The following is a 115,343-nucleotide window of genomic DNA, read 5'->3' as shown; positions in this document are numbered from 1 at the left end:
TCGCCTACGCGCCCAAAGTGGCGCTGAAAGAAGCCTGATGCCTGTTCTGATTGTCATTCCCGCACGCTACGCCTCTTCGCGTTACCCCGGCAAACCTCTGGCAGAGCTGAAAGGCGCCACCGGGGTGAGCAAGAGCCTCATCCAGCGCAGCTGGGAAGCGGCCTGTGAGGTCAACGGTGTCGACCGCGTGGTTGTGGCAACGGATGACGATCGGATCAAAGAGGCGAGCGAAGCCTTTGGCGCAGACGTGGTGATGACCTCTGAAACCTGCGCCAATGGCACAGAGCGCTGTGCGGAAGCCTTTGATGCGCTGGGCGGTGGCTATGAGATCGTGGTGAACCTGCAGGGGGATGCGCCGCTGACACCTGCCTGGTTCATCGAAGATCTGGTGGCAGGTCTGCGCAATGACCCTATGGCTGAAGTGGCGACACCTGTGCTGCGCTGCGACGGCCGCGCGCTCAACGGCTTTCTGGAAGACCGCAAGGCGGGACGCGTTGGCGGCACTACGGCTGTCTTCACCACAGACCGCCATGCGCTCTATTTCTCCAAGGAAGTTGTGCCCTTCACCAGCGAAACTTACGCTGATGAGGATGAGACACCCGTGTTTCACCATGTGGGCGTTTACGCCTATCGCCCCTCGGCGCTGGGTGCCTATCCGCGCTGGTCTTCCGGGCCTTTGGAGCAACTGGAAGGGCTAGAGCAGCTGCGCTTTATGGAGCACGGGCGGCAGGTGCTTTGCGTAGAAGTTGAGGCACGTGGACGCCAGTTCTGGGAGCTGAACAACCCTGAGGATGTGCCGCGGATCGAGGCCATGATGGCCGAGATGGGGACTGCCTAAGCCCATATTTTATTTTGGTATTTGAGTAATTTGCGGCGGTAGAAATTCGCCGATTTAAAGGGGAGAAGACCGGAACTATGACGCAAACGCAGCGCACGGCCCTGGTGACGGGCTCCGCCGGATTTATCGGATTTCACACCGCTCAAAGGTTGTTGCAGGAAGGCTGGGCCGTCGTCGGTCTGGATGCGATGACGGATTACTATGATGTGACGCTGAAAGAGCGCCGCCATCAAATCTTAAAGCAGCACCAAGGATTTCAGGCGGTGGAAGATCGCCTGGAAGCTTCCGGCACCCTGATGCGCCTGTTTGAAGAGCACAAGCCGGATGCGGTGATCCATCTCGCCGCGCAGGCAGGGGTGCGCTACTCCATTGATGCACCGCGCTCTTATGTGGAGGCCAATCTGGTTGGCACGTTTGAGCTGCTGGAGGCCGCACGGGCCTTTCCGCCAGCGCATATACTTCTGGCGTCGACCAGTTCGGCTTATGGGGCCAATACGGAAATGCCCTATGCCGAGACGCATAGAGCCGACCACCAGATGTCTTTTTACGCGGCGACCAAAAAGGCCAATGAGGCGATGGCGCATTCTTATGCCCATCTATACCATCTGCCGACCACCATGTTCCGTTTCTTCACGGTCTATGGCCCATGGGGCCGTCCGGATATGGCGCTCTTCAAATTCACCAAGGCGATTTTGGAAGGCGCTCCGATCGACATTTACAATCACGGCGATATGCGCCGCGATTTCACCTATATCGACGATCTGGTGACCGGCATTGTGCAGTTGATTGAGGCGGCTCCCTTGCAGGTGGATCAGCGCGAAGCGGCGCTGACCGGCGACAGCCTGAGCCCGGTGGCCCCCTGGCGTGTGGTTAACATCGGCAACGGTCAGCCGGTGCAGCTGATGAAGTTTGTTGAGGCCATCGAGGCGGCGCTTGGCAAAGTGGCCAAGAAAAACTTCATGGATATGCAGCCCGGCGACGTCCCCGCAACTTGGGCGGAGGCCCAGCTTCTGGAGCAGTTGACCGGGACAATTCCGGCGACACCTGTTGAGGAGGGTGTGGCCAAATTCGTCGCCTGGTACCGCGAGTTTTACGGCGCCTGATGGGGTGGTGGCGCCTTTATCGCGAATAAGCAGCCGCGGTCCGTTTGAGGGGCTCGATATCTTGGAGTGTCAGCTGATTTTTAAACCGGCTGAGTAGTTTCACTCACCGACGAGCGTGAGTGTCGGGGCGTTTGTTTCGTGGCTGGCTGTCGCCACTTCTGTCTGGGTCTGATCTGCTGCGATGCAGCGTGTCGATCGGATTGTTGACGTGCCTTCAAAGGTGATGTCCTGCACGAGGCCCGCGGTCCGAAGGCGCCGGGCAAAAGAATACGTCAGTGTTAAGGGCGCAACAGCTCTGCAAGCAGTTCGGCACGTCCGATTGATCCATGAATGGCAGTGAACTTGGTGTTTGGCAGGTTTGCGGCGCTGTGGTGTTGGGCACACGGTTCGCGACCAATTAGAACAAGCAGTTGTGACCTAATGACGATCTCTCCTAAAAAGAACTTAGTGGTTTGGAGGTTGAGTGATAGGTATGCGGATCAAAGGTACTAAGCTTACCTTGTTGGAGACTCTCTTTTTTGTGTCAGCCTACTCCCCGCCGCGTGGCGGGCCTATCGCCTCAGAAGTCGTGGGGGAGAACCGCACACCGGATGACATTCAAGTCACTGCTGTGGACCGCATAACCGCCAAGAACATCGCAGAATGGCCGAAGTCGGGATGGCTGGCCACTATCATTGGTTTGCGCGCTCGCCGGGTCCCAAAAGCCGCATTATCCAAGCGGGCGATCTTGTGACGCTCACGGTGTGGGACAACCAAGACAATTCATTGCTTTTGGGGTCTGCAGAACGCTCCACGCCGCTGCGACCTGTCGAAGTGACTGACGCAGGTACCATTTTGTCCCTTATGTGGATGACATTGTGGTCGCTGGGCTAACGCCCTTTCAGGCTCGCGAAAAAACCCAGGTGCAGCTCTCCCCTATCGCGCCGTCGGCACAGTTTCAGATCGGGGTGACGCCTGGGCCGTAGAACTCGGTCGACTTGGTCACCGGGGCGGTTGCTCCTCAGAGGCTGCCTTTGTCTGATCGAAACGTGTTGATCTTGTCTGTTTTGGCTCAGTCCGCCGGGGTGAGTGACCAGGTCGAAAATCCATTGGTGCGACTGCAGCGTCAGGGAAAACTCTTATGAGATTCGATTGGATAGCTTGCTAAAAGACCCGGCAAAAAATGTGATTGTGCGCGGCGGTTATCAGATCATCTTCGAAGAAGATGAACGTTATTTCATCGCGGTCGGAGCAACCCAATCTGAGCGTCAGGTGTTTTTTAATCAAAAAAACATCACGCCGATGGAAGCGGTCACAATGCTCGGTGGGCTCAATGATGATCGGAAAACCCGCAAGGGTTGTTTGTTTTGCGGCAGTATGATTTAGACGGCGTGAGGTCCGATGAGGGCGGTCCCAATCATCAGCAAGTTGTTTTTTCTTTTGACCTTACAAGAGCGGACAGTCTGTTTGGCGCAAGTACTTTCCAAATTCAGCCGGGCGATATCGTGGTCGCCAGAGAATCTGCAATCAGGCCAGCGCAGGCGGTTGTCGCGTTGGTCGGATCTATCTTTGCGATTGCTAATGTATGTTGATAGATGACACATAATGCAACGATGAATGCTAACGCTTTGAAAGCGGCATTCTTTCAACGTTTGGGAAAACTTCGAGCTGGGTATGTGGAAATCAGAGACAATTTGTGCTATCGCAAAATCATATTTTATTGATTTGGATTGCCTTTGATCGCCTGAGATTGAAGGTAGGTAACAACTTTAACCGAAAGTGAGCTCTATATGCAGCGCAAGGTAACGAAAGCGATTTTTCCGGTGGCTGGAATGGGGACCAGATTTCTGCCGGCAACAAAATCCGTGCCTAAAGAAATCATGACATTGGTGGACCGTCCGCTCATTCAATATGCAATTGATGAAGCGCGTGAAGCAGGGATTACCGAGTTTATCTTTGTCACCTCGCGCGGAAAAAGCGCGCTGGAAGACTATTTTGACCACGCCCCCCAGCTGGAGCAGACTCTGCGTGAAAAGGGCAAAACCGATCTGCTGAAACAGCTTGAGTCTTCCAATATGGAAAGCGGTCAGATCGCCTATATTCGCCAGCACAGCGCCCTTGGTCTTGGTCACGCGGTGGCTTGTGCCAGCCGTCTGGTGGCCGATGAGCCTTTTGCAGTGATTCTGCCGGATGACGTGATTGCCGGTCAGGTCGGCTGTCTCAAGCAGATGGTTGACGCTTATGAAGAGACTGGCGGCTGCATGGTGGCGGCGATGGAAGTGCCACACGACAAAGCATCCGCTTATGGTGTGCTGGACGTGCAGGAAGACATGGGCTCGCTGGTGTCTGTGAAAGGCATGGTGGAAAAACCCCCTGCCGGCACCGCGCCTTCCAATCTGGCGGTCATTGGTCGCTATATTCTGACCCCTGAGATTTTCACCAATCTCGCCAATCAAGGTGAAGGCGCTGGCGGTGAAATTCAGCTGACCGACGCGATTGCGACTGAGATCGGCAAAGGCGCTGGTGTTTATGGCTATCGCTTCCAGGGGCAGCGGTTTGATTGCGGCTCCAAAGCGGGCTTCCTGCAGGCCACTGTGGCCTTTGGTCTTGCGCGCGAAGAGCTGTGTGATGAGCTGTCGGTCTATCTCGAAGAGCTGGTCGCATCGCGCCGAGCCGCTGAGTAATCCCTGGGAGACTATTTTTGGAACATGTGATCGTCACAGGCGGGGCGGGCTATATCGGCTCGCACGCCTGCAAGGCTTTGGCGGTGGCTGGCTTTGTGCCGGTGACCTTTGACAACCTGTGTACCGGCTGGGAAGACGCCGTCAAATTCGGGCCTCTGGAGCAGGGCGATCTGTTGGATCGTGCGCGGCTGGATGAGGTGTTTGCCAAGTACAAGCCTGTGGCGGTGATGCACTTTGCGGCGCTGTCTCAGGTTGGCGAAAGCATGTCAGAGCCCGGGAAGTACTGGCGCAACAATGTGAATGGCTCTCTCAATCTGATCGAGGCCTGTGTTGCGGCAGATGTGAAGCAGTTTGTCTTCTCATCAACCTGTGCGACCTATGGCGATCATGACAATGTCACTCTGGACGAAGAGGTTCAGCAGGCACCGATCAACGCCTATGGGGCCTCCAAGCGCGCGATCGAAGACATGCTCAGCGATTTTGGCGCGGCGCATGGTTTGGAAAGTGTGATTTTCCGCTACTTCAACGTGGCAGGTGCCGATCCTGAGGCAGAAGTGGGGGAGTTCCACCGCCCGGAAACCCATCTCATCCCCCTGATGCTGGATGCGATTGACGGCAAGCGGGACGCGCTCACCATCTTTGGCACCGATTATGACACGCCTGATGGCACCTGCATTCGCGACTATGTGCATGTCTGCGATCTGGTGGATGCCCATGTGCTGGGGCTGAAATGGCTGCAGGACGGCAAGGGCAGCCGGATCTTCAATCTCGGCACCGGCAGCGGGTTTTCGGTGCGCGAGGTGATTGACCAATCCCGCATCGTGACCAACCGGGAAGTGCCTTACAACGAAGGTCCGCGGCGGCCGGGGGATTGCACCAAGCTGGTTTCAGGCTCGACACGTGCGGAGAAAGAGCTAGGGTGGGCGCCAAAGCGTTCCAAAATGGACCAAATGATCGCCGATGCATGGAGATGGCATCAGAACGGGCACTACGACAAGTAACCTGAGCGCGCAGCCCACAGCCAAGCCGGATTTGTGGGCGGCTTACCGTATGCGATGGCGACGGCGCGGATTGCTGTGGCGCAGTTTCCGCAGCCGCCATCAGCTGACACCTGTCACAGATCGCACCGACCTCATCAAGCGCGGAGACGTGCTTGTGGTCATGACCCTGCGCAATGAGATCACCCGGCTCCCCTATACATTGGCGCATTACCGACGGTTGGGCGTCGGCCAGTTTCTGATCGTCGACAATGGCAGCACAGATGGCAGCGAAGCTTATCTGGCTGAGCAACCCGATGTCTCGCTGTGGAAAACTGACCGCAGTTACCGTGCGGCACGATTTGGTCTGGATTGGATGACCTGGCTGCAGATGAAATACGCCCATGATCATTGGTGTCTGATGGTCGATGCGGATGAACTGCTGATCTATGCCCATCATGACACACGCGACCTAAAAGCGCTTACCAGTTGGCTCGATGGGCAGGGGCAGCGCGTGTTTGGCGCGCATATGCTTGATGTCTATCCCAAGGGGCCGCTCTCAGAGGCGCGCTATGAGGCCGGTCAGGACCCGATTGAGGTGCTGCAGTGGTTTGATCCGGGGCCTTACCGCGCGCGGCGACAGGCACCGCTGGGCAATCTCTGGGTGCAGGGCGGAATGCGGGAGCGTGTCTTCTTTGCGGAAAAGCCCAAACGCTCCCCGACGCTCAATAAAATCCCGCTGGTGCGGTGGTCGCGCCGCTATGCCTATGTGAATTCATGCCATTCCGCGCTGCCTGCACGGTTGAACCACGGCTATGACGGACCGGGCGGGGATGCCCCTTCCGGGGTGCTGTTGCACACCAAGTTTCTGCCTGAGATTGTTGCCAAATCGGAAATAGAAAAACAGCGCAAACAGCACTTCCATGCGCCTGCCAAATTTGATCGCTACTATGATGAAATCGCGGCGTCCCCTGATCTGTGGTCAGAGGAGTCCCGCAAGTTTGAAAACTGGCAACAGCTCGAGGCGCTAGGTCTGATGAATGCGGGCGGCTGGTAAAAGTCGAAACGTTTTCCCACGGGAACCCTAGACAGATTTACCGCTATGTAACCGTTTTTAAAGGCGTTGCCTCCATTAAGGGTAACGTGGCATAAGCTTACATACATGGGAATAACCCACATGCGCACAGAGATGCGTCTGTTGGGAGAGGTTAGGCTGACTTGGGCGTTTGGGACTCTTATAAGATGAGGTTGCGGCGGCGCCACCGGCTGTTGCGATCAATCCGAAAATCCCGCGAACTGAGCCCTGTTCAGAACAACACGCATGCCATTCGCCCCAATGACATCCTGCTGGTCAGCACCTTTCGAAACGAGCTGATCCGGCTGCCGTATTTCCTGGAATACTATCGCAAGATGGGGGTCGACCATTTCCTGTTTGTGGACAATGACAGCACCGATGGCACGCTTGAGTATCTGAGCGGGCAGGATGATATTTCTGTCTGGTACACCCAGCACAGCTATCGCCGCTCCAAATTTGGCATCGACTGGATGAATGGGCTGCAGCGCACCTATGCCCATGGGCACTGGTGTCTGGTGGTCGATCCGGATGAGTTCTTTATCTATCCCTTCTGTGACACCCGCCCGATCAGAGCACTGACGGATTGGCTTGATAACTCCTCAATCCGAAGCTTTGGCGCGATGCTGGTGGATGTGTATCCCCGCGGGCGGCTTGACCGGACAACCTATCGGGCTGGGCAAGATCCGCTGGAGATCGCAAACTGGTTTGATGCGGGCAACTACACGCTTGAGAAGAACCCGCAGTATGGAAATCTGTGGATCCAAGGTGGTCCGCGCGCACGGATGTTTTTTGCCGACAATCCACACGCGGCGCCAGCTCTCAACAAGATACCGCTGGTGAAATGGAACCGGCGCTATGCCTATGTCAGCTCGACCCACAGCCTGCTGCCGCGCGGCCTGAACCAAGTCTATGATGAATGGGGCGGCGAGAAGGCCAGCGGCGCATTGCTGCACACCAAGTTTTTGAACACCTTCTCCGAAAAAGCTGCAGAAGAGATGGAGCGCAGCCAGCACTATGCCAGTTCGCGCGAATACAAAGCCTATGCGGATCAGCTTGGTGAACAGCCTGAGTTTTGGTGCAAGTGGAGCGAGAAATACATCAACTGGCGCCAGCTTGAGATTTTGGGCCTGATGTCAAAAGGCAACTGGGCGTGAGCGTCGGCATCCTCATGTTGGTGCACACCGCGCTAGACCGTGCCGAGCAGGTGGCGCGGCACTGGGCCAACGCCGGTTGCCCGGTGGTGATCCATGTGGACAAGAAGGTGCCGCGCAAAACCTACGACCGCTTTGTGGCCTCCTGCTCGGACCATTCGATGATCGTGTTCTGCAAGCGCCACAGCTGTGAGTGGGGCATGTGGGGCATCGTGGCCGCCTCCCAATCTGCGGCCGAGATGATGCTGGAGCAGTTTGCCGATGTGCATCATATCTACCTCTCCTCAGGATCCTGCCTGCCGCTGCGGCCAGTGCAGGAGCTGAAGGATTATCTGGCGGCGCGCCCGCGCACGGATTTCATTGAAAGCGCCACAACGGCGGATGTGCCCTGGACCGTTGGCGGGCTGGATCATGAGCGCTTCACGCTGCGCTTTCCCTTTTCATGGAAAAAGCGCCGCTACCTCTTTGACAAATGGGTCGATATTCAGCGGTTCGTGCGCTTCAAACGGACCATTCCCAAAGGCATCGTGCCGCATATGGGCAGCCAGTGGTGGTGCCTGACCCGCCAGACCCTCTCCGCGATTTTGCAAGATCCCGACCGCGAGGTCTTTGACAAGTTCTTCAAGAGGGTGTGGATCCCGGATGAGAGCTATTTCCAGACTCTTGCGCGGGTGTATTCGAGCAATATCGAAAGCCGCTCGCTCACGCTGTCGAAATTCGATTTTCAGGGCAAGCCGCATATCTTCTATGACGATCACCTGCAGCTTCTGCGGCGGTCTGACTGTTTTGTGGCGCGCAAGATCTGGCCCCATGCGGAGAAGATCTACGGGGGCTTTCTGCGGAGCCCTGAGGGCGCGATCAAGATGAGCGAACCCAATCCAGCAAAGATCGACCGGATTTTTGCCAAAGCGGTGGAGCGGCGCACCAAGGGGCGCTCAGGTCTTTACATGCAGAGCCGGTTTCCCAACGAAGGTTGGGAAAATGGCATGACCTTTGGGCGCTATTCGGTGTTTCACGGCTTTACCGAGCTGTTTGAGGATTTTGAGCCGTGGTTGGCGCGCGCCACCGGTACCCGCGTGCATGGGCATCTCTATGCGCCGGAGCGTGCGGAATTTGAAGGTGGGCAGCGGGTGCTCAACGGTGCGCTCAGCGACTCGCCCAAGCTCAGGGATTACAACCCGATTGCCTTTCTGACCAACCTGGTCTGGAATACCCGTGGCGAACGGCAGTGTTTTCAGGTGGGGCCGCGCGATGAGGGCGCACCTGTCTGGTTCATCTGCAAAGACCCCAATGCGCAGATTTCAGTGATCAGCGGCGCCTGGGCGATTCCCTTGTTCAAGTCGAACATGAATTTCGCCGACATCCGCAAAGAAGCGGCACGGCTGCAGAAACTGGAAAGCGACCAGCTTCATGCGCTGCGCAGTCCCTACGCCAAAGCACGGGTGCGCATCTGGTCGCTGGCGGAGTTCATCGAAGCGCCGATGGAGCCCTTGCAGACCATCATTGATGAGATCGGCACCGATCCCACCCGCCGTCTGGCCGAAGCGCCGAAAATGACCGATCTGGCGGGCTTTGGTCAGTTCCTGCAAAACCTGAAGAACCAGGGTATGCACCCTTACCTGATGGGTGATTTCCCGGTCACACAGGCGGAAAACGAACAGAAAAAACCCCCACGCAAACCCTATTTGGTGCAATAAGGCCTTATGGACCAACGCTTTGACTATTTTGTGGTTTTTGCCGAAATGCGCACGGGCTCCAATTTTTTGGAAGCCAATATCAATGAGTTTGATGGGCTGACGTGCCACGGCGAGGCTTTTAACCCGCATTTCATCGGATATCCGAACAAGGATGCCATCCTTGGCGTCTCGCTTGAGGCGCGCACCGCCGATCCGATGCAGTTGATCGAGGCGGTCAAGGCGGATCAGGGGCTGTCCGGGTTTCGCTATTTCCACAATCACGAACCGCGGGTGCTCGACGCCATTTTGAATGACCCGCGCTGCGCCAAAATCGTGCTGACCCGCAACCCGCTGGACAGCTACGTCAGCTGGAAGATCGCCAAGGCCACCGGCCAGTGGAAGCTGACAGATGTGCGTCGCCGCAAAGACAGCACCGTGCAGTTTGACGGCCCGGAGTTCAAACGCCATGTGGAAGAGCTGCAGGCGTTTCAGGTGCAGATCATGCGCGGCCTGCAGGTGAGCGGACAGACGGCCTTCTATGTGGCCTATGAAGACCTGCAGGATGTTGAAGTGATGAACGGGCTGGCGCGCTTCCTCGGCCATGACGGCGCGATTGAGGCAGTCAACAAGAAGCTCAAGCCGCAGAACCCTGCCGCGCTGTCGGAGAAGGTCGAGAACTTTGACGATATCCCCCGCGCGCTGTCAGAGCTGGACCGCTTCAATCTCAACCGCACCCCCAATTTTGAGCCGCGGCGCGGGGCGGCTGTGCCAAGCTATGTGGCCTGTGCCGTGGCCCCCTTGCTCTACCTGCCGATCAATTCCGGCCCGCAGGCGGCGGTGACGCGCTGGATGGCTTCGCTGGATCATGTGGCGCCCGACGGGCTTATCGAAAACTTCAGCCAGAAGACCCTCCGGCAGTGGAAAAAGGCCCACCGGCATCACCGCAGCTTCACGGTGGTGCGCCACCCGGTCGAGCGGGTGCATGCGGCTTTCTGTGAGCGTATTCTCGCAGCGGAGGATGGGGTCTACAAACAGATCCGCAACACGCTGCGCCGCGTCTACAAGATGCCAATCCCGAAGGATCCGCCCAAAGCGGATTATGGCCCTGAGGCGCACCGCGAGGCGTTTTTGGCGTTTTTGGGGTTTGTGAAGGCGAATCTGTTGGGTCAGACCAGTTTGCGCCAGGACGGCCATTGGGTCAGTCAGGCGGTGGCGATGAAGGGATTCGCCAATCTGGCGCTACCCGATATGATTGTGCGCGAGACCGAGATGGAGAGCTATCTCCCCGCGCTGGCGATGCAGGTCGGGCGGATGGATGCCCCTGACCCAGAGCCGGTGGATCCGGGCCATCCGGTGGCGCTGAGCGCGATCTATGACGATGAAATCGAGACGCTGGTGCGGGATATCTACAAGCGCGATTACATCACCTTTGGCTTTGACAGCTGGCAATGAAAAACGCGCCTGCAGCGAAAGCTGAGGCGCGTGATCTTTGTTTGAAGGCGGCCTGAAAATCAGGCGGCTTGCACCGTGTCACCTTCGGTCAGGATCGTGAACAGCGTGGTCGGATCCGGGTTCGCCCGAAGCTTGGCGCAAATCGCACTTTCCCGCAGTTTACGGGACACTTTGGCAAGCGCCTTGAGGTGCTCCACGCCGGCTTCTTCCGGCGCAAACAACGCAAATGCGATGTCGATTGGCTGACGATCTACCGCGTTGAAATCAACAGGCTTTTCCAAAAGGATGAAGGCGCCAGCGACGCTTTCAAGCCCGTCAAAACGCGCATGCGGCAACGCCACCCCATGGCCCACACCTGTGGGGCCGAGGTTTTCACGTTCCTGCAACGCTTCAACAACGGTTTGTGCGTCCAACTGGTAGGCAGATTCAGCGAGATCGCCAAATTCCTGCAGCAAACGCTTCTTGCTTGAGGCGGCCGTCACAACACGTACCGCCTCTGGCTTGAGGATCGTAGAAAGGTCCATCTTGCCTGTATCTCCGGATCGGGCGCGAAACGCCCTCTCGCTTTATGTCTGCGGGTCGATCCAGCCTATGTTGCCGTCATCCCGGCGATAGACCACATTCAACCCAGCTTTACCTTCGTTCTTGAAGATCAGTACAGGCGAGCCCGCAAGTTCCATCTGCATAACAGCCTCACCGACGCTCAAAGATGGGATCTTTGTTTCCATCTCGGCAACGATCACAGGTTGTAGCGTATCCGGCTCTGCCTCATGTTCTTCAGCTTCAGGCGCGAGGATATACGAGGAAGCCCCCAAAAGTTCAACCGGTTCGACTCTTTCCTTGTGGTGATCTTTCAGACGGCGCTTGTAGCGGCGCAGCTGTTTGTCCATTTTTTCGGCACAACCATCGAAGGCTGCATAGATTTCTGTCGCATGTGCCTTGGCCTGAGCGGTCAGCCCGGTGGACAGGTGTACGGTGGTTTCACACATGTATTCATGTGCGTGTTTTGAAAAAGTGATTGTCGCGTCAGTCGGTCGGCCGGCGTATTTTTCTAAGACATCGCCAAGTTCGTTTTGGACATGAGTTTGCAAAGCATTGCCAACGTCGATGTGTTTTCCGGTGATCTGATAGCGCATCCTGTCTCCTTTTCGATGACATGTCGGACCACGAGCTTTATCCGCCCGTTATCAGTTAGGTCCGAATGCTGGTAATCGACATATGCGAACCTTGCTTAAGACCTGGCCTTGGTAAAAAGGCCGCTTTGGTATCAGCGGGGGTTTTAGCAAATGTCATACTCAGCATTTGAGTATTCCAACCGCTGAGAGTCAATGATCCAAGTCAAAATCGCGGTATTTTCAACGTGCGCGATCCCGTTTCGGCGGGCGGTATCTCGCCCTGCCCGTGTTGCGGTGCGCTAGAAATCTTCAGGAAATAAAGGGGTATCGTCGCGTATTGAGCGCCATAGGATCAGCGCTGGCTGACCCTAGGAAATTCGGAAGTTTTCTCCGAGATAGACGCGGCGCACGTTTTCGTTTTCCACCACTTCTTCCGGTGTGCCGGACATCAGCACCTTGCCGTCATGCAGAATGTAGGCGCGGTCCACGATTTCCAGCGTTTCGCGCACATTGTGGTCGGTGATCAACACGCCAATGCCGCGCTTTTTGAGGTCGGCCACCAGATGGCGGATGTCCCCGACAGAGATCGGGTCAACACCGGCGAAGGGCTCATCAAGCAGCAGGTACTTGGGGTCCGCCGCAAGACAGCGGGCAATCTCCACACGGCGACGCTCGCCGCCTGAGAGCGCCAAAGCAGGCGCGCGGCGCAAATGCTCGATGGAGAACTCAGAGAGCAGCTCTTCAAGCCGCTCACGACGCTTGAGCCGGTCTTTGTGGGTGATGTCGAGAATGGCGGTGATGTTGTCTTCCACCGACAGGCCACGGAAGATCGACATTTCCTGTGGCAGGTAGCCGATGCCCAGCTTGGCGCGGCGGTACATCGGCAGGGTGGTCACGTCGCGCCCGTCGATGGTCACACGTCCCCCTTCAGGCACCAGCAGGCCTGCAACCGCGTAGAACGTGGTGGTTTTGCCCGAACCGTTGGGGCCAAGCAGGGCAACAACCTCACCGCGCTGCAGCTCCATGGAGAAATCGCGGATCACCACGCGCTTGCGATAGGCTTTGCGCAGGCTCTCGACGCGCAGACCGGAATCGCCGTCGGTAACGGAAAGGGTGGGTTTGGCCATGTCTTATTCCGTCTTCAGCACAGTTTTCACCCGCCCGGTCATGCGCGCGGTGTTGTTCTGAAGGTTTAGGACCATACGGTCGGCAGAAATGGTTGTGGCGGCCTGATTGACGGTCACGTTTCCGGTCATCACCACGTCGCCGCTGTCGATGGAATAGACCGCCTCATCCGCTTCGGCGGCGTCCGGCCCCTGCACCAGCAGTACGTTGCCCTGCGCCACCAGTTTGTCGATGCCGCTGTTGTCGGGCAGGTAATGCACGTTCACCTTATCGGCGGTCATGCGCATGTCGCCTTGGGAGATGTCCACATCGCCCTCAAACACGGCGCTGCCATCAGATTGGTTCACAGACAGGCTCTCGGCGGTGACCTCAACCGGCAGGCCGGTGTCCTGCTGGCTCTGGCCGAAGCCAAGCTGCAGCCCCTGAGCTGTACCGATTGCCGGCATAAGCGCCAGCACACCAATCAAAAGCGCGCGGTAAAGAAGCACAGGTCACCTCGTTGTCTTCTGCGGTGTGTATACCAGTCGCACACCTTTTGTGAAAAACAAATATATTTCATTGTTTTCGCCCGATGGGCGCAGGGCCATCCGGCCCGCTTGAAGCTCGCCCAGCGCACTTTCCGCTGTCACCTCACTGGTGGTGTCGGCGCGGGCTTCTTCCAGACCAAATGTCATGGCCTCTGTCTGGATGGTGTAGCCGGTGGAGGTCAATATCTCCACGTCGCCATCCAATAACAGCTCCTGAAAACGGCCATCCATTTCGCCTTCTTTGGCGGTCACGGTGATCTCCGTGCCGCCGCCGATCGACAGCAACGCCCCGACATTCTGCGCAATGATGCGCGAGGGGTCTTCCGCGTCCGGATGGGCGGTTTCGGAGGTCACGGTGATGTCGTGACCATGATCGGTTTTGCCTGAGAAATAAGGCGCGGTGATCTGGCGATCCCGCAGCCTTTGTTCCAGATCGACATCGGCAAAGGGAATGGCGCCTTCCAGATCAACCTGTTTTGACACCAGAAACAGCGTTGACAACAGGCCAAGTGCCGCCAGCGGCAGCAGAACTTTGAGCCATGCCACAAGGGTGGAATATGTCAGGCGCCGTCGCAAATTGGATCAGCCCAGACCGGCACGTAGGCAGTCGTGGATGTGCAGCAGCCCCGCAGGGGAGCCTTCGCCCTCAGGATCTACCACAAACAGACAGGTGATCTTGCGCTGGTTCATGATGCCAACGGCCTCTTCAGCCAGCGCACCGGGGGCAATGGTCTGCGGCGCGGCGGTCATGACTTCGGTTGCAGTGCGCTCCAGCAAGCCGTCCATATGGCGGCGCAGGTCCCCATCGGTGATGATGCCGAGCAGTTTGCCCGCGTCATTGGTGACCCCAACCACGCCAAAGCCTTTCTGGCTGATCTCCAGAAGCGCGTCGCTCATGGCGGTGTTCTCGCCGATCACCGGCAGGGCGTCACCGGAATGCATCAGATCGCGCACGCGCGACAGCTGCGCCCCCAGCTTGCCGCCGGGGTGGAACTCTCGGAAGTTTTCCGGCGTGAAGCGGCGATGCTCCATCAGCGCCACAGCCAGCGCATCGCCCAGCGCCAGCGTCATGGTGGTGGAGGTGGTGGGCACAACGCCGGTGCCGCAGGCTTCCTGCGCCTTTGGCAGAATGAGGCCGATGTCACTTTGCTTGATCAACGTGGAATCCGCACGGCTGGCAACGCCGATGAGCGGAATGTTGAAGCGGCGGGTGTAGGCCACAAGGTCGGCCAGCTCCGGAGTTTCGCCAGAGTTGGACAGCACCAGCGCCACATCGCCCTGCGCCATCATGCCCAGATCACCATGGCTCGCCTCTGCCGGATGCACAAAATGCGCCGGTGTGCCGGTGGAGGCAAAGGTCGCGGCAATCTTGCGCGCGATGTGGCCGGATTTGCCCATGCCGGAGATGATCACGCGGCCTTTCGCAGACAGCAGCAGTTCGACCGCATCGCCGATCTCCGCCCCGAAGCTCTCAGCGAGCAGGCGCAATGCCTCGGTTTCAATGGAGACCACACGGCGGGCGGTTTCCAAAAAAGTGTGCTTGTCGGCATCCGTCATGGGGCAGATCCTTTAGTGCGCAAAAATATCTTGTTCCGGCCAACCGGCCAGATCAAGGCGCGCGCGCATGGGCAGGAAGTCAAAGCAGGCCTGCGCCATCTCTGTGCGCCCTTCCCGCGCCAGGCGCTCGTTCAGCTTGTCGCGCAGGGCATGCAGGTAGAGTACGTCAGAGGCGGCATACTCGAGCTGTGCCTCGGTCAGGGTCTCCGCCCCCCAGTCGCTCATCTGCTGCTGTTTGGAGATATCCACACCCAGCAGCTCCTGCAGAAGGTTTTTCAGACCATGGCGGTCGGTGTAGGTGCGCACCAGCTTGGAGGCGATCTTGGTGCAATAGACCGGCGCCGTCAGCGCGCCAAAGGCGTGGTACATCGCGGCGATGTCAAAACGTCCGAAGTGAAACAGCTTCAGGACATTTGGATCTTCGAGCATCCTTTGCAGGTTTGGCGCGCTGGTCTGGCCTTTGGCCACCTGCACCAGATGGGCGTTGCCATCCCCGCCTGACATCTGAATCACGCACAGCCGGTCGCGATGCGGGTTCAACCCCATGGTTTCACAGTCGATGGCCACAACAGGGCCAAGATCAAGCCCGTCGGGCAGGTCGTTTTGATAGAGGAAATTTGCCATAGGTGCCTCGAGTAATCGGATGCCAAGCACTTACGGCTTTCGCGCCTGTGTTTCAATGTTTTGCGGGGGGTACGTTTACAGAGTCTAAACTGCGGCTAAATGCGTTGATGACAGTGGCGCGACGCTTGGATCACGTCTTTACGAAGGTTTTTTGACGCCCTACATAGCGGATCATGGATTTTCGCACCCCGCTTTCTGTTGATGAAGAGCTTAAAATGCTTGTTGAATCCCGCGCCCGCGAGGCCGGGCCAAGGATTGAACGTGTCGAACAGGGCGGACAGGTGTTCTGGATCAAGCGCCCTGAAAAACTGGATTTTCGGTTTCGTCTGCAAAAAGGAAATCCGGAAAAAGCCTTCATGCGGGAACGCCAAGCCTATCATGAGATGAATGCGGTGCAGGCCCCTGTGCCACAGGTGGTGGCGGATGGGCCCGATTTTCTTGTGCTGCCAGATTGCGGCAAAGATCTGCGACAACGGCTCGGAGACGTGGGCAGCGGAGGTGAGGGGCGGGATCTTCTGCTCAACGCCAGCCAGTCGCTCGGCGCATTTCACACCTTGGGCTTTGCCCATGGCCGCCCCAGCCCGAAAGACATGTGTCTTGTGGAAGGCAAGGTGCTGCTTCTGGACTTTGAGCGCTATCAGGTCAAAAACAACACCCCCAAAGGGCAGGCACGTGATCTGGTGATCTTTGCTTTCAATGTGGCGGCGAATTCGGCGCAGATGCGCCCGGCGCTTAGGGAAGCAATGGCGGCCTACCGCAGCACAGCCCCCAACGGCATTTGGGGCATGTCCCAACAGTTGTGTCGGCGTCTGAAATGGGTCGACTGGCTGACAAAGCCGATCCAGATGCGTCCCGGGAACAGGTCGCGGGAGATCAAGGCGATCCCCTTTGTGATGGATTTGTTTCTCGCCGACGCCTGAGCGTTTTGGCTGAAAATGTCCTATGTTCACAAATGCATGAAGTGGACGATACCGCTGTGCGCGAGGCTTGACTGGCGCAAGTCTGACCACTTATGCGGAATGATATATTAAAGCCGGTCAATCCCAGACCGAAAGTATCAAGCTAATGTCCGCGTCTGTCATGCCGCCGTCACTGCCCTAAGGTTAACTTGTTGCACAATTATGCAGCGCTCTGTGTGTGCTCTTTGGGGGCATGGCGCAGCGCATTGCTGTTCTTTCCGAATTTGACCCATATGGAGGTTCGCGTTCCATGAATGTATTGAAGCTTTCCACTGCATTGCTGTGTGGCACCGCATTGGTTTTCCTGTCCGCCTGCAAGGAAGAAGAGACCGCCGCCGCAGAGCCGGTTGTGCGTCCTGTCCTGTCCATGGTTGTGGCCGATGTTGAGTCGGTGCTGAAATCGACCTATCCGGGCCGCGCCATTGCGTTTCAGGAACTGAACATCGGCTTTGAAGTGCCGGGCAAACTGTTTGCGCGCCCTGTCGATGTGGGGTCTGAGGTCGCCGCAAATGATGTGCTCGCCATTCTGGACGCCAAACCCTACGCCGCGCAGGTGCGCGCGCTGGAGGGGCAGCGTGCCGCTCTGATCGCCAATCTGGAGAACGCCAAGGTTGAGCTGACCCGCCGTGAGGCTCTGCTGGAAAACAACTTCGTGTCTCAGGCCAATGTGGATGATCAGATCGCTGTGGTGCGCTCCACCGAAGCCAGTATCGAAGCGGTTGAAGGCTCTCTGGATGGGGCGCGGCTGAACCTTGAGTACACCACGCTTCATGCGCCGTTCAGCGGACAGGTCTCTGTGACCTATGTCGACAACTTCCAGAACGTGAACGCCCGCCAGCCGGTGGTGCGCCTGCTGGACACCTCCCGCATCAAGATGGAAGTGGCGGTGCCGGAGAACCTCATCAACCTTGAACCCTTTGTGGACAGCATTGAGGTGGAATTTGCCAGCCTGCCCGGCATAAAAATTCCGGCACAGATCGCCCATGTGGGGCATGAGGCCTCCACCACCACACGCACCTATCCTGTGACCATCATCATGGACCAGCCTGAGGGCGCGCACATCCAGCCTGGCATGGCAGGCTATGCGACCGCAAAAGTGCAGCTGCCTGACAACTGGGCTGAGACCGGCATTCAGGTGCCCGCAGGCGCGGTGTTCTCCCCCAATAAATCCGCACCGGACGACACTTTTGTCTGGGTGATTGATCCGGACACGTTGACCGTGTCCAGCAAACCGGTTGACGTACGCGCGTTTAATGACCGCGGCCTGTTGGTGGATGGTCTGGTACAGGGCGACCGCGTGGTCACCGCCGGGGCCAACACCCTGACCGCAGGTCAGCAGGTGCGCCTGACCGAGGTTGAGGGGTAAGACCAATGTCGCTTGCTGCAACAGCGGTCAAGAACCGCACAGTCACATATTTTGCGCTGGCCCTGATCCTTGTGATCGGCGCGCTGTCCTACTTCCGGCTGGGCCAGCTGGAAGATCCTGAATTTACGGTGAAAACCGCGCTTGTGGTCACCCAGTACCCCGGCGCCAGCCCCACAGAGGTGGAGCTGGAAGTCACCGATCCCGTTGAGGGCGCCATCCAGGAACTGCCTGAGCTGAAGTTTCTGACCTCCTATTCCCATGCCGGTCTTTCCATTGTGAAGGTGGAGATCAAACAGGAATACTGGGCGGATCGTCTGCCACAGGTCTGGGACAAGCTGCGCAGTAAAATCGGCGATCTGAACGGCCTGCCTCCGGGGGCCGGAACCCCCAATGTCATTGATGACTTCAGCTTTGTGTATGGCTTTGTGCTTGCCATCACGGGCGATGGCTTCACCTATGCGGAGCTGGAAGAATACGTCAAAGACATTCGCAAAGAGCTGAACCTTGTTGAAGGTGTTTCCCGGGTCGAGACCTGGGGTCTGCAGCCCAAAGTGGTCTATCTGGAAGCCTCCGAGCAGCGTCTGCTGGATCTGGGCCTGTCCACACAGGATTTCATCGCCACGCTTAACCTGCAGAACCAGGTGGTGAACGCAGGCGCGCTGGAAATCAGCAACCGCCGCATGCGGGTGTCCCCGACCGGCGAATTTGAGACCGTGGAAGACATCGGAAGCCTGCAGCTGCGCAGTGGTCTGCAAGACCGTATCTTTGATGCGCTGGATGAGCTGGACACCGGCATTCCTCTACCCATAGAGCGCACCTCCGAGGTGCTGCGCCTGCGCGACATCGCCGAGATTTCCCAAGGCTATCTGGAACCCGCGCTGACCGAGATGCGTTATGACGGCCAGCCCGCCATTGCGCTTTCCATCGCCAACGTCTCCGGCGGCAATATCGTCGACACCGGCCGCAACCTTGATGAGAAACTGGCGGAGATCAACGCGACCCTGCCTGTGGGTGTAGAGATTCATCGTGTGGCCTGGCAGAGCGATCTGGTCACCACGGCGATCGACTCCTTTATCATCAACCTTGGTGAGGCCGTTCTGATCGTTCTGATCGTTGTGGCTGTGTTCATGGGCTGGCGCATGGGTCTGATCATCGGCGGCGCGCTGCTGCTGACCATTCTGGCGACCTTCATTGTGATGGTGGTGCTGAAAATCGACCTTCAGCGCGTGTCTCTGGGTGCGCTGGTGATTGCGCTCGGTATGATGGTGGACAACGCTATTGTGGTAGCCGACGGCATGGCCGCACGTCTGAAGGCGGGGATGGGCCGTGTGGAAGCGGCGGTCAAAGCGGCTTCAGAGCCGGGGATTGCGCTTTTGGGCGCGACCTTTGTGGCGGTGATGGCCTTCTACCCAATCTATGCCTCCACCACCAGCGCCGGTGAATATGCCGGATCGCTCTTTGTGGTGGTCGGTGTGTCGCTCCTGCTGAGCTGGGTCATTGCCATGACCATCACGCCTTTGATGTGCATCGATATGGTGAAAGCCCCCAACACCGATGGGGAGCAGAGAGAGGCTGTGATCCTGCGCGTCTTCCGCGCTGCGCTGACCGCCTGTCTGCGGGCCCGTGCGCTCACCGCGCTGGTGTCTGTCGCGCTTCTGGCGACCTCGATCTATGGCTTCTCCTTCGTGGACCGCCTGTTCTTCACAGACGCGACACGCCAGCAGTTCATGGTGGACATCTGGGCCGAAGAAGGCACCACCATCGCCCATACCTCAGAACTGGCCAAGCGCGTTGAACAGCGCCTTGACGGGGATGAGCGCGTGGCCGGTGTGGCAACCTTTGTTGGCTCCGGTGGTCCGCGCTTCTACCTGCCGGTGGATCCGGAGTTCCCCTATGCGAGCTACGCGCAGCTGGTGGTGAACACCACGAGCCTCGATGTGGTGGATGATCTGATTGCGGATCTCGACCCATGGGTGGGTGAGGCCATCCCTGAGGCCATGGTGCGGGTGCGCAAGTATACCGCCGGTCCGGGCAACACCTGGCCGTTTGAGGTGCGCTTCAGCGGGCCTGCCAATGCCGATCCGGAAATCCTGCGGGATCTGGCAGAACAGGGCATGGCGATCCTGCGGGGCAACCCGCACGCCAAGGACATCCGCAGCGATATGCGCAACCGCGTGTCCAAACTGGTGCCGGAATACAATCAGGTGACCGGCATCTGGACAGGCACCTCGCGCAGCGACATCGCCAATGCCTCGCTTCTGGCCTACGACGGGGTGCCTGTGGGCCTCTATCGTGACAAGGAAGACATGCTGCCCATCATCCTGCGTCGCACCGAAGAAGAGCGTCAGACCGTGGCGCGCGACTTTGGCAACATTCAGGTGACCCCGGCGTTCTCCACCAAGAACCTGCCCATGTCGGTTGTGACCGATGGTGTCTCGGTCGAGCTCGAAGACCCCACCATTGTGCGCTGGAACCGCCGCCGTGCGGTGGCCGTTCAGGCGAGCGCGCATGAGGTGACCCTGCCCAGCCTCGTGGAAGAGGTGCGGGCCGAGTTTGAGGCCATCGAGCTGCCGGCGGGCTATAAGATGGAATGGCGTGGGGAAACCTACAGCACGGCGGATTCTCAGGACTCCCTGAAGCCCGGCTCTGCCCCTGCCTTGGTGATCATGGTCTTTATCGTGGTGGCGCTGTTTAACGCCTTCCGCCCGGCCTTGGTTATCTTCACGGTGGTGCCCTTCGCTTTGATCGGGATCACCGGAGGCTTGCTGCTCTTTGGCCAGCCGTTCTCCTTCATGGCGCTGTTGGGGGCGATGAGCCTCGTGGGCCTGATGATCAAGAACTCCATCGTGCTCTTGGATGAGGTGAACGCCAATCTTGAGAAAGGCATGGATTCGCTCAACGCGCTGATTGAGGCCGCTGTGTCGCGTCTCAACCCGGTGCTGCTGGGGGCGGCGACAACGATCCTTGGGGTGCTGCCGCTGTTGCAGGACATCTTCTGGATCGCCATGGCCACCACAATCGCAGCGGGCCTGACCATCGGCACATTGATCACCATGTTCATGGTGCCGGTGTTCTACGCGCTGATGCACGGCATCAAAGCGGGCCGCAAATAGATCGCGCAATTTGCATGCTTTAGCCTCTAAAAAATGTCCCCTTCAGTCACTGGAGGGGATTTTGCCTGCATGACTATGAGAGCGAACACCAGCACAAACCCAAACATACGCCACGTTCCAATTCAGAGGCAGCAGTTCTTGGAAACCCAAATCGGCGTCGTCGGTTTGGGTGCCTCAAGAGGCAGCTCAAGGGATTGATTAAATCAATAAACCGTATGTAGGCGGAAGGGATTTTGATCGCTAGAGCTATTCCTAGACGGGGAGTATGCTCCCTAGGATCGCGTACCGCATAGATCAATTCGAGCGTACTAATTGATAAAATGGCTTAAACTAAGCTGCTCAAAGCGCACAAACTAAAGGGCGTTGGAAAACATATTTTAGTAAAAAGTGGCGATTTTATTTGATCGCGAATTGAATCAATTTCTATATATGCGATCATTGGTGTGTGTTGTCGATAAATTTGTATCGGCATTGACGTTGAGGGGGAATTAATTATCCTCGTCTCCTTAGAGGGGTGCTTATTTATCTATTTTTATATGAAGCTTTTAAGGCGTTTTGACGATTTCATTGAGCTGGCGTACTATTGAGAATTTTTTAAGCTTACATTACTTCTGGAGGTTTATATGGACATTGATGGTGTGGTAAAGTTGCTTGCAGCGCTGACTGCTTTAATGGCTGCAATGTCTCCAATAATTATTGCGCTGATAAATAGGAGGGAAAGAAGGCGGGAAACTGAAGGTCATTCGCAGTCCAGTGAAGTGAGTGGCTATACTATTTCTAATCGAGGCCTATTTATAAGGATTTTTGCGTGTCTCGTCATTAGCTTTTTCTCAGTGATTGCTTATGGGGAAGTCCCACTTGGTCATTGGAGTGAAGCGCCTTATGTAGGTTTTGCATTAATAACATTGCTCTTTGCGCTTTATTGTTTTCTTAGGCTTCTGGGTCGGTTGTTAAGGTTCATTGCTTAACTTCTTTCTGTCGAGTTGACTAGTTGATGTGGTAACTATTCATCTGAATAGCTATCAGGTCGAACCTGAATACTTTTTTGAAAAGGAGGACGTCGCATCTTCTGAGGGTCTTCGCTTTGGGGTAGTCAAGGGTAATGGCAAAGAAATGACTAAACGGAAGAAAGATTTGTTATATAAATCCTGATATTTGCCAGCAGACCAAAGTGCTTTTCTTACAATGCGGCAAATTAGTTTCATTCGGTATTGGTGATTGCTACCAAATCCTTATGCGCGACCACAAGCCACCCTTCCTCGCCCCCATAATTTCCTTCACATTGGGCATTGAATGGCCCAAGCGACGCGTTGAGATAGCTTGTCTAAACCAGCTTTGCGCATTTGATCTTGCAGTCTATGCGCGGCGAATGGACCCGTTGCAGCTTGTCGGTTGTAAGCGCTCGCAGCGGTTCATCAACGCGGCTGAGCAAGCTTCTGTGCCTCTTGTGCGGGCGTAGTTGCTAACCACGATCTGGAGGGCTGCGTATTCAGCTAAAACTAGAGGCACAGTGTAACTATAACCTCAGGAGTAGCGCATACAGCTCTAACACGTTGATATTAAGTGGACTTTTGTAGAACCATTGGTGCCCAGAAGAGGACTCGAACCTCCACGTCCATACGGACACTAGCACCTGAAGCTAGCGCGTCTACCAATTCCGCCATCTGGGCACGGGTTGGTGAGGCAGGCATTTAGACCTGTGCGGGGGGGGTGTCAACGCGATTCTGGAAGTTTTTTAAAAAATCTCACCGGCGCGTTTGCGGAATGCGGATCGGGTCGCGCAGCGATCTGTTGCAAAGGCTCTAATTGACTGGGTTTTCTTGTCGCGGAGCCCGCCTTGAAGCTTGTTCGGAATCAGCCTGAACGATATTTCTTTCGGGAAGGCTCGGTTAGCGGAGGTCCCACCATGTCCAAACTTGTCACCATTTTCGGCGGTTCTGGTTTTGTGGGGCGTCATATTGCGCGGCGGATGGCTAAAGAAGGCTGGCTGGTGCGTGTGGCGGTGCGTCGCCCCAATGAGGCGATGTTTGTGAAACCCTATGGCTCTGTGGGCCAGGTCGAGCCGGTGTTCTGCAATGTGCGCGATGATGCCTCTGTGAAAGCGGCGCTGCTGGGCTCTGATGCGGTGGTAAACTGTGTGGGCATACTGGCGGATCGCGGCAAGAATACCTTTGATGCGGTTCAGCATGAGGGGGCTGAGCGCATTGCCCGCATCGCGGCGGCGGAAGGCGTGGCACGTATGGTGCAGCTCTCTGCCCTTGGCGCTGACAGCGACAGCGCCAGCCAATACGCCCGGACCAAAGCCGCAGGCGAAAACAGCGTGTTGCAGCATATGCCCAACGCGATGATCCTGCGCCCTTCGGTGATCTTTGGGCAGGACGATGAATTCTTCAACCGCTTTGCCTCCATGTCGCGCATGGGGCCGGTGCTGCCGATCATGGGCGGCGACACCAAGTTCCAGCCGGTCTATGTGGATGATGTGGCCCAAGCGGCTGTGATGGGCATCACAGGCGACCTCAGCGGCATCTACGAGCTGGGCGGGCCGGAAGTGAAAAGCCTGCGCGGCTGGATTGATGAGATGCTCACGGTGATCCACCGCCGCAAACTGGTGCTCAACTTGCCTTTCGGTGTGGGCCGCCTGATGGCCTTTGGGTTTGGCCTTCTGCAAAAGCTGACGCTGGGGCTGTGGCACAACTCGGTGATCACCGCAGATCAGCTGATCCTGCTGCGCAGCGACAATGTGGTTTCTGACGGGGCGCAAAACTTTGAGACTCTGGGCATCACCCCCTTGGCGCCCGAAGCGGTGATGGCTGACTACCTCTGGCGGTTCCGCCCCTCCGGGCAATATGACGCCATCAAAGATTCTGCGCGCAATCTGAAGGTCTGAGGCCACCTGTACCGCGGGCATATGTCGGCACAGCAAAAAGGCGCCCTTGGGCGCCTTTGTTGATTGCAGATGATGTGTGAGACAGGCGGCGGTTTAGGCGACCTCCACCCAGTCTTCATCCTGCGCGCGCTCGGCCTCCTCGCTGGCCGCTGACTGCAAGATAAACCCGTTCACCAGCTGCGACATGGCCTCTGTGTCGCGCTGCATGGAGCCCATCGCTGCGGCGGTCTGCTCCACCATGGCGGCGTTTTCCTGTGTTACGCTGTCAAGCTGGGACAGCCCCTTGGCGATCTCGGTCAGGCCGCTGGACTGTTCGCGCGCAGAAGTGGCGATTTCCGAGCTCAGGCTGGCGGCCTGTTCCACGTCGGAGACAATGGTGCCAAGGGCTGAGCCTGCGCGATCCACCAGCTCCACACCGCGCTCTACAAGGTCGTTGGTGTCTTTGATCAGGTCACTGATCTGCTGCGCGGAATCGGCCGCACGCTGGGCCAGACTGCGCACCTCGGAGGCCACCACGGCAAAGCCGCGACCGGCATCCCCTGCGCGCGCCGCTTCGACGCCTGCGTTGAGCGCCAGCAGGTTGGTCTGAAAGGCAATCTCGTCGATCAGGCCCGAGATGTCGGAGATCTTGGCAGAGGCTTCGGCAATCTCGCGCATGCAATGCACGCTTTCCAGCACCACACTGTGGCCGCTTGCGGCGTTGGAGCGGGTGGCGGAGACCACGCGGTCCGTGTCTGAGGTGGCGGAGGTGGAGGCCTGCACGCTGGCCGTGATTTCATCCACCGAATGCGCGGTTTGCTCCAGCGTGGCGGCCTGCGCCTCGGTGCGCCGCGCAAGGCTGTCTGCAGAGTCGTTGACCTCGGTTGCGGTCAGGTCGAGGTCCACCGTTGCATCCTTGATGGTTCTGATGATGTCGCCCATCGTCAGCATGAGATCGTTGAAATCGATACGCAGCTCGTTGAAGCGCGCGGGGTAGTCGCTTTCTTCCGGGCTTGGAATGGGCTGGGACAGGTCTTTGCTGGCCATACGCGACATGGCGGCATTCAAATGGCTCATGGCCTGTTCCCGCTCCGCCCGCTGCGCGGTGAAGTAGGACTCAATCACCAGATTGGTGTCGAGTGCAAAGGCGCGGGCCAGCGCGCCAAGGGCGCGGCTCGGATCTTCGCTGCGGCGGCGCAACCAGGAGCCGCTGAGCCGCTTCAGCAGCAGGCTCTGAATATGGGTTGAGGCGCGCGCATAGCCTGACAGGTAGAAGTCAAACGGCAGCTGGATGCGGTAATGCACCTGGCCGATGGTTTCTGCGGATTGCAGGTAGGCCGGTTCAAATTCGCCGCTCAGCAGCATTTCCCAATGCTCTTTCTGGCGGGTGCGCGCGTGGTTGAGGATGTCCTCTGTGGGGAAGAACCGGGCCACTTCCGCTTGGTTTATGGCGAAGGTGTAGAAGTCCTCCAGAACGTCATCAAGCAGTGGCGTGACAATCCGTCCGGCGTGTTTGAGGGCTTCTAGATCTGCGCCAGTGAGTGAAAAATGTTCGAGCTGTGCTGAGATATTTGTAGTCATGTCATCTATTCATCGTGCTGTGCGAGGATGACATAAGCGGCCCAAATCCTAAGGAGCTGTATAGGATTTCCAAACTGGACGGTTCAGTCTCTGTGGTTTTCTTGCTTTGTGAAATATGTATGGAAAATGCATATATTTCAGTATGATGTCGTTTATGGACAATAAAAGGTGCAGGTCGAACCCGATTTATGGCGCCGTTCTGACGCAGCGCCATAGGAAACAAGTGTTTCAGGGCGCGCGCGTGGTTGGGGTTTTCGCGCGGCCATCTGTCAAAAGATGGATATTTGTGTCAGACGCGATTCTGGCCTCAGGTCCAAACCTATCCAAACGGATTGCGGGGTCAGAAAGTGCATAAAACTTTATGCACCTCCCGCCCGACGCAAAAGGTATTGATTAATCAGCGGATTTTTCTTTCAGCGCTTTTTCGATTTCGGCCAAACGACTCAAGACCTCATCGCGATAAGTGCCGGTTTCGGCCTCTGCTTCTACGTGATGGGCGTCCTGCATGGAATTTACCACCAAACCTACCACAAGGTTGAGCACCACAAAGGTGGTCAGCAGGATAAACGGCACAAAGAACATCCACGCATAGGGGTAGATCTCCATCACCGGACGCACGATGCCCATGGACCAGCTTTCCAGCGTCATGATCTGGAACAGCGAGTAGCCGGATTTGCCCAGTGTGCCGAACCAGTCAGGGAAGGCTGTGCCAAAGAGTTTGGTGGCCATGACCGCACCGATGTAGAAGATCAGCGCCATCAGCAGAAACACCGAGCCCATGCCGGGCAGGGCATTGATCAGCCCCTCAATCACCCGCCGCAGCGACGGCGCCACCGAAACCACGCGCAGCAGGCGCAAAATCCGCAGCGCCCGCAAGACCGCCAGCCCCTGCGCCGCCGGGACCAGCGCAATCGCAACAATGACGAAGTCAAAGACATTCCAGCCGTCGGTGAAAAACCGGCCGCGCTGCACATAGAGTTTGGCCGCGATCTCTCCGACAAAAATCGCCAGACAGAGCCCATCCAGGGTGATCAGCAGCGGACCCATGGCCTCCATCAGCGGTTTGGAGGTCTCCAGACCCAGAATGACGGCATTGAAAAGGATCACGCCGAGGATGGCGTTCCGAAAGGTCGGGCGCTCGATGATGGCGCCGATTTTGTCACGAAGGCTCATGAAGTTGGTCTCAAGGTTGCGCGTGAAAGACTGTCACGCGCTTTCATATGGGAGGGGCGTGGGGTTTCGCAACCCGCACGCCCCTGAGGAGATTGGTAAAGTTGGGCGCAGGGCCCATTGGTCCTAAGCCGCGCGTTACGGTTTCCAGCCCGGAGGGCCAAACAGGCGGCCAAACAGCTCCCGTCCCGATTTGGCGCGGGTGATGTCACGCCACAGGGCGGGCAGCTCGGAGAACCAGACTTTCACCGGGTTCTGGCTGTCAAAGTCGGTGGTCAGCCCATAGCGCGGGCGCTCCTCTTCCACCTGAAAGCTGCCAAAGATACGGTCCCAGATGATCAGGATACCAGCATAGTTCTTGTCGATGTATTTGTCGTCACAGCCATGGTGCACGCGGTGATGGGACGGCGTGTTCAGCACCCACTCCAGCGGGCCCAACTTGCCGATTAGCTCCGTGTGCAGCCATGTCTGATAGGCCAGCACAAGGATCACGGACCCCAGCACCAAATCCGGGCTGAATCCTACCAGTACCATCGGGACATGGGCGATGAAGGACCACAGGCTTTCCAGCGGGCCAAAGCGCACCGCCGTGACGATATTATAGTCGCGGCTGGAGTGGTGCACGGCGTGCTGGGTCCACAACAGGCGCACGCGATGGGCGATGCGGTGCTCCCAATAATAGGTGAGGTCCGCAAGCAGAACGGCGGCCACTATCCAGGGCCAGGTTGTGGGCAAATGCCAGCTCACCACCGTGTCGCTGAACACATAAAGCCCCACATAAAGCGCCGTCATCATGCTGGCTTCCACCAGAATGTAAGGCACCTGTGTGGAGGCGCTGGCGAGCATCTCAAGCCAGGTTTTGCCTTTCAGCGACCCTTTGAACCAGGCTTCTGCGATCTCGATCACCAGAATGGCGATGCCGATGATGAAAAATACCTCATCGACCTGTTGGGCGAGCTCCATAAAGCGTTCAGGTAGCATCACTTGTCTCCTTTTGTGTCGGCGGTCAGGCCGGATGTGAGGGTGCGCCATGTGAGCGCGGCGGCCTCCTCTGCGGTGGCGTCGCCATCGCGCACAACCGCCCAGGCGGCATAGGTGAGGGTCTCAAAAGCCTGCACAATCCAGGCTGTCGGCACAGCAGCGTCAAAGCCGCCCTCCGCCTTGGCGGCCTCAACCGCCTCTGCCAGCTCCTCAAGCTGCCGGGTGTAGGCGGCGAGTACCTCCGGCACATGGTCCAGCGGCTCATTGGCGAGAAACATCTGCCGGTCTGCCAGCGGGATCATTGCCTCAAGGCTCAATCGCAGCGCTTCCGTGTGGCTTTCGGCATCCTGCGTTTTGGCCTCAATCGCGGCGTCGAGCTCTTTCATGGCGGCCATGGCCAGCGCGGCCATCAGCTCCTCGCGCCCTTTGTAGTGGCGATGCAGCGTGGCCCGGCCGATCCCGGCCTCATCCGCCACATCCTGCAATGTGGCCGTGGGGTTTGCGGAAAAGACGGTAAAGCCCGCCTCGATGATTTTGGTGTCTGTGCCATAAGTCATGAGACATAGATGTCTCATTTTTGGCGGATGTCAAGGGAGGCCCAAAAATGCGCAATTTTCGGGTCGCTCTATGGCAGAGCTCGGCCTAGGGTGAGCGCAAGATGAGGAGATGCGCTATGAACGACATGACCGAAGGCTATCACTACAATGTCATGCGCCGCGCGATCGAGCTGATTGATCAGGGCGGCGAAACCATGTCTCTTGAACAGCTTGCCCAGGCCATGGGCATGAGCCCCGCGCATTTCCAGCGGCTGTTCACACGCTGGGCCGGGGTCTCTCCCAAACGCTTCCAGCAATATCTCACCCTCGGCCATGCCAAAGTGCTGCTGCACGAGCATTTCACCACGCTGGACACGGCCAATGCCGTGGGCCTGTCCGGCTCAGGTCGCCTGCATGACCTCTTTCTGCGCTGGGAGGCGATGAGCCCCGGCGATTACGCCAAGCGCGGAGAGGGGCTGACGATTTACTGGGGCTGGTTTGACAGCCCCTTTGGCCTCTCGCTGGTGACCGGCACCGAAAAAGGCATCTGCGGCATCGGCTTTGCGGCGGAGACAGGCGAGGCGGAAACCATCGAAGATCTCTTCTCCCGCTGGCCCAAGGCCAATTTTGTCGAAGACCCGATGTTTTTGCGCCCCTGGGTGCTCGCCGCCTATCAGGCAGAGCGGGCCGAGCTCGATAAAGTGCCGGTCTATATGATCGGCTCGGCGCTGCAGATCAAAGTCTGGGAGGCGCTGATGCGCATTCCGTCGGGCGAGGTCACGACCTATTCCGAAATTGCGCGGGTGATTGGCAAGCCCAATGCGGTGCGCGCCGTGGGCACCGCGGTGGGGCGCAACCCGGTGAGCTGGCTCATCCCCTGCCACCGCGCCATGCGCAAATCCGGCGGTTTGGGCGGCTATCACTGGGGCCTGCCGGTGAAACGGGCGTTGCTGGCCTATGAAAGCGCGCGCGCCGAGGCCTGAGCGGCGCGTTCAAGACCCATCACAAAGCGGGGATTTCGGCGTCTATTCGCCGACTTCGGGCGGCAAAGCGCTTGGGCGCGCCGCGTCGATCGCATATATTGAGCCTCAACAGCCGGCAGAACCGGCGATCAAGTAAGTTATTGAGGCTTTGACATGAAAAAATTCACCCTGTCCTGCTGCGCGCTGTCTTTGGTGGCTTTGGCCGCCTGTACCGATCCGAACTACGTGACCGGCGGCGGCACCGATCCCCACCGTCAAACCAAGAGCGGTGCGATCATTGGCGGCGTTCTGGGCGCAGGCCTTGCAGCGGCAACCGACAGCAACATCGCAATCGGCGCAGCTCTTGGCGCAGGTGTCGGCGCCGTGGTTGGCAGCGAGTTGGACAAACAGGAAGCCGAGCTGCGCGCGCAGCTGGATGACGATGTGCGCATCGAAAACACCGGCGACCGCCTGATTCTGACCATGCCGCAGGACATCCTCTTTGCGGTGGACAGCTTTGAGGTCAGCAGCTTCCTGAAAGACGATCTGGCCAAAGTGGCCAGCAGCCTTGAGGCCTACCCGAATTCCACCGTTCAGATCCTGGGCCACACCGACAACACCGGCAGCGCAAGCCACAACCAGACCCTGTCGGAGCGCCGCGCCAATGCGGTTGCCGATGTGCTTCTGGAAAACGGCGTGTCGGTCTCCCGCATCCAGACCATCGGTCGCGGCGAGGACCAGCCGATTGCCTCCAACCTGGACGAAGCGGGCCGCCGCCAGAACCGCCGCGTGGAGATCGTGATCCTGCCATCCAGCGTGTGATCTGACCCTTTCCAGCGCGGATCTCTGCATTTGCGCACATAGTTTGTTGAAAGGCGTCGCTTGTGTGCGGCGCCTTTTGGCTTACCTTATCCTTGTGTGAACAAGGAGATCTCAGATGCCTCATAAATTGCTTGGTCTGTCCGGCGCGTTGCGCAGCGGCTCCACCAATCGACTGTTGCTGCGTGAAGCGGCGCGTCTTTACGGTGCGGCTGATTATGTCGAAGCGGATCTCAATCTGCCGCTTTATGACGGGGATCTGGAAAGCGAGAGCGGCCTGCCCGAAGGGGTGAACACCCTTGTGGCACAGATTGCAGAGGCCGATGCGCTGCTGATCTCCACACCGGAGTATAACGCGGGTGTCACCGGCGTTCTGAAAAACGCCTTGGATTGGATCAGCCGCCATTCTGAGAAACCAATGGTGGGCAAACCCACAGCCCTGATGAGCGCAGCCGCTGGCCGTGCAGGTGGCGTGCGCGCCCAGACCATGCTGCGCAGCTGTCTGGTGGCTTTCCGCCCCCGCATTGCGCTTGGCTCTGAATTTGGTCTGGCCAACAGCAGCAACGAGTTTGATGCGGATGGTCGGTTGACCAGCGAGCATTACACCGCGTCCCTGACCGCCTTGATGGAGGCGCTCAAAGACGACGTCGGGCGTGGTCAGTAAGGCGAGGCAGCATCGTGCCACAACCGTGCAACGCGTGAAAACGGTCTCATAGGCCAGCTCCCGGCCCTGGGTGGGGGTGAAGCCCCCTCCCGTGGGGAGGGTCGGGGGCTGGTCGGCTTCGCCGCCCATGTGATCGGATTGCAAGGACGCGAGGCTAGAGCGAAGCTTCAGGGCGGAAGGCGTCGGGGACGGCGTCTTTGCCCTCAAGCACCAGATCCGCCATCACTTCTCCGGCTTTTGGTCCCATGCCAAAGCCGATTTTAAAGCCCCCATTGGCGATAAATTCTCCAGTGCGGGTGGGGTGTTCCCCCAGCATCGGCGCGCGGCTTTTGGCGCGCGGGCGCACACCGGCCCAGCGTTCGATCACCTCTGCCTCTTTGAGCGCAGGCACCGCCGCATAGGCGCGCGCCAACACGTCATCAAGCTGCGCATCGGTGCTGGTTGCATCCTCAAAGTCACGTTCGCTGGTGGAGCCAATTGCCACGGTGCCATCCGCATGGGGCACGATATGCACCGCATCCGCAAAGAGCTGCGGCGCTTGTGATTGGTTCAGCCGCAACAGCGCCGCCTGACCTTTGACACCATTGCCGACCGCTTTGCCCATCTCGTCTGACAGCGCCAGCAAGCCTTCATAACCCGTGGCCCAGACCACTTTGCCCTCAGGCGTGCCCTCTTTGGTGATCTCCGCGCCTTTCGCAGTCAGCGCGGCAGCCAGCGCAGCACAGGCGCGGCGCGGGAACATGCGGCCTGTCAGCGTGTCGTGGATCAGCCAGCCGGTGGGGCTGACAGGGGCCCAATCGCCAAGGCTGTCCTGCGGCACAATCTCCCAGATGGCTTTGCCCTGCCAAAGCTCCTTGGCGCTTTCTGCGCGGGCCTTGGCGAGTGTCAGCACGTGCGCGTCGCGGATTGGCTGTATGCGCCCGGTGCGGCCATAGCCTGCACTCACGCCACCTGCGGCCTCCACCTCGGCCCACCAGCTCTCTGCCATGATCAGGCTCTCAAATTGAAAGGCCTTTTTGACGTTCCAGTTCTCCGGCGTGTGCGGCGCCAATGCGCCCACCAGACCGCCGCTTGCACCTGCACCCACGCCATTGGGGTCAATCACCCGCACCTTGGCACCGCGTTTCGCGCAGGCCCAAGCCACCGACAGCCCAAAGGCCCCCGCGCCCATCACCGTTACATCCACCATGGTCCCATCCTTGTCTGCGTTGATGCCCATTGCCAAAGCGCGCGTTTGTGGTCAAATGCCGCGCACACCTCCATAAGGCAAAGCATGATGAGCGACCAGCAGGCGGATCTTGAATGGCGGCAGGATGCCATTCCTGTGTCCACACGTTTTGATGACCCTTACTTCAGCCTCGACAACGGGCTGGCCGAGACGCGTCATGTGTTTCTGGCAGGCAATGATCTGCCCGCGCGCTTTGCCCCGGGGTTTCACATTGCGGAGCTGGGCTTTGGCACTGGGCTGAACCTTTTGACCACATGGATGGCCTGGGATCAGGCGGGGGCGCAAGGCCCGCTGCGTTTCACCTCTTTTGAGGCTTTCCCGATGAGTGCCGATGAAATGGCGCGCGCGCTGGCGGCTTTCCCGGAGCTTGGCGACTATGCCGACCGTTTGGTTGCGGCCTATCGCGAAGACACAACGCTGGCCACGCTTGAAGGCATTGAGGCGCAGGTGGTGGTTGGCGATGCACGCGAAACCCTCGCTGCCATGGATTTTGAAGCGGATGCCTGGTTTCTGGATGGATTTTCCCCGGCCAAAAACCCCGAGCTCTGGGATGAGGCTTTGCTGGCGCAGGTGGGCACACACACCAAAGCGGGCGGCACGGCGGCAACCTACACAGCCGCAGGTTTTGTGCGCCGCAATCTTGCGGCGGCAGGTTTTGAGGTCACGCGCATTCCAGGCTTTGGCCGCAAGCGTCACATGACCCAATGTGTGAAACCCGCCGCATGAGCGCCGCCAACAACCGTCTTGGCATCCTGTTGATGTCGCTCACCACGCTGGTTTTTGCGCTGCAAGATGGCATCTCAAGGCATCTGGCAGGCGAGTATAACACCTACCTCGTGGTGATGATCCGCTACTGGTTCTTTGCGCTGTTTGTGATTGCCCTGTCGGCCCGCCAAAGCGGCGGTCTGCGCAAGGTGGCGCAAACGGCGTTTCCATGGTTGCAGATCGGCCGCGGCGCGCTGCTGGCGCTAGAAATCTGCGTCACCGTGCTGGCCTTCACGCTTTTGGGGCTGACAGAAACCCATGCGATTTTCATCTGCTACCCGCTGATGATTGCGGCGCTCTCCGGCCCGGTGCTGGGGGAGCGCGTCGGCTGGCGGCGCTGGCTGGCCATCGGGCTCGGGGCTGTGGGGGTGATGATCATCCTGAAACCCGGCTCCGGCGTGTTTAGTCCGGTGGCCGCCGTGCCGCTTCTGGGGGCGCTGATGTTTGCCGTCTATGGGCTGATGACCCGCTATGTGGCGCGCAAAGACAGCGCACAGACTAGTTTCTTTTACACCGGCGTGGTCGGCTGTGTCGTGATGACCGCCATTGGCGTGTTTTATTGGGAGCCGATTGCCGCGCCGGATTGGATCTGGATGGGCACACTCTGTGTGAGTGGGGTGGCAGGCCATTGGCTGCTGATCCGGACCTATGAGGTGGCTGAGGCCAGCGCGGTGCAGCCCTTTGCCTATCTGCAACTGCCCTTTGCCGCCGCGCTCGGCATGGCCGTGTTTGGCGAGACGCTGCGGTTCAATGTGGCCATCGGCGCAGCGATTGTGCTGGCAGCAGGGCTGTTCACGTGGTGGCGCGAACGGCAGGCGGCTTAGTTCAAGCGCTGAATGGTGCCGCCCACGATCTCGCGGCCAAAAGGCACCGGATGCGGGTCTTTGCCAAGCCGTGCGCGGTACACCGGCAGGCTTTCCGCCACCCGCATCACATAGTTTCGCGTCTCGTTGAACGGGATTAGCTCGATCCAGTCGATCATCGCCTCGGTTGAACCGCCACGCGGATCGCCATTGGTGGCCATCCAGCGTGTCGGACGGCTTGGACCCGCGTTGTAGGCGGCGGCAATCATGATGATATTGCCGTTAAAATCCTCAGACAGGCTGGCCAGAAAGGCGCTGCCAAGGCGCGCGTTATAGGCCGGATCCGCAGTGAGATTGCCCAGAACATAGACCTCGCCCACATCTCTTGAAACGTCGCGCGCGGTGCCGGGCATCAACTGCATCAGCCCGCGTGCTCCGGCGTGGCTCACCACCACAGGATCAAACTCGCTTTCGCGCCGCGCAATCGCGAGCGACAGCTCATCCGCCACCGGCAGTCTCTGATCGGTGAGCGGATGCAGCGGATAATACGGCCCGGGCAGGGTGACACCCATACGCACCATCTGTTTGCCCAGCATCACCGCCACATGTGGCTGGTTCAGATCCAGCGCCATCTGGCCCATCTGCCCCAAAGCCGTGCGGTCCTGCGTTTCGCTCAGATGCACCCAAAACCGCTCGGCAAGGCTTAGTTCGCCCGCGTCCAGGAACATCCGCGCAGCCTTATGCACGCTGGAGGTTGTCCACGCCGCCTTGCGCCAGTCCGGAAAGCGCTCATTGCCCTTCAGGGATGGGTCATAGGCGATCCCGGCCTTTTCAGCGGCGAGCAATCCGTAGAAGCTTGTCTGATGCGCACCCCCGGCGACATAGGCTTGTTGCGCGGTGGCTGTGTCGCCCATGGCCTCATAGGCGCGGCCCATCCAATAACCTGCGCGGCCAAGGGAAATCGGCGTTTCCACACTTTGGGCAAAACGCAGGAAATGCGCGGCGGCCTGTTCCGGCCGGTTCAGATAGCGCAGCGCAACATAGCCTGCCAGCCACTCACAATCGGCATAGGCATAGCCTGCCTCAGGTGTCATCCGGTGATTAGCGGCAAGCGCATAGGCGGTGCGGTAGTTGCCCGCACGCATCTGGTTGCGCATGAGAGAGCGGCGGCGCGGGGCCCATTCTTCCGGCTCGCCCAATGTGCCCGCCTTGCTGCGCGCCAGGATCAGCTCAATCGCACTGTCGTTGCGGTCCTTGCGGTGGCGCCAGACAAACCGCTCATGGGCCAGCCCCGGATCATCCTGCAGGCTGGCAGGCACCGCGGAAATCAGCCCGTCGACCCCGTTGACCATTGCGCGCAGACCCAGCCGCGCCTTGGCCAGCGCAACCCAGTCCTCCGACACATGGGGATACATCGCCTCGGCGTTGCTTTCCCAGTTTTTCCACAGCATCGCATCCAGCCGTGCGGTGTGATGCGGGGCGAGCAACTTGCCGTAGCGGTTGAGAAAATCTGCTTTGGTCTGGGCATTCATCGCCATGGTGCGCCAGGCCAGCACAATCCCGGCCTCTGCGGTGCCGGCCTCACCGGCCTGCTCCAGCACCCGCGCCTGCGCCAGCGCGCCTTCTGCGGTCTGCGCAGGCCCGTGCACAAAGAACGACATGCCCATCCGGTGGCTCACATCCGCAAAACCCGCCTCTGATTGCTTGCGCAGATAGGGCAGGCCGGGCCAGTTGCCGCGCCGGTCCAGAAAGGCGAGCACCTGATCAGGGCTGCCTTCGCCAGCGCGCAGGCGGTGCCATTCCACGATGTCACGCGCCACCTGATCGGTGTTGCGCACGGCCCGCGCGGCGGCGGCCCAATCCTTGGCGCGCACAGCGCTCATGGCCGCGCGCAGCTCCTCGCGATGCTGGGCGGTGGCGGGCAGGGCCATAAGCAAGGCCACAACAACTGTCAGAAAAAGACGCAACATGGCTTGCATTTTCCCATGCCAAACAGGATAGAACCCGCACGATACGACGCGCCTTCCCCAGCCTCAACTCACAATCTTGGCAAGCGGGCAACTTACCGCTAGGGTCCGCGCGATTTCACACCACGGGCAATTCCGCCCAGCTGCGCAAAACAAAGGAGCGTGCCATGTTCAAAGGGTCTTACCCCGCACTCGTCACGCCGTTCACGAACGGCGAGCTGGATTTGGAAACGCTCAAGAAACTGGTGGAGTGGCACATCGGTGAAGGCACCAACGGCTTTGTCCCGGTTGGCACCACCGGTGAAAGCCCCACCCTGAGCCACGCCGAACATGAGGCCGTGGTGGAAGAAGTGGTGCGCGCCGCTGCGGGTCGTGTGCCTGTGATTGCGGGCGCAGGCTCCAACAATACGCTGGAAGCCATCCATCTGGCACAACACGCGGAAAAAGTTGGTGCGGACGCCATTCTTGTGGTGACGCCTTACTACAACAAGCCAACCCAGCGTGGCCTGATTGCGCATTTCACCGCGATCCATGATTGCTGTGCGCTGCCGATCATCATCTACAACATCCCGGGCCGTTCGGTGGTCGATATGACGCCGGACACCATGGGCGAGCTGGCCAAGCTGCCGCGCATTGTGGGCGTGAAAGACGCCACCGGCGATCTGGCCCGCGTGAGCCAGCAACGCGCCACTTGCGGCCCTGACTTTGTCCAGCTTTCTGGCGAAGATGCCACCGCGCTTGGCTTTAACGCCCATGGCGGCGTGGGCTGCATTTCTGTGACAGCGAACGTGGCCCCCAAGCTCTGCGCCGAGTTCCAGGCGGCCACCCTCGCAGGCGATTACGCCAAAGCGCTGGAATATCAGGACAAGCTGATGCCGCTGCATGAGGCAATCTTTGTGGAACCGGGCCTTGTGGGCGCAAAATACGCGCTGTCCCGTCTGGGCCTGTGCAACGAAGAGGTGCGCCTGCCGCTGACCGGCCTGACCGACGCCACCAAGGCACAGATCGACGCCGCCATGGCGCATGCTGGCCTGCTCTAAGAGAGTTTGAAAATTCGGGCTTCGGCCCAAAAAAGAGAAGCGCCCAATGGGCGCTTCTTTTGTGTTGGCGGGGAGGGTGCTTGAGAGCGAGGCGCGTCTCAGCTCAGTGCCAGACCCCATAGCCCAGAACAACAAGCGCAGAGGTGGCCAGCGCTCCCACGGCGGCACCGGACAGAGCCCATGGCCAGACCTTGGGCGGTGTGGTGTCTTTCTGCTCGGACTGCGCAATCAGCGCCGCCTCCACCATCGCAGGCAGCCGCGGACCAAAGCGGGTCATCACCCGTGCGGTTTTGGCGAGATCCTTCAGCAAGGCGCGCGGGCCGATGCTTTTCTGGATGTAGGCGCTGACCACAGGTTTGGCGACGTCCCAGATGTTGAGATGCGGATCCAGCGAGCGCGCGACCCCCTCAACCACCACCATGGTGCGTTGCAGCAGGATCAGCTCTGTGCGGGTTTCCATGCCAAAGCGTTCGGTCACCTCAAACAGGTAGTTGAGCAGGCGCCCCATGGAGATGCGGTTCGCATCCATGCCAAAAATCGGCTCTCCCACCGCACGCAGCGCGCGGGCAAACTCATCCACATCGCGATCCGCAGGCACATATCCGGCCTCAAAATGCACTTCGGCCACACGTTTGTAGTCCCGCTGGATAAAGCCGAACAGGATCTCCGCATAAACCCGGCGGGTGTATTCGTCGATGTGCCCCATGATGCCAAAGTCATAGGCGATGATGTCGCCATTGGCGGCGACCTTCATGTTGCCCTGATGCATGTCCGCATGGAAATAGCCGTCGCGCAGCGCATGATTGAGGAACAGCTCCAGCACCCGCGCCCCCAGCTTGGCACGGTCATGGCCGGCCGCATCCAGCGCGGCGTTGTCGCCAATCGGCACCCCTTCGGCCCAGCCAAGCGTCATCACACGTTTGGCCGAATAGCCCCAGTTGACGGTGGGCACCTGAAACATCTCGTCGTCATGGGTGTTCGCGGCAAACTCGCTGGCCGAGGCGGATTCAAGCCGCAGGTCCAGCTCACCGGTCACCACCCCGTCAAAATGCTCGATCACCTCCATCGGGCGCAAACGGCGCGAGGCAGGGGACAGCGAGGCAATCATATTGGCAGCAAAATAGAAGGCATCCACATCCTTGCGGAAGGCCCGCTCGATGCCCGGACGCAGGACCTTTACCGCCACTTCCTCACCGGTTTCTGCCAGCCGTGCGCGGTGAACCTGCGCAATGGAGGCTGCCGCCACAGGCTCTGAAAACTCGGAGAAGACCTCATCGGCATTCACCCCCAGCTCCTGTTGCACAGCGGCCTTGGCCTCTGCCACAGAGAAGGGCGGCAGCTTGTCCTGCAGCACGCGCAGCTGTTGGGCAAGGTCACCGCCCACCACATCGGGACGGGTGGAGAGCACCTGACCAAATTTGATGTAGGCCGGGCCAAGCGCCGTCAGCGCGCGTGGCAGCGGCGGGGCCTCTGGATCGCCCTTGATGCCCAGCCACTGAAACGGCCAAGCGAGCCCGCGCAGCACAAGACGCACATGGCGCGGGGCTTCAAAAGCATCCAGCACCACACCCATGGCGCCGGTACGCTCCAGCGTGGCGCCGGTGCGGATCAGGCGGATGATGTTATGGGGGCCTCTCACAGTTTCCAGCCCGAATGCAGCGCCGCGATGCCCATGGTCAGGTTGCGGTATTTGGCGTTCTCAAATCCGGCGGTCTTGACCATATCCAGGAAGGTGTCCTGATCAGGGAACTTGCGGATGCTCTCCACCAGATACTGATAGCTGTCGCGGTCATTCGCGATCACCTGCCCCATGCGCGGGATGATATTGAAGGAATAGAGGTCATAGGCCTTCTGCATCAGCTCATTGGGGATCTGTGAAAACTCCAGCACCATCAGGCGGCCACCGGGCTTGAGCACACGAAACGCCTCGTTCAGCGCCTCCTGCGGGCGGGTCACGTTCCGGATGCCAAAGCTGATGGTGTAAACATCAAAGCTGTTGTCCGGGAACGGCAGCGCCATGGCGTCGCCCACCACCCAGTCAAGGCTCTCGGCCATATGGTCGGCCTCGGCGCGTTTGCGCCCTTCCACCAGCATTGGCTCGGTGAGGTCACACACTGTGGCATGGCCGTGGCCCGCACGCTTGAGGAATTTGAAGGAAATGTCGCCGGTACCGCCCGCCACATCGAGCAGTTTCTGCCCGGGACGCGGCGCCAGCCAATCCATCATCGCGTCTTTCCAGATGCGGTGGATGCCCATCGACATCACGTCGTTCATCACATCGTATTTGGAAGCCACCGAGCCAAAAACGCCCTGCACACGGCCAGCTTTCTCGCTTTCCGGCACCGTTTCAAAGCCGAAATGGGTGGTGTTGTCGTTGTTCGCCATCACGCGCAATCCTCTTGGTTGCCTTCTTCATATAGGGCGTGCGGGAGGGGTACAATGCGTCGAATTGGTGAGAGGGGGAAAGGGCCGTGCCCGACCTCGGAAGGAAGCAAAGCGCCCTCCCATGGGGGAGGTCGGGCGCGGCCCGCCATGCGGGCCAAGAAGGTGACTTGCTTCCAACTGCCCAATTTGCGCATTGTCCTGAGCAGCCAAAGGATTCAGACCATCATGCCCGAACTCCCCGAAGTCGAAACCGTCCGCCGCGGTCTGCAGCCCGCCATGGAGGGCGCGGTGATTGCCAATGCGGCGGTGAACCGTCCCGATCTGCGCTGGCCATTTCCCGAGCGTATGGCCGAGCGGCTGACCGGAGCAAAAGTCCTGCGCCTGCGCCGCCGCTCCAAATACATTCTGGCTGATCTCGACACAGAGGAATCCTTGCTCATTCACCTTGGCATGTCCGGGCGTATGACGGTGTCTGGCGATCCTCTGGGGCAATTTGCGCATGACCACCCACAGGCTGAGAAACACGATCACGTGGTCTTTGACATGGACAACGGCGCGCGCATCACCTTCAACGATCCGCGTCGGTTTGGGGCGATGGATCTGCTGCCCGCTGACAACACCGAAACCCACCCGCTTTTGGCCAAGCTGGGGCCGGAGCCTCTGGGCAATGATTTTCACGAATCCTACCTTGTGGAGCGGCTCGCAGGGCGCAACACGCCGATCAAATCCGCGCTTCTGGATCAGCGCATCGTTGCCGGTCTGGGCAATATCTATGTCTGCGAAGCGCTCTACCGCGCAGGGATAGCGCCAAAACGCAAGGCAGGGGCGATTTCCAAGGCCCGGGCACAGTCTCTTGTGCCCATCATCCGGCAGGTGCTGGCAGAGGCCATTGAGGCAGGCGGCAGCTCCCTGCGGGACTTTCGTCAGGCGGACGGTGAACTGGGATATTTTCAACACAGCTTTGACGTCTACGGGCGGGAGGGCGAATCCTGCAAAACCCCAGACTGCACAAGCAAAATAAGCCGAATCACCCAATCCGGCCGCTCATCCTTCTATTGTGCGCAATGCCAAAGATAGCTTGATCGAATTGCCTCAAATGGTAAGGAATCACTCCTGACCGGAACAATGAAAGCATCACTCATGGCTTTTGAGACGATCATCGTCGAAATTGAAGACCACGTCGCCCTTATCAAGCTCAACCGTCCTGACGCGCTCAATGCGCTCAGCCAGCAGCTGGTGAACGAACTGCTGGAAGCGCTGCAAAGCGCGGACAAAAACGACAAGGTGCGCTGCGTCGTGATCACGGGCTCGGAGAAAGCCTTTGCCGCGGGTGCTGACATCAAAGAAATGGCGGAGATGAGCTTTGCGGATGTGAACCTCTCCAACCACTTTGCCGAACTTGGCGACCGCATTCAGGACATCCGCAAGCCGGTGATCGCGGCGGTGTCCGGCTATGCGCTGGGCGGCGGCTGTGAGCTGGCAATGGCTTGCGACTTTATCATCGCGGCTGAGAACGCGAAATTTGGCCAGCCTGAGATCAACCTCGGTGTGATCGCCGGGATTGGCGGCAGCCAGCGTCTGACCCGTGCCGTGGGCAAGTCTAAATCCATGGATATGAACCTGACAGGCCGTTTCATGGATGCAGCTGAGGCAGAGCGCGCAGGTCTTGTGAGCCGCGTTGTGGCGCCCAAGAAGCTGATGGAAGAGGCGATGGGCGCGGCCCAGAAGATCGCTGAGAAATCCCTGATCGCGTCTCAAACGGCCAAAGAAGCGGTGAACCGCAGCTTTGAAACCACTCTGCGTGAGGGCCTGCTGTTTGAACGCCGCGCGTTCCACTCTCTGTTTGCCACTGAGGATCAGAAAGAGGGCATGGCCGCCTTCGTTGAAAAGCGCGAACCACAGTTCCGCGACCGCTGATCCTACGCTCAGTCTTTTGAAAGGGCCGTCCCAAGGGGCGGCCTTTTTTCTTAAAGCATCGTCCTGAATGTCTGGAACGCTTGGTCTCCACCAGTGCGCCGGAGGCGTAGCCGACCAGCCCCAGCCCCTCGTTACTGACCCTCCCCAAGGGAGGGGGCTGGTCTATGTGACCCGCTACAGTCGTTGCAGATTTTTTGGAAGATGATCTCCCTGTGGGCTTAGAGTCAGGGGGGCGGCCGGTCGATCTTGCGACATTTGCGTCAATTGACTTTTTAGCCCCTTCGCGGGAAAAGGTGACAAAAGTGCTAGGTATTAAGGTTCACCGATGCGTTTCTCCTCAAAATTCTTCAGCCTCTCTCTGCTCAGCCTGAGTCTTGCCGGACTGGCAACGCTTTCAACCGCCGAGGATCAGTTGCCCCAAACCAAGGCCGCGCTGGGCGAGCTGTTGTTCTTTGACGTGAACCTGTCGGCCAACCGCACACAGGCCTGCGCCACATGCCATGATCCGGAATACGGCTTTGCCGATCCGCGCGGCATGGCCTCCATCGGGGATGATGGCACCTCGCTTGGCGACCGCAACGCCCCCAGCGCCAGCTACGCGGCCTTCTCCCCCGCCTTTCATCAAAACAGCGATGGTCAGTGGGTCGGCGGGCAGTTCTGGGATGGTCGCGCCGCAGGGCTCGCCGATCAGGCCGGAGGGCCGCCCACCAACCCTGCGGAAATGGGCATGAAAGACGCCGCCGCCGTGGTAGCGCGCCTGACTGAGAACGCGGTCTACGAACAGGCCTTTGCGCAACTGTTTGAAGGGGACGTGCTGGCCACGCCAGAGGCCGGTTATGCGGCGATGACAGAGGCGCTCGCCGCCTTTGAGAAAACCGAAACCTTCGCGCCCTTTGACAGCAAATATGACCGTTTCCTGCGTGGTGAGGCAGAACTGAGTCGTGAAGAAGATCTTGGTCGCGTGCTGTTCTTCTCCCAGCAATTCACCAACTGCAACCTGTGCCACCAACTGCGCCGCAGCCCGACCGACCCGCGTGAAACCTTTACGAACTACCAGTTTCACAACATCGGTGTGCCGCAAAACACCGAGCTGCGCGCCGCCAATGGTGTGGCGCCCGACACTGTTGACAAAGGTCTGATGGCCAATCCGGCTGTCATGGAGGATCCCACGCAGCGCGGCAAATTCAAAACGCCATCTCTACGCAATGTCGCTGTGACCGGCCCTTACATGCACAACGGCGTGTTTCAGGATCTCCGCACGGTTGTGCTGTTTTACAATCAGTACAACACCACCAATGAGGCGCGACATATTAACCCAGAGACCGGCGCGCGTTTTGGCATGCCGCCGGTGCCATTGACCCTTTCGGTGAAGGAGCTGACTCACGGCCCGGCGCTGGATGATCAGCGTGTGGACGCCATTGTGGCCTTTCTGAAGACCCTCACGGACGCACGCTACGAGCATCTGCTTGTCGAGTAGCGTTCTATTTTAAAGGGAATTTTGTGAGCGAAGATGAAGTCACTTACAGAGGCCAACTGAAACAATAAGGATTGACCTTCCTGACTATTTTCATCAGTTATGCGGAAGAGTTAACCTTAGGGATAGAGTTCATGACCCGCGCATTTCTAACCACCACCGCGGCCGTTTTGGCCCTCGCCGCTCCGGCAGTTGCTGCCACCAAAGCGGACGTTCTGACCAACTACGCGGACATCGCCGCCGCGAAATACGAAGACAGCCTGACCACCGCGAAAACCCTGCAAGCCGCAGTGAACGCGCTGGTCGAAGCACCTTCCGCAGAAGCGCTGCAAGCCGCCAAAGACGCTTGGCTGGCCTCCCGCGTGCCTTACCAGCAGACCGAAGTCTATCGCTTTGGCAACGCCATCGTGGATGACTGGGAAGGCAAAGTGAACGCATGGCCGCTGGACGAAGGTCTGATCGACTATGTGGACGCCTCTTATGGCGGCCCAACCGATGAGAACCCGCTTGCGGCACTGAACGTTGTGGCCAACGCGACTCTCGACATCTCCGGCACCGCGGTGGACGCAACCGACATCACCCCTGAGCTGCTGGCCAGCACCCTGCACGAAGCAGACGGTGTGGAAAGCAACGTGGCCACCGGCTACCACGCGATTGAATTCCTGCTCTGGGGTCAGGACCTGAACGGCCACGAACACGGCGCAGGCGACCGCAGCTGGACCGATTTTGCCGCAGGTGACGATTGCACCAACGGCAACTGTGACCGCCGCGCAGCCTACCTGAAAGCCGCGACCGACCTTCTGGTCAGCGATCTGGAATGGATGGCCGCACAATGGGTTGACGGTGGTGACGCGCGCACAGCCGTAACCGGTGATGAGGACGCAGGCATCGTGACCATCCTGACCGGCATGGGCTCCCTGTCTTATGGCGAGCAGGCCGGTGAGCGCATGCGCCTTGGCCTCTTGCTGAACGATCCGGAAGAAGAGCACGACTGCTTCTCCGACAACACCCACAACAGCCACTACTACGATGGTCTGGGCATCCAGAACGTCTACCTTGGCGAATATGTGCGTGTGGACGGCTCTCTGGTTTCCGGTGCGTCGCTCTCTGATCTGGTGGCCGAAGCGGACGCTGGTCTGGACGCAGAGCTGAAAGGCAAGCTCTCCACCACCATGATGGGTCTGGGACGCATCAAAACCGCCGCTGAATCCGGCTTCTCCTATGACCAGATGCTGGAGCGCGGCAACGCCGCTGGCGAAGCGCTGGTGATGGGCGGCGTGAACGGCCTTGTGGATCAGACCAAATCCATTGAGGCCGCCGTGGCCGCACTGGGTCTGGACCAACTGGCCTTTGAAGGCTCCGACAGCCTCGACAATCCGGACTCTGTGTTCGAATAATACCACCCAATACGAGGGGCGGGACGGTCCCGCCCCTCTTTCTTTTGTAGCGATGATGCCAGCCAAACCTCTTCTTCTAGCCACGGCTCTCTGCACCCTTGCCAGCGCTGCCCGCGCGCAAGACCTTGATGACCGCCATCTGACCATTGTGCCGCGCACCGCCGAGGAAGCCGCGCGCATCGCCAAGGTCACAGCGCCTCCCACCGATTTTTCCAAACCGCAGCCGTTTGAAGCCCGCCCTGCGGGGGCCGCCACGGTGCCGGTGCGCCGCGATGATCTGGCTTTTGATCAGCCGTCTGCCAATCTTGGCATCGATGCCGGTCTCGATTTCCGGCTGGGCGAGGCGATGTTTGACAAGCTTTGGGTGTCTTCGCCCACTTCCACGCTGGCCTCTGACGGCCTTGGCCCGCTATATAATGCGCGCGCCTGCCAAAGCTGCCACATGCGCGGCGGGCGTGGCCATGCGCCAGACGGGCCTGAGGATGACGCGATTTCCTTCGCGCTCAAGCTGTCCATCCCCGGCACCCAATCCGAGCAAATCTATGAGATCGAAGGCTTTGTCGGCACCCGCCCGGAACCGAACTATGGCCGCCAAATTCAGGATTTCAGCCTGCCGGGCCATCCCGCAGAGGCGCATATAGACGTCGCCTACGACAGCTTTGAGGTGGCGCTCTCAGGTGGCGAAGTCGCCACCCTTCGGCGCCCGACCTTCTCCACCCGTGATCTCGGCTATGGGGCGTTCCACCCCGATGTGATGTTCAGCCCGCGTGTTGCGCCGCAGATGATCGGCCTTGGACTGCTCGAGGCCATTCCGGCGGCCGATATTCTTGCCAACACCGATCCGGATGACGCGGATGGTGATGGCATTTCAGGCCGCGCCAATATTGTCTGGTCGCGCGAATTTCAGCGCCCGATGCTGGGCCGCTTTGGCCTGAAGGCCGGCGCGCCCACCCTGCGCCAGCAGACCGCCGGTGCTTTTGCCACTGACATTGGCATTTCCAGCCCGCTGTTCACCAAAGGCCACGGGGATTGCACCGACACACAAGTTGACTGTGTGAATGCCATCCATGGCGACAAAGACGTGCGCGTCTTTGAGGTCGATGATGTTGGGCTCGATCTCACCACCTTCTACAGCGCCAATCTGGCGGTGCCTGCGCGCCGCGATGTGGATGCGCCGGAGGTGCTGCGCGGCAAAGAGGTGTTTTATGACACCGGCTGCGCGTCCTGCCATCGTCCGGCCTATGTCACCCACCGCCTTGTCGATCAGCCCGCCCAGAGCTTTCAGCTGATCTGGCCCTACACCGACATGCTGCTGCACGACATGGGCGAAGCACTGGCCGACAACCGCCCTGAAGCCCGCGCCACAGGCCGCGAATGGCGCACACCGCCGCTCTGGGGTGTCGGGCTTACCGAACGGGTCTCCGGCCACAGCCAGTTCCTGCACGATGGCCGTGCGCGGTCCCTGCTGGAGGCGGTGCTCTGGCATGGCGGGGAGGCCGAAGCTATGAAGCAGCGCGTGATCGCGATGCCCCCCGAAGACCGCGCCGCCCTGATCCGCTTTCTGGAGAGCCTCTGATGATGAAACCCGCCCTTTTTGCCTGCGCACTCAGCCTTGCCATGCCTGCTTTCGCTCAGGAAGAGATCCGCGTCGATCAGGGCGCGCTGGTCGACGCGGCGGTGTCGCAGCACATCCTGCCGCGGTTTGATCACCTTGTCGCCACCACAGCGACCCTCAGCGAGGCGGCAGACGCCAATTGCAGCCCAACCTCCGAAACCCTGCGCGCGGCCTATCATGCAGCCTTTGACGCCTGGATGGGTGTGAGCCACCTGCGATTTGGCCCCACCGAAACCAACGACCGTGCCTTTGCGCTGGCCTTCTGGCCCGACACCAAAGGTTTCACCCCCAAAGCGCTCTCCGCTCTGATTGCCGATGAAGATCCGGTGATCGACTCAGAATCAGAATTTCAAACCGTCTCCGTGGCCGGTCGCGGCTTCTTCGGGTTGGAGTTTCTGCTCTATGACACACAGCTCAGCACCCTGGGCGACGTGAGCTATCACTGCGCCTTGGTGCGGCGGGTGGCGTCAGACATCGCGCTGCAATCAGAGATGATCCTCACTGATTGGAGCGAGGGCTACGCGGCGCAACTCACAGACCCTTCAGAGGCTGGCCCCTACACAAGCGACGCAGAAGCGCTTCAGGTGATCTACAAAGCACTGGACGCCGGGCTGCAGTTTGATTCCGAGGTGCGTCTGGGCCGCCCGCTCGGCAGCTTTGACAAACCCCGCCCCACCCGCGCAGAGGCCCGCCGCTCCGGCCGCAGCCTGCGCAATGTGGCTACCTCCACCGCCGCACTGGGCGAACTGGCCGCGCTGCTTTCTGCTCAATCTCCCCTGATCGCTGAGGAATACACACAGGCCTTTGCCCTCATCGCAGCACAGGCCGAAGAGCTGCAGGATGATCCGGTCTTTGCCGGTGTTGCGGAGGTTCAGGGGCGGTTTAGGGTCGAGATTCTGCAGCAATACATCGATCGCGCCCGCGAAATCACCACCTTGGAACTTGGCCCCGCGCTGGGTGTGAGCGCGGGCTTCAACGCGCTCGATGGCGACTAACATGGTCAGCCGCCGCCGCATGCTGGCCGGTCTTGCCGCCAGCAGCCTTCTGCCCTCGGCCAGCTGGGCCAGCGTCGGCACCCCGGCCTTTCTGTCGGCCGCCCGCGCCCCTGACGGGCGCTTTCTGCTCGCAGGGATGACAGAAGCAGGCGAGATCAGCTTTACCATCCCCCTGCCAGCGCGCGGCCATGCCGCTGCGGCCCATCCCGCCCGCGCCGAAGCGGTGGCCTTTGCCCGCCGTCCTGGCACTTTCGCGCTGGCGCTGGATTGCCGCGATGGCACGGTGCTGGCGCGGCTTGAAGCGCCCGAGGGGCGACATTTCTACGGCCATGGCGCATTTTCCCCGGATGGCGCGCGGCTCTTCACCACAGAGAACGATTATGAGGCCGGTCTGGGCGTGATTGGCATCTGGGATGTGGCCGCAGGCTACCAGCGCCTAGGAGAGGTCTCCTCCGGCGGTGTCGGCCCGCACGAGATGCGCCTGATGCCCGATGGGCAGAGCCTTGTGGTCGCCAACGGTGGCATGGAAACCCATCCCGACATGGGGCGCGCCAAGCTGAACCTGCCGACCATGGCGCCGAATCTCAGTTATCTCGATCTATCCGGGGTGGTTCTCGAAACGGTTTCCCTGCCGCCCGCGCTGCATAAGAACTCAATCCGTCACCTCGCACTTCATGCTGATGGCACCGTGGCGCTTGCGATGCAGTGGCAGGGCGCTGAGGAGGCCGCACCGCCGCTTCTGGGCCTGCACCGGCGCGGCGGTGATATCACGCTCCTGCAAGCCCCAGAGCGCCTCCACCGCGCGCTGGATGGCTATGCGGGCAGCGTGGCGATCTCCGGAGATGGGCGCGCCGTGGCGATCACCTCTCCCCGTGGCGGCGTGGTGCATGTATTCGACCTCGCCAGCGGCCAATTCCTGCAGGCGCAGCCCGAAGACGACGTCTGTGGAATCGGCGCCAGCGCAAAGGGATTCTTTTTTGCCACCGGCACCGGCGCGGTTGGCACCCTGGGCGAGGCCGCCAGACAGCACCACCTTCAGTTTGACAATCATCTGGTGCCGATCGGCGCCTGACGCGCCGGTCTTTGCCGCAGTCCTTAAAAAGAGGCTCGTGGGGATCGGGGCGGAAAGGTCAGACCTGTAAAGGCGAAAACGGGCAGCGAAATCGCTGCCCGTTTTTCGTTTACCGATCAATCGGTTAAAGTGGTGAGCCGTGTAGGATTCGAACCTACGACCCACTGATTAAAAGTCAGTTGCTCTACCAACTGAGCTAACGGCCCACTCTGTGAGGGCGGCTTTTAGAGTTAGCTGCGGGGGGGGTCAAGCGGATTCGTAGAAAAAAATCACACGACTGGAAACTAATCTGTTTCGGGCGTATATGCGCGCAATGGATACACGTGCTCAAACCCCTCTGACGTTCATGAAAATGCATGGTCTCGGCAATGATTTTGTCGTGGTGGATGCACGTGCGCGCACATTCGATTTGACCGACAACCAGATCACCGCGATTGCCCACCGGCAAAAAGGCGTGGGTTTTGATCAGCTTGCGGTGATCACCCATGGCGCAGCGGGCAGCAATGCAGATGCGCATCTGACATTTTATAACGCCGATGCCTCCACTTCTGCGGCCTGTGGCAACGCCACCCGCTGTATTGCGCGCCATCTGATGGATGAAACCGGGGCTGAGTCGCTGACCCTCACCACCGACCGTGGCACATTGTTTGCCCGCGAAGCAGGCGAGGGGCTTGTCTCGGTCAATATGGGCCAGCCGCAGCTGAATTGGGATGAGATTCCCCTCGCTGAGGCCATGGACACGCTGGAACTGCCCATCAACGGTGCGCCAACTGCCACCGGCATGGGCAATCCCCATTGCACCTTCTTTGTGGAGGATATCGCCTCTGTGGATCTGGCCACCTTTGGCGCGGCGCATGAGCATCATCCGCTGTATCCTGAGCGCACAAATGTGCAGGTCGCCCAGATTGTGGGGGAGAATCACATCCGCATGCGGGTCTGGGAGCGCGGCGTGGGAATCACCCTCGCCTCAGGCTCTTCCAGCTGCGCCACCGCTGTGGCCGCTGCGCGCCGGGGTCTCACCGGCCGCAAGGTGCAGATTGATCTGGACGGCGGCACGCTGTGGATCGACTGGGCCGAAGACGGCGTCTGGATGACCGGCACCACCGAGCATGTGTTCACCGGCCAATTCACCGAAGCTTTTCTGGAGCGCGCCAAATGACAGCCGCCCCGCCGAAGTTCACCACCCTTGGGTGCCGCCTGAATTCCTACGAATCCGAGGCGATGAAAGACATGGCGCAGTCCGCAGGGCTGGAAAACGCCGTGATTGTGAACACCTGCGCGGTGACCGCCGAGGCCGTGCGCAAAAGCCGTCAGGAGATTCGCCGCCTGCGCCGCGAAAATCCCGACGCACAGATCATTGTCACCGGCTGTGCCGCACAGACCGAGCCGGAAACCTTCGCCGCCATGGGCGAGGTCGACAAGGTCATCGGCAACACCGAGAAAATGAATCCCGCCACATGGCAGGGCATGGCTGCCGATTTCATCGGCGAGACCGAAAAGGTGCAGGTCGACGACATCATGTCCGTCACCGAAACCGCAGGCCATCTGATCGATGGCTTTGGCACCCGCTCGCGCGCCTATGTGCAGGTGCAAAACGGCTGTGACCACCGCTGCACCTTCTGCATCATTCCCTATGGCCGGGGCAATTCGCGCTCGGTGCCTGCCGGTGTGGTGGTCGATCAGATCAAACGTCTGGTGGACAAGGGCTTTAACGAGGTGGTGCTCACTGGTGTGGATCTCACCAGCTGGGGCGCGGATCAGCCGATGCAGCCCAAACTTGGCGATCTGGTGATGCGCATTCTGAAACTGGTGCCGGATCTGCCACGCCTGCGCATCAGCTCGATTGACAGCATCGAGGTAGATGAGAACCTCATGATGGCGATCGCCACCGAGCCGCGCCTGATGCCGCATCTGCATCTCAGCCTGCAACATGGCGATGATCTGATTCTCAAACGCATGGCACGGCGTCATCTGCGCGATGATGCGATCCGATTCTGCGAAGAGGCCAAAAAGCTGCGCCCGGAGATGACCTTTGGCGCGGATATCATAGCGGGTTTCCCCACCGAAACCGACGCGCATTTTGCCAATTCGCTGAAGCTCGTGGAGGAATGTGACCTCACATGGCTGCATGTCTTCCCCTATTCCAAGCGCGAAGGCACGCCTGCGGCCAAAATCCCAAGTCAGGTGAATGGCACCATCATCAAAGCCCGCGCCGCAGAGCTGCGCGCCGCAGGGGAGGCGCAGGTCGCCAAACATCTCGCCGCACAGCTTGGCAAAACCCATCACATCCTGATGGAAAACGCCCATATGGGCCGCACAGAGCAGTTCACTGAGGTGCATTTTGACGCGCCCCAACAGGAAGGTGCGATTGTCACGGCGGCGATCACCGGTGTGCAGGGGACGCAGCTGCTGGCATCATAAGACTGGGGGGCAGCCCCCATCGCGCAGGCGCGATTCCCCCGGGATATTTGAGGCAAGAGGAAACGTGAGACCATGTCAGAGGCCCCGATTCTCTATTCTTTCCGGCGCTGTCCCTACGCCATGCGGGCGCGGCTGGCGGTGGCGGTCTCGGGCGTTTCTGTGGAGCTGCGGGAAATCCTGTTGCGCGACAAGGCAGCGGCCTTTCTTGAAACCTCGCCCAGCGGCACTGTGCCGTGCCTGAAAGACGGCGCAGAGGTGATTGATGAAAGTCTCGATGTGATGCTCTGGGCGCTGCGCCAGAATGATCCCGACGGCTGGCTTGTCATGCCGGATGCGGGCTTTGCGCTGATTGAAGAGGCGGATGGCCCGTTTAAGCGCGCACTGGACCGAACGAAGTATCACACGCGCTATGCGGATGCCGATCCCGAAGAAAGCCGCGCCGCAGCCATGCGGTTTCTGAACAGTTTGGAAGATCAACTGGGAGAGGGCTGGTTCTTTGGAGACAAACCGAGCTTGGCGGATATGGCGATCCTGCCCTTTGTGCGCCAGTTCGCCTTTATCGACAAAGCGCGCTTTGATGCGGAGGCAGGGCCCAACCTCGCCGATTGGCTGGCGCGGTTTCTCGAGTCTGAGGCTTTTGCCAACATCATGCCCAAACTGCCGGTCTGGCAGGCGGGGGATGCGCCCACAGTGTTCTGCGGGCACATTGAAAAACCTTAGGCGGCTTTCTGAAGCGACTCGCGGGTTTTCAGGATACCAAGCGCCGCGCGGGCGGCCTCGCGGCCTTTTTCCACAAAATGCGCTTTGTAGATCGCCATATGGTGTTCAGTTTCCTGAAAATGGTGCGGCGTGAGCGACACGGACAGCACGGGCACACCGCTGTCCAATCCGGCGCGCATCAGACCATCCACCACGGCCTGCGCCACAAAATCATGGCGGTAGATCCCGCCATCCACCACCAGCGCGGCGGCGGCCACGGCACCATATTGGCCGCTTTCGGCCAGATCACGCGCCAGCAGGGGCATTTCAAACGCGCCGGGCACGTCAAAAACATCCACTTGGGCGTCCGGGATCAGCTCGCAAAACCCTTTGAGCGCCTGATCGACGATATCGGCATGCCATTGTGCCTTGATGAAGGCAAATCGGGTGTGTGTCATCGTAATCTCCTTTGGTTCAGACACGTCACCCAAGGCGATTACGTACGCATAAGGCGCAGCCCCACGGCCACACCCATCGCACGTTCTCTTTCATCCGGACTTTAACCGTCGGCTCTGGCCTCTCACCAGATCTGCTGACACATCTTTTCTGGCGCCACATCTTATTCCAAAACCGGTTCCCACTTTTGGGGATGTGGATGTATCCAAACAAAGACGCCGCTCGCGGGCTTACGGGTCGTGCCCGCATACCGCCGGTGGGGAATTTCACCCCGCCCTGAGAACGATGGCACCTTGCCAACATGGGGTCAGCTTTGCAACATCGCGCACAACGAACGACGTGAGGTTTTTATGCACCCCAACCCAGCCTTTCGCGGCACGGCAACCGAGAAAAACCTCGCCTTTGCGCGCGAGCGTGGCTTTGGCACTCTGGCACTCTCAGGAGCGGAGGGCGCACCGCTGCTGTCCCATGTGCCGTTTCTGATTTCTGAGGTGGGCGACTATGCCGATCTGCACCTTGTGCGCTCAAATCCCATGGTGCGCGTGGCCAAATCTGCGGTGCCTGCGCGTCTCGCCGTGACTGGCCCTGACAGCTATGTCTCACCGGACTGGTACGGCGTGGCGGATCAGGTGCCCACATGGAACTATGTGGCGGTGCATCTCACCGGACGGCTGGAGCCGCTTGATGCTGAGGCGCTGCCCGAGCTGCTCGATCGCCTGTCCGCGCAATTTGAGGCCCATCTGGCGCCAAAACCGCTCTGGACCCGCGACAAGATGGATGCCGATGCCTTCACGCGCATGCTGCGCATGATCCTGCCTTTCCGGCTGCATATCGAGGATGTGCAGGGCACCTGGAAGCTGGGCCAGAACAAACCCAAAGATGTGCGCCAGGCTGCCGCCGCGCAGATGGCCGCTCATGGGTTTGGCAGTGAAACGCGGGAGCTTGCCGCCCTGATGCAATCTCCCTTTGCAGACCCTGATATGGAGTAAGAGATGTCCAAGTTGCAACTGATCCATTCCCCGGCCTCTCCCTTTGTGCGCAAGGTGAATGTCACCCTGGCAGAGACCGGGCAAACCGATGACGTGGAGCTGGTGCGGGTCAAAACCACGCCTGTGGCCACTGCCGATGAAGCCGCCGCGGCCAACCCGCTGGGCAAGATCCCCGCATTGGTGCGCCCCGATGGGCCTGCGATCTACGACAGCCGCGTGATCTGCCGCTACCTGGTGGCGCGCGCGGGGGCGGATCTCTATCCCGAAGACCGGCTCTGGGATGTGCTCACGCTGGAGGCCACCGCAGATGGCATTCTGGATGCGGCGGTGCTGGCGGTCTATGAGCGCCGCGTGCGCCCGGAGGAGATTGTCTCAGAGGCTTGGATTGAGGCGCAATGGGGCAAGGTCACCGGCGCGCTGGACGCCATCAATGAACGCTGGATGAGCCATCTCTTTGGCCCGCTGGATATGGGGCAGATCGCTGTGGGCTGCGCGCTGGGCTATCTGGATTTCCGCCACGGAAACCGCAACTGGCGGCAGGGCCGTGACGGGCTTGCGGGCTGGTATGCGGAATTTGCCAAGCGCGACAGCATGCTGGCCACCATGCCCTCTGATTGAGCCTTGTGACTGAATTGGCTTTGGCCCGGAGCAAAGGCGCAGCGCGCCGCCGGGCATCGCCCGTCCGCCCCTATGGATGGGCGATTTTGCAATGTTAGAGACACATTTGAGGGTTCAGAGCGCGGATACATAAAGCGCGTTGAACAGAAGGGAGCATCGCCCACCCGCGGACGGGCGATGCCCTAACTCTTACTCTGCCGCGATGGTCGGCGTTTCGGCTTTCTCGACTTTCACGGCGGAGAATTTGAACTCCGGGATTTTCCCGTAGGGGTCCAACGCCGCGTTGGTCAGGATGTTGGCCGCCGCTTCCACATAGGCAAAGGGCAGGAACACGTTGTCCGGCGCCACCGCACGGTCGGCCCGCGCCATCACGGTGACAGAACCGCGACGGGTGGACAACGTGAGGTACTCACCCGGCTCCACGCCCAGCTTGCGCAGGGTGGAGGGGTGCAGCGAACAGTTTGCTTCTGGTTCCAGCGCGTCCAGCGTGGTGGCGCGGCGGGTCATCGACCCGGTGTGCCAATGCTCCAGCTGACGCCCTGTGATCAGCACCATCGGATACTCATCGCTCTGGGTGTCATCTGGTGCAATCACCGACGCCGGTGTGAAGCGCGCACGCTTGCTTTCGCGTGGGAAACCATCGCCAAACACAATCGCCTGACCGGGATCTTCCGGGCTCAGCGACGGGTAGGTCACCGCTTGGCCTTCCAGACGCTCCCAGGTGATGTTGTCGAGGCTGCCCATGTTGAGCTTCATCTCGGCAAACACCTCTTTGGGGTGCGTGTAAGACCAGTCCAGACCCAGGCGTTTGGCCAGCTCGACCTCAATCCACCAGTCTTCCTTCGCCTCGCCTGGAGGCGGGGTGACAGGGCGGCCCATCTGGACCTGACGGTTTGTGTTGGTCACCGTGCCGGATTTCTCATACCAGGCAGAGCTTGGCAGGATCACATCGGCATAGTTCGCGGTCTCGGTCAGGAAGATGTCCTGCACCACCAGATGGTCAAGCTTGGCCAGAGCGGCACGGGCGTGATCCACATCCGGGTCAGACATCGCCGGGTTTTCCCCGAGGATATACATGCCCTTGATGTCGCCTTCATGGATTGCATCCATGATTTCCACCACGGTCAGACCCTTCTGGTTGGAGAAGTCTTCGCTTTCCCAGACCTTGGTAAAGGCCGAACGCACACCGTCGTCCATGACCGACTGATAGTCGGGCAGGAACATAGGAATCAGGCCCGCATCAGAGGCGCCCTGCACGTTGTTCTGACCACGCAGCGGGTGCAGACCGGCGCCCGGCTTGCCCACATTGCCGGTCATCAGCGCAAGGCTGATCAGGCAGCGGGCATTGTCAGTGCCGTGGATGTGCTGGCTGACGCCCATACCCCAGAAGATCATGCCGGCCTTGCCGTTGGCAAAGGTGCGTGCGGCGTCGCGCAGCAGCTCAGGATCGATGCCGCAGATCGGCTCCATCGCTTCTGGGCTGAAGTCCTTCAGATGGGCTTTCATCTCTTCCCAGTTCTCGGTGAACTGCGAGATATAGGCTTCATCATAAAGCTCTTCTTCCACGATCACATGCATGATCGCATTCAGCATGGAGACATCCGCGCCCGGCTTGAACTGCAGCTTGTGGGAGGCATAGCGCCCCAGCCCCACGCCGCGCGGGTCACAGACGATCAGCTTGCCACCGCGTTTGGTGAACTGCTTGAAGTAGGTCGCCGCAACCGGGTGGTTCTCGATCGGGTTACAGCCGATGGTGATCGCCACATCCGCGTTTTCGATCTCGTTGAAGGTTGCCGTCACCGCACCGGAGCCGACGTTCTCCAGAAGCGCTGCCACCGAGGAGGCGTGACACAGACGGGTGCAGTGGTCCACGTTGTTGTGGCCAAAGCCCTGACGGATCAGTTTCTGGAACAGATAGGCTTCTTCGTTGGAGCATTTGGCAGAGCCGAATCCGGCAACATTCGTGCCTTTTTCTGCGCGCAGCTTTGACAGCCCACCGGCCGCCGCATCCAGCGCCTCTTCCCAGCTTGCTTCGCGGAAATGGGTCATCAGATTGCCCGGATCCACGTTCAGACCTTTGGCTGGTGCGTCGTCGCGACGGATCAGCGGCTTGGTCAGGCGGTGGGGGTGCTCAATATAGTCAAACCCGAAGCGCCCTTTGACGCAGAGCCGGTTTTCATTGGCCGGACCGTCAATGCCTTCGACATATTTAATCTTGTCGTCTTTGACCTTGAACTTGATTTGGCAGCCAACACCGCAATAGGGGCAGACGCTTTCAACTTCGCGGTCATAATCCGCGCTGTCACCCGCGCCGGTCTCATCCAGCATGGTGGCTGGCATCAGGGCGCCGGTCGGGCAGGCCTGAACGCATTCGCCACAGGCCACACAGCTTGAGCCGCCCATCGGGTCGTTCTGGTCAAACACGATCTGAGAAGACGCGCCGCGCCCGCTCATGCCAATCACGTCATTCACCTGAACCTCGCGGCAGGCCCGCACACAGAGGTTGCAGTGGATGCAGGCATCCAGATTGACGCTCATCGCCACGTGGGAGGCATCCAGCAGCGGCACCGCCTCAGGCGCTTTGGCCGGGAATCGAGACTGTTCCACCCCAACTTGCGCCGCCATCGCGCCAAAGTGGCTGCTGGCGTCGTGCTTCACCTCCGGCTGATCTGCAGCCAGAAGCTCGATCACCATCTCGCGGGCCTTCTTGGCGCGGGTGCTCTCGGTGTGGACCACCATGCCGTCGCTGGCGGGGCGGATACAGGAGGCCACAAGCGTGCGCTCGCCTTCCACTTCCACCACACAGGCGCGGCAGTTGCCGTCCGGACGATAGCCCTTGGCCGGTTTGTGGCACAGATGCGGGATCACGAAGCCGTCGCCATTGGCGGCTTCCCAGATCGTTGTGCCTTCCGGCACGGTCACATCTTTGCCGTTCAGAGAGAAGGTCACCATGTTCAGTTGTGCACCGTCAGCCATCTCAGATCTCCTCCCCAAAGTGTTTCATCACAAGGCGGATCGGGTTGGGGGCCGCCTGCCCAAGACCACAGATGGAGGCATCGCCCATCACCTGACACAGATCTTCCAGAAGCGGCTGATCCCAGCTGTCCGCCTGCATCAGCTTCACCGCTTTTTCACAGCCGGTGCGGCAGGGGGTACATTGGCCACAGCTCTCATCCTCAAAGAATTTGAGCATGTTTAGAGCCGCATCTTTGGCGCTGTCCTGATCAGACAGCACAACCACAGCGGCGGAGCCGATGAAGGTGCCATGCGGTTGCAGCGTGTCAAAATCCAGCGGCACATCATTCAGGGATGCTGGCAACAGACCGGAGGACGGGCCGCCGGGCTGATAGGCTTTGAAGACATGGCCCTCTGCCATGCCGCCCGCCGCTTCGATGATGTCATCAATGGTGGAGCCAGCTGGCAGCAGGTACACACCCGGTTCCGCCACACGGCCGGACACCGAATAGTTGCGCAGACCTTTGCGGCCGTTCTTTTCGACCGAATTCAGCACCTGTGGGCCAAAACGGGCAATCCGCGCCACCCAGTAAAGCGTCTCCACATTGTGCACGAGGGTTGGCTGGTTGAAGATACCCACTTGCGCCACAAACGGTGGGCGGTGACGCGGCAGACCGCGCTTGCCTTCGATCGATTCGATCATCGCGCTTTCTTCGCCGCAGATATAGGCACCCGCGCCGCGACGCACGTCGATGTAGTCTTCGGCCACGATGCCTTCTTCCACCAGATGCGCGATCTCCTTTTTCAGGATCTTGATCACACCGGGGTTCTCGTCGCGCATGTAGATAAAGCAGGTCGCCGCTTCCACAGCCCAGGCCGCAATCAGCATGCCCTCAAGGAACATATGCGGGTTGCGCTCCAGATGGTGACGGTCCTTGAAGGTGCCGGGCTCGCCCTCATCCCCGTTCACCGCCAGATAGCGGGGGCCGGGATTGGCGCGCACAAAGCCCCATTTGGTGCCGGACGGGAAGCCCGCACCACCAAGACCACGCAGGCCAGCCTCTTTGATCTGCTCCTGCACCTCTTCCCAATTGCCGTTCTCACGCAGGGCGCGCAGGGTTTGATAGCCGCCGTCAGCCTTATATTCCGCCAGCCCTTGGTAGTCGCCGATCTGCGGATGGGTTTCCCCGGCATGGATCGCGGCGTTCACCTTTTCATGGGTGGCATGCAGAATGTGGTTGTGGCCCACTTCGACCACAGGGGCGGTGTCACAGCGGCCCATGCAGGGCGCGCGCAGCACGCGCACCTCAGACGGGTCCATGCCGATTTCGAGCGCTTTGCGCAGCTGCTCGGCACCGGCCAATTCGCAGGACAGCGAATCACACACGCGAATCGTCAGGGCAGGGGGCGGGGTCTCATCCTCGGCCACCACATCGAAGTGCGCATAGAATGTCGCCACCTCATAGATCTCTGACTGCGCCAGACGCATCTCTTCGCCCAACGCACGGATATGCGCGGCGGACAGATGTCCGTAACTATCCTGAATCAGATGCAGAAATTCGATCAGCAGATCGCGGCGGCGTGGCCTGTCGCCCAGCAGCGCCTGTATTTCGTTTAAGGCGGAATCATCCACCTGACGGCCTTTGGGCGTACGGCGTGATTTGCCGGTGCCCTTCTTTTTCCAAACGCCTTTTGAATCGTCCAGCGGTACCATAGTGCTCTCCCTACCAGATCGACATAGGGTGACATCACAAAGGCTGATGATCAATCAGGCATTTCTTATCCTTAGATAAGCATTGCTTATCATGCGCCCAGCTTGAGGACGTTACGTAAAGCTTCCACCGTAGACAGCCCCGGCAGCCGGTGTGGCGTGACCAAACTGACGTTCTTTTCCACCGGAGGATCGCCCAGTGGCAGGGCAACGATGTCCTGCATTTCGCCCAGACTGTGCAGCAATCCTTCGGGAATCACCGTGGCGGCCACGCCGTTTGCAGCCATCAGCAGTGAAGAAGTGAATTCGCCGGTCTCCGCCACCACAGAGGGCACCACACCCACGTCGCGGAACACCAAATCCAGAATGCGCCGGTTCTGCATACTCGGCTCAAGTAGGCTCAGGGGCAATTCCGCCGCCTCCGCCCAGGTTGCCGTGCCGGTCTTGCGTGGCGCCAGCGCCTTTGGCGCCACCAGAACATAGCGCTCCTCATAAAGCGGCTCGACCCGCATCATTTCTGGTGAGACACCCTCGCCATAGGTGATGCCCGCATCAAACACGCGCTTTTCCAGCCCCTGCTGGATGGTCAGCGACGAGGCTGTCTGCAGCCGCACGGTGATCGCGGGGTGGGCGGCGCGCAATTGCCCCACAGCCTGCGCGGCAAATCCCACGGCGGTGGGGATCACCGCAAGCGAGAGCTGGCCGGTGACCTCGCCCCCGGCGGAGCGGAACTCCTCTTCCAGCAGTTTCATCCCGTCCATGATCTTGCGGGCATGTCGCATCAGCGCCTCGCCTTCGGGGGTGAACCCCTGAAACCGGTTGCCCCGTTTCACAATCGCCGCATTGAGCCGCTCTTCCAGTTTGCGGATGCGCATGCTGAAGGCCGGTTGCGAGACGCCACACTCCTCAGCGGCGCGCGCAAAATGCCCGTGACGTGCCAGGGAGGTGAGAAATTCGAGGTCTTTCAGGCTAATCACGGCGCAGATCTCCGAAGTGAGCGACACTGCAAGCACTAGCCGCTTTGCGCCATCGGAGCCAGACAAACGCGAATCGCCTTGGCCTCTGAGCGACCTGCAGCGCAGAGGGCTGCGGCATGTGCCCGCCGCGCAAAATCCAAGGAATCCGCGTCAAAACCCATGAATTTCAGCGGTTTTGGCGATTCTTCAGAATTTTCACACCCGCCCCTTGAGGCGGCTCAGACAGCGCCTAAGTAAGAGGTTCCAGCAGAATGTGCGACATTCGCGCCACTCTCAATCTTCTGTTAAGCGCGACACAGAGCCGCGATGCGCCCTCAGAGTGGACTGCGCGCTGGACGGGTTGCACCACCTTCGTTAAAAACCGCCCATGAAAGGCTACGGGCATCCGTGGCCGGAAAGTATTTATAGGCCGCTGTTGCGGTCGCTTAATGGAGGAACCTCGTGTCCCACGCAGAAGATCACGAAGGCACCCGCAGAGACTTTCTCTACTACGCCACCGCTGGCGCAGGCGCAGTCACTGCCGGTGCAGCCGTCTGGCCACTGGTCAATCAGATGAACCCCTCCGCGGATGTGCGGGCGCTGTCCTCGATTCGCGTGGATATTTCGGGCATTGAGCCAGGCACCCAGCTGACCGTGAAGTGGCTTGGTAAGCCGGTCTTTATCCGTCGCCGTACGCAGGATGAGATCGACGCGGCCCGTGCGGTTGCTCTGGAAGACCTGACCATCGACGCCACCAGCCAGAACGCCAACAAGCCCGGCACCGACGCTGCGGATGAAAACCGCGCGATGGATGAAACCGGCGAATGGCTCGTCATGATGGGTGTGTGTACCCACCTTGGCTGTGTGCCTCTGGGCGACGGCGCGGGTGAGTTCGGCGGCTGGTTCTGCCCATGCCACGGCTCCCACTACGACACTTCCGGCCGCATTCGCAAAGGCCCGGCCCCCCAAAACCTGCATGTTCCGCTCGCCCGCTTTGAAGGCAGCGAACTGGTTCTAGGATAAGGAACGCGATCATGTCCGGAATTCCACACGATCATTACGAGCCCAAGTCTAAGGGCGCAAAATGGGTTGAAAGCCGCCTGCCGGTGATTGGCCTGATTTACGACACCATCATGATCCCGACCCCCAAGAACCTGAACTGGTGGTGGATCTGGGGCATCGTTCTGGCTTTCTGCCTGGCGCTGCAAATTGTCACCGGCATCGTTCTGGTGATGCACTACACCCCACACGTTGATCTGGCCTTTGCCTCCATCGAGCACATCATGCGCGATGTGAACGGCGGCCATATGCTGCGCTACATCCACATGAACGGCGCATCGCTGTTCTTCTTTGCGGTCTACATCCACATCTTCCGTGGCATGTATTACGGCTCCTACAAGGCGCCGCGTGAAATCACATGGATCGTCGGCATGATCATCTACCTGTTGATGATGGCCACCGGCTTCATGGGCTACGTTCTGCCTTGGGGTCAGATGTCCTTCTGGGGTGCGACCGTGATCACCGGCCTGTTTGGCGCGATCCCGTTTGTGGGTGAAGGCCTGCAGACCTTCCTGCTCGGCGGCCCTGCGGTGGACAACGCCACCCTGAACCGCTTCTTCTCGCTGCACTATCTGCTGCCGTTTGTGATTGCTGCTCTGGTGATCGTCCACATCTGGGCGTTCCACACCACCGGCAACAACAACCCAACCGGTGTTGATGTGCGCCGCGGCTCCAAAGAAGAAGCCCAGAAAGACACGCTGCCGTTCTGGCCCTACTTCGTGATCAAAGATCTCGTGGGTCTGGCGATTGTTGTTACCATCTTCTTCGCCGTTGTTGGCTTCATGCCAAACTACCTCGGTCACCCGGACAACTACATCGAAGCCAACCCGCTTGCGACACCGGCACACATCGTACCTGAATGGTACTTCCTGCCGTTCTACGCGATCCTGCGTGCCTTCACCGCCGACGTTTGGGTTGTGATGGCCGTGAACTGGATCACCGGTGGCATCATTGATGCGAAATTCTTCGGTGTTCTGGCGATGTTTGGTGCGATCATCGTGATGGCGCTGCTGCCATGGCTCGACACCTCCCGTGTCCGCTCCGGCCGCTTCCGTCCGATGTTCAAATGGTGGTACGCGCTGCTGGTTGTCGACTTCATCGTTCTGATGTGGGTCGGTGCTCAGGAAGCCAAGTTCCCCTATGACTGGATCTCTCTGGTGGCGTCTGCCTACTGGTTTGCCTACTTCCTCGTGATCATGCCGCTTTTGGGCATCATCGAGAAGCCGACAACTCCGCCGGCGACCATCGAGGAAGACTTCAACGCGCATTATGACATCAAGCCTGCCGAGTAATAAGGACAACAGCCATGCTTAAGAAGCTTAGCATTATCGCATTCGCGGCACTGTCCCTGTCAGCAGGTGGTGCCATGGCCGCAGGCGGCGCGGGCCACATTCACGATGTGGACTTCTCCTTCGAAGGCCCGTTTGGCAAATTTGACCAGAACCAGCTGCAGCGCGGCCTTCAGGTCTACACCGAGGTCTGCTCGGCCTGCCACGGGATGCGCTACGTGCCCCTGCGCACGCTCGCAGACGAGGGCGGCCCGCACCTGCCCGAAGATCAGGTGCGCGCTTACGCGGCGCAGTTTGACATCTATGACCCTGAGCTGGATGACGACCGCCCACGCAAACCGACCGACTACTTCCCTGAAAGTGGCCTGGAAAGCGCACCGGACCTCAGCCTGATGGCCAAGGCCCGCGCCGGTTTCCACGGCCCTTACGGCACTGGAATCAACCAGCTGGTCAAAGGCATGGGTGGCCCGGAATACATCGCCTCGATCCTGACCGGTTACACCGGTGAGGAGAAAGAGGAAGCGGGCACCACCTTCTATGAGAACACCGCCTTCCCGGGCGGCTGGATCGCCATGGCGCCGCCGCTTTACGGTGAGGATGTGGAGTATGCCGACGGCCACTCCAACTCCCTGCACCACGAAGCCGAAGACGTCTCCGCCTTCCTGATGTGGGCCGCAGAACCCAAGATGATGGCCCGCAAGCAAGCCGGCCTGACCGGGGTTCTGTTCCTGGTGGTTCTGAGCACATTGCTCTACCTGACCAACAAAAAGCTCTGGGCGCCCGTCAAAGGCAAAAAGCTGGACCTCTAAGGCCTGACCTGAGCAAGATAAGAGAAACGCCGTCAACGAAAGTTGGCGGCGTTTTTTTGTTGAAAGACCGCGCGGATGCGATGTTTGGCACGCCCCGGTCTCGCGCGCGAAAATCAGTGCGATTGAAAACCGAAACAGAGAGATGCCCGTGTCTCTGGTGTTGTTTGTTTTTTTATCTCTCTTAATGATAGAAAATATAGCCTAAGATTTCCTCTTATAAGCAAGTCGAGCATGAACAAAATCAGATTGGCCGCTGCCTCCATAGGACTGGTCGCGGTTTGTATCCTGGCGAATAAACATCTGGGTTTTTTGCCCCATAGGAACATTTGCCTCACCCAGAGGATCGCGGATACGGTTGTGGAAGAGTGCACAACACTTCTTGCGCAAGGCGACCTGAGTGATCAGACACGGGCCGACGTTTTATTTCGGCGCGCTTTAATGACAACAAAACAGGATCCAGAGGCCGCTAGATCTGATTATCATGCAGTCCTTGAGTTGAGACCTGACTGGACGTGGCCGCTTCACAATCTGGGTTTGATCTATCTGAATAGGGATGAGCCTGCCACCGCGCTGCCGTTGTTTGACAGGGCTTTGGAAATCGATCCGGACGCGCATCATCGACGCACCAGCCGCGCAAAAGCTTACTTTCTGTTGGAACGCTACACAGAGGCCTTGGCTGACACAGAAATTGTCTTGAAACATGACACAGACAATTCTCTCGCACAGGTTCTCCATGGACGCAGCCTGGCTCAACTGGGCGCGCATGATCGTGCGCTCGCCTTTTACTCAAAGATTTTGCTCGAAGACGGGGATCATTCGCGTGTGCGCCGTGAACGCGCTGGCCTCTATTTTCGCGATCTCGATCTTTCCAGCCACGCTGAAATCGATTTGCGCCATGCGTTGAAACAAAATTCCGAAGATCGACGTGCATTGGCCTTGCTCGGCTATGTTTTGCTCCACAAAAAACGGTACCCCGAGGCAAGGAAGGCATTCGAGCACGCCTTGGCCATCAAACCGGACTATGGCTACGCGCGCCGCGGTTTGACCCGCCTGGAGCGCGAAGTCACCGAGACTCAGGAGGCAAACACACGGCTCAGCACACCGCTTGGCCGCGAAATCGCGGGTCCGGCATTTGGCACTGTTTTGGCGCGCAGTTATGCGGATCTGGGCGATACGGCGAGAGCCCTCGTGGAATACGATGCGGTCCTGTCCCAGGAGCCCGACAACGTTTTTGCACATTCCGGGAAGGCTAAGGTTTTTCAACGTCTGGACCGTCACGAACAGGCGATTGATGCGTTTGAGGGGGTCTTTGCGTCTGTTGAGCCGCAAGCGGGCGGTGAGACAGTGGGGCGAGATATTATAGAGCAGATATACACAGAGCTGGGCTATTCGTATCATCCCCTTGGGCGCGGAGAGGAGGCGCTCAAAGCGTGGAAGATGGGGCTTACAAATGCACGTGAAAATGACGTTTCCCTGTGGCAGCTGCGATTGCATTCAGCAGGGCACTTTTCCGGCCCGCCTGACGGCAAAATCAACGACGCCTTCTGGGAAGGCTTGGAAGCCTGCTCGGTCGATATCGCGTGTTTGAATTGAATCGCCTCACAGTCGGTAGCCAACGCTCGCACCGGTTCTTAGAAGACTCTCCCCCAAGCTTCTCATTCCTAAAATATCCCGGGGAAGCCACCGCTTGCGGTGGCAGGGGCAGCGCCCCTAAAAACCACCAGCCCCACCTACCCACCGCACCTGAAAAAGGGCATCAACAGGTATGACTGACCTTTCAAGAATAGCGGCCATTATGTCTGGTATTGGCATCTCGGTCACCTCGGCACAGGCGCTCTCAGGCGGACACTCCCGGGAGACCTGGCTGGTCACCTGTGCAGACAACAGGCGCGTCGTCCTGCGGTTCGGAGACGCCCACTCCCACATTGAAGCCGCGATTCTCAACCGCGCAAGAACCGTTGTTCCAGTTCCGGAGGTCATTGCCGGTGGCGCAGGTTTTTTGATTTCTGAGTTCGTCGAAGGCCAGACCTTGGAAGAGCTGCTACGCGCTGGCATCGCTGCGGGTGAAGGCGAAGCACTGGCCGTCCAGCTTGGCCAATCCGTTGCCGCGATTGGGATCGTTGAGTTCGACCGTCCCGGGTTTTTCACAGACGGCGATATGTCGATTGGCAAACCCCTTCCGCAAGCGCATCAACTGGCACCGATGTGTGCAGAATGGCTCAGCAAGTCAGGGCGTTTCACCTCTTCTGAGATAGAGAGATGGGAGGCGCCGTGCACGCAAAACTTCGAGATATTGGCCCCCCTGAACCAGATCAGCCGCTTGGTGCACTCAGATATGAACCCGAAGAATATCATCGTGGACCGCGTTGACGGGGGCTGGAAGCTCAAAGCTTTCATTGACTGGGAATTTGCTCATTCAGGCTGCCCATATGCCGATGTGGGCAATTTTTGCCGGTTTGCCTCTGAATATCCCAAAGGTTTCCTGCGTTCTTTTGTAAAAGCCTTTGAGGATGCCGCCCCTCTGATCACCGAGGACTGGCAAAAACAGGCACGGGTTCTGGACATGATTGCTCTGAGCGATCTGGCCTCAAGACCGGTCGGACATGTGGTTGGCGACAAAGCAGAAGCGCTGATCCGCTCTTGGTCTGCCAACGGTATCCCGCCACTCGTGTGAAAGCCCAAAAAAACACAGTCGGAAACCGCCGGTTTGCTTCCCATTCAACAACCCCAGATCATGGAAGGCCCGGAGCCCTCTCGCGTACCAAGCAAAGCGACGTCCAAGCTTCTCATTCCCAAAATATCCCGGGGTAGCCGCCGCTTGCGGTGGCAGGGGCAGCGCCCCTAAAACCACCCGCTTCCCCCTCTCACTCCGCAGCCAGCTCCGCTGTCCCCAGCCGATTGAGTCCCTGCTCCTGCAACATCTGCACAAGCTGCGCGTGGGGCACCTCCTGCACCGGCACATTGGCGCGCAAGGCCAGCGCCGCGGCCGTGCCGGTGGCCTGTCCCATCGCCATGCATTGCGGCATGCCGCGCACCGAGGCAAAGGCCACCGGATCCGCTGACAGAATGCGCCCGGCAAACATCAGGTTGGGGATGTGCTCAGGCAAAAGCGTGCGAAACGGGATGGTGTAAAACTGCCCGGCCTCAAGCGCGGCGTGATGGGTCATCTCCCCTTCGGCGCGCATCACATCATCCACCGGGTTGTCACAGGCCACAATGCCATCGGCGAACTTGGTGGCGCAGGCCAGATCCGCGCCGGTCAGCCGGTAAACCCCTTGCAGCTTGCGGGTCTCGCGCACCCCGACCGTGGGCGACAGCATCGCCATATGCGCCTCAGTAAATCCAGGCACCTCGCTTTGCAGGAACCGCGCCAGCTGGTGGCACCGCCTGCGCCCTTCCTGAGTCGCAGCGGCCACGGCCACGGGATCCGTGCCATCCACGCCCCGCACATGCACCGAATTGCAAAATACCGTCCCCGGATGAAACCCGCGCATCAGGTAAAGCTGCGCCAGATCTGCGTGCAGGCGCCCCTCGGCAATGCCTTTGGAGGCATAGGCCTGAAAATAGGGATCGGAATCAGCAAAGGCGCGATCCCAGTCCACCCCCATCATGAAAAACGATATGGTCACCGCCATCATATTGCCTGAGGCATCGCCCAAAGCGTAAGGCACCCCCGCTTTGGCGGAGATGTCGCCATCTCCCGAACAATCAATGACGATCTTGGGCTTCACTGTGAACGGCCCGTGCCGGTCACAACACTGCACGGCGGAAATGCTGTGGCCCGCCATCTCCGGCGCGATGGCCATCGCCCCCAGGCGGATTTGCACACCGGCCTCTTCCAGCATCTCAAACATCGTCAGGGTGGCCACATCGTGGTCATAGATGATCTCAGGCCCGAAATTCTCCAGCGTAGAGGCGCGTTTTTCCGCAGCAGGCGGATCCATCGCGGCCAGTCTGTCGGTCAGCTCCTCGATCAACCCGCCAATGATGCGATCCATCGGATAGGCCCCACCCCAGGGCATGCCGGGGCAAAAGGCCATCACGCCGCCCACCTTATGGGTTGCCTCCAGAAGCGTCACCGCAAGCCCCTGCCGTGCCGCCGCAATCGCAGCTCCGAAGCCCGCTGTTCCGCCCCCAATCACCAGCACATCGGTCTGAACACTGTCTTTGGCCAATTTCTATTCCCCGCCCTTGAAAACCCGGCGCCTGCGCCTTTTGGGAAAAAGACGCCCCACAGCGCGCCGCAGTCAAGCAGAATGTCAGACAATAGGTGGCGCGGCTGTCCGCCAGTCGCTGCCAGAGGGCAGCCGCCCGCCATCCTGCCAATATCTTCTCATTCGTCAAATATCCCGGGTGAAGTCCCAACTTGCTTGGGACGAGGGCAGAGCCCTTCTGCTGACCCTTCAGCGAATCCCAAACCCCAAACACAAAAAAGCCGCCCAAAAAGGCGGCTTCTTCAACTCTGTGATGCAAGTCTTGCGACTTAGCCCTGACGTGCTTTGAAGCGACGCTGGGTCTTGTTGATCACGTAAACGCGGCCCTTGCGGCGCACAACGCGGCAATCACGGTGCCGGTTCTTGAGCGAGCGGAGCGAGTTCTTGACCTTCATGGGTCTTCTCCTCATTTCGCGGCGCTGCATTGCGCCTGGGGTTACGGGACCTCTCCTCAGAGAGGCGATGAATTCATGGTGGGCGATACTGGGATCGAACCAGTGACCCCTTCGATGTCAACGAAGTGCTCTACCGCTGAGCTAATCGCCCTTTACCGACGTATACGTCCTGACCCCTAATGAAAGGGGCGCGGAAATCCGCGCCGGTGGCGGCTTCTATAAAAGGAGTCGCGGGGGGGATCAAGGGCTTTTGGCACAGTAATTTTTGCGTCTATACTTTGTTGGAACAGGAGAGACGATGCAAACGCAGGCTTATCACATTTTTGCCCCTGAATCATGCCGGACATCGGTGGTTTTTGCCTCTCCTCACAGCGGCAATGACTATCCGGAGTGGTTTATCCGGCGTTCCCTGCTCAACGCGCATACGATTCGCTCCTCAGAGGATGCCTTTGTGGATCAGCTGTTTGCGGATGCGCCATGCTTTGGCGCGCCGTTTCTGGTGGCGAATGCCCCCCGCGCATTGCTGGATCTCAACCGCGCGGCCGAAGAACTTGATCCTGCGCTGATTCAGGGGGTGCGCAAAGTCGGTCACAATCCGCGAGTCGCCTCCGGTCTTGGGGTGATTCCCCGCGTGGTGGCCAATGGGCGGGCGATTTATCACGGTAAAATGAGTCGGGCTGAGGCTGATCACAGGGTGGAACACTACTGGCGGCCCTATCACCGCGCCCTCACGAATCTCCTCGCCGCCGCGCACAACCAATTTGGCGAAGCGATTCTGATTGATTGTCACTCCATGCCCCATGAGGCCGTCGCCGGAGCCGCGCGTCGGAGCGGCAACGCGCCAGAGATCGTGCTTGGCGACCGCTTTGGCGCGGCTGCGGATGTGGAGATCGTGGACCGGATCGAGGCCGCCTTTGTGCGCGCCGGCTTCACCGTGTCACGCAACACGCCTTTTGCCGGCGCCTATGTGACCCAGCAATACGGCCGCCCGCACCGCCGCCAGCACGCCATTCAGGTCGAGATCGACCGCGCGCTCTATATGGATGAGGCGCGGATCGAGCCGCTGCCGGAGTTTGACAGCTTCCGCACAAGGCTGCGGGGGGTCATTGCAGAGATTTCCGAAATCGGCGCGGCACCGGAGCAGGATCTGGCCGCCGAATAAACGCGCCAACTGCCCACCGGCGTTTCACACAGTCTTTCCGTGGCCTGCTGCGCTCCTCTGACGCCGCGCTTTCATTGACCTTACGTGCAGGCTTCGTCAGATTGCGCGCACACAAGAGGAGAGAGCCATGTCCAGCGCCCTGATCGTGATTGATGTCCAGAACGACTTTTGCCCCGGCGGCGCATTGGCGGTGCCCGAAGGTGACATGATCGTCGCAGGCATCAACGCACGGATGGCCGCCTTTGACACGGTGGTGCTGACACAGGATTGGCATCCCGCAGGCCATTCCTCCTTTGCCAGCAGCCACGCAGGCAAAGCGCCTTATGATCTGATCGAGATGCCCTATGGCCCGCAGGTGCTGTGGCCGGATCACTGCGTGCAGGGCAGCGCAGGCGCGGCATTTCATGACGGGCTGGATGTGGATCGGGCCGATCTGATCATCCGCAAAGGCATGAACCCGGCCATCGACAGCTATTCCGCCTTCTTTGAAAACGATCAGACCACCCCAACCGGGCTTGAAGGCTACCTGCGCACCCGCGGGATCACTGCGCTGACACTCGTGGGGCTGGCCACGGATTTCTGTGTGAATTTTTCGGCACAGGATGCCGCGCGATTGGGCTTTGAAGTCACGGTGGAAGAGGCACTTTGTCGCGGCATTGATTTAGATGGATCTTTGGCCGCCGCGTGGCATACACTACAATCTATTGGTGTGCATCGCATATAGAATTAACGATTTGAAAATTATTAACCTTTTGCCGCCACGCATTATACGTTGCCTTTGGGAGTAAGCGTATGTCAGCGGGTATATTGGAACTGAGGCAGGCGCTCGCAGCTTTTGACCGGCGAAATACGCGGTCTGGTAGATTGGAGCGCTATGCGCGCGGCCGACGCCGCTACGCGACCAGCCGGATGGTGGTCGAGGTCCTTGGCGCAGGGCTGATTATGGTGGCTGTGTCCCTGCCGATGGGTCTCATGGCGCTTGCGGTGGCCCTTGTCGGGGATGTCCTCGACCTGCTGGTTTTGCGCAACATCAAGGCGCGTATGGACGCCGGTGTGTCGATCCAGCGCATCGAACGCCTCTCCACTCTCAGCGCCATGGCGCAGGCGGCAGGCCTCGCGGCATTTGTGTCCCTGATGTGGATATCCCTGCCTGGCGAAGTGGGGCTGTTGCTTTGTCTGAGCTATTTCATCGCTGCCTCCATAAACGCGATCATGGCTCTAACGCACCATAAAGCCGCCTCCATCGTGCGCCTCTGTATATTCGGGGGGGCCGTTCTTCTGTTGTTTGCAGTCGATATTTATTGGCAAAGACAGGGCGGGATACAGCTTCTCATCAACCTGAGCGCCACGCTGCTGGTGGCCTATGCGATGCTGCCTTTCGTGAACTACGTCACCAAGGTCCGGTTTGGCGATTTGCATCAAAAACGCCAGCAGATCGAACAGGCGCTGGCGCTTGCCAAGGCCAACGCCTCTTTGCTGGCGCAACAGCGTGAAACACGGCGCCTTAGCTCTATTCCGGAAAACGCCGCTGAAGGGGTTCTGATGCTGGACAAAGACGCCTGCATCCTCTGGGCCAACCCTGCTTTCACCAAACGCTCCGGCTATGCTTTGGAAGAGGTGCTGGGGCGGCGGCCATCGGAATTCCTCTATGGCCCGGCCTCTGATGCTGAGTCAGAGATCTATCTGTGCGAGAGCATCAACGCGGGGCGCACCACCCGCAGAGTCAATGTGAACTACACCAAATCCGGTGAGGCCTATTGGGTGGAAAGCAATGTGGCGCCGGTGTTTGACGAAAACGGCGAGCTGGAAATCTGCGTTTCCATCGAGCGTGACATCACGCAGCAAAAACAGAATGAGCGAGAGCTGGCAGAGGCCAAACGCGCCGCAGAAATCGGGGAGCAGGCCAAAACCATCTTCCTCGCCAATATGAGCCACGAAATCCGCACGCCGATGAATGGCATCATTGGCATGGCGGATCTGCTGACGGACGCAAATCTGGAGCCGGAACAGGCGCTCTATGTGCAGACCATCCGCCACTCGTCTGAGGCGCTGCTGACAATCATCAACGACATCCTCGACTATTCAAAATTGCAAAGCGGCAGCATGGCGATCAACCCGTCCCGCTTTGATCTGAAGGCGCTCATTCAAGACGTGATGCACCTGATGCAGCCGCAGGCCGACGCCAAGAACCTTGAGCTCAATGTGCAGATACAGGACGGCCTGCGCCAATTCATGTGGGGCGATCACGGGCGCCTGCGGCAGATCTTGCTGAACGTGATCGGCAACGCCATCAAATTCACCGAATTTGGCAGTGTCAGTGTCGAAGTGGCGCAAAATGAAGGCGGCTGTGGCTTGATCATTCGGGTGTCTGACACTGGCATTGGCATCCCGGTCAACCGGCTTCCCCATGTGTTTGAACAGTTTGAACAGGCCAATCAGGACACCACCCGCCAGTTTGGCGGCACCGGTCTGGGCCTGGCGATTTCCCGACAACTCGCGCGCATGATGGGCGGGGATGTGACCGCCACCAGCACCTTGGGCGTCGGTTCGTGTTTCACCATCAACGTGGCCATCGCTTCGGCGCGCGCGCCCGAACTCCCGCAGGATCCGGCCAAAGCAGCGCTTGATAAGAGCCTGTTTGAAGGGGTGAAGGTTGTTCTGGCAGAGGACAACCGCACCAATCAGCTGCTGATCAAGAAGATGCTGAAAGACCTGCCCCTGCGCCTCTATGTGGCGGAGAACGGCTCTGATGCGGTGGTGACCGTCATCTCCGAGGAGCCCGATATCGTGCTTATGGACATGTCCATGCCGGTGATGGATGGCCTTGATGCCACCCGCGAAATCCGCCGCCTCAGCATCACACAGCCCAAGATCGTGGCCATCACCGCCAACGCTTACAACAGCGACCGCGCGGCCTGTCTCGAGGCGGGGATGGATGACTTCCTGAGCAAACCTCTGCGCCGCGCCGAACTGATGGAGACGCTCTCCAACATCCTGCAGGCCCGCGCGTCCGAACCGCTGGACGCCTAACTCCGGCAGGGACCGCGCAAGGATTGCCCAGTGTTCCCCCCAGTGTTCCCCCGCAGCGCCGCGCCCCAAGCCTCAAACGCTTATGGGCTTGGAGCGCCCCGCAATTCTCGGTATCAACAGCACACTATATGAACTTGAGGGCCGGCAAAGATGGTCGATATCGCTACGCGCGTCTGGAACCACAAATGGAAGATCGACCCGATTGTGCGGTCTCTGATCGACAACGACTTTTACAAGTTGCTGATGTGTCAGTCGATTTTCCGCAATCGCCCTGATGCCCATGTCACCTTCAGCCTGATCAACCGCTCCTCCAAAGTGCGGCTTGCCGACCTCATCGACGAAGGAGAGCTGCGCGAACAGCTCGATCACATCCAGTCGCTGTCGCTCTCCCGCGGGGAAAGCACCTTCCTGCGCGGCAACACCTTTTACGGCAAACGCCAGATGTTCCGCCCCGATTTCATGGAGTGGTTTGAGAACATGCGCCTGCCGGATTACCATCTGGAGAAGCGTGACGGCCAATATGAGCTGACCTTTGAGGGCAAATGGCATGAGGTCATGCTCTGGGAAATCCCCGCCCTTGCGGTGCTGATGGAGCTGCGTGGACGTGCCGTGCTGAATGACATGCGCAAATTTGAGGTGCAGGTTCTTTATGCCCGCGCCATGACCAAGCTCTGGGAAAAGATCGAACAGCTGCGCACGCTGCCTGATCTGCGCATTGCAGATTTTGGCACCCGCCGCCGCCACTCCTACCTCTGGCAGGATTGGTGCGTGCAGGCCATGGGCGAGGGGCTGGGCGACAAATTCATCGGCACCTCCAACTGCCTGATCGCCATGAAACGCGATCTGGAGGCCATTGGCACCAACGCCCATGAAATGCCCATGGTCTTCTCCGCGCTGGCCAACTCCGATGCAGAGCTGGCCCATGCGCCTTATCAGGTGCTGGAAGACTGGCATGAGGAGCACGACGGCAACCTGCGCATCATCCTGCCAGACACCTATGGCACCGAAGGTTTCCTGAAACGTGCGCCCGATTGGCTTGCAGGCTGGACCGGCATCCGCATCGACAGCGGCGATCCGGCTTCCGGCGCGGAAACCGCGATCCGCTGGTGGAACGAGCGTGGCGAAGACCCCACCAAGAAGCTCATCATCTTCTCCGATGGTCTGGACACCGACAAGATTGTCGAGCTGCACAACCAGTTTGCCGGCCGCGCGCGCGTGTCCTTTGGCTGGGGCACCCTGCTCACCAACGACTTCCGCGGCCTCACCCCGGATGACGGCCTCGCGCCTTTCTCACTGGTCTGCAAAGCCATCAAGGCAGACGGCCGCCCCACGGTTAAACTCTCTGACAACCCCAACAAAGCGATGGGGCCACAGGCCGAAATCGACCGCTACAAACGCGTCTTCAGTGTTGGCGAACAGGATAAGATGGACGTGATTGTGTAACAGGGCAGGGGGCGCTCAGCCCCGCCACCGCCGTGCCATCTCCAGCGCGCGTTCTGCATAGCCCCGCACCGCCGGATCATCATCCGCATAGCGCCCGTTGGTCCAGCCACAGCTGGCCAGCCCGCGCATCAGTGTGAAGGCTTCAAGCAGCTCTTCTGCCCGCTCCGGCAGCGCCCGCACAGTGGCATAGCCCCGCAACAGCGCCGCGCCCAGCTCCTCGCGGTTGGGTTGATCCCAGTTCTGCGACATCTGCACACCCAGCTCATACATGCGAAAACCAAACACACCGTCGTCAAAATCAATCAGCCGCACCTGATCGCCCTGCTGCAGCACATTCTCCCGCAGCGCATCCGCATGGATCAGGCCAAAATCCCCACCCTGTTCGGCGTGCTTGGCAATCACCTCACGCAGCTCTGCGCCGGTCTCGCGCAGCTCTTCAGATTCCGCTTCCGTCAGGCTTGGGTTCTCCCAATACCGCCCCCAGGCCGGATCCGGCCCCAACAGCGCCTCGAGATCCATTGTCGCGCGCTCAAAGGCCTCCGGACGGGTCATGTCGTCGCTGACCATATGCAGCCGCGCCAATTCTGCCCCCAGCGCTTCATGCAGGGCTTCCTGCTCGGCAGGGGGCATCGCCAGCGGCACACCGCCTTCGCCCAGCGGCTCGCCGTCAAGCCAAGTCACCAGCGAGGCCACCCGCGCGCCACCTGTCGCCAGCACCTCACCGGCCAATGTGCGGATCGGCTGCGGCACGGTCATGCCCGCCGCCACCAGCGCCTCAGACCACCAGAGTTCCGAGCGGATCGCATCATCGCTCTGATAGCCGGGCCGATGCAGGCGCAAAGCCGCGCGCTGCCCCTCTGGCCCCTCGGCTTCCAGCACGATGTTCTCCCGGTTCTTGATCAGCCGCGGCGTCGCCGTCACCCCCCAAGCCTTCAGCGCGTCCTGTGCCGCCTTCAGTGCCTCTGCTTCGGTCATGCCACTTTCTCCAGCGCTGCATCCATCACCTCCGCCAGCTGATCGGCGTTCTCCTTGGTGAACACACAGGGCGGGCGGATCTTCAGCGTGTTGTCAAACCGCCCCTCGGTGTGCAGCAGCACGCCAGTGTGGCGCATCTCTTCCACCACCGCATCACAGAGCGCAGTCGCAGGTTTGCCGTCCCGCCAAAGCTCGGCCCCGAAAAACAGCCCCGAGCCGCGCACATCGGCAATCACATCATGGCGCTTTTGCAGCTCGTCCAGCAGGCCGAGCGCATAGGCACCCACCTCTTTGGCGTTCTCCACCAGTTGTTCATCCTCAATCACATTCAGCACCGCCATGGCCGCCGCCGCGCTCACGGGGTTGCCGCCAAAGGTGTTGAAATATTTGAAGCCTTCCTGAAAACAGGTCAGGATCTCCGGCCGCGTGATCACCGCCGCCACCGGATGGCCGTTGCCCATCGGTTTGCCCAGCGTCACGATGTCAGGCGCAAAATTCAGCTTCTGATGGCCCCACCAATGGCTGCCAATCCGGCCAAAGCCCGGCTGGACTTCATCGGCAATGATGATCCCCCCCGCCGCGCGCACCAGCGCGATGGCCTCATCCAGAAAACCTGCTTCCAACGTCGGGAAGCCTTCGTTGGCAAAGTAGGGGCAGACAATCAGCGCCGACACACCGTGGCCGTTCTCTTCCAATGTGGCAATCGCCTGTTTCACCCCTTCGGCAAAGGCCGCCGCCTGTCCTTCACGGGTGCCGCCGGGCGGCATCATATTGTCCGGTGCCGGGGCGCGCTGCACATGCTCCTGAAAGCCACCAATCGGCACTTTGGAGGTGTTGAGCTGGCTGACAGCGGCGGTATTGCCGTGGTAGGTGTTGTCGGTGGTGATCACCCCGGTCTTGCCGGTCATCGCCTGCGCCATACGCAGCGCCACATCATTGGCTTCAGAGCCGGAACAGACCATCACCATACTGTCCAGATCATGGTCAAACTTGGCGGTCAGCGCTTCGCCATATTCTACAATGCCGTCATGCACATAGCGTGTGTGGGTGTTCAGCACCGCCGCCTGTGAGGCAATCGCCTCCACCACCCTTGGGTGGCAATGGCCCACATGCGGCACGTTGTTGTAGCAATCCAGATACTGCCGTCCGTCGGTGTCCCAGAGATAGACACCCTCGCCGCGCGCCACATGCACCGGCTCTTTGTAAAAGGTGGTCATATGCGGCCCCAACAGCCGCGCGCGGCGCTCATAAATAGTGGTCATGTCGCTCTCCTGTTTGGCGCGACCCTAAAGCGCAATTTCAAAAGGGGGAACCAGTTTTAAGTGTGGATGAGAGGTCATTTTTTCCCTCCAATTCCGGAGCTCCCAAGAGGTGCTGCCACGCACAATCCCGTGCATCGGCAAGCGGCGCTTGCTTACGCCTTGGCAGCCTGTATCTTTCTGGCAAATAACAATGAAATTGAGCCCGATGGCAGTAGCTAACCACATCAAACGCAAGTCACGCAGGCTGACGCGCAGTTTTATCGCCAAAGCTTTTGCGGAAAATCTGTTTGGCGCGGCCCGCCCGGCTCCTGCGGGCACCCTAAGAGGGATCGACGTTCTGCCAACCTCCACGGTGCAGCAAAAACTGTCCCGTGCGGCTCAGATCATGTTTACCTCGCGCGGGGAACTGCCCAATTATGAAGCGCCCAGCACGTTTTACGAGAAGCTGGTGCTCAGCAAGTTCTTTGCCCCGATCCCCATGCCCTCTCCCGCAGACAAGCTGGGCTGCGGGGCGTTCATTCCTGAAGAGTTTTCCGAGGTTGCGCAGACCATCCCGCCTGTCTGGGTCGGGCATGAGCCCATCACGCTGGAGCTTCTGCAGTCGCTTGATTTGCCGGAGGGGCGGTATTTTGCAAAATCCAATTGCGGCTCGGGCACCAATCTCAGTTTCCAGTGGCCGATTTCTGAAGAAAAGCGCGCCAAGCTGGAGAAATACTCCGAAGGCTGGTTGACCCTTGCCCATGGAGAGCGTGCCGGCGAATGGTGGTATGGGTTGATCCGTCCACAAAACCTGATCGAACCGGACTATGCGCCCGATCCCTCCGAGTCGTTGAGCGATTGGAAGTTTCACACCGGCGGCGGGCGTGTGGTGGCGGTGCAGCTCGATCTGGACCGCAGCGGGGCCCATCGGCAATTGATTTTTGATCGCGATTTCAACTTCATCAACGAAGAGCTTTTCTTTCGCACCGGGGCGCCCATCGACAAGCCTCCGATGTTTGAAACCGCGGTCACTGTGGCAGAGAGCATGGCGCGCAAGTTCGAATATGCGCGGATCGATTTTTATCTGATGGAAGACCGTCTCTATCTCGGAGAGATCACACTCGCGCCCATTGGTGGCCAGCGTTTGCCGCGCTCATCCGAGCTTGACGCCATCATGGGTCGCGCGTGGCAAGGCGGCTTGTTTGGAAGCGGTGAAAGCTAAGATCGCTCTAAGCTGCGGCGGTATTTAATCCTCGCCACGTACCTTGCCGCGCATGGATTTGACCTCGCCGCGCTCTTTCTTGGCCTTCAGTCGCCGCTGTTGGCTGCCGTAGGTCGGCTTGGTCTTGATCCGACGTTTGGGAGCAACCAGCGCCTTGCGGATCAACTCTGCCAGTCGCTCACGCGCGATCTCTCGGTTGCGAGCCTGGCTGCGGGTTTCGTCACATTGAATGACCAGCGCGCCGTCTTTGGTCCAGCGCCGGCCCGCCAGCCGTTTCAGTCGCGCCTTGATCGGCGCGGTCAGCCCGGGAGAGCGTGCCGCCTCAAAGCGCAGCTCCACGGCGGTCGCCACCTTGTTCACATTCTGCCCGCCCGGCCCGCTGGCGCGCATGAACTGTTCGGTCAGCTCCCAATCCTCAATTGTGATCTCATCGCTGATTCTCAGCATGGCGCTCCCCGTGTTGCGCGACCGATGGGTTAAGACATGCGGTTTTCTATGCGCCCAAAAATTCCACCGACGCAATACAGTGGGGATACCGACGCGATACCGACGTGTGATTTTTGCCCATAAAATAGGTTAATGCAGAAACAAAAAGGGCTGTTTCCCGCGTTGGAAACAGCCCTTCGAGATGATTGGAGGTGCGCCGGTTAGGTCCACACCAATTCGGACATTATGTCAGCCAAGGGCTGCCTCAGCTGCACTCCTTCCAAACTGTTCCGACTCCGTTCTCCATAGCTTCTCTAGACAATGGGCACCTCCTTTCAGATTGTTTCGCGTATCTCCAGCCTGCCATAGGTTGGAGATATGTCAAACAAAATCATGTGGTGCGTGCTGTCAAAGACCCCACGATGATGCGGAATGGCACAAGTGCGAGCAAAGCAAGCGAAAGTTTGACCATCCAATCGGCAAAACCAAGGCTCACCCACAGCGGTGCGATTGGGCCGACACCCAGCAGAGGCAGCATTTCACCGGCCCAGCTGACGTCGTTGCCGGGTTCAACAAAGGTGAGTGCGCCGCTGAAGGCAACGGTGAAGAAAATCGCTGTATCCAGTGAAGAGCCGATCAGGGTGGAGGCCAGCGGCGCACGCCACCAGGCACCGCCACGCAGACGATCAAAGATAGCAACATCAAGCAGTTGCGCGGTCAGGAAGGCCAGACCGGATCCGATGGCAATGCGCAGTGTCACAGCCGGATAGGTGAAACCATCGCCTTCCAGCATGATTTTGGTGCCGATGAAGGAGCAGATCACGCCGACGATGAAACCGGCCAGAACCACGCGGCGCGCAGCGGCGACACCGTACACCCGGTTCATCACATCGGTGACAAGGAAAGCGAGAGGATATGTGAAAGCACCCCATGTCAGCCATTGCCCGTAAAGGAACTGCACGAGGATGTTGGAGGCCACCACAATGGCGGCCATGGCAAGAATGCCAGGAAGATAGGTCTTGTTCATAAGCTTAAGCCCGTTTTGACAAGGTAGCGGCGACTTGGCCCCACGCGCATCGCGGGACGACAGGCACCTACCGTTAAGGGGCGGATAGATCAAGTTTTATTGAGGAAGCACATATTCCACGAGCTCTGTGCGCTGGATCAGCCGGAAATTGTCGTCAGAGATCATCGTGAGCCTGATACGCCCCTCAGCATCGCGCCAGACCGACAGGCCTTCGAGGTTGTCGTGACCGCCTATACCATTGCGAAACAATATCTTTTCGTCAGTGGCGCCGGTTTTGTCGACGTGAAAACTGCGCACACGGGTGCGAAACCCAAAGCCGTTAAAGCCCCGCTCCAGCAGATAAAACCGCCCATCCGGGCCAAAATCCGCGCCAACCGGTTGAAACTGTTTATCCCGTCTCAGGGTAAACGCCGCGCGCCACCGTTTGCCCTGCAGCACATAGGCTTGGATCAGCCTGTCATTCTCCAGCGCATCTTCGGGCATCACCACCAGTCGCCCCGCGGGATCGACCGCAAGTGCTTCAAAGCCCGCGTTCTCTTCCATGTCCTCAAACCAGGCTTCTGTGGGAAAGGACTTGGGCGGCGTGCTTGGGGCAGTGAAGGCTTCAACCCGATGCACCCCTTCAAAGGACACCACCAGCGCACCGTTCTTCAGGCGGGCCAGCCCTTCGCTGTCCCTTTGATTGGTGTGCGGGGAGAATTTTCCCTTTTTGTTGAGAACCTTATCGTGTCTGACATTGGACAGGCTCACAATCGCGCCATTCTCGCGGGCGATGTCGGCGCTGACAATCTGGCCGCGGTCGGAGATGGTGATCATCTGCGTGCCATCCTCTGAAATCTCCAGACCGGAAAACCCGCCAAACCAGCCCGCCTGGATCTGCCACCGATAGGTGGACAGATGCTCTGCGGTGCCAGATTTGGGGTTAGAGGCTTCCGCCCAAAGCGCCAGCCCGCCGGAGACGGCGAGACAGGCGGTTATGGCGATTGCAAGACGGTGACGCATTGGCGGGGCAGATCTGTCATTTGAAGGTCACGGCGAGGTTTCGGCTTGGGCGCATTGGGGTCCGGTGGCGGAGGCGGTGGTGGGAACAGAATATCCTGCACCCATTTCTTGGCATCCGCGCAGCCATCCCCGGCGGGGGGCGGATCCTGATTGACACAGCCCGTGGCCCCATCCGGGCAATTCAGTCTGACGTGAAAATGATAGTGGTGTCCCCACCACGGGCGTATCTTGCGCAGCCAGGCCCGGTCGCCTTTTTCGTCTTCACACATCTGCACTTTGGCACCGGGGAAGACAAAGATACGCGCCACACGGGGATCACTCGCGGCCGCTTTCAGGATCTCATGATGCTGTTTTGTCCAGCTGCTGTTGACATAGGCCCCATTGTCGCGCCGCATGGAGATCGACGAAATATTCTCCCGTTCAGAAGCACTTAGCGAAAGGGAGTTTGCTGGGCGCATCCAGATATCGACGTCCAGCCCAAGCTGGTGGCTACGGTGTCCGGTGAGCATCGGCCCACCGCGCGGCTGGCTTATGTCTCCGATATAAAGCCCCTGCCAGCCCGGCTGTCGCGCCGCCTTTGCAGAGAGATCCTGAATATAGGAAATGGTTTCCGGATGGCCCCAGTTGCGGTTCCGCGAAAGCCGCATCGCTTGCCAGGTCGGCCCGGTCTCCGCCAGCTCGGCACCGCCGGCAAGGCAGCCTTTGGCGTAGCTGCCATAAGGCGTGCTGATTTGCTTTGAGCCTTCGGGTTTCGCGCCAAAAAGCTGTTTGGCGGCAACCCCCTGCATGGCGACGGGCACCTCCTGCTGGGTGGAGAGCACCACCGAAGATTTTGGTGTGTCGTCCTGACAGGCGGCCAAGCCAAGCAGGGCAATCAGGATGAAGAGGCGTGGCCCCATTGTGCGCGATCTCCCTCTGGGTCAACCCAGCGTAGCAGGATCAGCCCCACCAAGAAAAGCGCGATCAGCGGGGTCACGCCAATCTGTTGACTGTCTGACAATGTGGTCATCACACCGATGAGAAATGGGGCAATGAAGGAGGTGGCCTTGCCTGCCAGCGCGTAGAGCCCAAAGGACTCAGCGGTGCGCCCCGGAATGGATTGACGCACCATCATTGTGCGGCTTGCGGACTGGATCACGCCACCCGCCGCACCAATGATCGCGCCAAACACATAGAAGGTGTAATCCGGCAGATTGGACTCCGGTCCGACCGCCATCCCAAAGACGCTTTCACGGGACACAAAGATGATGGAAATCGCCACTCCGCAGAGCAGCAGAATGCAGATATTGATCACCGGCTTTGGGCCAAATTTCGTGTCAGCCTTGCCGCCAAGCCAAGCAAAGACTGCGCCTGCGATGATCGCCAGAATGCCAAAGATACCCACATCGACCACAGACCACTGCAGCACGCCTGCCGCATAGATGCCGCCGAAGGTATACATGCCGTTCAGCGCGTCACGGTAGAACATGGAGCTGCCGAGATAGGCAAACAAAGAAGGGGTTTGCGGCAGGTTGCGGATTGTTCCCCAGACATCGGTGAGCGCTTTGCCCACAGCGCCTTTGGGCGCTTTGGTGGGGCGCGGATCACGCACCCACAGGAAGAAGGGGATCATGAAGACCGCATACCAGATCGCGGTAAGCGGGCCGACAAACCGTGTGCCTTCACGCTGCTCTGCATCCAGCCCGAAGAGCGGATCTTTCCCGATCAGCGTTTTGCCGGTTTCCGCGTTTTCGGCAAACAGTGTGAGCATGACCACCAGCCCGACCAATCCGCCGAGATAGCCAAAGGCCCAACCGTTGCCGGAGATACGTCCGATCTCCTCTTTGCTGCCCAGATCCGGCAGCATCGAGTTGGTGAAAATCGTGGCGAACTCCATCCCGATCATGCCTATGGCAAAGAGGGTCAGGGTCCACAGCAGATTGAAGTTGTCCGGCGCGGCCCACCAAAGGCCAAAGGCGCCAACCACATACATCACCGAGAACAGCCATATCCAGCGCAGTCGGTTGCCAGAGCTGTCAGACAAGGCGCCCAGCACAGGGGCAAGCACGGCGATGATCACACCGGCCGCAGCGATCCCAAATCCCCAGGCGGCCTGCGCCTCTGCACCGTCGCCAATCAGGTCTTTGATGTAGGGCGCAAAGATAAATGTGATCAGAAGGGTGTTGTAAGGCTGGCTTGCCCAATCAAAAAAGAACCAACCCCAGATGCGCTTTTTTGTTGCCGTCTTGTTCATCCGCATCCCCCCGGACTTTAGCTTCAATTAGACAGGAAGGATCAACCATAGCAAGTTATTCCTGCATGGGCGGCCAGGGCCGTGTTGCTTCGGCATCAATCCAGGCTTTGATCCATTCCGGGGCTGGTGGGGAGCTTTCGTCACGGCCCAGAGCCTCCATCACCTCTGCCGGTGGCACAATGCCTTGGCGGTTGGTGATCGCCGCACGATAGAGCGCATGGTTGGCGCATTCGCCGTTCTGCTTCCACATGGATTGCTCAATGTAGACAAAGCGTTCGTCCCAATAGGCCGTCCGGCTGCGCATTTCGATTTTCTCAAAAGTCCGGATACGCCGGCGATAGCGTACCGTGGCCCCGGCCATCGTCATGCTCCATTTGTTTTTGCGCAGGACAGGGACCAAGCCAATGCGGCTCGCCAGCGGAATGCGCCCCAGATCAAACAGCGTCAGGGTGCGGCCGTTGTTGAGCTCCATCCACAGATCAATGTCAGAGGGCCAGCAGCGGTGCTCGGACACATGTGTGCCGGTCAGCGGCAGAGGCGTGGCGTTGCGGTATTTGACCAACTCTTTGATCATGCGCATGACAGGGTACATGGGGCTCTCCTTTGCACGCCCTTCAAGGCTGCTTTAAACGGTTCGTCAACCGACTTCCTCGCGTCAGTCTTGTGCTTTTTGCGCTTGGTGCTTAACTGTGGGCCAATCGCAGCAAAGGAGCCCTCCATGATGGCAATTTACGGTCCGCTGAGACTGATCCTGGACATCGCCTTCTTCTTTATGTTGGCGCATATCATCATGAGCTGGCTGATCAATTTTCAGGTCTTGAACCTGCGTCAGCCGATCGTGGCGCAAATCTGGACCGGTCTGAACCGTTTGCTGGAGCCGATCTATGAGCCGGTGCGCCGGGTGCTGCCTGACACGCGCCCGCTGGATCTTGCGCCGCTGGTGGTCTTCGTGATCATCATCTCGCTGCGTGATTACATCCTGCCGTCTATCCTTCTGGGCTAAACGCACGCTTCGGGCTTGAGCCTGCTTGGGCACTGTGGGACAACTGCGCAGAGCAGATTGCCCAGATAAACAAGGTGAACAATGCGGGCTGCCAGCACCGTTCTCAGTGATGTTTTCGGCTTTGACGCATTCCGCCCCGGGCAGGAAGAGATCGTCAGCGCCGTGGCCCAAGGCGAAGACGTCCTGGCCATCATGCCGACAGGCGGTGGCAAATCTCTGTGTTTTCAATTGCCTGCGCTTTTGCGCGAGGGGGTGACCGTTGTCATCTCCCCGCTGATCGCCTTGATGCGCGATCAGGTGCGGGCCTTGCGGGAAACCGGTGTAGAGGCCGGGGCACTGACCTCTGGCAACACCGATGAGGAGACCGCACAGGTTTGGGATGCGATTGAGGCGGGGCGGCTGAAGCTGCTTTATATTGCGCCCGAACGGCTTGCATCCGGTGCCGCGCTGGGCATGTTGCGCCAGATTGGCGTCAGTCTGATTGCCGTGGATGAAGCCCACTGCGTCAGCCAATGGGGCCATGATTTCCGCCCGGATTATCTGCGCATCGGAGAGCTTCAGCAGGCGCTGAATGTCCCTATTGCCGCCTTCACCGCCACTGCCGATGCTGAAACCCGCGATGAAATCATCGAGCGGCTGTTTGCAGGGCGCACACCGCAGGTTTTCCTGCATGGCTTTGACCGCCCAAACCTGCATCTGGCCTTTGCCGCCAAGGACAATCCGCGCCGTCAGATCCTGCAATTCGCGGCTGCGCGCAAAGGGCAGTCCGGCATTGTCTATTGCGGCACACGCGCAAAAACCGAGAGCCTTGCCAAGGCCTTGCGCGAAGACGGGCATCAGGCGCTGTTTTATCACGGCGGTATGGATCCGCAGGAGCGGCGTGAAACCGAGGCGACCTTTCAGCGCGAAGACGGGCTGATCGTGGTGGCCACGGTGGCGTTCGGGATGGGTGTGGACAAACCGGACATCCGCTGGGTGGCCCACGCTGACCTGCCAAAATCCATTGAGGCGTACTATCAGGAGATCGGTCGCGCCGGGCGGGACGGCGCACCGGCAGAGACATTTACGCTCTTTGGCCCTGATGACATCCGCCTGCGCCGCGCGCAGATCGACGAGGGCCTTGCCCCGCCAGAGCGCCGCGCAGCTGATCATGCGCGGCTCAACGCGCTGCTGGGGCTGGCCGAAGCGCTTAAGTGCCGTCGCGAACAGCTTCTGAAATATTTTGGCGAAGATGAGGTCACCTGCGGCAAATGTGATCTCTGCGACACGCCGCCTGAGGTCTTTGATGGGACCGTCGCCGTGCGCAAGGCGCTCTCCGCCATTCTGCGCACGGGGGAATGGTTTGGCACAGGGCATCTGATCGACATCTTGCTTGGCAATGAAACCGACAAGGTGCGTGAGCGCGGCCATGATGCGCTGCCGACCTTTGGGGTGGGCGGCGAGTTTGACAAACGCCAGTGGCAAGCTGTGTTTCGCCAGATGATGGGGCATGATCTGGTGCGCCCCAACCCGGAGCGCCACGGGGCTCTGACGATGACGGATCGCGCCCGTCCGGTCCTGCGCGACGAAGAAACTGTGGAGTTGCGCCGCGATACCATCCGCGTGACCTCCCGCAAACCGGCGGCCAAAACTCTGGTCAGCGAAGAAAACGCGCCGCTGATGTCTGCGCTCAAAGCCAAGCGGCGCGCCCTGGCCGAAGCCGCCAAAGTGCCGGCCTATGTGATCTTCAATGACCGCACCTTGGCCGAAATGGCCGAAGCGCGGCCCGGGGATCTGGACGATATGGCGCGGATCAGCGGTGTGGGGGCCAAAAAGCTTGCAAACTATGGCGATGCGTTCTTGGAGGTCATCAACGGCGAAGCCGAACAGATGCACCCCAGCCGCCGCAAAATCGCAGGGCGTCAGGATGCAGACCTCTATGACCAGCTGCTGGAGGCACAGTCGCGTCTGATGCGAGGGCCAAACGGCATCGACAAGCCGATGAGCTGCTCTGCCTCCTTGCTGGCCAAGGTCGCCAGCCTGAAGCCGCGCACCTCGCAAGACATGGAACGCCTGCTCGGAGATCGCCGTGCAGATCGTTTTGGTGCCGCCTTTCTGGACGTTCTGCATCAGGCAGATTAGATAGATTCTAAATCAGATGGAGCTGCCGCATGCTTGTTGTAATTTCACCGGCCAAACGCCTGAATTGGGATGCTGTCGAAGGGCCCACCACCGCGCCTGACTTTCAGGAAGATGCGGTGCGTCTGGCCAAGACAGCGCGCAATCTGACTTTGGGTGATTTGCGCAAGCTGATGGATCTGAGCGATGATCTGGCGCGTCTGAACCGCGATCGCTTCAAAGCGTTTGAAGCCGAGCCGGACGCAGAGATGACGCGCCCCGCTGTGCATGCCTTTGCCGGTGACACTTATGTGGGTTTGGACGCTGGCAGTCTGGAACAGGATGAAATGGCCTGGGCGCAGGACCATCTGCGCATTCTGTCCGGTCTTTACGGTGTGTTACGCCCGCTCGATGCGATCCAGCCCTATCGCCTTGAAATGGGCAGCCGCCTGAAGACCCGCCGCGGGTCATCGCTTTATGATTACTGGCGAACCGGGCCGGCAAAGGCGCTGCGCGCGCAGGCAGAGGCCATGAACACCGACACGCTCATCAACTGCGCCAGCCAAGAGTATTTCGGGGCGGTGGATCTGAAAGCCCTCAAGATGCGCGTGATCACTCCGGTCTTCATGGAAGAGCGTGACGGCAAAGCCAAAATCGTCTCTTTCTTTGCCAAAAAGGCCCGTGGCTCCATGGCGCGTTTCATGATCCACAACCGCATTCAGGACCCCGAAGGCCTCAAAGGTTTCGACTACGGTGGGTATCGCTTCCAGGAAGATATGTCCGAAGGTGACCGCTGGGTCTTTCTGCGCGACTACCCCGAAGCGGGCTGATCAGATCAACTCGCAATCGCCTCAGAATTTGACTCAAACGGATCAAGCGTTTCTTCAGGGTGCATCTCTGAAATCACCTTGAAAATCTCCGCCTTGCGCAGGGGTTTGGTCAGGTATCGATCCAACCCGTGGCTCAACACATGCTCTTCATCGCCTTCATTGGCCAAGGCGGTGAGGGCGACAATCGGTGTGCGGCGATTGTTGTTGTTGGCTTCCAGCTCGCGGATTTTTTGCGTGGCCTGGGTGCCATCCATCCGCGGCATGGAGATATCCATGAAGATCAGATCAGGCGAATAGGAGATATACTGCTCCACCGCCTCGACACCGTCGTGCGCAAACATCAATTCCAGATCGAGAGATTTGAGCAGCTTTTCCAGCACCAGACGGTTGGTTTTATTGTCTTCGGCAGACAGCACGCGCATGCGCCGACGCGCGGTTGCGCCTTTGCCATTGTTGGGGCTGGCCTCTGCCGCCTTCGCAATGCCGAGATTGAGCTCAGCGCGCGAGCCGGGTTTGGCCAGAACACTCTTGATCAAGCCCAGATCATCGGCATCCCCGAAGGCTTTCGGGTCTGAGCTCAGCGCGACAATTGGTGTCGCAATCCCCTGCGCGCTCAGCTCTGTGTTCAGCTGCTGCGCATCAATGCCGCCTGCCGCGTGATCAGCCAGAATCAAATCCACATGTTGGGCCAACAGCATGACCTGCGATTGATCGGTGCAGATCGTGACGGTTGCCCCCATCTGTTCCAGCTGTTTCTTCAGCAGGTCGCTGTTCACCTCGGTGTCAGATGCCACCAGCACATGCTGCACATTGTCTGGCAGCGGCACCGGCAGGTGATCGCAGTTCTCGTCAATTGGCAGGGTCAGACGGAAGCCAAAGGAGGTGCCCGCACCCACAGTGGATTCCACCCAGATTTCGCCGGACATGAGATTGACCAGCTGTTTGGTCAAAGCAAGGCCAAGGCCAGTGCCCTCAAACTCACGGTTCTGGCTGGTGTCGACCTGATTGAATTCGCCAAAGATGTGATCGAGCTGCTCTTCGGCAATCCCGATCCCGGTGTCTTCAACGGTCACATGCACCACGGCGTTTGAGCCGTCGTTGGTGATCACCCCAACCACGCGCACAAGGATGTGCCCAGTGTGAGTGAACTTCACACCATTGCCAATGAGGTTTGTAAGGATCTGGCGCAGCCGCGCAACGTCGCCCACAAACTGGGTTGGCAGGAAGAGGTCGTAATCCACCAGAAGCTCCAGCCCGCGCTCACGTGCGGAGACCTGATGCAGAGTCATGACCTCGTGGATACAACGCTCCAGATCGAAGGTCTCATTGCGCAGACCGACGTTTTCCGCCCCGAGTTTGGAGTAATCCAGAACATCGTTGATGATCGACAGCAGCGCTTCGCCGGAGTTCTTGATGGTGGAGGCAAACAGACGCTGCTCCTCGGTGAGCGTGGTGTCCATCAACAGGCTGGCCATGCCCACAACACCGTTCATCGGGGTGCGCAGCTCGTGGCTCATGTTGGCCAGAAACGCAGATTTCGCCTGACTGGCAGCTTCCGCTTCCTGACGCGCCCGCTCCAGTTCCGCTTCCTGGCGCACCGTGTCGGTGATGTTCATCGCAAGACTGGCACGATCTTCGCCAATGTTGCGGTGATCAATCAGCTTGAGGAATTCCTCGTTCCACAGCTGCACAATCACCGGCTCCGGTTCTTCATGATGCCAGCGCTGCTGCATCATATTGCACCAGTCGTCCGGCGAGGTGTCCTCAAGCACAAAGAGGCCCTCATGCGCCGCAAATTCCATGATTTCGTTGTAAGAAATCCCGGGCTTGATGTGCTCCGCGCCTTCAAAGATCGCCAGATAGCTTGGGTTGGCGGCAATCATCTTGCCGTTTTCGTCAAAGAATGCAAAGCCATCGCGGATGGTGGAAAGCGAATGCCAGAGCCTGTGCTCTGCCTGTTCGGCACGCTCTTGGGCGTTTTCCAAATCCGTGCGGAACTTCTTGTTTTCTTTGGTGACGGTCTTGACGGTCTCACGCGCTTCGACAATCTCATTTGCCAGCTGCGCAGCATGTTTGCCCAGCTTACGATTGGCCGCATAAAGCTCGCGCTTTTTTAACTCCAACAAACGTTCTGCAGCCAAACGGGCGCGCCGTTCGTCAGCAAGTTTTTGCGTCAGCGACATTCGCCGATCCTCAAGCCGTATTTTCCTGAGAGCCATATTTCAGACTGTCCGTGAACATCTGCTTAACTCCGCCGCGGCGTTATCGCCGTTGCAATGCGTGATTGTGTCGTGGCACCATCAAGTCATTGATTATTGGAGATTAGAATGCTTCGGATTTTAGCCATTGGGCTCTTCGCGCTGACCGGTACAGCGGCGGCAGCACAGGAAAGTTATGTGCCCGACCGTCGGGTGGTGGTGAGTCGCGATGTCGATTTCTACGGCGCAGACCTGCAGAACCTTTTTGACACCACATATGCGGCTTGTGTGGAGACCTGCTTGAACAATCCGCAATGCGTTGCGTTCACGTTCAACCGCCGCTCAAACGCCTGCTTCCCGAAATCCGAAATCAACGAGCGCCAGCCCTATGAAGGGGCGCTCTCTGCGGAGATATTCAACGCGTCTGAAGAATTGCTGAGCACTGCACAAGACCGTGCCAAGGATCTGAACTTCCTGAGAGAAAGAGACCTCTTGGCGGCCAAGGAGCTGGCGGCCAACATCGGGCGCACCCATGCCGGTGGTCGCTGGGGCGTTGAAGAGATGCTCACCGCCGCAAGAGAGCGTCGGGCAGAGGGAAACCTGCTAAGCGCGATGCGCTGGACAGGGGCCGCCTTGAGCAAAGCGGATCGCAGCGATCTCTGGCTGGAGTATGCGCGGCTCAATGCCAATCTTCAGGGCGACAGGGCGTCGGAAACCCGCCAATACAAAGAGCGCGCCTTTCTTGGGGCGCTGAACGCCTATCTGCGGGCGCAGTCGGATCTTGAGCGTATCAACGCGCTTTTGCTGATGTCTGGGCAACTCGAAGATCAGGATCGGGGCAAAGCGGTGCTGCGCAGTCTGCGCCTGGCAGAGGCCATCAGCCCGCGAAACGATGTGATCACACAGCTAGAGGCTGCCATCGGGAAATACGGTTTCCGCGTGTCAGATCATCAGGTTGAGAGTGATATCGAAACCCCACGCCTATGTGCCGAGTTCAATGAGCCGCTCATTGAAACCGGGCAGGATTACACCTCGTTTGTGAAACTGCCGGATGCCCGTCTTGCCTTGCATGTCGAGGAACAGCGCATTTGTGTCGAAGGGCTGACACATGGTCAGGACGTCCAAGTCACTTTCCGCGCTGGCTTGCCTGCCAAAAGCGGGGAGACCTTGGTGCGCGACACCAATGTGCGCGCCTATGTGCGGGACCGCAGCCCAAAGGTTGCATTCTCAGGCCGCGCCTATGTGCTGCCGCGCAGCTCGGACGCCGGATTGCCGATTGAGACCGTGAATCTGGACGAGGTGGCGCTCACCCTGCAGCGCGTGAATGATCGCAACATCTTGCGCGCCATTCAGGATGGCTACTTCGGGCAGCCGCTGAGCTATTGGCAGATGGAAGGCTTCGACCGCGATGTGGCTGAAACAGTCTGGACCGGCCGTGGCGAGGTTGAAAACACGCTCAACCAGACGATGACAACACGCCTGCCGATGGCAGAGCTGGTGGCGGGGCAGCCCGCGGGGGTCTATGCGCTCACTGCCGACCTGCCGGGCGCGGACAAATATGATGAAACATCCACAACACAGTGGTTCCTGCTGTCAGACATCGGCATCTCAAGCCTGAGCGGCACCGACGGGCTGCATGTGTTTACGCGCCAGTTGTCAGATGCCGCAGCACTGGGGGCGGCGAAGGTGCGCCTGTTGTCGCGCGCAAACCGCGTGCTGGCGGAAACGGTCAGCGATGCGGAGGGCTATGCGGTCTTTGACGCGGGGCTGACGCGCGGCACCGGTGGCGCATCTCCGGCGCTGGTCATGGTTCAGAAGGGCGAGGATTTCTCCTTCCTGTCGCTGACCGATCCGGCCTTTGATCTCTCCGACCGAGGTGTGGAAGGGCGGCCTGCCGCACCGCCGATTGATGTTTTTGTCACCACAGATCGAGGCGCCTATCGCGCCGGCGAGACCATCCATGTCACCGCCTTGGCACGTGGCGCAACGGCGCAGGCCTTACCCGCCTTGCCGCTCACCGCGATCCTGACCCGCCCCGATGGGGTGGAATACAGCCGACAGGTCTCCACCAACAGCGTGGCGGGCGGACATGTCTTTGCGCTGCCACTTGGGGCAACCGTGCCGCGCGGGCGCTGGTCTCTGGATTTCAAGTCCGATCTGGAAGCGCCCGCTTTGGCGAGTGCAAAAGTGCTGGTCGAAGATTTCCTGCCCGAGCGGATTGATTTTGAGCTCACACCACCCAAGGCGCCATTTGATGCCCAAAACCCTGCGGCAGTGTCACTTGAGGCGCGCTATCTCTTTGGCGCACCTGCCGCCGATCTGGAGATCGAAGGGCAGGTGACCCTGAAGGCCCGCGACACGTTGGAGGGGTTCAAAGGCTTCCGGTTTGGGCGCTATGATGCGCCGTTTTACGGTCAAACTACCTATTTCTCCGGGGATGAGACAGATGAGACCGGGCAGGCAGACATCTATCTGTCCCTGCCTGAACAGGAGGCACAGGGCCGCGCGCTTGTCGCCGATGTTGCGGTGCGTGTGCTGGAAGGCTCTGGCCGTCCGGTAGAGCGCCGCCTCACACATCCTGTCGCCTCTGCTACACCGCTGATCGGTATCAAACCACTGTTTGACGAAGAGGTGGTGCCGGAAGGCAGCAAGGCAAGTTTTGAAATCATCGCAGTGGATCCGAGCCTGCGCGCCACAGCCATGCCAGTCGCATGGTCAGTGAACCGCCTGCGCACGCGCTATCAGTGGTATCAGCTCAATGGCGGTTGGGAGTGGGAGCCCACCACCACACGCGAAACCATTGCCAGCGGCTCCGCCATACTTGACGGCGGCCCCTTGGAAATCGGCGCAGATGTGGATTGGGGCCGCTTTGAGGTTGTGGTCACGCAAGACGGCGGGGAATTTATCTCCAGCGCGATGACATTTGAGGCCGGTTGGTATGCCCCTGCGGATGCCACCGAAACGCCGGACACCCTCGAATTGTCGCTTGATGCAGAGCAGTATCGCAGCGGGGACACCGCACAGCTGCGGCTGGTGCCGCGCTACGCGGGAACCGCGCTGATTTCGGTGATGTCCAACCGTCTGATCGCGATGAAAACCGTTGCCGTTCAGGAAGGCGAGAACCTGATCGATCTGGATGTGACCGATGAATGGGGGGCAGGGGCTTACGTGACCGCTTCGGTCATCCGCGCTGCAGATACGCCCGCAGGGCAAAACCCGGCCCGCGCGCTTGGGCTGAGCTATGCGCAGGTTGATCCGGAGGAAAAGCAGCTGGCCGTTTCCATCGCCGCACCAGAAGTGATCGACCCGCGTGGCCCCTTGGATGTGACTTTGAAAGTCGACGGAGTGACCGCCGGTGAAACCGCCTTTGTCACTCTGGCAGCGGTGGATGTGGGCATTCTCAACCTCACCAGTTTTGAAAGTCCCGACCCTTCGGCGCATTACTTTGGCCAGCGCCGTCTGGGCATGGAAATCCGCGACGTATATGGCCGACTGATCAACGGTTTGAGCGGCACTATGGGACGCCTGCGTTCCGGTGGGGATGCCACTGCGGCCACAGGGTTTGACGCGCCTCCCCCCACCGAAGAGCTGGTGGCCTACTTTCAAGGTCCCATTCAGGTAGGTGCAGATGGCATCGCAAATGTGCAGTTTGATATCCCTGAATTTAACGGCTCAGTGCGCCTGATGGCAGTGGCTTGGTCGCAAACCGGGGTGGGGCAGGCTGATGCGGAAGTGCTGGTGCGGGATCCGGTGGTTGTCACCGCAAGCCTGCCGCGCTTCCTCGCCCCCGGAGATCAGAGCCGCCTGCTGTTGGAATTTGTCCACGCAGAGGGTGCTGCGGGTCGGATGGGGCTGGATGTTGTGGCAGAGGGCGTGACGCTGGATGCCGCGCAAATCCCCTCAGGGTTTGCGTTGGAACCAAAAGGAACAGCGCGGTTCTCTGTGCCGGTTGTCGCAGATGAGATCGGAGATCACAGTCTGCGCATTGCGCTCACAACGCCAGATGGCAAACAGTTGGTCAAATCGCTCACCTTGCCGGTGCGGGCCAATGATCCGGCTGTGAGTGAGACCCGCCAGATCAACTTGGCGTCCGGCGACAGCCTCACCCTTGGTGCAGATGTGTTTGCCGATCTGCGCGCAGGCTCCGCTGAGGCAATCCTGTCCACTGGCGCTTTGGCGCGCTTTGGTGCGCCGGGTCTGTTGCAGACGCTGGATCGCTATCCTTACGGCTGCACAGAACAGGTGACCTCCCAGACGCTGCCGCTTCTTTATTTTGAAGATGTGGCAAACGCGCTGGGCATGGGCGTGGATCGCGATCTGGACAGCCGCATCGCAGAGGCCATCGCGCTGGTCCTGACACGGCAGGCCAGCAATGGCAGCTTTGGTCTCTGGCGTCCCGAATCCGGCGATTTCTGGCTGGATGCCTATGTCAGCGATTTCCTCTCTCGCGCACGGGCGCAGGGGCACGTGGTACCTGATCTCGCCTTCAAACAGGCAATGAACAATCTGCGCAACCGCGTGAACTATGCACCGGACTTTGACGCAGGCGGCGAGGATCTGGCCTATGCGCTTATGGTTCTGGCGCGCGAAGGGGCGGCAGCCATGGGCGATCTGCGCTACTATGCGGATGTGAAGGCCGACGCCTTTGCAACGCCTCTGGCAGCGGCGCAACTTGGCGCGGCACTGGCGCTTTATGGCGATCAGACGCGGGCGGATGGCATGTTCCGCACCGCCGCGCGCAAGATCGCAGCACAGGTCGGCCGCGAAGAGGCGGCGCTCTGGCGCGCGGACTATGGCACCGATTTGCGCGATATTGCAGGCACTGTGGCTCTGGCCGTGGCGGCGGGTAGCGAGGCTCTGGATGCCAACGGGCTTGCTCAGCAGGTGGCCTTTGGCAGTGAGACGCCCTCCACCCAAGAGGCGGTCTGGTCGCTTATGGCGGCGCATGCGCTGATCGAGGATGAGCGGCCCAGCGGATTGACCCTCAACGGGCAGCCGCTGAACGGGCCGTTGTTGCAGCGGTTCACGGATCAAGACCTGTCTCAGGAGATCGCCCTGACCAACACAGGAGAGGCCGCGCAGTTGGTGACGCTGACAACGCTTGGCGTGCCAACCTATCCGGCAGAGGAGCGCAGCTATGGCTACCGCATAGAGCGGCAGTATTTCTCTGTGGAAGGGCAGGCGGTTGACGCAGTTCAGGTGCTGGCAGGCGAACGACTGGTTGCGGTTTTGACGGTGATACCTTCCGGTGAGGGTGGGGCGCGTCTGATGGTAAACGATCCGCTGCCTGCGGGTTTTGAAATCGACAATCCCAACCTTCTGGCAGGCGGTGATCTGCGCAATATGGACTGGTTGCAACCGGTCGAGGCCGCCAACACAGAATTCCGTTCGGATCGGTTCTTGGCAGCTGTCGACTGGCGCTCGGCGCAGTCATTCCAGTTGGCCTATATGGTGCGCGCGGTCAGCCCCGGCGATTATCATCACCCGGCCGCCTCTGTAGAGGATATGTATCGCCCGCAATACCGCGCCAACACCGCTGCGTCGCGTCTGACCGTGACCGAATAACATGCGGATCCTGCCTGTTTTTCTGGTGTTCACGCTTCTGCTTCTGGCAGGGGCGCGGGACGCTTTTGATCAATGGGTGGCGGAGACAGAGCTGCCAAATCTTCTGGCCGACACCTCGGTCGAGGTGGTGGATCGCAACGGGCAGCTCCTGCGGGCCTATACAGTTGACGGCGGGCTGTGGCGGCTTGGGGCGCAAAGCGACGCGGTAGACCCGCTCTATCTTGAGACCTTGCTGGCCTATGAGGACAAACGCTTCTGGACCCATCAGGGGGTAGATGCTTGGGCGCTGGCCCGTGCCGTGGCGCAATCTTCGTGGCATGGGCGGGTGGTGTCTGGAGGCTCGACGTTGACCATGCAGGTGGCACGACTGATTGAGGATTCCGGCACCGGGACCTGGGCCGGAAAGCTGCGCCAGATCCGGCTGGCGCTTGCGTTGGAGCAGCACCTGAGCAAGCAGGAAATCCTTGGTCTCTATCTCACCCATGCGCCGTTTGGCGGCAATCTCGAAGGCATACGCGCCGCCACCCTGTCTTGGTTTGGCAAAGAGCCTCACAGGCTGACACCTGCGCAGGCCGCGCTTTTGGTCGCCCTGCCGCAAAGCCCCAATGCGCGGCGGCCTGACCGCAACCCTGAAGCTGCTGAGGCCGCGCGGGAACGGGTGCTTTGGCGCGCAAAGACCGCTGGGGTGCTGGATCAAGAGGGTGTGGATGCGGCTTTGATGACCCCTGTGCCAAAAGTGCGGCGGGCCTTTCCCGCTGTGGCGATGCATCTGGCGGACCGCGCAAGGGCAGCGGCCCCAGAGGCCGCGCGGCATCAGGTGACGGTGGATCGCGTTTTGCAGACCTCGCTTGAGACATTGGCGCAGGAGGCTTTGCGCGGCCTTGAGGAGCGCGTGTCGATCGCCATGGTGGTGGCAGATCATCACAGCGGCGAGATCCTTGCCTCTGTTGGGTCCGCAGGTCTGACACAGGCGGATGCACGGCAGGGCTTCATTGATATGACCCGAGCCAAACGCTCGCCGGGCTCAACGCTGAAACCTCTGGTTTACGGGCTGTCCTTTGACCGAGGCTTGGCCCATCCCGAAACCCTGATTGCCGATGTGCCCACCCGATTTGGCCGCTACGCGCCGCAGAATTTTGATGGCCAGTTTCGCGGCGCGCTGCGCGTGCGGGAGGCCTTGGCGCAGTCGCGGAACATTCCGGTGGTCATGCTCACGGATGAGTTGGGGCCCGCCAATCTGATGGCCGCGATGCGGGCTGCGGGCATGGCTCCGGAGCTGCTCGGCGGTACAGCTGGACTCGCGGTGGCGCTGGGCGGGGTCGGTGTCTCACTGGAAGAGCTGGTGACGCTTTACGCGATGATCCCCCAAGGCGGTGTTGCCCAACCTCTGATCTGGCAGGCGGGGAAGGACACCCCGCGACAGCAGCGTGTGATCAGCAGATCGGCGGCCTGGCATCTGGCCGATATCCTCTCAGAGATAGCCCCACCCGCAGGCGCACCGCGCAGTGGCTTGGCCTATAAGACCGGTACCAGCTATGGGCATCGGGACACTTGGGCCATCGGTTTTGATGGGCGTCATGTGGCCGGTGTCTGGATCGGGCGCCCCGATGGCACGCCGGTGCCGGGCGCCTTTGGTGCAGAGATCGCGGCCCCTGTGCTGTTTGATGTGTTTCAGCGGGTGAAGCCCACGCTGGATCCCTTGCCAACCCCACCGCCGGAAACGCTGATCGTCAGCAACGCCGCACTGCCTGAACCGCTCAAAACATTTCGCGGCCGCAACGCCGTCTTTGAGCGCAGCGAAGACGCCTTGGAAGTGGCCTTTCCTCCGGAAGGTGCCAGACTTGCCGGCGCGCGGGACGGTATGACGATCAAGGTCAAAAACGCCGCCTTTCCGGTGACCGTTCTGGCCAACGGTGCGCCTGTGGCGAGCGGAGTGCGTCATGGGGATGTGACCCTGCCCGCGGCAGGGCGCGGCAGCGCGACAATCACCGTGATTGATGCGCGCGGACAATCTGATCGCATCACCGTCTGGATCGACTAGTGCACAAGATCAGTCATTTTGGGAAACATGGGTGTCGCATCTGTTTTGCGGCCCGATTGCGACGGGGGCCGGTGGGGCGGATGGCCAAGGCATGAACCTCTGGCCACCCGCCGAAATTTCAGCGCGGTATCTTAGCGCGGCTTAGATGCGCTCGATCGCCAGCGCGATGCCCTGGCCGCCGCCGATGCACATGGTCGCGAGACCTTTAGAACCGCCGGTGCGCTCCAGTTCATACATCAGCTTCACGGTGATGATCGCGCCGGTTGCGCCAACCGGGTGGCCCAGAGAAATCGCGCCGCCGTTCGGGTTCACTTTGTCGGTGTCCAGACCAAGGCCTTTGTTCACGGCGATGGCTTGGGAGGCAAACGCCTCGTTGCTCTCGATCACATCAAAGTCGGCCACGGAGAGACCGGTTTTTGCCAGCAGATTTTCCACCGCTGGGATTGGGCCAATGCCCATCACCTCTGGGCGCACACCGGCGTGGGCGTAGCCCAGAACGCGGAACTTCGGTGTCAGGCCAGCGGCTTTGGCAGCCTCTTCGCGCGCCAGCACGATGGCGGCGGCACCGTCGTTCAGACCGGATGCGTTGCCTGCGGTCACGCGGCCGTCTTTCTTGAAGACCGGACGCAGCTTGCCGAGGGTCTCCATGGTGGAGGCGGTTGGGTGCTCGTCACGCGCAAATGGCACCATGTCGCGCTTCACTTTGACGTCGACCGGGGTGATCTGCTCGTCAAAATAGCCTGCTTCGATGGCAGCTGCGGCGCGCTCTTGGCTGGTCAGGGCGAAAGCGTCCATGTCTTCACGGGTCACATCGTGCTCATCTGCAACGTTCTCCGCGGTCACACCCATGTGGCCGGTGCCAAACGGGCAGTTCAGCGCGCCCAGCATCATGTCCAGGGTTTTCACGTCACCCATCTTCTGACCCCAGCGCTGCTGTTGCAGGACGTAAGGGGAGCGGGACATGTTTTCGGCACCACCGGCCAGTGCGAAGTCTGCATCGCCCAGCATCAGAGACTGAGTGGCGGACACGATCGCCTGAAGGCCGGAGCCGCAGAGACGGTTCACGTTCATCGCCGGGGTGGTGTTGGGCACGCCCGCTTCAACGGAAGCAACGCGGGACAGATACATGTCGCGCGGCTCGGTGTTGATGACATGGCCAAATGCCACGTGGCCGATCTGGTCGCCTTGCACGCCAGCGCGCTCAATCGCGGCTTTGGACACAGCAGTCGCCAGCTCGATCGGTGGGGTGTTGGCGAGAGAGCCGCCAAAAGTGCCAACAGCGGTACGGGCGCCGCCCAGAATTACGATATCCGACATGGGTCATCTCCTCTCAGTCGTATTTGTCGCGCACTATGCAGATGCAGAAAGGGCGAGTCAGCAGGAACGGCGCGTCACAGTTGCTGTGAGATATGTGCCAAAGCGCGCGGCAATTGACAAAGGCAGTGGCTTGGCCGCATCTGTGAGAGATGGATAACGATCTGTCGATACTTCAACTTTTGCCCAGCCGTCTGCGCGCGGCGCGTCGTGAACAAGGGCTTTCGCTGGAAGCGGTGGCCAAACTCTCCGGGGTGAGTCGCTCCATGGTGAGCCAGATTGAGCGTGGCGAAAGCAGCCCGACCATTGCGACCCTCTGGAACCTCACGCGCGCCTTGCAGGTGGATTTCGCGGGGCTTCTGGATGAAGAAACAGCCGACAAAATAGAGGTGCTGCGCGACAGCGATGTGCCGAGTTTTGACAATATGGGGCACCGTTGCGTGATCCGCATTCTCTCCCCGCCTGAGGATGTGGGCGGGCATGAGGTCTATGACATCCGTTTTGAGACGGGTGGCAGCCTCAAAAGCCAGCCTCACAAACGCGGCGCTCAAGAGCAGCTTACGGTGTTGGAAGGGGCGGTGCGGATCAACAGTGGCACAGCCGAGCAGGAATTGGCGGCAGGTGACACCGCACGCTATGCGGCCGACGTGGCACACGCCATTGAGGCGACAGAGGCCGCGCGGGTGTTTCTGATTGTCAAAAACGCCTGAGAAAATTCACGGAATTCAGGTGAATTAGAGACTGTTTCTGCGTCGTGCGGAGGCGTTTCGCTATGACGTTGTGTGTTGCGACCAGACCGATTTTCGAAAGCCCGCAGGCGTCATCCCTGTGATGCGAGAGAAAACACGGTGAAAGGCGGGAAGGTCGCTGTAGCCAGACCGCGCCGCCACCTCGGCCACAGGAATGCGGCTGTCCGCCAGCAGAGATTTTGCACGCTCCATACGCAGGTTCTGTAAGTAGCGGGTGAGATTGAGGCCCGTGGCCGCGCTGAAACGGCGCTGAAGGCTGCGCTCGGACAGACCTGCGTTTTGAGCCAGATTAGAGACTGATATGGGCTGATCCAGCACGCGCTCCAGAAGCGTCTGAGTGCGCAGCACCTGCGCATCTCCGTGGTCAAGGATGGGGCGAAACCGCTGAAAGCGCCTCTGATCGCGCCGCACAGGTTCCACCACAAAATGCCGGGCAGTGTTGAGCATCACCTCGTGGCCCGCCAGCCGTTCGATCACGATCAGCGCCAGATCCACCCAAGCCATCATCCCGCCTGCAGTGACAAGGTTTTGATGCTCGATCACAAGCTGATCGGTGTCCACGTGTAGCTGAGGCCAGTCTTTGCGCAGTTGCGGCGCAACGCCCCAATGGGTGGTGACCGCACGTCCGGCATCCAGCCCCGCAGCGGCAATCCAGGTCACGCCCACACAGGCGGAACAGATCAACGCGCCACTCTCTGCTGCGGCTTTCAGCCCATTCAAGAGGTCTGGATGCGCTTGCGGATTCACAGACTGCGCGGCTGGTGGAAGCAGGATGGCATCTGATTTTGAGCCAAATTCAGCTGAATTAGTGACGATTTTTGGGTTGAGACCCGTATGGGACAGGAAATCCTGCAGCCCAAAGACTGCAGATTGCAGAGCGCCGGGATAGGCAAGAATGGTGGTGGTTTTGGAAGGCATATGCTTGGCGCTATCAGCAAATAATTTGTCATTTACGACAATAGCACAGCCAGCGCCCACCACCATATGCTTTGGGAAACAGTGATGGAGCATATCATGACAGAGCGTACACACAGCCTGAACATTGGCGATTTTGAGGTGACTACCTTCAACGACGGGGGCTTTGTGCTGCCGTCCGCGTATTTCTCCCAAGTGCCCGAAGACGTCGATTTGGGCGACGAGGTTGAGATCGGCGCAAATTTTTGGGTCGTGCGAGGACAAAACCGGGTCATCCTTGTCGATACAGGCTCTGCCCAAGCGCTTCAGGCGCGGTTTCCGCAGACCGGCCAGGCCTGGGAGCCTCTGCAAGGCGAAACCCCCACAGACATCGTGCTGACCCACATGCATGCAGATCATCTGGGCGGTTTTCTGGACAGTGATGTGTTTCCGGAGGTAACTATTCACATTGCCGAAGCGGAGTGGGCGTTCTGGACTAACCCTGATCTGCCGAATGCGGTGGATGAAGACACCCGCCCGATGGTGCAAATGATCCAGAGTGTTGCCGCTGGTATCAAAGACCGGGTGGTGCTTTTTCAGCCGAAACAGAGTCTGATATCAGGGATCAGTTTGGTGCCGCTTCCGGGTCACACACCCGGGCATTCGGGTGTACAGATTGAAAGTGGCAATGAGACACTTCTAATCATTGGAGATGCGGTCATCTCAGAGGCGGTGCAGTTTGCCCATCCCGAGGTCACCTATGCCCTGGATGGGGATGCGGCGCAGGCGGTGGTTACACGCCGCGCCCTGTTGGCTGAGGCCGCAGCATCCGGCACCACCATTGCCGCCACACATTTTGCCTTTCCCGGATTGGGCAAAGTTGCGGCAGAGGGGGAAACCTTCCGCTTTTTGCCTCTTTAAGCAGGGCTGCTTACGGGCTGAGAGCGCACAAACCCTTGTCTCAATCGTGCCCTGCGCTTAGGGTCGGTGCCCAGTTGAACGAGAGTTCATTGGGGACATGGCTATTTGCCGAGCGCAGGGACACGACACGGGATGCGTGAAAAAATTCTGGAAGCCACCGCAGCAATGCTGGTTGCGCATGGGACACAGGCGTCCATGTCCAAGATCGCTCAGCGCGCCGGGGTGGCGACGGGATCGCTCTATAATCACTTTGAAAACAAGGATGTGCTGATCCGCGCGGTCTATGATGATCTCGCCGCGGTGATGGCAGAGGCGCTCACGGCGGGCGATGATCCAAGCCAACCCGCGCTCGTGCGGCTTGAGCGTTATATCGACAACCACATCGACTTCATCTGGCAGGATGCCGACCGCGCCGTGTTGTTTGAATATCTGTCCAACGTGCCCCTGCTGCCAGGCGCGGATGTGATGGCCAGCTTCGAAAAGTCGGCGTCCTTTATCGCGGGTGTGCTGCGCCAACTGCAGGACGAAGGCGGCTCTATTGCAGGCGATCCGGGCGTGATGGGCGGCTTTATCGGCGGGGCGATCCGCAACACCCTGAAATGGCAGCGCGCACAGGGCAAACCGCTCAGCGATGAAACCCGCGCGCAGTTGCGGGACATGTGTTTGCGCAGCGTGCAGGCCGGTGCCTGACCCCGCACACCCCGCTCAATAGTCGCGCTGAAAGAAAATCCCGATCCCGCTTTCGTCATCTGAGCCAACCTTGCCTTTGACAGTCAGATTGTCGGTGACATCGAGGTTGAGGCTGATCGTGCTCTTGCCTTCGCTGTCCACCCCCACCTCGGTGTAGATGTTCTCATCAAGGTATTTGCCCGCGCGCACGCCCGGCGCGCCATCCTCGTCAAAGGTCAGCCCAAAATCATCAAGCCCTGCGTTTTTGCCAAGCTGCGGCCCGCGCGCGCCCTGTCCGGAAAGCGTGGCCAGCGCGGCGGCCAGCTGTGCGGCCTGCAGCGGCGAAATGCTGGACAGATCACGCCCAAACAACAGTTGTGACAGAACTTCATCGTCCGGCAGCTCCGGGTCGCTCTCCAGCTTGATCTCAGGATCGTCCATACGGCCGTCGATGATGATGAAGATGGTTGCATCCGGCTGCTCGGCGGTGGCCTGCACGCGCATGGTGGGGACAAAATCCCCCAAAAGCGCGATATTGCCCTCATCAAGCTCAAACGGGTTTGACAGGAAGTCGAGCCGACCCCGGATCAGATCAAGCTCGCCGTTTGGCCGAATGTCATTGGTGGTGCCGGTGATGCGCATGCCGCCGTTGAAATCCGCGTTCAGGCCAAGCCCGCGCACGGCGATGCGGTCGGCAATATTGATCGCCACATCCAGACCAAAAGGCGGCGCGGAAGGCCCGGAGGCTTCCTCCCGCGCAATCAGCCCCGCACGGTTACGGGTGATATGCACAGCACCCGGCTCGGCCAGATGGGTGATCTCAGGCACAGCGCCACCGCCGGATAGGCCCACAGGAGAGATGCGGATATTGGTCTGGCTGAGGCTGATGTCCCCGGCAATGCGGCCGCCGCCAGTGGCCGGGCCAGAGAGCGTGATGGTGCCGTCAGCGGTGGTCTCAAACAGCTGGCCTTGCTGATATTGCAGGCCCCGCAGGGTTACGGGCAGGTTGGCGTTGAAAGGCGGGGCGAGGCCAAGCGAGCCTGCAACAGCAATGTCTCCGCCGCCGGAAAACTGCGTATTGAGGTTGATTTGTGCCGTATTATTGGCAAGCCCGATGGTGCCTGAGATGTCTTCCAGCGCGATGCGCAGATCCGGCATGGCAAAGCGCGCGCCAGACATCGAGACCGTGCCGGTCACGCTGGCGGGTTCCAACGCGCCCTGAATGCGCAGGTCATATTGGGCAAGACCCTGTATCGCATTGGGCTGCAAGGCTGGGTTGGCGGCGGCGAGCGGGAAATCCCCGGCCAGAGCAAAGTTGGTGCCCGTGCCGGTTGGATCGATCACGCCCTGGCCGCGTCCTTTGGTGTTGAACGGCGCTGCCGCGTCAAAATCGACAGCCCAGCCCGCGCCTGACTGTGCCGCCGTGCCTTTGATGCTGGCCGCCCCCGGCAGGCTGGGAACAAAGGTTTCCACGCGGCCGATCTCCAGATCATAGTCCGCAGAAATCCCGCCGGATTGCGGCAGCGCCGCCCGTATCACGGCGCGGCTTTGCGCAGGCGCGGTTGCGGTGAGATCAAAGGCCCAGTCTGCACCGGTTTGTTTGGCGTTGCCCTCCACGGTTGCCGGGCCGCTCAGGCCCTCGATCTGCGCAACAGAGGCCACCTCTGCAAGCGCGGCCTCAAAATGCAGATCGCTGTTCTCACTGGCGAGCGTGCCGTTGCCGGAGGCGGTGAGCTGAGAGGTTTTGAGATCACCCTGACGCAGAGTGAGGCCGGTTTCATCGCGTCGCGCGGATAGGGCGAGGCTGCTTTCGCCTGTCAGAAGCACATCCACCTGAGGCTCACCAATGGCCAGATCCATGGCGCCAGCAGTGAGGTCCAGATCAAAGCCCGCGCTGAGCGGGGCGATGTCACCAGACAGCTGCGCCATGATGGCGCCGCCCAGATCGCGGCCCACAAGACCGGCAAGATTTGCCAAATCGGGCACGGAAAGGTCGGCATTGGTAGCAATGTTCATATCCTGACCCTGACCTGTCAGATGGGCATCGCCTTTCAGGGAGGCCTGCGCAGCATCCACCATCAGATCGGACAGACGCACGCCTTCGCCCTCGGTCCAGTCGACATTGGCAGCCATGCTGGCGCTGTTGCCCAGAGCCTCGGTCAATGCGGGATCGGGCAAGGCCAGCCCGGCCATGGTGAGCGCAATCTCTGCGGTGACCCGCTGCTGCGGATTGGCGACAATATCACCGCTGCCGTCCAGCACGACGGATTGCAATTTGGCGCTCTCGGTTTCGATGCCGGTCACATCGCCCTTCAGCGTCCAGATCTGCCCTTCGGTGGCATCAAACTGCGCCTTCAGCTGCGCGCTTTGGACGTAGTTTTTCGGGCCGCTCACCGGCAGCAGAACCGGCGCCCCCGTGTCATCGCGCAGGGTGATATTCAGATCAAAACTTTCCGGCAGGTTTTTGGCGGTCAGCGCCAATTGCCCATCCAGATTGAGCGTGCGGGAGACAAGGCTCAGGTTTTCCAGCGTGGTGCGCCCGTCGCCAAACCGGCGCAGGAGCGTGTTGAGCGCGATGCTCTCACCAAAGAAATCCTTGTAGTCCGGCGCAAAGAGCGGCGCCATATTGCCCGCAATATCGGCACGGATCACCTGCGTAGGCTTGGTCTCTGCGCTGTCACCACCAGTATCGGAGGCCGGTGCAGGTTCGGTGGACAGCTCCACCTGTCCGGCCAGACGCTCCTCGCCGTCACTTGTCAGCCGCAGATCAGCGATAAAATCGCTCAGCGGGCCTTCCCCCAGCACGGTCAGTCCGAGCGGTGGCGCTCCGGGGAGCTGCGCCAGCGTGGCCACCAGCCCGCCCGCATCTTCTGCCGCCTGCAGATCCAACCGCAGCAGTTCGGTGTCGTTGGAATAGGCCCCATCCACGGAAAAACGTCCCGCAGGGCCACCCAGCCGCGTCGCGCTCAACAGCACATCCCCGTTGCCGCCCTCAAGGATCAGGCGGGCATCCAGTGCAAAATCCACCGCTTCGCCCAGAATAGGCTCTCCCAGCGAAATGCGATCCGCTTTCAGCGCCTTGATGTTGATGCTGACCGGCAGCTCCGGCAGCGCAAAGGGTTTGGCCTCAGCGGTTGTCGGGTTGGGATCGGTTTTGGGAATGCGCGCCAGAGAGATTTCTTCGGCGCTGAGTTCGTTGACGTTCACGTTGCCCCGAAGCACCGCCAGCCTGTTCCAGTTCAGCGACAGGCCTTTGAGCGAGAGCCAGGGCCCATCAGCGTCAGAGATGCGCAGCTCTTCGATGGTGGCATTGGAGCTGATCGCGCCGCGCAGCCCGATAACCTCGACCTCACGCCCCGCACCAGACAGCGAATCCTCCAGAAAACGGGTCAGCATGCCTTTGTCTTCGTCGCTGGCCTCCTCGGCCTGCTGTGCGGTTGCTGTCATGGGCAGAAGCCACAGGAGTATGATCGCAAACCACCGCATCAGAAGGCGTGTCCTATGCCGATATAGAGTTGAAGACCGTCTCCGGTGTTGCCCGAAACCGGCACGCCCAGATCCAGTCGGATCGGGCCAAAACCAGTGTTGTAGCGCACGCCAAGCCCGGCACCCGAATGAAAGCTGCCATCGCCGAAGAGATTGGAGGTCTCCCCGACAAAGCCGCCGTCAAAAAAGGCCACTGTTGTGATCGCGTCGGTGATCTTGACCCGCGCTTCGGTGTTGAACCCCAGAAACGAGAGGCCACCGCTGTCGATGCCGTCCACCGTGACAAAGCCGGATTGATAGGGTTGCCCGCGCACGGTGCCGCCCCCGCCCGAATAAAACAGCAGATCCGGTGGGGTGCCTCTGAGCGAGGGGCCAAGAATGCTTCCAACCAGAACACGGCCCGCTGCAATAAGGCGGTTGTCAGCGCCAAATCCCTGATAGGCGCGCAGATCGCCTTCCAGAAAGAGCGCAGGCTCCGTTTCCGAGAACCCCGCATAGGGGAAAGCGGTGGCCTGAATATAGTAACCGCTGGTCGGGTTCACGATCACATCGCGGCGGTCAAGCTTGGCCTGCGCCCAGACCCCGATGCCCTGAAACGTACGGTCGCCAAAATTGTCGCGCACATCGGAGTAAAACCCGGTCAGCGCGGCGCTGGTTTCCAACCGTTCAGAGACAATGCGCTTATAGCCAACGCTCGCCCCGAACTGGCGCAGGAAATAGAGGTCTTCGTCTTCCTGTTTGATTTCGGCCCCAAGGATCAGGGCCGTGTCGGAGTTGAATGTGGCGGGGCGCGAGTAAAGCGTGCCGAGGCGATAGTTGATCCCACCACCGTCCCCCCCGATGTTTTCCACTTCCGCATCAAACCGCAGGTTTTCGGCGCCGCCATTCCAGTTGCGATGCATCCAGAAGGCCGAGACACTCAGGCCCTGCGTGCTTTCCAGCTCTGCACCAAAGCCAAATCGGCGCGGCGGGCTGTCCACCAGCGCAAGCTCCATATCCAGCGTGCCATCGGGGTTGGGCTCTTCCGCCTCACGCAGATCAACGGTGCGGAAGGTTTCGGTGCGCCGCAAACGCGCGGTGACCCGGCGCGCGGCCTCGGGGCTGAATTGGCTTCCGGTTGGCAGATCGGCAATCTCTTCCACCCGCTCGGGGCGCACGGTGGATTGGCCTTTGTAAATCAGCTTGCCAAACCGCAGCTTGGGGCCGGGATCAAGCGCCACATCCACATCCAGCTCAGAGGCGCGGTGATCGGCGGTGATGTTTTCTGCCGCAACTTTTGCCTTGGCATGACCCACGTCTCGCCAGCCGCTGACGCCCGCGCGTGCGGCGGCCTCCACGGCGCCAAGGTCGGCAGGGGCAGCCGGGGCAAATTCCTCGGGCAGCTCGGTCTCTGGCGCAATCGGCGCGATAGAGGTCTGACCAAAGCGGAACTTGTTGCCCGGTGTCACCGACACGCTGACATTTGACACCGTGTTGATCTGCGCGAAAGGCGAGATATTGGCGGCCTCCTGCCCGTTGACCTTTATCGAGATCGACGGGCCGAAATAGCCCGCCCGGTAGAGCACCCCAAGCAGGCGCTTGTAGTCTGACTGCGCCGCCGCGACGATGTCTTGGCCTTCTGTGGTGCCCTCTTCTTTCGCGGTCGTCAGCAAAGAGGCGGCCTGAAGCCGATCGCCCAGAGTTTCATCGCCCCCAGCGGTGCGGAAATCGATTTCAAAGGCCTGAGCGGCGGAACAGGACAGGCCGCAGATCATCATTGCGGCCCATGGCAGACCGTTGAGCTTGCGAAGCCACCTCACACGTCGTCGCAACCTAATCTCCCAATGCTTCAAAACAACACTTCATAAAAAACAATGTGGTGAAGCACTTGCCTCGCCTGTCAGAGCTAGAGTAGCCCAAGCCGGACTCGCTGGCCATATGGCAAAATGCGGAAAGCAAAGGCGTATTTGTGCGAATGCAGGAAGAAAGCAGACAGCATGGGGCGGGGCGAAGGGGCCTCTGGCTGCCGGTCATCGCGCTGCGCAGTGTGTTGTTTTATGTCGCTGCACTGATCGCAGCCTTGCCGTTCCTGCTGCTCTGGCCCGGTCTGTCGTTGTCGCGGGATCAGGTCTACGCTGTGGTTGACTGCTATCTGCGGGTGCAACTTCGGCTGCTGCGGGTGATCTGCGGCATTCGTTATCAGCTCGAAGGGGCGCATCATTTGCCCGACACGCCGGTCTTGATGGCCTCACAGCATGAAAGCACCTGGGAAACCCTCTTCTACCAACTGCTGCTCAAGCGTCCGGTGATGTATGCCAAAAAGCCGATTTTCTCTTATCCGGTGTTTGGTCCGCTGATGCGCAAGCTTGGACATATTCCGGTATCCACCAGCGTCAGCGGCGACGCCATGCGCGATGGTTTTCGCGCTGGGGCCGCGGCTGTCAAGGAAGGCCGCAACCTGTTGATCTTTCCAAGTGGCACAAGGCGCTTGTCTCAGGCCGATCAGATTCAGGCCGGGGTGGGCGTGCTCTATCAGCTTGCAGGCGTCGCGGCTGTTCCGATCCGCATCAATTCCGGGGCGTGCTGGCCGTATGGCACCTTTCTTAAATATCCCGGTGTCATAATGGTCGAGATTGGCGCGCCAATTGCGGCTGGTCTGGATCGCCGCAGCTTTATGGCGCAGCTGTCCACCGCGCTGCGCGGTTAAGGCGATCATCACCGGGAAAGCGCGCGTAATACGTCTAAAATCCCATTTGTTAAGGGCCGGGTAAGGGCTGCTGGGTAACTGTCATCCTGGGTGAGAAAAAGGTGACGTGCGATGGCAGATAATTCCAACGCGCCGGTGATCATTAAACGCAAGAAAGTGGTCGGCGGTGACGGACATCATGGTGGGGCGTGGAAAATCGCCTATGCGGACTTTGTGACCGCAATGATGGCGTTCTTTCTATTGATGTGGCTGATCAATGCGACAACAGAACAACAACGGCTCGGTATTGCGGAGTTCTTCAACCCGTCTGTGCCGCTGAACAAAACTTCCGGTGGGGGAAGTGCGATGTTTGGTGGGGACAGCGTGTTGACGGAACGCATTCTGGCGCATCAGGGCACTGGCGGTTTGCCGACCTCCATTGAGGGGCAGCCTGAACCGGTGGAGTTTGAAACCGCTGGCAAAGGCGAAGAAGACGAGCTTGAACGCCTGCGCGATGGCCTAATCGGTGGCGGTGGCGAAAGCTTCCTGTCTGACAACCTCATGAAACATGTGGTCACACGTGTGACGGACGAAGGTCTGGTGATCGAGCTCTTTGACTCGCCAAACCAGCGCCTGTTTGTGGAAGGCACAGCGCAACCCATGCCGCTGTTGCTGGATCTGGCGGAAGTGCTGGTCGAGGTTGCGGGCTACGTGAGCAATGATGTGGCGATTGAAGGGCATGTGCGGTCAGAGCCGGTCACGGTGCGCAACACGCAAACCTGGTCCATGTCCTCGATTCGCGCTGATGCCATGCGGCAGCTGATGGAGACTTTCGGTCTGGAGAAGGAGCGGGTCGCCCGGGTGACCGGACACGCTGACCGCGAAATGGTGTCAAACATCCCGCGGGATCTGAGAAATAACCGCATTGAGATTATCTTGCTGCGATCAGATCAGTGAGTTGAGGGAAATCTTTGTGGCGCGTTAGTGCGCTGTTAAGTTGGAGCGTCGTAACAGGGAAGTCGAACAAAGGGTTACAGCAGAAAGGCGTACCATGTCGATTTCCTCTTCGCTTAATGCCGGTGTGGCCGGGTTGTCGTCTAATGCGACCCGCCTGGCGACCATCTCCGACAACATTGCGAACTCCGCCACCTACGGCTATCGCCGCGTAGAAACGGACTTTCAGTCCATGGTCAGCGGCTCTCAAGGTGGAAAATACTCAGCAGGCGGCGTTCAGGCGACCAGCCGCCGACTGATCGACGAAGGCGGCTCTCTGACCCCAACCACCAACGCCACCGACCTTGCTGTGCGGGGCCGTGGGTTTATTCCTGTGGCGTCTTCCACCGCAATCAAGGCGGGCGATACCAGCCCACAGCTGATGCTGGCGACCACCGGGTCTTTCCGGGCGGATGAAGATGGCTATCTGGTGTCCCAAGCGGGCCTGTCGATGATGGGCTGGCCTGCCAATGCAGATGGCTCGATCCCGAATTATCCCCGCGACACTGACACCGGTCTGGAACCGATTCGTCTGCTGACCACCGAGCTTGTGGGCTCTCCGACCACTGCGGTTGAGCTGGGCGTCAACCTGCCAGCAACCTCTACCGTGGCCGGTGCGGCAGGTGACGTGGAAACCCTGACCATTGAGTATTACGGCAACCTGGGGCAGGCGGAAACGCTGAGCATCAGCTTCACGCCAACCGTGCCTGCGACCGGCGCATCCAACGCTTGGACTATGGAAATTCGCGATTCGGCGTCTGGCGGCGCGGTGATCGGGAACTTTGATCTCACCTTTGATGATGGCCGTACCACCGGTGGCCGTCTGTCTGCGGTAACCTCCAACGCACCGGGTGGCCCCTATGATCCGACCACCGGCACCGCGATCCTGAACGTGGCTGGCGGTCCGATGGAAGTGGACATCGGTCTGATCGGCGCCACCGGCGGCATGACCCAGCTGGGGGATGACTATGCACCGCTGAAAGTTGACAAGGACGGCGCGCCGGTTGGCACCATGACCTCTGTTGAAGTGGATGCAAACGGCTTTGTCACCGCATATTTCAACACCGGCATCACCCGCACCATAGCGCAGATTCCTCTGGTTGAGGTGCCAAACCCCAACGGTCTGGATATCTCTCTCGACTTCCAGACATACATCCCCTCCAACGAGAGCGGGCCGTACTTCATGTGGGATGCGGGCACCGGACCAACCGGTGAGATCCTGTCCTATGTCCGTCAGGAATCAGCCACCGACGTGGCGGCGGAACTGACCGACATGATCCAGACCCAGCGTGCCTACAGCACCAACGCCAAGGTCATTCAGACCGTGGACGAGATGCTCCAGGAAACCACCAACATCAAACGCTGATAATCGCGCCGGGGCCACGTTAGGCCAGAAAGGATAAGTCATGAGTATTTCAAGCGCTCTGTCCAATGCTTTGAGCGGTCTGACCGCCTCGGCGCGCAGCGCGGAAGTTCTGTCTTCCAACATCGCCAATGCGTCGACCGAAGGATACGGTCGCCGCACATTGAGCCAGTCGGCCTCCGAGTATGGCTACTCTGGTGGGGTCAAACTGAACGGTGTCACACGCCACGTGAACCCGGTGACCATTTCCGAACGCCGTCTGGCGGATGCGGGCAACGAGCTCGCCACCGGCACCAATGCCTTTTACACCCGCCTTGAAAGCGCGGTCGGCACTCCGGACCAGGCAGACAGCCTCTCCGGCTTGATGGCAAGCTTTGAAAGCACGCTTGCCACGGCAACCGGTGCACCAGACAGCGACGTGCGCCTTGCCAACGTGTCACAAGATGCCGCGCGCATCGCAGATGCGTTTAATGATGCCTCTGACACCATTCAGGGCCTGCGCTCTGAAGCCGATACAAAAATTGGTCGCATGGTGGATGAGCTCAGCGGGCTTTTGGAACAGACCGAAGAGTTCAACCGCAAGATTTCTCTCGCGATCAACCAGGGTCAGGAGACCGCCGGCCTCGAAGATGCCCGCCATCAATTGGTGGATCGCATCGGCGAGCTGGTCCCGATCCGCGCAGTGCCCCGTGATCGCGGTGGCGTGGCGCTTTATACCACCAACGGCGCTGTGCTGTTGGATGGCAAAGCCGCAGAGATCGAATTCAATGAGGTCGGCACCATTGAGGCGCATATGACCGCAGCCAATGGCATGTTGGGCGGTATCACTATCAATGGTTACACCATGCGCATCGACTCCCAGAAAGGGGCTTTGTCCGGGGGCGCGATTGGTGCGCAGTTTGCCATCCGTGATGAACTGGCTGTTTCCGCACAGTCCGATCTGGATGCCGCCGCCCGCAGCCTTGTGGAGCGTTTTCAGAACACAACCACCGACCCGACACTGGCCGCCGGTGACGCCGGGATCTTTACGGACGCAGGTCTTGCCTTCAACACGGCAGACGAAGTTGGTCTGTCCGGCCGTCTGGAGCTCAACGATCTGGTTGATATCGACGGCACAGGAGAAACCTGGCGTTTGCGTGACGGCCTGGGCGCCGCAGCCCCCGGTGATGCCGGTGACGCCACTCAGCTGAACCGCCTGCTTGATGCCATGCGGGAGTCCCTCGCTCCGGTATCCGGCAGCTTTGGCCCGAAAAATGTGTCCATGACCGAGTTGAGCGGGAAGTTTCTCTCCAACGTGTCCAGCGCCCGCGTGCAGAGCGATCAGGAAGTCGTCTTTGCCTCGGCCCAGCTCGCCAGTCTGGAAGATATGGAGCTGCTGGACGGTGTGGACACCGACCAGGAATTGCAGCGCTTGATGCTGGTGGAGCAGGCCTATGCGGCCAACGCGCGCCTCATTCAGGCCGCTGATGAAATGTTAGACGCATTGCTGAGGTTGTAAAATGATCACTTCTATCGGAGACATGGCGCAGCAGATGATGATGTCGCGCCGCACATCGGCGGTCAAAAATGATCTAGACCGCTTGGCACAGGAGCTGGCGTCCGGGCGCAAATCAGATGTGGCTGCCTCGCTCAAAGGCGATTTCAACATGCTGGCCGGTGTTGAGCGCCAGATCACTCTGCTTGAGGGTTTTGAAGTCGCCGCCAATGACGCAAAAGTTTTTGCCGAAGTGGCGCAGGCATCGCTTGAGTTGGTCCAGAATACGGCAGGTGGTCTTGGCAACGATCTGATGTCGGCCAGCAGCTCCGGCCTTCTGGCGTCGGTGGACAGCGTATCCAGAAACGCCCGCAATGATTTTGATTCCATCGTCGGCGCGCTCAACGGCAGCGCTGGTGATCGGGCACTGTTTGCCGGGACAGCCACAGATGCCGCGGCTTTGGTCACACCAGATGAGATGATGACGCAGATCTCCGCTGCAATCACAGCTGCTGGGGCGACTTTTGTTTCAGACATTGTTGCTGCGGTGGATAACTATTTTATGGCGGCTGGCGGTGGGTTTGAAACCAACGCCTATGTTGGGTCCACCAACAACCTGACGCCTTTCCGTCTCAATGAAACGGAAACAGCCGATTTCGAAATTCGCGCCGACAACACAGCTCTGCGTCAGGCGATGCGTGATACGGCCTTGGCCGCGTTGGCGAACGATCCGGCACTGAACTTGGACCTGAACGAAAAGAAGCAGCTGATGCGGACGGTTGGTGAACGCCTGCTGGGCAATCAGGACAAATTGGTCGAGGTGCGCGCAGATCTGGGTTTCAACCAGGAGCGCATCGAAAACGCGCAGACCAACAACTCGGCACAGCGCAGCGCGCTTCTGATGACACAAAGTGATCTTCTTTCGGCAGACTCCACCGAGGTTGCCGGCCAACTTCAGGCGGTTCAGGTACAACTAGAATTGGTGTACACTATCACGGCCCGTCTTTCCCAACTGACACTGGCGAATTACATACGATGAAACAATTCATGAGCTTAGCAAGAATGCTGATGCTCCTCGTACTGATGCCAATGATGGCAACAGCAGCGCCGATCCGGATCAAAGATCTGGTAGAATTTGACGGTGTACGGGGCAATGATCTGGTTGGCTACGGTCTTGTGGTCGGCCTGAACGGAACCGGGGACGGGCTGCGGAACGCGCCCTTCACCGAAGAAATAATGACCAATATTCTGGAGCGCCTTGGTGTGAACATCACCGGCGAACAGATGCGGCCTAAGAACGTGGCAGCGGTTTTCGTAACAGCGACCCTGCCACCCTTTGCCCGTGCAGGCGGCACGGTGGATGTGACCATTTCGGCTATTGGCGATGCCAGCAGCCTATTGGGCGGAACCTTGGTGATGACACCATTGAACGCCGCGGATGGTGAGATCTACGCAGTCGCGCAGGGCACGGTGATCGCAGGGGGCGTGGCAGCCGAAGGGGACGCCGGTGGCGTCGTCAAGGGCGTGCCAACGTCGGGTGTGATCCCATCCGGCGCCCGCGTAGAAAGAGAGATCGACTTCGATTTCTCATCGCTGACCAATATGCGTCTGGCGTTGCGGGAGCCGGATTTTACAACTGCTGGCCGCATCGAGCAGGCCATCAACCGCAACTACGGAGGCCGGGTCGCTTTGATGCTGGACTCAGGCACCGTACAAGTGGACATCAACCGCACCAACCAAATTTCCCCGGCCCATGCGCTGAGCCAGATCGAGAATCTGCTGGTCCAGCCTGAGCGCAAGGCGCGGGTGGTGGTGGATCAACGCTCTGGCACAATTGTCATGGGCGAAGATGTGCGGATTTCCCGCGTTGCGGTATCGCAGGGTGGCCTGACACTGCGTGTCACCGAAGAGCCGCTGGTTGTGCAACCCAACCCCTTTGCCGATGGGCAAACCGTGGTGGTCCCGCGCACCGAAGCTGCGATCGAAGAGGAACCGGGCATTGGCCTCGCCGAAGTGCCAACCACGACCTCTCTGAGCGAAGTGATTGCCGGTCTCAATGCGCTGGGCGTTGCGCCCCGCGACATGATCGACATTCTCAAGAGCATCAAAGCCGCCGGCGCGCTTCATGCGGAGTTCATCGTGCGGTAAAGCTGCCGACATTGACGGAAAAGAAGCGACGGCGTCCAATTTAGGGCGCCGTTCTTTTATCTAAATCAGCACCTTAAGGTCGGTGTGTTTCATTTATGCAACCCGCCCTAGATGAATTTGAAGTCCGTTTTACAATCATAGTGGGATTCTAGATACGGGCGCACGCAGCTCCTGGCTGCATTGTGACTATTCTGGAGAACAAAAATGAAAACAGCTCTGTCTCTTATTGTTGGTTTGAGCACTCTCGCGGGCACCGCACAGGCATTCGAATTCAAAGGCGCAGAAATCGGCCTGAGCTATTCCAGCTTCTTTGACGAAGTCAACAACGAGTCGGTGGCCACCTCGACCCTTGATGGCTCTGCGGAATTTGCGTTCTCCCAGCGCTTTGGCGTGCAGTTGGATCTGGCGCGCCATGATTTCAGCCTGCTCAGCGAAAGCGGCAACACAGTTGCTCTGCACGGTATCTTCAACGCCAATGAGCAACTGGCTCTGGGTGTTTATTATGAACGCGCCGACGTCAACAACGACATCCAGTCCTTCGGTATCGAAGGCCATTATGACTATGGTCTGGGCTACGCTGAGGCCTACTTTCAGAAAGACAACGAAGACAATGTGGACCTGACCCTTCTGGGCGTCATGGGCGGCTGGGATGTCAGCGAGACGCTGGTGTTGACCGCTGCGTATGATTACGTGGACGTTGGCGGCCTGAACGCGGCAGCGGATGCAAACCTCTTCACCTTTGGGGTACGCTACAACCTGATTGAAAACACCACTCTGACAGCCGATCTGGGCCTGATTGACGGTGACGGGGATTCCGAAGGCTTCTTTGGTCTGGGCATCGAATACAACTTCGGTCCAAACCGCGGCACCACCTTTGGCAAGCGCGGCTTGCTCAACGTGTTCCCTGGCCTCTGATCCAATTTTTCAGAGACAATATCGAAAGGCCGCATCTGATGGATGCGGTCTTTTTTGTGCCTTTAAAGCAGTTTGCGTTTTAAATGAGGCAAGTGGATCGCTTTTCGCGTTCGACCGAACGGGAGAGACAGCGAACAAGCGATTAAAGTCAAACGCAAGCTGCTATAAGCAGGTAGGACTAGGCGTCAAACGCCGAGCGCACAGCGGAGCCTGGCACATTGCGATGGCCCACATGGCGCTGGATGCAGTCCACAAGCTCCTTGCGGCGGATCGGCTTGGTCAGAAAATCATTCATCCCGGCCGTCAGGCAGGCCTCTTTTTCACTGTCAAAGACATTGGCGGTGAGCGCCACAATGCAAGGCTGTTTGACATCAGCACCGCGAATGGTTTCGGTGGCTTCAATACCGCTCATGACCGGCATCGACATGTCCATGAAAATCAAATCCGGCGCATGCTGCAGCGTCGCTTCCACAGCTGCATAGCCATTTTCGGCGAAATGCAGCGTGATCGGTAGGGGTTCCAGATATTTGCGGATCAGCAGCCGGTTGGTTTTGTTGTCCTCCGCCACCAGAATTTTCAAACCCGCGAGGTCTATTGCGTCATATTTGAGCGGCGGAACCGGGGCGGGGGATGTGTCATTGTCCTGAGCTGGGATCGTGACGGGCAGGGTCACATGTACCGTCGTCCCCGCGCCAAGGGTTGATTGTAGATCAATCTCACCGCCCATCTCCGTGGTCAGCCTGCGGCAGATGGCGAGGCCAAGACCCGTGCCGCCAAAACGGCGCGTGGTGGAGCTTTCTGCCTGCGAAAACTCTTCAAAGATGCTTTGAAGCTTCTTCTCGGGGATGCCGATGCCCGTGTCTTTCACCACAAAATGCAGCACGGCCTTGTGCGGATCAGATGCGTCCTCAGACCGCTCTGTCCATACCGTCACATCCACTTGCCCCTGTTCCGTGAACTTGGTGGCATTGCCGATGATATTGGTCGCGATCTGGCGAATGCGCACATCATCGGAGATCACTTGCGCAGGCACCGCGCCTTCAATGTCCAGCGATAGCGCGATGTCTTTTTCCTGCGCTGCTGGGGTCAAAAGGCGGGTGACCTCCTCAAAACAGGGGCGCAGCTCAAAGGTGGTTTCCGACAGGCTCAGTTTGCCCGCCTCCAGCTTGGAGAGGTCCAGAATGTCATTGATGATGGTCAGCAGGCTGCGCGAGGAGCTGAGGATCGTTTGGGTGAAGACCTCTTGATCCTCCGTCTGCTCTGTATCCGCCAAGAGATCCGCCATCCCGATGATGCCGGTCAGGGGGGTGCGGATTTCATGGCTCATATTGGCCAGGAAACGCGATTTGGCATTGGCCGCATCCTCTGCGGCCTCCCGCGCGATGCGCATGGACTCGCTGTGTTCTTTGACCGCTGTGATGTCACGCGCAATGGTCACCAGAAAATCAATGTCGCCATCTTCGTTTTTCACCGGCAGCAGTTGAAAATCGACCCAGAGTGGGCTGCCATCAGGCAAAGTGTTGTGGACCTCTGTGCGCAGAGGCGCGCCGCCCTGCGTGGCTTGGGCCACATCCAGAAAGTCACTGGGCTTGCCGCCTGCGATCCGGATCAGATCATAGATATTGCGGCCGATGGCCTCTTCTGCGGGGATGCCATTGAGCTTGGTGAAGGCCTCATTGACCCATTCCACCGTGCGATCTGAGGACATCAGGATCACCGTGTCATTGGTGCGGCGTGCCACCATCGAGAGTTTGAGCAGCTCATCCTGATGGGCTCTGAGCTTGGCGTTGGCGGCAAATAGATCCCGCTCCCGCTTGCTCAGGTGTTCTGTCTTCTCCGCATTGTCATAAGAGGCGCGCGAGAAAGAATAGCACATATAGGCCATGCACATCAGCGCCATCATGCTGTGCGCATCGAGCTGTGCCGCCGCATTTGGCGCGCGGAACACAAAGATCTGCACCAGAAACAGCAAAATGGGCGTGATGCCAAACACCATCAGCTTGGTGATCGCAATCTTCGGGTTGGTCGGCAGGATCAGCGTCGCATTGATCGCCCCCATGCCCAGAACCGCGGCCACCCCAAGGATGGTGCCATCCTGACCCCAGGAGAAGACATAGATCGTGACAGCGGCGGTGATTGCCAGACATTGGATCAGCCCGCCAATGGTCGCCAGCCGGTGCAGCGCCTTGTAGGTCTCGCCCTGATCGAGCCCGCGTTTGAGCTTCCTGAGGCAGAGACAATCAACCGCTTCGCCGGACAAAATGATCAGCGTCAGGCCCAGCCCCACAAGCGGTGTTGTAGCCCACATCATGAAGACACAGCCGAAGAGATAGATCACCGCCCGCCGGTTCAAGGTGGCAAGGCGCTCTCCCGCATATTGTGCCAGTCGACCACGCAGCCTGTCGTCTGTGTGCTGTGTCTCAGGGGAGTCGATAGAGAAGTGCGCGGTCATTTATAGCGTTACGTCTGGCTGTTTCGGGCAGACGGTAGTGTAGACCGGTTAATCAATGATTTTGCATTAGACATTATCGGCCAATCCGTGACGGTTTAACTCAATGACCTTGCGTCAACTTTGAGTGGTGAGCGCTGCCGCAGCGCTGGACCGCTTCCATTTTGAGCATCACAAAAATTTTCATCATCTCGAATGCACTTTTGCGGCGGCGGCACTTGCAGCCGCTTTTTGGTTCGCTAAATGGATATTTCTGGAAGTGAAGTATCTTGAGGATTCGCGCGTGACCGAAGAGATGTTCGCAAACACCGATCTGCCCGCTGAGATTCGGGCGATGCTTGGTGTGTTTGCACTGGCCAATCAGATCGAGGCGGAGATGATGCACATCAACGTCTCCCCGCCCTTGGCCAAGATGGAACGGAAAATCCTGGTCTTTCTGGACCGCCCCAAACGTATGGGGGCGCTCGCAGAAGATATTTTCTGTGTGCCATCCGCAGTGACCCCTGCGGCGGATGTGCTGGAAGGCTGCGGCTTTGTGCGGCGCATTCCGGATCGGCAGGATCGGCGCGCGATGCTCTTGGAATTGACCGAAGCAGGCAGTGCTGCGCGCGAGGCGTTGATGGCGCTGGTTGTGAGCAGCTTTCGGGAGATTTCCGACATGACTCCAGAGGAAATTAAGACTTTTGCCGCATTGGCAATCAAATCCATGCCCGGAGCCGTGAAGGCGGGATTGATGAAGGACAGAGACGAATGAAACGTGCAGGACTTTTTTCGGCGTTGGTGATGGCGCTGTCATTGGGAAGCGCTGGCGCTTCCGTGGCGCAAGAGGATGCCGCAATCAAACCGGTCAAACTGTTGCAGGTGACCGAAGCCCCGGTGGCCTTTGAGCGGCAGTTCTTTGGCCGTGTGAAAGCGCGCCAGAGTGTCGATCTGGCCTTTCAGGTGGGCGGGCAGATTGTCGAATTCCCGGTGACCGAAGGCTTCAACATCAAGAAGGGCGAGATGATTGCCCGCCTTGATCTGGAGATTTTCGAGCTGAACCTCGATCAGGCGCGTCTGCAGAAAGAACAGGCCGACCGCACGGTGAACCGCCTGAAAAAGCTGCGTGGCAACACGGTCAGCCAGGTCGCGTTGGATGACGCTGAGACGCAGGCCGGGCTTGCGGCGATCGCGGTGCGCAACGCCGAATGGTCCCTCAAACACGCCACCTTGCCCGCGCCTTTTGATGCGCTGATTTCAAGCCGCAATGTTGAGCTCTTCACCACCGTCTCCAGCGGCACCCCTGTGGTGCGTATCCACGATCTGAGCGAGCTGCGCATTGAGGTTGACGTGCCGGAGATCCTGTTCCAGCGGGCTGGCGAAGAGGAAAACGTCGTGATCACCGCCAAATTCCCGGGCAGCGACGTCGAGCACCCGCTCGAAATCCGCGAATATGACGCGGAAACCTCTGACATCGGTCAGACCTTCCGCATCAACTTTGGCATGGCCCACCCGGAGGGCCGCACAATCTTGCCGGGCTCCTCGGTCACGGTCCATGTGGAAGCCACCGAGCCTTTTGCCGGCATTCTTGTGCCAGCCACTGCAATCGTGATCAACGAAGCTGGCGAGATCGGCGTGATGCGCTTTGATCCTGTGGGCGCCTCTGAGGGTGCAGTCACCTGGACCCCAATCGAGACCAC

At 59.5% G+C, this 115,343-nt stretch carries 96 protein-coding genes, 3 tRNA genes and 1 riboswitch (2 of these 100 only partly in view); of the genes, 61 read left to right on the top strand and 38 right to left on the bottom strand.

The features are described from left to right. The 11 genes from cysQ to ACO07T_RS04380 form a co-directional block, all read left to right on the top strand. A protein-coding gene (gene cysQ / locus ACO07T_RS04430; protein ID WP_422048604.1) for a 3'(2'),5'-bisphosphate nucleotidase CysQ crosses the window boundary here: on the top strand, positions 1–38 show its final stretch. It extends 733 nt beyond the left edge of the window; the window shows 38 of its 771 coding nt (coding positions 734–771); its start codon lies beyond the left edge, outside the window; it ends in the stop codon at positions 36–38. Then, positions 38–838, top strand: a complete 801-nt coding sequence (locus tag ACO07T_RS04425; RefSeq protein ID WP_422048417.1) for a 3-deoxy-manno-octulosonate cytidylyltransferase — start codon at positions 38–40, stop codon at positions 836–838. Before cysQ ends, ACO07T_RS04425 begins: the two co-directional genes overlap by 1 nt. A 77-nt stretch (positions 839–915) precedes the next feature. Then, on the top strand, positions 916–1,941 hold the full coding sequence (locus ACO07T_RS04420) for an NAD-dependent epimerase/dehydratase family protein (RefSeq protein ID WP_422048416.1): 1,026 nt from the start codon (positions 916–918) through the stop codon (positions 1,939–1,941). Between the two features lie 642 nt (positions 1,942–2,583). Next, positions 2,584–2,814 (top strand): hypothetical protein, encoded by a 231-nt coding sequence (locus tag ACO07T_RS04415; protein WP_422048415.1) that lies wholly within the window; start codon positions 2,584–2,586, stop codon positions 2,812–2,814. A gap of 258 nt (positions 2,815–3,072) precedes the next feature. Beyond that, a complete protein-coding gene (locus ACO07T_RS04410) occupies positions 3,073–3,306 on the top strand; it encodes a hypothetical protein (RefSeq protein ID WP_422048414.1) in 234 nt (77 codons plus the stop codon). Positions 3,307–3,710: 404 nt separating this feature from the next. Continuing rightward, entirely contained in the window at positions 3,711–4,604 is an 894-nt protein-coding gene (gene galU / locus ACO07T_RS04405) for a UTP--glucose-1-phosphate uridylyltransferase GalU (protein ID WP_209084982.1), read from the top strand. Positions 4,605–4,621: 17 nt separating this feature from the next. After that, positions 4,622–5,605: a UDP-glucose 4-epimerase GalE gene (gene galE / locus ACO07T_RS04400; RefSeq protein ID WP_422048413.1), complete on the top strand. Its 984-nt coding sequence runs from the start codon at positions 4,622–4,624 to the stop codon at positions 5,603–5,605. A gap of 49 nt (positions 5,606–5,654) precedes the next feature. Then, complete coding sequence (locus ACO07T_RS04395) at positions 5,655–6,638, top strand: glycosyltransferase family 2 protein (protein ID WP_422048412.1); 984 nt, start codon at positions 5,655–5,657, stop codon at positions 6,636–6,638. Positions 6,639–6,823: 185 nt separating this feature from the next. Then, a complete protein-coding gene (locus ACO07T_RS04390; RefSeq protein ID WP_422048411.1) occupies positions 6,824–7,810 on the top strand; it encodes a glycosyltransferase family 2 protein in 987 nt (328 codons plus the stop codon). Then, a complete protein-coding gene (locus tag ACO07T_RS04385) occupies positions 7,807–9,504 on the top strand; it encodes a beta-1,6-N-acetylglucosaminyltransferase (RefSeq protein WP_422048410.1) in 1,698 nt (565 codons plus the stop codon). Before ACO07T_RS04390 ends, ACO07T_RS04385 begins: the two co-directional genes overlap by 4 nt. Before the next feature lie 6 nt (positions 9,505–9,510). Beyond that, positions 9,511–10,935 (top strand): sulfotransferase family 2 domain-containing protein, encoded by a 1,425-nt coding sequence (locus tag ACO07T_RS04380; RefSeq protein WP_422048409.1) that lies wholly within the window; start codon positions 9,511–9,513, stop codon positions 10,933–10,935. A 59-nt stretch (positions 10,936–10,994) separates the two neighbouring features. Here the strand turns inward: ACO07T_RS04380 and ACO07T_RS04375 are convergent, their stop codons facing one another. The 7 genes from ACO07T_RS04375 to ACO07T_RS04345 form a co-directional block, all read right to left on the bottom strand. After that, positions 10,995–11,459: a PTS sugar transporter subunit IIA gene (locus ACO07T_RS04375; RefSeq protein WP_209057914.1), complete on the bottom strand. Its 465-nt coding sequence runs from the start codon at positions 11,457–11,459 to the stop codon at positions 10,995–10,997. A gap of 42 nt (positions 11,460–11,501) precedes the next feature. Beyond that, the gene (hpf, locus tag ACO07T_RS04370) at positions 11,502–12,071 is read right to left on the bottom strand and encodes a ribosome hibernation-promoting factor, HPF/YfiA family (protein ID WP_209057912.1); all 570 of its coding nucleotides are present in this window, start codon (positions 12,069–12,071) and stop codon (positions 11,502–11,504) included. Between the two features lie 347 nt (positions 12,072–12,418). Then, positions 12,419–13,177 carry an LPS export ABC transporter ATP-binding protein gene (gene lptB, locus ACO07T_RS04365; RefSeq protein ID WP_209057910.1) on the bottom strand — a complete coding sequence of 253 codons (759 nt, stop codon included), beginning with the start codon at positions 13,175–13,177 and terminating at the stop codon, positions 12,419–12,421. Between the two features lie 3 nt (positions 13,178–13,180). Further along, the gene (gene lptA, locus ACO07T_RS04360) at positions 13,181–13,663 is read right to left on the bottom strand and encodes a lipopolysaccharide transport periplasmic protein LptA (protein ID WP_348539444.1); all 483 of its coding nucleotides are present in this window, start codon (positions 13,661–13,663) and stop codon (positions 13,181–13,183) included. A 3-nt stretch (positions 13,664–13,666) separates the two neighbouring features. Further along, on the bottom strand, positions 13,667–14,278 hold the full coding sequence (lptC, locus tag ACO07T_RS04355; protein ID WP_209057908.1) for an LPS export ABC transporter periplasmic protein LptC: 612 nt from the start codon (positions 14,276–14,278) through the stop codon (positions 13,667–13,669). Between the two features lie 6 nt (positions 14,279–14,284). Beyond that, positions 14,285–15,259, bottom strand: a complete 975-nt coding sequence (locus ACO07T_RS04350; RefSeq protein WP_422048408.1) for a KpsF/GutQ family sugar-phosphate isomerase — start codon at positions 15,257–15,259, stop codon at positions 14,285–14,287. 12 nt (positions 15,260–15,271) lie between these two features. Beyond that, positions 15,272–15,883, bottom strand: a complete 612-nt coding sequence (locus ACO07T_RS04345) for a ribonuclease D (protein ID WP_422048407.1) — start codon at positions 15,881–15,883, stop codon at positions 15,272–15,274. A 215-nt stretch (positions 15,884–16,098) separates the two neighbouring features. Between ACO07T_RS04345 and ACO07T_RS04340 the strand changes: the two genes are divergently transcribed. The 4 genes from ACO07T_RS04340 to ACO07T_RS04325 all read left to right on the top strand — a co-directional run bounded on the left by ACO07T_RS04340 (position 16,099) and on the right by ACO07T_RS04325 (position 22,289). Continuing rightward, complete coding sequence (locus tag ACO07T_RS04340) at positions 16,099–16,803, top strand: hypothetical protein (RefSeq protein ID WP_422048406.1); 705 nt, start codon at positions 16,099–16,101, stop codon at positions 16,801–16,803. 289 nt (positions 16,804–17,092) lie between these two features. Next, entirely contained in the window at positions 17,093–18,208 is a 1,116-nt protein-coding gene (locus ACO07T_RS04335) for an efflux RND transporter periplasmic adaptor subunit (protein WP_422048405.1), read from the top strand. A 5-nt stretch (positions 18,209–18,213) separates the two neighbouring features. Continuing rightward, on the top strand, positions 18,214–21,321 hold the full coding sequence (locus tag ACO07T_RS04330; protein ID WP_422048404.1) for an efflux RND transporter permease subunit: 3,108 nt from the start codon (positions 18,214–18,216) through the stop codon (positions 21,319–21,321). 623 nt (positions 21,322–21,944) lie between these two features. Then, complete coding sequence (locus ACO07T_RS04325) at positions 21,945–22,289, top strand: hypothetical protein (RefSeq protein ID WP_422048403.1); 345 nt, start codon at positions 21,945–21,947, stop codon at positions 22,287–22,289. A gap of 615 nt (positions 22,290–22,904) precedes the next feature. Here the strand turns inward: ACO07T_RS04325 and ACO07T_RS04320 are convergent. Then, positions 22,905–22,991 (bottom strand) — tRNA-Leu (locus tag ACO07T_RS04320). A gap of 236 nt (positions 22,992–23,227) precedes the next feature. On the opposite strand from ACO07T_RS04320, the gene ACO07T_RS04315 reads away from it, so the two are divergent. Next, positions 23,228–24,208: a complex I NDUFA9 subunit family protein gene (locus tag ACO07T_RS04315; protein ID WP_422048402.1), complete on the top strand. Its 981-nt coding sequence runs from the start codon at positions 23,228–23,230 to the stop codon at positions 24,206–24,208. A gap of 93 nt (positions 24,209–24,301) precedes the next feature. Here the strand turns inward: ACO07T_RS04315 and ACO07T_RS04310 are convergent, their stop codons facing one another. The 4 genes from ACO07T_RS04310 to ACO07T_RS04295 form a co-directional block, all read right to left on the bottom strand. Next, entirely contained in the window at positions 24,302–25,768 is a 1,467-nt protein-coding gene (locus ACO07T_RS04310) for a methyl-accepting chemotaxis protein (RefSeq protein ID WP_422048401.1), read from the bottom strand. 393 nt (positions 25,769–26,161) lie between these two features. Beyond that, positions 26,162–26,941 carry an ion transporter gene (locus ACO07T_RS04305; protein WP_209057893.1) on the bottom strand — a complete coding sequence of 260 codons (780 nt, stop codon included), beginning with the start codon at positions 26,939–26,941 and terminating at the stop codon, positions 26,162–26,164. A 135-nt stretch (positions 26,942–27,076) separates the two neighbouring features. Next, positions 27,077–27,919 (bottom strand): sterol desaturase family protein, encoded by an 843-nt coding sequence (locus ACO07T_RS04300; protein WP_209084958.1) that lies wholly within the window; start codon positions 27,917–27,919, stop codon positions 27,077–27,079. After that, a complete protein-coding gene (locus ACO07T_RS04295) occupies positions 27,919–28,476 on the bottom strand; it encodes a TetR/AcrR family transcriptional regulator (RefSeq protein ID WP_422048400.1) in 558 nt (185 codons plus the stop codon). Before ACO07T_RS04295 ends, ACO07T_RS04300 begins: the two co-directional genes overlap by 1 nt. 116 nt (positions 28,477–28,592) lie before the next feature. On the opposite strand from ACO07T_RS04295, the gene ACO07T_RS04290 reads away from it, so the two are divergent. From ACO07T_RS04290 to ACO07T_RS04280, 3 genes are all read left to right on the top strand, one after another. Further along, positions 28,593–29,438 carry a methylated-DNA--[protein]-cysteine S-methyltransferase gene (locus ACO07T_RS04290; protein ID WP_209076053.1) on the top strand — a complete coding sequence of 282 codons (846 nt, stop codon included), beginning with the start codon at positions 28,593–28,595 and terminating at the stop codon, positions 29,436–29,438. A gap of 153 nt (positions 29,439–29,591) precedes the next feature. Then, positions 29,592–30,239: an OmpA family protein gene (locus ACO07T_RS04285; RefSeq protein ID WP_209084954.1), complete on the top strand. Its 648-nt coding sequence runs from the start codon at positions 29,592–29,594 to the stop codon at positions 30,237–30,239. A 115-nt stretch (positions 30,240–30,354) separates the two neighbouring features. Continuing rightward, complete coding sequence (locus ACO07T_RS04280; RefSeq protein WP_422048398.1) at positions 30,355–30,900, top strand: NADPH-dependent FMN reductase; 546 nt, start codon at positions 30,355–30,357, stop codon at positions 30,898–30,900. A 154-nt stretch (positions 30,901–31,054) separates the two neighbouring features. Here the strand turns inward: ACO07T_RS04280 and ACO07T_RS04275 are convergent, their stop codons facing one another. After that, positions 31,055–32,089 carry an NAD(P)/FAD-dependent oxidoreductase gene (locus ACO07T_RS04275; protein WP_422048397.1) on the bottom strand — a complete coding sequence of 345 codons (1,035 nt, stop codon included), beginning with the start codon at positions 32,087–32,089 and terminating at the stop codon, positions 31,055–31,057. 87 nt (positions 32,090–32,176) lie between these two features. On the opposite strand from ACO07T_RS04275, the gene mnmD reads away from it, so the two are divergent. Together mnmD and ACO07T_RS04265 are read left to right on the top strand one after the other, a co-directional pair. Continuing rightward, entirely contained in the window at positions 32,177–32,854 is a 678-nt protein-coding gene (gene mnmD, locus ACO07T_RS04270) for a tRNA (5-methylaminomethyl-2-thiouridine)(34)-methyltransferase MnmD (protein ID WP_422048603.1), read from the top strand. Beyond that, positions 32,851–33,717: a DMT family transporter gene (locus ACO07T_RS04265; protein WP_422048396.1), complete on the top strand. Its 867-nt coding sequence runs from the start codon at positions 32,851–32,853 to the stop codon at positions 33,715–33,717. The genes mnmD and ACO07T_RS04265 overlap by 4 nt, the downstream gene beginning before the upstream one ends. Here the strand turns inward: ACO07T_RS04265 and ACO07T_RS04260 are convergent. Further along, a complete protein-coding gene (locus ACO07T_RS04260) occupies positions 33,714–35,666 on the bottom strand; it encodes a transglycosylase SLT domain-containing protein (RefSeq protein WP_422048395.1) in 1,953 nt (650 codons plus the stop codon). The two genes, ACO07T_RS04265 and ACO07T_RS04260, sit on opposite strands and share 4 nt — an antisense overlap. Positions 35,667–35,830: 164 nt before the next feature. Between ACO07T_RS04260 and dapA the strand changes: the two genes are divergently transcribed. Next, a complete protein-coding gene (gene dapA / locus ACO07T_RS04255; protein WP_422048394.1) occupies positions 35,831–36,703 on the top strand; it encodes a 4-hydroxy-tetrahydrodipicolinate synthase in 873 nt (290 codons plus the stop codon). A 103-nt stretch (positions 36,704–36,806) separates the two neighbouring features. Here the strand turns inward: dapA and ubiB are convergent, their stop codons facing one another. Then, on the bottom strand, positions 36,807–38,342 hold the full coding sequence (gene ubiB / locus ACO07T_RS04250; RefSeq protein ID WP_422048393.1) for a 2-polyprenylphenol 6-hydroxylase: 1,536 nt from the start codon (positions 38,340–38,342) through the stop codon (positions 36,807–36,809). Continuing rightward, on the bottom strand, positions 38,339–39,088 hold the full coding sequence (ubiE, locus tag ACO07T_RS04245) for a bifunctional demethylmenaquinone methyltransferase/2-methoxy-6-polyprenyl-1,4-benzoquinol methylase UbiE (protein WP_209057858.1): 750 nt from the start codon (positions 39,086–39,088) through the stop codon (positions 38,339–38,341). Before ubiE ends, ubiB begins: the two co-directional genes overlap by 4 nt. A gap of 225 nt (positions 39,089–39,313) precedes the next feature. On the opposite strand from ubiE, the gene mutM reads away from it, so the two are divergent. The 7 genes from mutM (at position 39,314) to ACO07T_RS04210 (ending at position 47,558) form a co-directional block, all read left to right on the top strand. Next, a complete protein-coding gene (gene mutM, locus ACO07T_RS04240; protein ID WP_422048392.1) occupies positions 39,314–40,165 on the top strand; it encodes a bifunctional DNA-formamidopyrimidine glycosylase/DNA-(apurinic or apyrimidinic site) lyase in 852 nt (283 codons plus the stop codon). A gap of 63 nt (positions 40,166–40,228) precedes the next feature. Further along, on the top strand, positions 40,229–41,005 hold the full coding sequence (locus ACO07T_RS04235) for an enoyl-CoA hydratase (protein WP_422048602.1): 777 nt from the start codon (positions 40,229–40,231) through the stop codon (positions 41,003–41,005). A 325-nt stretch (positions 41,006–41,330) separates the two neighbouring features. Beyond that, positions 41,331–42,482, top strand: a complete 1,152-nt coding sequence (locus ACO07T_RS04230) for a cytochrome-c peroxidase (RefSeq protein WP_422048391.1) — start codon at positions 41,331–41,333, stop codon at positions 42,480–42,482. Positions 42,483–42,613: 131 nt separating this feature from the next. After that, complete coding sequence (locus ACO07T_RS04225; RefSeq protein WP_422048390.1) at positions 42,614–43,876, top strand: imelysin family protein; 1,263 nt, start codon at positions 42,614–42,616, stop codon at positions 43,874–43,876. A 55-nt stretch (positions 43,877–43,931) separates the two neighbouring features. After that, complete coding sequence (locus ACO07T_RS04220; RefSeq protein ID WP_422048389.1) at positions 43,932–45,452, top strand: di-heme oxidoredictase family protein; 1,521 nt, start codon at positions 43,932–43,934, stop codon at positions 45,450–45,452. After that, on the top strand, positions 45,452–46,486 hold the full coding sequence (locus ACO07T_RS04215; protein WP_422048388.1) for an imelysin family protein: 1,035 nt from the start codon (positions 45,452–45,454) through the stop codon (positions 46,484–46,486). Before ACO07T_RS04220 ends, ACO07T_RS04215 begins: the two co-directional genes overlap by 1 nt. Before the next feature lies 1 nt (position 46,487). After that, positions 46,488–47,558 carry a DUF1513 domain-containing protein gene (locus ACO07T_RS04210; protein ID WP_422048387.1) on the top strand — a complete coding sequence of 357 codons (1,071 nt, stop codon included), beginning with the start codon at positions 46,488–46,490 and terminating at the stop codon, positions 47,556–47,558. 130 nt (positions 47,559–47,688) lie between these two features. Here ACO07T_RS04210 and ACO07T_RS04205 read toward each other — a convergent pair. Next, positions 47,689–47,764, bottom strand: a tRNA-Lys gene (locus ACO07T_RS04205). A 98-nt stretch (positions 47,765–47,862) separates the two neighbouring features. Between ACO07T_RS04205 and dapF the strand changes: the two genes are divergently transcribed. The 3 genes from dapF to ACO07T_RS04190 all read left to right on the top strand — a co-directional run bounded on the left by dapF (position 47,863) and on the right by ACO07T_RS04190 (position 50,699). Next, a complete protein-coding gene (gene dapF / locus ACO07T_RS04200) occupies positions 47,863–48,717 on the top strand; it encodes a diaminopimelate epimerase (protein WP_422048385.1) in 855 nt (284 codons plus the stop codon). Further along, positions 48,714–49,979, top strand: coding sequence for a tRNA (N(6)-L-threonylcarbamoyladenosine(37)-C(2))-methylthiotransferase MtaB (gene mtaB / locus ACO07T_RS04195; RefSeq protein ID WP_422048384.1), 1,266 nt, complete (start codon positions 48,714–48,716; stop codon positions 49,977–49,979). The genes dapF and mtaB overlap by 4 nt, the downstream gene beginning before the upstream one ends. Positions 49,980–50,051: 72 nt before the next feature. Then, complete coding sequence (locus tag ACO07T_RS04190) at positions 50,052–50,699, top strand: glutathione S-transferase (protein WP_422048383.1); 648 nt, start codon at positions 50,052–50,054, stop codon at positions 50,697–50,699. Here ACO07T_RS04190 and ACO07T_RS04185 read toward each other — a convergent pair. Continuing rightward, positions 50,696–51,136, bottom strand: coding sequence for a 6,7-dimethyl-8-ribityllumazine synthase (locus ACO07T_RS04185; RefSeq protein WP_209057822.1), 441 nt, complete (start codon positions 51,134–51,136; stop codon positions 50,696–50,698). The two genes, ACO07T_RS04190 and ACO07T_RS04185, sit on opposite strands and share 4 nt — an antisense overlap. Before the next feature lie 78 nt (positions 51,137–51,214). Then, a riboswitch (FMN riboswitch) is annotated at positions 51,215–51,422 on the bottom strand. A gap of 62 nt (positions 51,423–51,484) precedes the next feature. Between ACO07T_RS04185 and ACO07T_RS04180 the strand changes: the two genes are divergently transcribed. After that, a complete protein-coding gene (locus ACO07T_RS04180) occupies positions 51,485–52,123 on the top strand; it encodes an FMN-binding negative transcriptional regulator (protein ID WP_422048381.1) in 639 nt (212 codons plus the stop codon). A gap of 3 nt (positions 52,124–52,126) precedes the next feature. Further along, complete coding sequence (locus tag ACO07T_RS04175; RefSeq protein ID WP_422048380.1) at positions 52,127–52,741, top strand: glutathione S-transferase; 615 nt, start codon at positions 52,127–52,129, stop codon at positions 52,739–52,741. A gap of 189 nt (positions 52,742–52,930) precedes the next feature. Here ACO07T_RS04175 and fdhF read toward each other — a convergent pair whose 3' ends face one another. The 3 genes from fdhF to ACO07T_RS04160 form a co-directional block, all read right to left on the bottom strand. Further along, positions 52,931–55,717 carry a formate dehydrogenase subunit alpha gene (gene fdhF / locus ACO07T_RS04170; protein ID WP_209076007.1) on the bottom strand — a complete coding sequence of 929 codons (2,787 nt, stop codon included), beginning with the start codon at positions 55,715–55,717 and terminating at the stop codon, positions 52,931–52,933. A gap of 1 nt (position 55,718) precedes the next feature. Continuing rightward, positions 55,719–57,410 carry an NAD(P)H-dependent oxidoreductase subunit E gene (locus tag ACO07T_RS04165; protein WP_422048379.1) on the bottom strand — a complete coding sequence of 564 codons (1,692 nt, stop codon included), beginning with the start codon at positions 57,408–57,410 and terminating at the stop codon, positions 55,719–55,721. 89 nt (positions 57,411–57,499) lie between these two features. Then, positions 57,500–58,450 carry a LysR family transcriptional regulator gene (locus tag ACO07T_RS04160; protein ID WP_422048378.1) on the bottom strand — a complete coding sequence of 317 codons (951 nt, stop codon included), beginning with the start codon at positions 58,448–58,450 and terminating at the stop codon, positions 57,500–57,502. A 375-nt stretch (positions 58,451–58,825) separates the two neighbouring features. On the opposite strand from ACO07T_RS04160, the gene petA reads away from it, so the two are divergent. From petA to ACO07T_RS04135, 5 genes are all read left to right on the top strand, one after another. Beyond that, positions 58,826–59,386, top strand: coding sequence for a ubiquinol-cytochrome c reductase iron-sulfur subunit (gene petA / locus ACO07T_RS04155; protein WP_209076002.1), 561 nt, complete (start codon positions 58,826–58,828; stop codon positions 59,384–59,386). 11 nt (positions 59,387–59,397) lie between these two features. Further along, a complete protein-coding gene (petB, locus tag ACO07T_RS04150) occupies positions 59,398–60,714 on the top strand; it encodes a cytochrome b (protein ID WP_209057808.1) in 1,317 nt (438 codons plus the stop codon). Positions 60,715–60,728: 14 nt separating this feature from the next. Continuing rightward, the gene (locus ACO07T_RS04145) at positions 60,729–61,520 is read left to right on the top strand and encodes a cytochrome c1 (RefSeq protein ID WP_209057807.1); all 792 of its coding nucleotides are present in this window, start codon (positions 60,729–60,731) and stop codon (positions 61,518–61,520) included. A 246-nt stretch (positions 61,521–61,766) separates the two neighbouring features. Next, a complete protein-coding gene (locus tag ACO07T_RS04140) occupies positions 61,767–63,113 on the top strand; it encodes a tetratricopeptide repeat protein (protein WP_422048377.1) in 1,347 nt (448 codons plus the stop codon). Positions 63,114–63,285: 172 nt separating this feature from the next. Further along, a complete protein-coding gene (locus ACO07T_RS04135) occupies positions 63,286–64,194 on the top strand; it encodes a phosphotransferase (RefSeq protein ID WP_422048376.1) in 909 nt (302 codons plus the stop codon). A 190-nt stretch (positions 64,195–64,384) separates the two neighbouring features. Here ACO07T_RS04135 and ACO07T_RS04130 read toward each other — a convergent pair whose 3' ends face one another. From ACO07T_RS04130 to ACO07T_RS04120, 3 genes are all read right to left on the bottom strand, one after another. After that, positions 64,385–65,695, bottom strand: coding sequence for an FAD-dependent oxidoreductase (locus ACO07T_RS04130; protein WP_422048375.1), 1,311 nt, complete (start codon positions 65,693–65,695; stop codon positions 64,385–64,387). Positions 65,696–66,003: 308 nt separating this feature from the next. Next, positions 66,004–66,129, bottom strand: coding sequence for a type B 50S ribosomal protein L36 (ykgO, locus tag ACO07T_RS04125; protein WP_008562923.1), 126 nt, complete (start codon positions 66,127–66,129; stop codon positions 66,004–66,006). A 76-nt stretch (positions 66,130–66,205) separates the two neighbouring features. Beyond that, positions 66,206–66,280 (bottom strand) — tRNA-Val (locus ACO07T_RS04120). Positions 66,281–66,427: 147 nt separating this feature from the next. Between ACO07T_RS04120 and ACO07T_RS04115 the strand changes: the two genes are divergently transcribed. The 4 genes from ACO07T_RS04115 (at position 66,428) to pncB (ending at position 71,764) form a co-directional block, all read left to right on the top strand. Beyond that, on the top strand, positions 66,428–67,291 hold the full coding sequence (locus tag ACO07T_RS04115) for an N-formylglutamate amidohydrolase (RefSeq protein ID WP_422048374.1): 864 nt from the start codon (positions 66,428–66,430) through the stop codon (positions 67,289–67,291). Between the two features lie 127 nt (positions 67,292–67,418). After that, positions 67,419–68,015, top strand: coding sequence for a bifunctional nicotinamidase/pyrazinamidase (gene pncA, locus ACO07T_RS04110; protein WP_422048373.1), 597 nt, complete (start codon positions 67,419–67,421; stop codon positions 68,013–68,015). Positions 68,016–68,083: 68 nt separating this feature from the next. Further along, positions 68,084–70,321 carry an ATP-binding protein gene (locus ACO07T_RS04105; RefSeq protein ID WP_422048372.1) on the top strand — a complete coding sequence of 746 codons (2,238 nt, stop codon included), beginning with the start codon at positions 68,084–68,086 and terminating at the stop codon, positions 70,319–70,321. Between the two features lie 150 nt (positions 70,322–70,471). Beyond that, complete coding sequence (gene pncB / locus ACO07T_RS04100) at positions 70,472–71,764, top strand: nicotinate phosphoribosyltransferase (RefSeq protein WP_422048371.1); 1,293 nt, start codon at positions 70,472–70,474, stop codon at positions 71,762–71,764. A gap of 15 nt (positions 71,765–71,779) precedes the next feature. Here the strand turns inward: pncB and ACO07T_RS04095 are convergent, their stop codons facing one another. Both ACO07T_RS04095 and ACO07T_RS04090 read right to left on the bottom strand, forming a co-directional pair. Continuing rightward, complete coding sequence (locus ACO07T_RS04095; RefSeq protein WP_422048370.1) at positions 71,780–72,739, bottom strand: phosphotransferase enzyme family protein; 960 nt, start codon at positions 72,737–72,739, stop codon at positions 71,780–71,782. After that, complete coding sequence (locus tag ACO07T_RS04090; protein ID WP_422048369.1) at positions 72,736–74,001, bottom strand: aspartate aminotransferase family protein; 1,266 nt, start codon at positions 73,999–74,001, stop codon at positions 72,736–72,738. Before ACO07T_RS04090 ends, ACO07T_RS04095 begins: the two co-directional genes overlap by 4 nt. A 205-nt stretch (positions 74,002–74,206) precedes the next feature. On the opposite strand from ACO07T_RS04090, the gene ACO07T_RS04085 reads away from it, so the two are divergent. Further along, entirely contained in the window at positions 74,207–75,202 is a 996-nt protein-coding gene (locus ACO07T_RS04085; protein ID WP_422048368.1) for an ATP-grasp fold amidoligase family protein, read from the top strand. Positions 75,203–75,226: 24 nt separating this feature from the next. Here the strand turns inward: ACO07T_RS04085 and arfB are convergent, their stop codons facing one another. From arfB to ACO07T_RS04055, 6 genes are all read right to left on the bottom strand, one after another. Further along, entirely contained in the window at positions 75,227–75,649 is a 423-nt protein-coding gene (arfB, locus tag ACO07T_RS04080; protein WP_209084919.1) for an alternative ribosome rescue aminoacyl-tRNA hydrolase ArfB, read from the bottom strand. A 370-nt stretch (positions 75,650–76,019) separates the two neighbouring features. After that, the gene (locus ACO07T_RS04075; protein ID WP_209075978.1) at positions 76,020–76,655 is read right to left on the bottom strand and encodes a queuosine precursor transporter; all 636 of its coding nucleotides are present in this window, start codon (positions 76,653–76,655) and stop codon (positions 76,020–76,022) included. 96 nt (positions 76,656–76,751) lie between these two features. After that, the gene (locus ACO07T_RS04070; protein WP_422048367.1) at positions 76,752–77,657 is read right to left on the bottom strand and encodes an esterase-like activity of phytase family protein; all 906 of its coding nucleotides are present in this window, start codon (positions 77,655–77,657) and stop codon (positions 76,752–76,754) included. Continuing rightward, positions 77,630–78,445 carry a penicillin-insensitive murein endopeptidase gene (gene mepA, locus ACO07T_RS04065; RefSeq protein WP_422048601.1) on the bottom strand — a complete coding sequence of 272 codons (816 nt, stop codon included), beginning with the start codon at positions 78,443–78,445 and terminating at the stop codon, positions 77,630–77,632. The genes ACO07T_RS04070 and mepA overlap by 28 nt, the downstream gene beginning before the upstream one ends. An 86-nt stretch (positions 78,446–78,531) precedes the next feature. Continuing rightward, positions 78,532–79,890 carry an MFS transporter gene (locus ACO07T_RS04060; protein ID WP_422048365.1) on the bottom strand — a complete coding sequence of 453 codons (1,359 nt, stop codon included), beginning with the start codon at positions 79,888–79,890 and terminating at the stop codon, positions 78,532–78,534. Positions 79,891–79,945: 55 nt separating this feature from the next. Next, a complete protein-coding gene (locus tag ACO07T_RS04055; protein ID WP_209057753.1) occupies positions 79,946–80,482 on the bottom strand; it encodes an acyl-CoA thioesterase in 537 nt (178 codons plus the stop codon). A 126-nt stretch (positions 80,483–80,608) separates the two neighbouring features. On the opposite strand from ACO07T_RS04055, the gene ACO07T_RS04050 reads away from it, so the two are divergent. The 3 genes from ACO07T_RS04050 to yaaA all read left to right on the top strand — a co-directional run bounded on the left by ACO07T_RS04050 (position 80,609) and on the right by yaaA (position 83,820). Then, positions 80,609–80,893 (top strand): YggT family protein, encoded by a 285-nt coding sequence (locus ACO07T_RS04050; protein ID WP_209057751.1) that lies wholly within the window; start codon positions 80,609–80,611, stop codon positions 80,891–80,893. Positions 80,894–80,974: 81 nt separating this feature from the next. Continuing rightward, on the top strand, positions 80,975–83,014 hold the full coding sequence (recQ, locus tag ACO07T_RS04045) for a DNA helicase RecQ (protein WP_422048364.1): 2,040 nt from the start codon (positions 80,975–80,977) through the stop codon (positions 83,012–83,014). 29 nt (positions 83,015–83,043) lie between these two features. Continuing rightward, positions 83,044–83,820, top strand: coding sequence for a peroxide stress protein YaaA (gene yaaA / locus ACO07T_RS04040; RefSeq protein ID WP_422048363.1), 777 nt, complete (start codon positions 83,044–83,046; stop codon positions 83,818–83,820). 5 nt (positions 83,821–83,825) lie between these two features. Here the strand turns inward: yaaA and ACO07T_RS04035 are convergent, their stop codons facing one another. Beyond that, the gene (locus tag ACO07T_RS04035; RefSeq protein ID WP_209075964.1) at positions 83,826–86,003 is read right to left on the bottom strand and encodes a response regulator; all 2,178 of its coding nucleotides are present in this window, start codon (positions 86,001–86,003) and stop codon (positions 83,826–83,828) included. Positions 86,004–86,147: 144 nt separating this feature from the next. Here ACO07T_RS04035 and ACO07T_RS04030 point away from each other — a divergent pair, with 144 nt between their 5' ends. Both ACO07T_RS04030 and pbpC read left to right on the top strand, forming a co-directional pair. Further along, complete coding sequence (locus ACO07T_RS04030) at positions 86,148–91,583, top strand: alpha-2-macroglobulin family protein (RefSeq protein ID WP_422048362.1); 5,436 nt, start codon at positions 86,148–86,150, stop codon at positions 91,581–91,583. A gap of 1 nt (position 91,584) precedes the next feature. Beyond that, complete coding sequence (pbpC, locus tag ACO07T_RS04025) at positions 91,585–93,624, top strand: penicillin-binding protein 1C (protein WP_422048361.1); 2,040 nt, start codon at positions 91,585–91,587, stop codon at positions 93,622–93,624. 141 nt (positions 93,625–93,765) lie between these two features. Here pbpC and ACO07T_RS04020 read toward each other — a convergent pair whose 3' ends face one another. Next, positions 93,766–94,941: an acetyl-CoA C-acyltransferase family protein gene (locus tag ACO07T_RS04020; protein WP_422048360.1), complete on the bottom strand. Its 1,176-nt coding sequence runs from the start codon at positions 94,939–94,941 to the stop codon at positions 93,766–93,768. A gap of 149 nt (positions 94,942–95,090) precedes the next feature. On the opposite strand from ACO07T_RS04020, the gene ACO07T_RS04015 reads away from it, so the two are divergent. Next, complete coding sequence (locus ACO07T_RS04015) at positions 95,091–95,648, top strand: helix-turn-helix domain-containing protein (RefSeq protein ID WP_422048359.1); 558 nt, start codon at positions 95,091–95,093, stop codon at positions 95,646–95,648. 60 nt (positions 95,649–95,708) lie between these two features. Here the strand turns inward: ACO07T_RS04015 and ACO07T_RS04010 are convergent, their stop codons facing one another. Further along, positions 95,709–96,605: a GlxA family transcriptional regulator gene (locus ACO07T_RS04010; protein ID WP_422048358.1), complete on the bottom strand. Its 897-nt coding sequence runs from the start codon at positions 96,603–96,605 to the stop codon at positions 95,709–95,711. A gap of 96 nt (positions 96,606–96,701) precedes the next feature. On the opposite strand from ACO07T_RS04010, the gene ACO07T_RS04005 reads away from it, so the two are divergent. After that, positions 96,702–97,502, top strand: coding sequence for an MBL fold metallo-hydrolase (locus ACO07T_RS04005; RefSeq protein WP_422048357.1), 801 nt, complete (start codon positions 96,702–96,704; stop codon positions 97,500–97,502). A 132-nt stretch (positions 97,503–97,634) separates the two neighbouring features. Then, positions 97,635–98,192 carry a TetR/AcrR family transcriptional regulator gene (locus ACO07T_RS04000; RefSeq protein WP_422048356.1) on the top strand — a complete coding sequence of 186 codons (558 nt, stop codon included), beginning with the start codon at positions 97,635–97,637 and terminating at the stop codon, positions 98,190–98,192. A gap of 15 nt (positions 98,193–98,207) precedes the next feature. Here the strand turns inward: ACO07T_RS04000 and ACO07T_RS03995 are convergent, their stop codons facing one another. Continuing rightward, entirely contained in the window at positions 98,208–101,657 is a 3,450-nt protein-coding gene (locus tag ACO07T_RS03995) for a translocation/assembly module TamB domain-containing protein (protein ID WP_422048355.1), read from the bottom strand. Beyond that, positions 101,657–103,468, bottom strand: a complete 1,812-nt coding sequence (locus tag ACO07T_RS03990; protein ID WP_422048354.1) for an autotransporter assembly complex protein TamA — start codon at positions 103,466–103,468, stop codon at positions 101,657–101,659. Before ACO07T_RS03990 ends, ACO07T_RS03995 begins: the two co-directional genes overlap by 1 nt. A gap of 143 nt (positions 103,469–103,611) precedes the next feature. On the opposite strand from ACO07T_RS03990, the gene ACO07T_RS03985 reads away from it, so the two are divergent. From ACO07T_RS03985 to ACO07T_RS03955, 7 genes are all read left to right on the top strand, one after another. Next, positions 103,612–104,343, top strand: a complete 732-nt coding sequence (locus ACO07T_RS03985) for a lysophospholipid acyltransferase family protein (RefSeq protein ID WP_422048353.1) — start codon at positions 103,612–103,614, stop codon at positions 104,341–104,343. Positions 104,344–104,454: 111 nt separating this feature from the next. Further along, complete coding sequence (locus ACO07T_RS03980; protein ID WP_422048352.1) at positions 104,455–105,279, top strand: flagellar motor protein MotB; 825 nt, start codon at positions 104,455–104,457, stop codon at positions 105,277–105,279. Positions 105,280–105,373: 94 nt separating this feature from the next. Continuing rightward, positions 105,374–106,681 carry a flagellar hook protein FlgE gene (locus ACO07T_RS03975; RefSeq protein ID WP_422048351.1) on the top strand — a complete coding sequence of 436 codons (1,308 nt, stop codon included), beginning with the start codon at positions 105,374–105,376 and terminating at the stop codon, positions 106,679–106,681. Positions 106,682–106,721: 40 nt separating this feature from the next. Further along, positions 106,722–108,176, top strand: a complete 1,455-nt coding sequence (gene flgK / locus ACO07T_RS03970) for a flagellar hook-associated protein FlgK (RefSeq protein WP_422048350.1) — start codon at positions 106,722–106,724, stop codon at positions 108,174–108,176. Position 108,177: 1 nt separating this feature from the next. Beyond that, positions 108,178–109,191 carry a flagellin gene (locus tag ACO07T_RS03965; RefSeq protein WP_422048349.1) on the top strand — a complete coding sequence of 338 codons (1,014 nt, stop codon included), beginning with the start codon at positions 108,178–108,180 and terminating at the stop codon, positions 109,189–109,191. Between the two features lie 8 nt (positions 109,192–109,199). Then, entirely contained in the window at positions 109,200–110,300 is a 1,101-nt protein-coding gene (locus tag ACO07T_RS03960; protein ID WP_247743706.1) for a flagellar basal body P-ring protein FlgI, read from the top strand. Positions 110,301–110,504: 204 nt separating this feature from the next. Continuing rightward, positions 110,505–111,215, top strand: a complete 711-nt coding sequence (locus ACO07T_RS03955) for a porin (RefSeq protein ID WP_209084888.1) — start codon at positions 110,505–110,507, stop codon at positions 111,213–111,215. Between the two features lie 178 nt (positions 111,216–111,393). Here ACO07T_RS03955 and ACO07T_RS03950 read toward each other — a convergent pair whose 3' ends face one another. After that, the gene (locus tag ACO07T_RS03950) at positions 111,394–113,667 is read right to left on the bottom strand and encodes an ATP-binding protein (protein WP_422048348.1); all 2,274 of its coding nucleotides are present in this window, start codon (positions 113,665–113,667) and stop codon (positions 111,394–111,396) included. Positions 113,668–113,947: 280 nt separating this feature from the next. Here ACO07T_RS03950 and ACO07T_RS03945 point away from each other — a divergent pair, with 280 nt between their 5' ends. After that, positions 113,948–114,418 (top strand): MarR family winged helix-turn-helix transcriptional regulator, encoded by a 471-nt coding sequence (locus tag ACO07T_RS03945; RefSeq protein ID WP_422048347.1) that lies wholly within the window; start codon positions 113,948–113,950, stop codon positions 114,416–114,418. Further along, positions 114,415–115,343: the 5' portion of an efflux RND transporter periplasmic adaptor subunit gene (locus ACO07T_RS03940; protein ID WP_422048346.1), read on the top strand. The gene runs 127 nt beyond the window's last position; the window shows 929 of its 1,056 coding nt (coding positions 1–929); it begins with the start codon at positions 114,415–114,417; its stop codon lies off the right edge, out of view. The genes ACO07T_RS03945 and ACO07T_RS03940 overlap by 4 nt, the downstream gene beginning before the upstream one ends.

Origin of the sequence: Shimia sp., assembly GCF_965227725.1 — a bacterium.
GTDB lineage: Bacteria > Pseudomonadota > Alphaproteobacteria > Rhodobacterales > Rhodobacteraceae > Shimia.
The sequence above is the reverse complement of the archived record's forward strand: the minus strand, read 5'-3'. Positions and strand labels throughout refer to the sequence as shown.

What these genes read in the sequence shown, in the direction of transcription:
- ACO07T_RS04425 (WP_422048417.1), top strand. Translation starts at nt 38, where the DNA reads ATGCCTGTTCTGATTGTCATTCCCGCACGCTACGCCTCTTCGCGTTAC.
- ACO07T_RS04420 (WP_422048416.1), top strand. Translation starts at nt 916, where the DNA reads ATGACGCAAACGCAGCGCACGGCCCTGGTGACGGGCTCCGCCGGATTT.
- ACO07T_RS04415 (WP_422048415.1), top strand. Translation starts at nt 2,584, where the DNA reads ATGGCCGAAGTCGGGATGGCTGGCCACTATCATTGGTTTGCGCGCTCG.
- galU (WP_209084982.1), top strand. Translation starts at nt 3,711, where the DNA reads ATGCAGCGCAAGGTAACGAAAGCGATTTTTCCGGTGGCTGGAATGGGG.
- ACO07T_RS04395 (WP_422048412.1), top strand. Translation starts at nt 5,655, where the DNA reads ATGCGATGGCGACGGCGCGGATTGCTGTGGCGCAGTTTCCGCAGCCGC.
- ACO07T_RS04390 (WP_422048411.1), top strand. Translation starts at nt 6,824, where the DNA reads ATGAGGTTGCGGCGGCGCCACCGGCTGTTGCGATCAATCCGAAAATCC.
- ACO07T_RS04380 (WP_422048409.1), top strand. Translation starts at nt 9,511, where the DNA reads ATGGACCAACGCTTTGACTATTTTGTGGTTTTTGCCGAAATGCGCACG.
- ACO07T_RS04375 (WP_209057914.1), bottom strand. Translation starts at nt 11,459, where the DNA reads ATGGACCTTTCTACGATCCTCAAGCCAGAGGCGGTACGTGTTGTGACG.
- hpf (WP_209057912.1), bottom strand. Translation starts at nt 12,071, where the DNA reads ATGCGCTATCAGATCACCGGAAAACACATCGACGTTGGCAATGCTTTG.
- lptB (WP_209057910.1), bottom strand. Translation starts at nt 13,177, where the DNA reads ATGGCCAAACCCACCCTTTCCGTTACCGACGGCGATTCCGGTCTGCGC.
- ACO07T_RS04350 (WP_422048408.1), bottom strand. Translation starts at nt 15,259, where the DNA reads ATGACGGATGCCGACAAGCACACTTTTTTGGAAACCGCCCGCCGTGTG.
- ACO07T_RS04345 (WP_422048407.1), bottom strand. Translation starts at nt 15,883, where the DNA reads ATGGCAAATTTCCTCTATCAAAACGACCTGCCCGACGGGCTTGATCTT.
- ACO07T_RS04340 (WP_422048406.1), top strand. Translation starts at nt 16,099, where the DNA reads ATGCTTGTTGAATCCCGCGCCCGCGAGGCCGGGCCAAGGATTGAACGT.
- ACO07T_RS04335 (WP_422048405.1), top strand. Translation starts at nt 17,093, where the DNA reads ATGAATGTATTGAAGCTTTCCACTGCATTGCTGTGTGGCACCGCATTG.
- ACO07T_RS04330 (WP_422048404.1), top strand. Translation starts at nt 18,214, where the DNA reads ATGTCGCTTGCTGCAACAGCGGTCAAGAACCGCACAGTCACATATTTT.
- ACO07T_RS04325 (WP_422048403.1), top strand. Translation starts at nt 21,945, where the DNA reads ATGGACATTGATGGTGTGGTAAAGTTGCTTGCAGCGCTGACTGCTTTA.
- ACO07T_RS04315 (WP_422048402.1), top strand. Translation starts at nt 23,228, where the DNA reads ATGTCCAAACTTGTCACCATTTTCGGCGGTTCTGGTTTTGTGGGGCGT.
- ACO07T_RS04310 (WP_422048401.1), bottom strand. Translation starts at nt 25,768, where the DNA reads ATGACTACAAATATCTCAGCACAGCTCGAACATTTTTCACTCACTGGC.
- ACO07T_RS04305 (WP_209057893.1), bottom strand. Translation starts at nt 26,941, where the DNA reads ATGAGCCTTCGTGACAAAATCGGCGCCATCATCGAGCGCCCGACCTTT.
- ACO07T_RS04300 (WP_209084958.1), bottom strand. Translation starts at nt 27,919, where the DNA reads ATGCTACCTGAACGCTTTATGGAGCTCGCCCAACAGGTCGATGAGGTA.
- ACO07T_RS04295 (WP_422048400.1), bottom strand. Translation starts at nt 28,476, where the DNA reads ATGACTTATGGCACAGACACCAAAATCATCGAGGCGGGCTTTACCGTC.
- ACO07T_RS04290 (WP_209076053.1), top strand. Translation starts at nt 28,593, where the DNA reads ATGAACGACATGACCGAAGGCTATCACTACAATGTCATGCGCCGCGCG.
- ACO07T_RS04285 (WP_209084954.1), top strand. Translation starts at nt 29,592, where the DNA reads ATGAAAAAATTCACCCTGTCCTGCTGCGCGCTGTCTTTGGTGGCTTTG.
- ACO07T_RS04280 (WP_422048398.1), top strand. Translation starts at nt 30,355, where the DNA reads ATGCCTCATAAATTGCTTGGTCTGTCCGGCGCGTTGCGCAGCGGCTCC.
- ACO07T_RS04275 (WP_422048397.1), bottom strand. Translation starts at nt 32,089, where the DNA reads ATGGTGGATGTAACGGTGATGGGCGCGGGGGCCTTTGGGCTGTCGGTG.
- mnmD (WP_422048603.1), top strand. Translation starts at nt 32,177, where the DNA reads ATGAGCGACCAGCAGGCGGATCTTGAATGGCGGCAGGATGCCATTCCT.
- ACO07T_RS04265 (WP_422048396.1), top strand. Translation starts at nt 32,851, where the DNA reads ATGAGCGCCGCCAACAACCGTCTTGGCATCCTGTTGATGTCGCTCACC.
- ACO07T_RS04260 (WP_422048395.1), bottom strand. Translation starts at nt 35,666, where the DNA reads ATGTTGCGTCTTTTTCTGACAGTTGTTGTGGCCTTGCTTATGGCCCTG.
- dapA (WP_422048394.1), top strand. Translation starts at nt 35,831, where the DNA reads ATGTTCAAAGGGTCTTACCCCGCACTCGTCACGCCGTTCACGAACGGC.
- ubiE (WP_209057858.1), bottom strand. Translation starts at nt 39,088, where the DNA reads ATGGCGAACAACGACAACACCACCCATTTCGGCTTTGAAACGGTGCCG.
- mutM (WP_422048392.1), top strand. Translation starts at nt 39,314, where the DNA reads ATGCCCGAACTCCCCGAAGTCGAAACCGTCCGCCGCGGTCTGCAGCCC.
- ACO07T_RS04235 (WP_422048602.1), top strand. Translation starts at nt 40,229, where the DNA reads ATGGCTTTTGAGACGATCATCGTCGAAATTGAAGACCACGTCGCCCTT.
- ACO07T_RS04230 (WP_422048391.1), top strand. Translation starts at nt 41,331, where the DNA reads ATGCGTTTCTCCTCAAAATTCTTCAGCCTCTCTCTGCTCAGCCTGAGT.
- ACO07T_RS04225 (WP_422048390.1), top strand. Translation starts at nt 42,614, where the DNA reads ATGACCCGCGCATTTCTAACCACCACCGCGGCCGTTTTGGCCCTCGCC.
- ACO07T_RS04220 (WP_422048389.1), top strand. Translation starts at nt 43,932, where the DNA reads ATGCCAGCCAAACCTCTTCTTCTAGCCACGGCTCTCTGCACCCTTGCC.
- ACO07T_RS04215 (WP_422048388.1), top strand. Translation starts at nt 45,452, where the DNA reads ATGATGAAACCCGCCCTTTTTGCCTGCGCACTCAGCCTTGCCATGCCT.
- ACO07T_RS04210 (WP_422048387.1), top strand. Translation starts at nt 46,488, where the DNA reads ATGGTCAGCCGCCGCCGCATGCTGGCCGGTCTTGCCGCCAGCAGCCTT.
- dapF (WP_422048385.1), top strand. Translation starts at nt 47,863, where the DNA reads ATGCGCGCAATGGATACACGTGCTCAAACCCCTCTGACGTTCATGAAA.
- mtaB (WP_422048384.1), top strand. Translation starts at nt 48,714, where the DNA reads ATGACAGCCGCCCCGCCGAAGTTCACCACCCTTGGGTGCCGCCTGAAT.
- ACO07T_RS04190 (WP_422048383.1), top strand. Translation starts at nt 50,052, where the DNA reads ATGTCAGAGGCCCCGATTCTCTATTCTTTCCGGCGCTGTCCCTACGCC.
- ACO07T_RS04185 (WP_209057822.1), bottom strand. Translation starts at nt 51,136, where the DNA reads ATGACACACACCCGATTTGCCTTCATCAAGGCACAATGGCATGCCGAT.
- ACO07T_RS04180 (WP_422048381.1), top strand. Translation starts at nt 51,485, where the DNA reads ATGCACCCCAACCCAGCCTTTCGCGGCACGGCAACCGAGAAAAACCTC.
- ACO07T_RS04175 (WP_422048380.1), top strand. Translation starts at nt 52,127, where the DNA reads ATGTCCAAGTTGCAACTGATCCATTCCCCGGCCTCTCCCTTTGTGCGC.
- fdhF (WP_209076007.1), bottom strand. Translation starts at nt 55,717, where the DNA reads ATGGCTGACGGTGCACAACTGAACATGGTGACCTTCTCTCTGAACGGC.
- ACO07T_RS04165 (WP_422048379.1), bottom strand. Translation starts at nt 57,410, where the DNA reads ATGGTACCGCTGGACGATTCAAAAGGCGTTTGGAAAAAGAAGGGCACC.
- petB (WP_209057808.1), top strand. Translation starts at nt 59,398, where the DNA reads ATGTCCGGAATTCCACACGATCATTACGAGCCCAAGTCTAAGGGCGCA.
- ACO07T_RS04145 (WP_209057807.1), top strand. Translation starts at nt 60,729, where the DNA reads ATGCTTAAGAAGCTTAGCATTATCGCATTCGCGGCACTGTCCCTGTCA.
- ACO07T_RS04135 (WP_422048376.1), top strand. Translation starts at nt 63,286, where the DNA reads ATGACTGACCTTTCAAGAATAGCGGCCATTATGTCTGGTATTGGCATC.
- ykgO (WP_008562923.1), bottom strand. Translation starts at nt 66,129, where the DNA reads ATGAAGGTCAAGAACTCGCTCCGCTCGCTCAAGAACCGGCACCGTGAT.
- ACO07T_RS04115 (WP_422048374.1), top strand. Translation starts at nt 66,428, where the DNA reads ATGCAAACGCAGGCTTATCACATTTTTGCCCCTGAATCATGCCGGACA.
- pncA (WP_422048373.1), top strand. Translation starts at nt 67,419, where the DNA reads ATGTCCAGCGCCCTGATCGTGATTGATGTCCAGAACGACTTTTGCCCC.
- ACO07T_RS04105 (WP_422048372.1), top strand. Translation starts at nt 68,084, where the DNA reads ATGTCAGCGGGTATATTGGAACTGAGGCAGGCGCTCGCAGCTTTTGAC.
- pncB (WP_422048371.1), top strand. Translation starts at nt 70,472, where the DNA reads ATGGTCGATATCGCTACGCGCGTCTGGAACCACAAATGGAAGATCGAC.
- ACO07T_RS04095 (WP_422048370.1), bottom strand. Translation starts at nt 72,739, where the DNA reads ATGACCGAAGCAGAGGCACTGAAGGCGGCACAGGACGCGCTGAAGGCT.
- ACO07T_RS04090 (WP_422048369.1), bottom strand. Translation starts at nt 74,001, where the DNA reads ATGACCACTATTTATGAGCGCCGCGCGCGGCTGTTGGGGCCGCATATG.
- ACO07T_RS04085 (WP_422048368.1), top strand. Translation starts at nt 74,207, where the DNA reads ATGGCAGTAGCTAACCACATCAAACGCAAGTCACGCAGGCTGACGCGC.
- arfB (WP_209084919.1), bottom strand. Translation starts at nt 75,649, where the DNA reads ATGCTGAGAATCAGCGATGAGATCACAATTGAGGATTGGGAGCTGACC.
- ACO07T_RS04075 (WP_209075978.1), bottom strand. Translation starts at nt 76,655, where the DNA reads ATGAACAAGACCTATCTTCCTGGCATTCTTGCCATGGCCGCCATTGTG.
- ACO07T_RS04070 (WP_422048367.1), bottom strand. Translation starts at nt 77,657, where the DNA reads ATGCGTCACCGTCTTGCAATCGCCATAACCGCCTGTCTCGCCGTCTCC.
- mepA (WP_422048601.1), bottom strand. Translation starts at nt 78,445, where the DNA reads ATGCAGGGGGTTGCCGCCAAACAGCTTTTTGGCGCGAAACCCGAAGGC.
- ACO07T_RS04060 (WP_422048365.1), bottom strand. Translation starts at nt 79,890, where the DNA reads ATGAACAAGACGGCAACAAAAAAGCGCATCTGGGGTTGGTTCTTTTTT.
- ACO07T_RS04055 (WP_209057753.1), bottom strand. Translation starts at nt 80,482, where the DNA reads ATGTACCCTGTCATGCGCATGATCAAAGAGTTGGTCAAATACCGCAAC.
- ACO07T_RS04050 (WP_209057751.1), top strand. Translation starts at nt 80,609, where the DNA reads ATGATGGCAATTTACGGTCCGCTGAGACTGATCCTGGACATCGCCTTC.
- recQ (WP_422048364.1), top strand. Translation starts at nt 80,975, where the DNA reads ATGCGGGCTGCCAGCACCGTTCTCAGTGATGTTTTCGGCTTTGACGCA.
- yaaA (WP_422048363.1), top strand. Translation starts at nt 83,044, where the DNA reads ATGCTTGTTGTAATTTCACCGGCCAAACGCCTGAATTGGGATGCTGTC.
- ACO07T_RS04035 (WP_209075964.1), bottom strand. Translation starts at nt 86,003, where the DNA reads ATGTCGCTGACGCAAAAACTTGCTGACGAACGGCGCGCCCGTTTGGCT.
- ACO07T_RS04030 (WP_422048362.1), top strand. Translation starts at nt 86,148, where the DNA reads ATGCTTCGGATTTTAGCCATTGGGCTCTTCGCGCTGACCGGTACAGCG.
- pbpC (WP_422048361.1), top strand. Translation starts at nt 91,585, where the DNA reads ATGCGGATCCTGCCTGTTTTTCTGGTGTTCACGCTTCTGCTTCTGGCA.
- ACO07T_RS04020 (WP_422048360.1), bottom strand. Translation starts at nt 94,941, where the DNA reads ATGTCGGATATCGTAATTCTGGGCGGCGCCCGTACCGCTGTTGGCACT.
- ACO07T_RS04015 (WP_422048359.1), top strand. Translation starts at nt 95,091, where the DNA reads ATGGATAACGATCTGTCGATACTTCAACTTTTGCCCAGCCGTCTGCGC.
- ACO07T_RS04010 (WP_422048358.1), bottom strand. Translation starts at nt 96,605, where the DNA reads ATGCCTTCCAAAACCACCACCATTCTTGCCTATCCCGGCGCTCTGCAA.
- ACO07T_RS04005 (WP_422048357.1), top strand. Translation starts at nt 96,702, where the DNA reads ATGACAGAGCGTACACACAGCCTGAACATTGGCGATTTTGAGGTGACT.
- ACO07T_RS04000 (WP_422048356.1), top strand. Translation starts at nt 97,635, where the DNA reads ATGCGTGAAAAAATTCTGGAAGCCACCGCAGCAATGCTGGTTGCGCAT.
- ACO07T_RS03995 (WP_422048355.1), bottom strand. Translation starts at nt 101,657, where the DNA reads ATGCGGTGGTTTGCGATCATACTCCTGTGGCTTCTGCCCATGACAGCA.
- ACO07T_RS03985 (WP_422048353.1), top strand. Translation starts at nt 103,612, where the DNA reads ATGCAGGAAGAAAGCAGACAGCATGGGGCGGGGCGAAGGGGCCTCTGG.
- ACO07T_RS03980 (WP_422048352.1), top strand. Translation starts at nt 104,455, where the DNA reads ATGGCAGATAATTCCAACGCGCCGGTGATCATTAAACGCAAGAAAGTG.
- ACO07T_RS03975 (WP_422048351.1), top strand. Translation starts at nt 105,374, where the DNA reads ATGTCGATTTCCTCTTCGCTTAATGCCGGTGTGGCCGGGTTGTCGTCT.
- flgK (WP_422048350.1), top strand. Translation starts at nt 106,722, where the DNA reads ATGAGTATTTCAAGCGCTCTGTCCAATGCTTTGAGCGGTCTGACCGCC.
- ACO07T_RS03965 (WP_422048349.1), top strand. Translation starts at nt 108,178, where the DNA reads ATGATCACTTCTATCGGAGACATGGCGCAGCAGATGATGATGTCGCGC.
- ACO07T_RS03960 (WP_247743706.1), top strand. Translation starts at nt 109,200, where the DNA reads ATGAGCTTAGCAAGAATGCTGATGCTCCTCGTACTGATGCCAATGATG.
- ACO07T_RS03955 (WP_209084888.1), top strand. Translation starts at nt 110,505, where the DNA reads ATGAAAACAGCTCTGTCTCTTATTGTTGGTTTGAGCACTCTCGCGGGC.
- ACO07T_RS03950 (WP_422048348.1), bottom strand. Translation starts at nt 113,667, where the DNA reads ATGACCGCGCACTTCTCTATCGACTCCCCTGAGACACAGCACACAGAC.